Origin of the sequence: Bradyrhizobium sp. LTSP849 (genome assembly GCF_000938255.1) — a bacterium.
Classification (GTDB): Bacteria; Pseudomonadota; Alphaproteobacteria; order Rhizobiales; family Xanthobacteraceae; genus Bradyrhizobium.
In genome coordinates this window covers 1-113,393 of sequence record NZ_JYMR01000008.1, presented here as the reverse complement: position 1 = coordinate 113,393, position 113,393 = coordinate 1, and the positions used below count along the sequence as shown (strand labels likewise).

Below are 113,393 nucleotides of genomic sequence, written 5' to 3'. Positions count from 1 at the left end.
CCAGCCGTCGCCCGGGATAATACAGATACGGCCCCGTGAAGCGCTGCCACCAGGGCTCAAGGACCGGTTCGAGCGCGCCGCTTTCAAAGTACGGGCGCAGCCAGTCCTCGAAAAGCGGCACGATGCCGGTGCCCGCGATCGCGACGTCGACGAGGAGATCGGTGGCGCCGCCGAGCTGCACGGTCAACGGCCCCGTCACGTCGACCCTGACGACTTCGCCGTCGCGCTCGAATTCCCAGACCATCGCCGTCCCGCTCGGAAACCGGCCTTGGAGACAGGTATGGCCGAGCAGATCGCGCGGGTGCTCCGGTCTTCCGCGTCGATCGAGATAGGCCGGTGAGGCGCCGAGAGAAAAGCTTTGCTGACGCGGCCCGATCGGCACTGCGATCATGTCCTGCTCCAGGCGTTCGTCATAGCGGATGCCGGCGTCGCAACCGACGGCGAGGATATCAACGAAACTCTCCTCGACGATGACCTCCAGGCGAATGTCCGGATAGGCGGCGAGAAACCCCGGAACGATCGCCGGGAGCACCAGCCGGGCTACGCTGACGGGGACATTCAGCTTGAGCGTCCCCGCCGGCTGGTCACGCAGCCCGTGCGCCACGTCGATCGCGGCCTCGATCTCGCTCAACGCGGGACTAAGCCGCTCGAGCAGGCGATAGCCCGCCTCGGTCGGACTGACGCTGCGGGTTGTCCGATTGAGCAATCTGACGCCGATCTGCGCCTCGAGCCTGCGAACCGCCTCGCTCAGGCCGGATGCGCTGAGACCGCTGATGCGGGCGCCATCGCGAAAGCCGCCGGCGCGAGCCACGGATACGAATGCGTGGAGATCAGCGATGTTGGATTTCATTGTTCGTCATTTCGTACAAGCTGTACGAATTGTGCCTATTTTCGTGCACCCCGACAAGGCCTAACTGCGGTGGGTCAAAGGAGACCGACCATGAGCATTGTTCAACAATCCGGTACGTTCAAACTCAGTGACCGCACCGTCTATCGGTCGGGCTACGGCGCCATGCAGCTTGCAGGGCCCGGCGTTTTCGGGCCGCCCAAAGATCGCAACGCGGCGGTGCGCGTCCTGCGCGAGGCCGTCGCGCAAGGCGTCAATCATATCGACACCAGCGATTTCTACGGACCGCACGTCACCAACCAGATTATCCGCGAGGCGCTGCACCCTTACCCCGACGACCTCACCATCGTCACCAAGATCAGCGCCCGGCGCGGTGCGGATGCATCGTGGATTCCAGCCATGTCACCGGCGGAACTGACACAAGCCGTGCATGACAATCTCCGCAATCTCGGGCTCGATGTGCTTGACGTCGTCAACCTGCGCAGCATGCTGGACGTGCATGGCCCCGTCGAAGGATCACTGGAAGCGCCGCTCACCGTCCTGGCCGACCTGCAACACAAAGGATTGGTGCGCCACATCGGGCTCAGCAACGTCACCCCGACGCAGGTCGCGGACGGGCGCAAGATTTGCGAGATCGTTTGCGTGCAGAACTACTACAATTTGGCGCACCGCGACGACGACAGGCTGATCGACGATCTCGCGCGCGCCGGCACCGCCTATGTGCCGTTCTTTCCGCTTGGCGGCTTTAATCCGCTGCAATCCTCGGTTCTGTCCGAGGTCGCCGCGCGACTTGCCGCGACGCCCATGCAGGTCGCGCTGGCGTGGCTGCTTCGCCGCTCGCCCAACATCCTTCTCATCCCCGGCACCTCGTCGGTCGCTCATCTGAAGGAGAACCTGGCGGCGACCGAGCTCGTTTTGCCCGACGATATCATCCGCGAGCTCGAGGGCGTCGCCAGCAAAGCTTGATGGTGCCGGTATTTCGGCGGACGCAAGTGCGCGGGGAGAGTGGCAGCCCGGCGGATCCAGAATGGCGGGGAGGCCGTAACAGCCGATTGGCCTCGCCATCGAAGCGCGCGTGGGGCTGCAGCAGTCGCACGATCTTGAGGTTCGGTGCGAGAGTGCTCACCGATTTGTGGTCAAATCGCCCGCTTCCATTACCGCGAAGTAACATCGCGCGGCTTTCACTTCTGACTTCCGATTTCTAAGTCTTCCTTCAACCGCAACACTGGCCGCGTGAAGCCGGGAACGCGACCAGGGTTTATCGAGCGCTTATTCGTCGACCCTCGAGCCGAGAACATCCAGGAAGCGCAGGAGGCTGGGCCGCGCGGACATCGTCCGCGTGCAACGCTTTACTGCTGGTCTGGACGCCACGGAGACCGCATGCGGCCGCCGTGGGGCGAGGAGTGCCCCGATGGGTATCGTTCGTTTCGCTTTGCGATTTCCCCACACGTTCTACGTGGTCGCTGCGTTGATCCTGTTCCTGGGTGCCGTCACCATATTCGCGATGCCGACCGATATCTTTCCGGATATCGACATTCCGGTCGTCACCGTGATCTGGAGCTACACCGGCTTGAGTACGCCGGAGATGGAGCAACGCGTCACCACCTACAGCCAGTACTCGATCAGTTCCAATGTCAACGGCATCAGGAATATCGAAGCGCAGACCATGGCCGGCCTGTCGGTGCAGAAGATCTACTTCCAGCCCGACGTCAATCTCGACCTGGCCATCTCGCAGATCGTCTCCGCCACCAACGCCATCCGCGCGCTGATGCCGCCCGGCATCCAGGCCCCGGTCGTCGTGCAGTTCAACGCGTCGAGCGTACCTGTGCTCCAGGTCAGTCTGAGTTCCGACACGCTGAGCGAGCAGCAACTCTACGACTACGGCATCTACCGGATCCGGCAACAACTGGCGCCGATCCCCGGCATCACGCTGCCGACACCCTCGGGCGGAAAATATCGGCAGATCATGGTCGATATCGATCCCGCCAAGCTGGTCGCGAAGGGGTTGACGCCGCTCGACGTCGTCAATGCGGTCAACGCCCAGAACCTGACGCTGCCGGCCGGCACGGCGAAGATGGGCGACAAGCAATATGTGGTCAGGACCAACGCGACGCCGCCTTCGATCGCGGACCTCAACGACATCCCGATCAAGGTCGTGAACGGCGCCACCATCTTCGTCAAGGACGTTGGCCAAGTTCACGATGGCTGGCTGGTGCAGCAGAACGTGGTGCGTCAGAACGGCCGTCGCTCGGTCCTGCTCAGCATCATCAAGAACGGCAACGCCTCGACTGTCAGCGTGGTCAAGGCGGTCCACAAGGCGCTCGTGGCCGCACGCGCCGCCGCGCCTCCGGGGATGCAGATCAACGAGCTGTTCGATCAGTCGGTGTTCGTCAAGCAATCGGTGGAAGGCGTGCTGCGTGAGGGCGCAATCGCTGCCGGATTGACCGCGCTGATGATCCTGCTGTTCCTGGGATCATGGCGATCGACACTCGTGGTCATGATATCGATCCCGCTGTCGATCCTGACCTCGCTGATCGTTCTCTACTTCCTCGGCGAAACCCTCAACACCATGACGCTGGGCGGGTTGGCGCTGGCCGTAGGTATTCTGGTCGACGATTCCACCGTCACGATCGAAAACACCCATCGTCTGCTCACAGAGGAGGGGATGCCGCTGCCACAGGCGACGTTGCACGGAGCGGCCGGCATCGCCGTACCGACGCTCGTATCAACGCTCGCGATCAGCTGCGTCTTCACCTCCGTCGTCTTCCTGGAAGGTCCGGCCAAATATCTGTTCACGCCGCTTGGCCTTGCCGTGGTCTTCGCGATGCTGGCGTCCTACGGCCTGTCGCGGACATTGACGCCGATCATCATCGGCCTCCTGCTCAAGGGCGAGCACCACGATGCACCCGGTACCGCGCCGCGCGGGCCATTCGGGCGATTTCACGCGGCGTTCGAGCGGAATTTCGAAACGATGCGCCACGCCTATTCGCGCTCGCTGACCGGATTGATCGAGCATCGCTTTATCATTCCGGCCGGGATGGCCGCCATTCTGGTCCTCGGCGTCGTGCTGTTTCCGCTGGTCGGCCGGGATTTCTTCCCGGTGATCGACGGCGGGCAAATTCAGCTCCACGTGCGCGCGCCGGCAGGTACCCGTATCGAGAACACGGAAAAAATCTTCCAGGAGGTCGAGGACAAGATCCGCCAGGTCATTCCGGACAAGGACCGCGCGTTGATCGTCGACAACATCGGCTTGCCGGCGCGCTCCTATAATCTGGCCTTCAGCGACGGCTCGACCATCGGCGTCAATGACGGTGTCATCCTGGTTTCGCTGAAGGAGGGGCACCAGCCCACGGCCTACTACGTGCGCAAGCTGCGTGAGATCCTGCCGGCCGCGTTTCCGGAAGACACGTTCTACTTCCAGGCCGCGGACATCGTCACGCAGATCCTCAATTTCGGGCTGCCGGCTCAGATCGACGTACGCACCGTCGGCTACGACAAGGCGAACAATCTGAAGGTCGCGGGCGAACTGCGCCAGCGCATCGCCGCGATCCCTGGGATCGTTGACGCCCATCTCCAGCAGGAGGTCAACGCGCCGGCCTTCTATGCGGATATCGACCGCACCCGCGCGGCGCAACTGGGCCTCAACGCCGATACGATCGCGACCAATCTCAATGTCAGCCTGAGTTCCTCGGAGCAGGTCACGCCGAATTTCTGGACCGACCCGACTTCCGGCATTCCCTATTACTTCGCAGTACAGACACCAGAGCGCCAGATCGCCTCGCTCAACGATCTCGCCAATACGCCGGTGTCGACGTCGCTCGCGGCGGCACAGACCGATACGCCAATTCCCGGCCTCCTGGGCAACGTCACCACCTTCCGGCGCACCACGATTCCGACCAACGCCAATCAGGCCAACGTGCAGCCGGTTTACGAAGTCTATGCCAGCGTCCAGGGCCGCGATCTCGGTAGCGTGTCGAGCGAAATCGACAAGGTCACGGCCGATCTCCAGAAGCAGCTCAAGCCCGGCAACACCATTCAGGTGAGCGGCCAGATCCAGAGCATGAACAGCGCCTTCATCAATCTCAGCACCGGTCTCCTGTTTGCGGCCGTCCTCGTCTATTTGCTGATGGTCGTGAACTACCAGAATTTCGGCGACCCCTTCGTCGTCATTCTGGCCCTGCCGGCGACGCTGTGCGGCATCCTGGCGATGCTGTTCATCACCGGCACGACCCTCAACGTGCCGTCCTTGATGGGGGCGATCATGGCGGTCGGCGTCGCCTCCGCGAACTCGATCCTGCTCGTGACCTTTGCCCGCGAACAGCAGCTTGCAGGCAAGACCGCTTTCGAGGCCGCGATCGAGGCCGGCCACACCAGAATCCGGCCGGTGCTCATGACCGCCGCCGCGATGATCGTCGGCATGATTCCGATGGCCATCGGCGCAGCCGGCGAGGAGCAGAACGCCGCGCTGGCCCGCGCCGTCATCGGAGGCCTCCTGTTTGCAACGCCGACCACGCTGCTGGTCGTGCCCTACCTGTTCGCCATGCTTCGCAAGGGCAACGACGGCAAGACACATCACGGGGTATTTGACGAGGTGCTGGAATGAACTTCAACGGACCCATCAACGCCGAGCGCGTGACGGAGACGGATCGGGACCAGGACGTCGCGCCGCGGCGGAGCGCGCGTCGGGGAGGGCGCCTCGCCGGCTTTGGCCTGATCCTCGTAGCCGGCACGGCGCTCGCGACCGGCGCCTGGAGCCACTACGCCGAGCACCGCGAGGTGCTCGCAACGGCCGAGCAGGCGCGCGACTTCGTCCCGCAGGTCCGAGTCGCCACCGTCGAGCCCAGCGACGATATCGACGTCGTGAAGCTGCCGGCGACGACCTCCGCCTTTGCCAGCGCCAACATCTTCGCACGTGCCAGCGGCTATATCGCCACCCGGGCGGTCGATATCGGCGACCACGTCAAGGCAGGGCAGCTGCTCGCCGAAATCGTCGCTCCCGAGCTCGATCACCAGATCGCCCAGGCCGAGGCGACACTCGCCCAGCTCAATTGGTCGTTCCAGCAGGCTCAGGCGAACCGGACACTCGCCCAAGTCACCTGGGACCGCGACCGGCCGCTGGTCGACAAGGGATGGGTCACGGCCCAGCAAGGCACCATCGACGAGCAGACACTCAAGGCCCAGGAAGCCGCGGTGTCGGTGGCGCAGGCCAATATCAGGGCGGAGGAGGCGCAGTTGCAGGTGCTCCGCCAGCAAAAGCTCTATCAGCGCGTGGTGGCCCCGTTCGACGGCGTCATCACCCAGCGCAACATCGACGTCGGCAGTCTGGTCCAGGCCGATGCGACCTCTGGCACGTTCATGTTCACGCTCCAGCAGGGCAACGTCATCCGCACCCAGGTGTTCGTGCCGCAAGACGCCGCATTCGGCCTGAAGCCCGGCATCGCCGCGGTGGTCCGTGTGCCGGAGATCCCGAACCGGACCTTTCCAGGCACCGTGACCCGGATTGCGGATGCGCTCCAGCCGGGCTCAAGGACGCTGCTGACCGAGGTCGATATTCCCAATCCGGACGCCGCGCTCACGTCGGGTATCTACTGCACCGTGGAACTGCACATCCCACGCCAGACGCCCAGCTTCCGGGTCTCCGCCGACGCCGTGATCTTCAATGGGGACGGCATGCAGGTCGCCGTCGTCGACCATGGCGTCGTGCACCTGAGGAAGATCGGCGTGCTGCGCGACCTCGGCCGCGAGCTCGAAGTCGACAGCGGCATCAAGCGTGGCGACCAGGTCATCCTCAATCCGACTGTCGATCTCGCCGACGGCGCCAAGGTCCGAGCCCGGCCGCCGACCGCCGTGTCGTAAGCCGCGGGGGCTGGGTCGAGGCGAAAGGCGAGTGGCGCTGGGCGCAGCGCCATGTGTCCGCTTGCCTCCAGGAGCCCGTGGACATCCATATCCTCGATTCGCATAAGGTATATTATGGAATATATTTATATCTAATTAGATCAGATATTTAGACAGAACTCCTGCCACGGCGTCTGCGATCCAGCGCTCACCTCGCTCTGTCCTTGACGGCTACTGTGCATGGGGTTGTTTTTCACATTTTGAATCCGGCCCATCGCGCCGAAAGCCGATATTGCCGCAACGATGTCCGGCTGCAATAAGCGAGGCTTCGCGAGATCGCAGATGACCTTCAGGCCTTCCGTCCGTATAGGTTTGCGTCTCACAACAAAAACAAACGTTTGAGGAAGCAGACCCATGAGTTTCTCCCGCCGCACGCTTCTCAAGGCCTCCGCCGCGACCGCCGTCTTTGGTGGCGTCAGCGCGCCTTATGTGGCCCGTGCCCAGGCTGCCGAGTTCTCCTACAAGTTCGCCAACAACCTGCCGGAGTCGCATCCGTTCGTGGCGCGCGCCCGTGAGATGGCCGCGGCCATCAAGACCGAGACCAATGGCCGGTTCGACTTGCAGGTGTTCCCGAACAGCCAGCTCGGCTCCGACACCGACATGCTGAGCCAGGTGCGCTCCGGCGGCATCGAGTTCTTCACGCTGTCCGGCCTGATCCTCGCGACGCTGGTGCCGGCGGCCTCGATCAACGGCATCGGGTTTGCGTTCCCGGATTATCCCACGGTCTGGAAGGCCATGGACGGCGACCTCGGCGCTTACGTCCGCGGCGAGATCAACAAGGCCGGCCTCGAGGTCATGGACAAGATCTGGGACAACGGCTTCCGCCAGACCACGTCCTCGACCAAGCCGATCAACGGCCCGGACGACTTCAAGGGCTTCAAGATCCGCGTGCCGGTGTCGCCACTGTGGACCTCGATGTTCAAGGCGTTCGATGCTTCGCCCGCCTCGATCAACTTCGCGGAGGTCTATTCGGCGCTCCAGACCAAGATCGTCGAGGGCCAGGAGAACCCGCTGGCGCTGATCTCGACGGCGAAGCTCTACGAGGTGCAGAAATACTGCTCGATGACGAACCACATGTGGGACGGTTTCTGGTTCCTCATGAACCGCCGCGCCTGGGCTGCGCTGCCGGACGATATCAAGACCATCGTCGCCAAGAACGTCAACGCGGCCGCCGTCAAGGAGCGCGAGGACACCGAGAAGCTCAATATCAGCGTCAGGCAGGAGCTGGCGGGCAAAGGCCTCACGTTCAACCAGCCCGAGGTCGGGCCGTTCCGCGACAAGCTGCGCTCGGCCGGCTTCTACAACGAGTGGAAGGGCAAGTACGGCGACAAAGCCTGGGATCTGCTCGAGAAGTCCGTCGGCAAGCTGTCGTAACGCGTCAACAATAGGGGCCGTGCCATGGCTCATGTCGATATGACGCCAGCCGTGGCCGGCGAGGTGGCTGGGGCCCCTCGCCGCCGGCCTGTGCTTGGCTCCATCGAGCTTGCGCTGAAATGGCTGGTCGAGATCCCGGCGGCGATCCTGGTCGTCGCCGAGGTCGTGATCCTGTTTGCCGGCGTGGTCTCGCGCTACGTGCTGCATGCGCCGCTGGTGTGGTCGGACGAGCTGGCCTCGATGCTGTTCCTGTGGCTGGCGATGCTGGGCTCGGCGGTCGCATTCCGCCGCAGCGAGCACATGCGGATGACGGCGCTGGTCGCAAGCGTCGGACCGAGGCTCTGGGCTTATCTGGACGTGGTCGCGACCTGCGCCGCGCTGGCGTTCCTGCTGCTGATCGTTCACCCCGCCTATGAATACGCCTACGAGGAAAGCTTCATCACGACGCCTGCGCTCCAGATCTCCAACACCTGGCGCGCCGCGGCGCTGCCGGTGGGCATCTGCCTGATGGTGCTGTTTGCGCTGTTGCGGCTGCTGCGCGTCGGCGACCTCAAGACGCTGCTGATGGCCGCGGCAACGGTCGTGGTTCTGATTGCCCTGTTCTGGCTGGCGCAGCCATTGCTCAAGCCGCTCGGCAACATCAACCTCATCATCTTCTTCGTCGGCGTGGTCGGATTCTGCGTGTTTGCGGGCGTGCCGATCGCGTTCGCCTTTGGCCTCGCGATCTTCGGCTATCTGGCGCTGACCACGCGGACGCCGCTGATGGTGCTGGTCGGACGCATGGACGAGGGCATGAGCCATCTGATCCTGCTCTCGGTGCCGCTGTTCGTGTTCCTGGGGCTCCTGATCGAGATGACCGGCATGGCGCGGGCCATGGTGGCGTTTTTGTCGAGCCTGCTCGGCCATGTCCGCGGCGGCCTGCACTACGTGCTGGTCGGCGCCATGTACCTGGTGTCCGGCATCTCCGGCGCCAAGGCGGCCGACATGGCGGCCGTTGCACCCGTGCTGTTTCCTGAGATGAAGCAGCGCGGCGCCCGCCCCGGCGATCTCGTCGCGCTGCTGGCTGCGACCGGTGCCCAGACCGAAACCATTCCGCCGAGCCTGGTGCTGATCACCATCGGCTCGGTCACAGGCGTCTCGATCTCGGCGCTGTTCACCGGCGGCCTGTTGCCGGGCGTCGTGCTGGCGCTAACGCTGTCGGGGCTGGTCTGGTGGCGCTATCGCGGTGAGGATCTGAGCCACGTTCGGCGCGCGACCTCGGGCGAGATCGGCCGTGCGTTCGTGGTCTCGATCCCTGCCCTGACCCTGCCCTTCGTGATCCGCTACGCCGTGGTCGAAGGTATCGCAACGGCGACGGAAGTCTCGACCATTGGCATCGTCTATGCACTCCTGATCGGGCTCCTGATCTACCGCCAGTTCAACTGGCGGCGGCTGTTGCCGATGCTGATCGAGACCGCCTGCCTGTCCGGTGCGATCCTGCTGATCATTGGCACGGCGACCGGCATGGCCTGGGGCCTGACCCAATCCGGCTTCTCGCGCGCGCTCGCGGCCTCCATGACCGGCCTGCCCGGCGGCTCCGCAACCTTCATCGCGGTCTCGATCCTGGCCTTCGTGGTCCTCGGCAGCGTGCTGGAGGGCATTCCCGCAATCGTGCTGTTCGGGCCGCTGCTGTTCCCGATCGCGCGCCTGGTCGGGGTGCACGAGGTGCACTACGCCATGATCATCATTCTGGCGATGGGTATCGGGCTATTCGCCCCGCCGTTCGGCGTCGGCTATTATGCCGCCTGCGCCATCGGAAAGGTCGATCCGGCCGAAGGTATCAGGCCGATCTGGGGTTATCTGCTGGCGCTGCTGGTGGGATTGATCATCGTCGCGGTCTTCCCGTGGATCTCGATCGGATTTCTTTGAGCGGCCGTGAAGGAGAATGTCGATGAGTGAGCGGCAGAACCAATACACTATCGGCCTGGACAAGACGCCCGCCAACTACGTGGCGTTGACGCCGCTGAGCTTCCTTGCGCGCAGCGCCGCGGTCTACCCGGATCATCTCAGCACGGTCTATGATGGCCGCAGCTTTACCTGGGCGCAGACCTACGAGCGCTGCAGGCGCTTTGCCTCCTATCTCGCCGGCAAGGGCATCGGCGTCGGCGACACCGTTGCAGCGATGCTGCCGAACATCCCGGCAATGAACGAAGTCCATTTTGCCGTGCCGATGGCCGGCGCCGTGCTCAATGCACTCAACATCCGCCTCGACGCATCCTCGATTGCCTTCCAGCTTGAGCACGGCGCAGCGAAGATCATTTTGGTCGATCCGGAATTTTCCGGCGTCATCACCGACGCCCTCGCCCAGATGAGCGGCCCAAAACCGTTCGTGATCGATGTCGACGACGCGTCATTCAAAGGCGGCAAGCGGATCAGCGAGATCGAATATGAGGCGGCGGTCGCGCAAGGCGATGCGAGCTTTACGGCGATCCCGCCCAAGGACGAATGGGACGCCATCGCGCTGAGCTACACCTCGGGCACGACGGGCAATCCCAAGGGTGTCGTTACCCATCACCGTGGCGCGTATCTCAACGCCGTGAGCAACATCCTTGCCGGCAATCTCGGGCAGCATCCGGTCTATCTCTGGACGTTGCCGATGTTCCACTGCAACGGCTGGTGCTTTCCCTGGACCATGGCGGCGGCCGCCGGCATCAATGTCTGCCTGCGCAAGGTCGAGCCGACCAAGATCTTCGAGCTGATCAAGACGCACGGCGTCACGCATATGTGCGGCGCGCCGATCGTCTACAACACGCTGATCAATGCGCCGGACGCGCCGAAAGGCAACGCCATCCGCCGCGTCGTCGGCCTGATCGCCGGCGCCGCACCTCCGGTCGCCGTGCTCGAAGGCGCGGAGAACATCGGCATCAAGCTCACCCATGTTTACGGCCTGACCGAGGTCTACGGTCCTGCCTCCGTCTGCGCCGAGCAGCCGGGCTGGGACGAGCTCCCCGCCGCCGAGCGCGCGCGGATGAAGCGCCGGCAGGGCGTGCCCTACCCGCTGGAGGAAGGCGTCACGGTCATCAATCCGCAGACCATGCAGGAGGTGCCGCGCGACGGCGAGACCATCGGCGAGGTCATGTTCCGCGGCAACATCGTGATGAAGGGCTATCTCAAGAACGAGAAGGCCACCAAGGAGGCGTTCGAGGGAGGCTGGTTTCACACCGGCGATCTCGGCGTGCTCGACGAGCACGGCTACGTCATCATCAAGGATCGCTCCAAGGACATCATCATCTCGGGCGGCGAGAACATCTCCTCCGTCGAGGTCGAGGACATCCTCTACAAGCACCCGGCCGTGCTGTTCGCAGCCGTGGTCGCCAAGCCCGATCCGAAATGGGGCGAAGTGCCCTGCGCCTTCGTCGAATTGAAGGACGGCGCGAGCGCGACGGAGGCTGATATCATCGCCTTCTGCCGTTCGCATATGAGCGGCTTTAAGACGCCGAAGGCGGTCCTGTTCGGGCCGATCCCGAAGACGTCCACGGGCAAGATCCAGAAATTCCTGCTGCGCAATGAAGTGGGCTCGGCGAAGGCGATTTCGGCCTGAGCCGACCGCCCGTCCCATATTCCCGTAGAAGCGCGGATTGACGTCGCGTCTCCGCGGTCGTGGTGATTCGAGCTGAAACCGTTCGTGCACGTTTGACGACATCGAGACATCACAGGAAAAGATTGGAAAACGTTAGAGACGCATTTACGTTTCCCTCCCGTCGGATTCGCTGTTTCCACCTGATTCGCCGCGCGAGCTGCGCGGCCGGCGGCCGGCGCGGTTGGGGCGCTTCATGCGGTTGGTGTCGTGAGCGCAGACGCGCGCGTGCGTCTGCCGCTGCTGCTATTGACGGCCGGATTGCTGCTGCCGCACGCGGCTGAGGCGCAGGTGATGCGCGAGTTCGGCGCATTCGGAGGCACGGAAAATTTTGGACCTCAGGGTCCGAACGCGCCAGGAGGCGGCTTTAACAATTTTGGCGGCAACATGGGTGGTCCCATGTTTGGTGGCCCGCAAGGATCGGGATTCGGCGGCGCGCCGTACGGCAACGGCAATGGTGGCGGCGCAGGGATGCAGCCGAACTACGGCTGGAACGCCGAGCCGCCAGGCCTCGCCGGCGCGGCGCGGTTCGGCATGCGGCAGGCCTTTGGCGGCGGCTCCGGCGCCTCGTCGCAGACTGAAACGGCGCAGGTCACGTTCCTGGCGATGACGCAGTTCACCCAGACCCTGCTCGATCCCGCCATCGAGGGGCGTGGGATCGACCGCGCCGAGTTCGATGCGGAGCTCTCGGCCTATGCGGATATGGGCAGCGACCGCACGCATGGCGGCATCGGCCGCGAAGCGTATGAGGCGATCTACGGCAAGCCTTCGCTCGCAGCGGCGCACTGGAGCATCTGGGCGGCCGGCTTCGGCGGCTCGCAAACGTCGACCAGCGGCTCAGGCTCGGCCGACCGGAGTTTTGCGACCGCGGTCGGTGCCGACTATTCGCTTTCGCCGCAGACACGGATCGGTTTTGCGCTCGCCGGCGGGGGTACTGGCTTTGCCAACAATTTTTCCAGCGGCCGCTCCGATCTGTTCCAGGCCGGCACCTTCGTCAGGCACTCCGTCGGCTCGGCCTATGTCGCGACTGCGCTCGCCTATGGGTGGCAGGCCATCACCAACGACCATTCAGTGACGCCGGCCGGCACGGACCCGCAGCTCAACGCGGCCGTCAACGCCAACGCCTATTCCGGCCGCATCGAGAGCGGCTACCGCTTTGCGATGCCGTGGCTTGGCATCACACCTTACGCGGCTGGCCAGATCACGATGTTCCGCATGGTCACTAATCCTGGCCAGCCAGCCTACTCGGCCGATGCACCCGCGGTGACCTCCGGCAGCAACAATTTCACCGATAGCCGCAGCGAGCTCGGCCTGCGCGTGAGTACATCGTTCCTACAGGCTGGCGGCCTCCTCGACTTGCGTGGCCGTCTCGCCTGGGCACATGATTTCAGCGCAACGCAATCGATGCCGGCGGTATTCCAGGCCGTATCCCCTCAAGGCTTCGTCATCGGCAGCACAGCGCTTGCGCCGAACTCGGCACTGACAGGCGTGTCGCTCGAGCTGCGCGCCATCAACGGATGGTCCGCCTCGGCGAACTTCGACAGCGAGCTGTCGAGCCTCGTGCGCTCCTATACCGGCAAGGCCGTGTTGCGCTACGCTTGGTAGATTAGTGCGTCTCCAGCCGCAGCCCGTCATAGGCCGGCACCACGCCCGCGGGCAAAGATTGCCGGATCACTTCGTAATCGACGTCGGCCGTCATGTTGGTGATGACGGCGCGCTTCGGCTTGAAGCGTTCGATCCAGGACAGCGCATCGTTGATGCTGAAATGGCTGGGATGGCCAGTGTAACGTAAGCCGTCAACGATCCAGAGATCGAGATTCTCCAGCGCGCCCCAACTCTCGCGCGGAATGTCGTTGAGGTCGGGCGTGTAAGCGGCATTGCCGATGCGATAACCGAGCGCGGGGATCTGGCCGTGCTGGACCAGGAAGGCGGTCATCGTGACGTCCCCGCCCTTGCCACTGATGGTCTGGCTCTCTCCCGCCTCGATCGAGTGATGGCTCAGGATCGGCGGATAGTCGCTGCCCTCAGGCGAGATGTAGCAATAGGAGAACCGCGCCATGATGTCGTTGGCGGTGGACTGGTTCATGTAAACCGGAATGCGCTTGCGCATGTGAATCACGACCGAGCGCAGATCGTCCATGCCATGAGTCTGGTCGGCGTGCTCATGGGTCAGAAAGACCGCGTCGATGTGATCGACATCCGTCGAGATCAACTGCTCACGCAGGTCGGGCGAAGTGTCGATCACGATGCGCGTGGTGCCGTGGCCTGATGTCTGTTCGACCAGCAGGGAGCAGCGTCGGCGGCGGTTCTTGGGATTATGGGGATCGCAGGCACCCCAGCCGAGTGCCGGGCGCGGCACGCCGGCGGAGGAGCCGCAGCCCAGGATCGTCAGCGTCAGTGTCATGCGGCTCCTGCTCTTACGCTTTCACCTTGGAGAACAGGCGGAAGAAGTTTTCACTGGTCTGGCGCGAGATCTCTTCGAGCGACACGCCGCGCGTCTCGGCGAGCACCTTTGCGACCTCGACCACATAGGCCGGCTCGTTGCGTTTGCCCCGAAACTTGCCGGGCGCAAGATAGGGCGAATCTGTTTCAACTAAAATACGGTCGGACGGCAGTTCGGCCGCGAGCGCGCGCAAGGCCTCCGACTTCTTGAAGGTCAGGATGCCCGTGAAGCCGATATAGAGCCCCAGCGACACCGCCTTCAGCGCCAGTTCGCGCCCGCCCGTGTAACAATGCAGCACGGCGCGAAACGATCCCTTTGCCGCTTCCTCCTCCAGGATGCGGCCGCAGTCCTCGTCGGCCTCACGGGTGTGGATCACGAGCGGCAGGCCGGTGGCGCGAGCCGCGGCAATGTGGGCACGAAAGCCCCTCGCCTGCGCCTCCGGCGAGCCGTCGTCGTAGAAATAATCGAGCCCGGCCTCGCCGAGCGCGACGACCTTGGGATGCTGGGTCAGCGCGATCAACTCGTCCGGCGCGATACCGTCTTCCTCATCCGCGTTGTGCGGATGGGTGCCGACCGAGCAATAGACGTCGTCGTAGCGCTCGGCGATTGCCAGCAGATCCTTCAGCCGCCGCACCCGCGTCGAGATCGTCACCATCCGGCCGATGCCGGCCGCACGTGCGCGCGACACGATCCCGTCGAGATCCTCCGCAAAGTCGGGAAAATCCAGATGACAGTGGCTATCGACCAGCATCGTGCGAACGCCTTACGCCGCCGGCTCGATGTAGCGCGGGAACGCCGGCGTCGGCGCCGGTAGCGTCGAGCCGGGCGCGATGCGCCTGGCGCCGCCAAGCATGGTGAAGTCGCGCTCGCCCGCGGGGATGCCGAGGCTGTCGAGCAGCAATCCCGAGGCTGTCGGCATCGCCGGCTGGGCCAGGATTGCGATCTGGCGCACGACCTCGGCGGTGACATAGAGCACCGTCTTCTGGCGTGCCGGATCGGTCTTGGCGAGCGCCCACGGCGCCTCGCCCGCAAAATAGCGGTTGGCTTCCGCAACCACGGCCCACACGGCGTTGAGCCAGTGATGGATCTGCTGCGTCGCCATGGCCTCGCGGGACGCTGCGAGCATTGCGTCCGCCTGGGCCAAAATCGCCTTGTCGTTGTCGCTGAATTCGCCGGGCTCCGGCAGCACGCCGCCGAGCTGTTTGGCGATCATCGACAGCGAGCGTTGCGCGAGGTTGCCGAGATCATTGGCGAGATCGGCGTTGATGCGCGCGACGATGGCTTCGTGGTTATAGTTGCCGTCCTGGCCGAACGGCACCTCGCGCAGGAAGAAATAGCGCATCTGATCGACGCCATACTGGTCGGCGAGGTTGAAGGGGTCGACCACGTTGCCGACCGACTTCGACATCTTCTCGCCCCTGTTGAACAGGAAGCCATGGGCATAGACCCGCTTCTGCACGGGAATGCCGGCCGACATCAGGAATGCCGGCCAGTGCACCGCATGAAAACGGATGATGTCCTTGCCGATGATGTGCAGGTCGGCCGGCCAATAGCGCCAATTCTTGTCGCTTTCGTCAGGGAAGCCGACGCCGGTGATGTAGTTGGTCAGAGCGTCGACCCAGACATACATCACGTGCTCTTCGTCGCCGGGGACCTTGACGCCCCAGTCAAACGTGGTGCGCGAGATCGAAAGATCGCGCAGACCGCTTTTGACAAAGCTGACCACCTCGTTGCGGCGCGCATCCGGGCCTATGAAATCCGGATGCTCCTCGTAGAGCTTCAGGAGCTTGTCCTGATAGGCCGACAGGCGGAAGAAATAGCTCTTCTCCTCGACCCACTCGACCGGAGTGCCTTGCGGGCCAAGACGCACGCCGTCGTCGTTCACGCGCGTTTCGTCCTCGGCGTAGTACGCCTCGTCGCGAACCGAATACCAGCCGGAATAGGCGTCGAGATAGATGTCCCCATTGGCGGCCATGCGCCGCCAGATCTCCTGGCTGGAGCGATGGTGCTGTTCTTCGGTGGTGCGGATGAAACGGTCGAACGACACGTTCAGACGCTCGTCCATCTCCTTGAAGCGGGCGGCATTGCGGGCGGCGAGCGCCGACGGGGTGAGACCCTCGTTCTGCGCGGTCTGGATCATCTTCAGGCCGTGCTCGTCGGTGCCGGTCAGGAAGAACACGTCCTTGCCATCGAGACGCGCGAAGCGCGCCAGCACGTCGGTCGCGATCGCCTCATAGGCGTGGCCGATATGAGGGCTGCCGTTGGGATAGGCGATCGCGGTCGTGATGTAGAAGACGTTGTCACGGGCGGGCGCCGCTACAGACGCAGCCGGCTTCGGTGCAGGCGGCGCCTTGGGTTTCGAGATCTTGGGATTCGACACCTTGGGCTTCACAGCCTTCGGCGGAGCGACGGCGGGAGCCGGTGCGGAGGGAGGCGCCGTCACCGTCGTCTTCTTGGTTACCTTCTTCGCCGGCGTCTCCTTCGCGGAAGCCTTGACGGGCTTTTTTGCTGGCGCTTTCTTGGTAGCCTTCTTGGCGACGACCTGCTTTTTCGCAGCCTTTTTGTCGACCTTCTTTGCGGTCTTCGCAGCTTTCTTTCGAGTCGCGTCTTGCTTCTTTTTCTTTGCAGCGTTCTCTTTTTCAGCCTTCGCTTTTGCTCGTTCCTTTGCGGCCTTCTCTCGCGCTGCTTTCGCTCGACGCTTCTGTTCCGCTAGCTTCTTCGCCGCAGCCCGTTCGGCAGCAGTAGGCGACTTCTTTTTTGCCTTACGCTTGCTCAATTTATTCTTTGGCTTCTTCGCTGCCACCACGAATTCCTTCACCGGATTCTCAAAATTTGGAAACGAACCTGCGCCTAGCGCGTTGCGTCCGCCAGCCAGCCGAACACCGAGAAAACCAACGGCTTTCGCTCCAGATTGTAGGTTTCGGTGTCGCGCGCAGCGCGGACGATCTTTTCCCATACCTCTGCAAGGCGCGCAAGGCGCGGCAGGTTCTGGTTGGCATTGGCCTCATCGGCGTGCAGGCGTTCCGCGATCCAGCGGTCGATGCCGTCGATGAAGGCCGCGAGCGCGACGCGGTCGCTGGTGCCAAGCGAATCGCCGAGCGTATGTAATTCGCGCGGATCGACCTGCGGCAAACGTGCCAGCAGTGCCGCCGTGCGCTGTTGGAGCTTGAGCGCATCGCCGCCGAGCAGCGTCAACGCCCGCGCGACGCTGCCCTCGGAGGCCTCAGCGGCTTCGCGCAGCGCCAGGTCGGTCGGAGCGAGCTCAGCGGTTGCGGCCGCAGCAGCAATCACCTCGTCGGTCGCGAGCGGGCGCAGGCGCAGCTTGCGGCAGCGTGACTGAATTGTGGCGAGCACGCGCGCCGGCGCGTGGCTCACCAGCAGGAACAGCGATTGCTGCGGCGGTTCCTCGAGAATCTTGAGAAGCGCATTCGCCGCATTTGGATTGAGCTCATCGACGGTGTCGACGATGCAGACGCGCCAGCCTTCGGCCGCCGCCGTCGAGCCGAAGAACGAGATCGTCTCGCGCGTCTCGTCCACCGTGATCACGGTGCGCATCACGCCGCGGTCGTTGGCTGTCCGCTCCAGCGTCAACAGGCCGCCATGCGAACTGGCCGCGACTTGCCGCGCCACGGGGTGGTTGGGATCGATCGCGAGGTTTTCGGCGCGCTGCACGGAAGGCGCCAACGGCTGGCCGTGCGCGAGCACGAAGCGCGCCATGCGATAGGCCAGCGTCGCCTTGCCGATGCCCTGCGGCCCGCCGATCAGCCAGGCATGCGGGATGCGGCCGCTGCGATAGGCCGCGAGCAGCGCCGTTTCCGCCTCGCGATGGCCGTACAGAAGGCTGGTCTCGCGCGGGTGCGGAATGGCGCTCTCGCGCTCGGCTTGACGCGGGCTCATGCTGAAACCACCGATGCCGGCGTAGGAAGCAGACGTTCGCGCAGCGCGGTCCAGACGCGGCTAGCGACCGTGTCGAGGTCGGAATTGGCGTCGATCAGCACGCAGCGCCCGGGCTCATCTGCCGCGATCTTGCGATAGGCCTCGCGCAGGCCCTGATGAAACTTGAGGTTCTCACCCTCGAACCTGTCAGGTGTGCCGCTGCCGCGCCGCGTGGCGGCGCGCTGCAAGCCGATCTCGACCGGCAGGTCGAGGACGATGGTGAGATCCGGCTTGAGATCGCCGATCGTGACCCGCTGCATCGCGTTGATGAGCGCGGCCGGCACGCGGCCGAGGCTGCCCTGATAGGCTCGCGTCGAGTCGGCGAACCGATCGCACAGCACCCAGGTGCCTTGACTGAGCGCGGGCGCGATCAATGTGCGGACATGGTCGTCGCGCGCGGCGGCAAACAGCAGCGTCTCGGCCTCGGGTCCGAGCAGCTTGCCCATGCCCGACAGCACCAGATGGCGCATGATCTCGGCGCCAGGGGAGCCGCCGGGCTCGCGCGTGACGAGGGTGCGCAACTTGGCCGCATTGAGGCGGTCGGCAAGCTTCTTGATCTGGGTCGACTTGCCCGTCCCCTCGCCGCCTTCAAAGGTGATGAAGCGTCCGCGTCCGGACGGCCGCTGTCCCGCGATCTCATTCATGATCAGAGCTTCTCGGCGCCTGCGCGAAACATGCCGATCACGAGCTCGCTGGCGCCGTCGATCGCGCGCCGAACGGTCGAGCCGGTACCGATCGCTTCGGCGGCATAGACCGGCGTCTCCACCGCGATGTTGCCGCTGCGCCAGACCCGCACCACGCCGACCTTCTGGCCGGCCTCTACAGGCGCACGCACCGGGCCGCTATAGACGACGCGCGCGATCAGCTTGTCGCCGCCGCTCTTGTGCACCATCACCTTCACGGGCTCTTTCGCGACGAGCTTCACCGAGCGGCTCTCACCGCCAAACACCTTGGCGTAGCCGACTTGCTGGTCGGCAGCGATCAGCGTGCGGGTCTCGAAATTGCGAAAGCCCCATTCCAGCATTTTCTTGGCTTCGGTGGCGCGGTCCTCGGGATCTTCCAGCCCGTTGACCACGACGATCAGCCGCGTGCCGTTCTGCACGGCCGAGCCGACCATGCCGTAGCCGCCTTCCTTGGTGTAGCCGGTCTTCAGGCCATCAGCGCCTTCCATCGAATTCAGCAGCGGATTGCGGTTGGGCTGGCGGATCTTGTTCCAAGTGTACTCCTTCTCGCCGAACAGCTTGTAGAATTCGGGGAAGTCCAGGATGATATGGCGGGCGAGGATTCCGAGCTCGCGCACCGTCATCTTGTTGCCGGGGTCCGGCAAACCGTTGGAGTTGCCGAAGGTCGATTTGGCGAGGCCAAGTTCGCGAGCGCGCTTGGTCATGAAATCCGATGCGAAGATGCGCTCGCTGCCGGCGATGCCTTCGGCGAGCGCGATGCAGGCGTCGTTGCCGCTCTGGATGATAGCGCCATGCAGGAGGTCGTCGACCGAGACCTTGCTGTTGATCGCGGCGAACATGGTTGAGCCGCCGGAGGGCGCCCCGCCCCTGCGCCAGGCATTCTCACTGATCCGGTATTCGTCGGTCAGCTTGACGTCGCCCTTCCTGATCGCGTTGAACACGACTTCCGCGGTCACAAGCTTCATCATGCTGGACGGCGCGCGCAGCTCGTCGGCGTTCTTCTCGAACAGCACGCTGCCAGAGGAGGCCTCGATCAGGATCGCGGTGGGGGCATCGCCGTCAAAGCCCGCGTCCTCGGTTTTCTTGGCGCCCTGGACGCTCTGGTTGGCGGCATAGAGGACCCCGCCCCAACTGACGCTCGCGACCAGCAGCCCGGCAACGAGCCCGCGCATCAAGGCTCCGGCCGTGAACCGGGTGAGATGCAGCGAAGTGAGAGGAAATGCCATGGCGAAGCCCTGAGAGCGGCGTTCTAACAGTTGGAACCGGTGCGAACAACACGAGGATGGCTGCTTGCCCCGGAGATTGCACGATTCTCATCGCGCCCCTATCGTGGCACCTGATGTTTCTCGACCAAACCCCTGAAACAAGGCGGAAAAGCGATGTCATCCACCCGCGTCGTCAAGGCCAATGGGATCGACCTCTTCATCCGCGAGGCCGGCCAGGGACCGCTGGTGGTGCTGTGCCATGGCTGGCCGGAATTGTCCTATTCCTGGCGGCATCAGATTCCGGCGCTCGCGGCCGCCGGATTTCACGTCGTCGCCCCCGACATGCGCGGCTACGGCGAAAGCTCGGCGCCGTCCGACGTGGCCGCCTATTCAATCTTCGACATGGTCGGTGACGTGGTGGGCCTGGTCCAGGCGCTCGGCGAGACCAAGGCGATTGTGGTCGGCCACGACTGGGGCGCGCCGGTCGCTTGGCATGCGGCACTGTTCCGTCCCGATGTCTTCACGGCTGTCGCGGGCCTCAGTGTGCCGCCACCGTTCCGCGGCCGCGGCAAGCCGCTCGAGCTGTTGCGCAAGGGCGGCGTGACCAACTTCTACTGGCAGTATTTCCAGGCCCCGGGTGTCGCGGAAGCCGAGTTCGAGCATGACGTCGCCCGCACCATGCGCACCGTGCTCGGCGGGCGTGGACTTGCCGATCCGGCCGCCGCGATGTTCGTCCAGGAGGGCAAGGGCTTTCTCGGGCACGCGACGGAAGAGGAGCCACTGCCGGCGTGGCTGAGCGAGGCCGACCTTGCTTATTTCACCGAAGCCTTCCGCAAATCCGGTTTCCGCGGCGGGCTGAACTGGTATCGCAACCTCGATCGCAATTGGGAGCTGACCGCGCCCTGGCAGGATGCGCAGATCCACCAGCCCTCCCTCTTCCTTGCCGGCTCAGACGACGCCGTTATCACCGGGCTGATCGGCGCCAAACGCGTCAACGAGCTGGAGCGCGTGCTGCCCAATCTCACACGGAAATTGATCATCGAGGGGGCCGGCCATTGGGTGCAGCAGGAGCGGCCGGACGAGGTCAACGCCGCGCTGATCAGATTCCTGAGGGAGAGTGCGGCTTAGTACAGCCCGCGACCGCTCAGGATGCCGCGGGCCTCGGCAGCGCCGTCAGACGGGCCATTGTCTGTCGCGTAGCGGCCGTCCTCGTCATAGGACACGGCGCGGGCGTTCTGGAGCGCGCGGCCACGGCTGCGGCTCGAGGCCGACATCTCCGAGGTCGCATTGATCGAGGCGACATCGGCTGAAGTGTTGCCGAGATTGTAGGGCCGCCCCTCCGGCGTCGGAACCTCGCCGCGGATGGCGCCGCGGGTCGATGACGGCAGCTCCGGCACGAAGGGCCTCGCCGAGGCGACCCGGACCATCGAGGGCGACGGCGCCGGAACGCCGGTGCGCAAGGTGGCCATTAACTGGCGGTCGTCGGAGCCTTCAAGCGGCGCCCGGCCGACGTATTCGACGCGGACCCTGGCGATACCATTGCCTTTGAATTCAAGGAGTTCGGCGGCTTTGTTCGAAACATCGATAAGCCGGTTGCCGTGATAGGGCCCGCGGTCATTGACGCGGACGATCAGAGACATGCCATTCGAGAGGTTGGTCACCCGCGCATAGGACGGCATCGGCAGCGTCGGATGCGCCGCCGTCAGCGAGCCCATGTCGAACACTTCGCCATTGGCAGTCTGGCGGCCGTGGAAATCGTCGCCGTACCAGGACGCCATGCCCTCGGCGCGGTAGTTGACGTCCTCCTCCGGCACGTAGGTCCGTCCTCCAACCACATAGGGCTTGCCAACGCGGTAGGTGCCGCCCCCCTTCGGGACTGGATCACCCCAAGCTACGACCCGCGGGCTCGAGGACACGCCGTATTTCGGGTCGACGCGGCTGGCGAATTTGCCCGACGAGGCGCAATTGGCGAGCGCTAGGCAGGTGGCGACCGCCGCAACGCTACGCGCGGCCCGCACCACCGAATCTGATCGTCGGATCCCCATTCGCCCCAAATACCATTTCGCCGGAGATGGACCCAACCCGCTTTGGCTACGGGGATCACCTTCCGGTCCGCAAGCTCCGAGGCGGCCCACCACCGCGCTCGGAAGTCGCGACGATAACGCAACCGGAACACGGCGGAAATGGGGAGCCCACAGCGTTCGCGCCGAGATGGTAAACAGGACGTTCGCCCTTCCCCGTTGATCTACGGAGCACGACAGCCTCGTTTGTGCCAGTCCTGAACAATCTGTTGCGCCAAATCCTCACTCCACCCCCATTGTCTCGATTCTCACTGGAATTCTTTTGACTGTGCAGGGCCGCCCGCGTTTTCTCGCGTGCAAGGGCGGATTGGAATTTAACGATGATCGAGACGGTTTCGGCACTGATGGGTTTGGTAAGCGCGGGGATCTTCCTGGCCCATGCGTTTGAAGGCTACCGCACGAGGGCCTGAAGGCACTCGCGCGGGCGACATTGCATCACCTCTTCATGACAGCGCGTTCGGGCAATTTTAATCGATCCGACCGAGCATCAAAGACGAGAGCAGCAGGTGTCCCATGCGCAACCATGACCTCGTATCCGATGGCTTCCTGGCATTGACCGCTGGCGGTCTTTTCCTGCTCTGCTCGAGCCTTGTGGCTCTGGCCTTCGGCTGATCCTCCAACCGCGCTTCCACCTTGCGAGACCCGCTGCACTACTGCGACGCAGCATGCGTATTTGTCCGGGATAGCTCTACTCCCGTTTAGTTGATTGAATTTTCGCGGTCGGCGCCTCGACTCATTTCAAGAGGCCATCACCAACGAGGGTGACGCACATGCTTGCCGAGAAATTCTTCCTGGTCCTGGAATCGCTGATCCGCGGCGACCGCACCTATCCTGACGGAAGTCCCCGGGTCATCAGCACCTCCCCGCACGTGCCGGTGCAGATGCCGAACCAGAAGTAACTGAGGCTCCTTCTCAGGCTCAGCCACGCGCCATTCAGCGCAAACCCAACAGCGAGCGGCGGTAGAGGCTGTCGCGGGCTTCATTCAGGCAGACGAAGCTTCCCTCAAAACCCTGGCCGTAGCGCTTCTGTCCCCTGGCGTAGTAGACGCCTTTCCTGAAATCCAGCCACACCACCTTGTCGACGGGGCAATGCCGCTGCGCCTGCGCCGCATCGCGAAATGGCGTCAGCGGCAACGCCGACACACCCGTGGTACCGGTACAAAGGATCACGATCGCGCTGAGCGCGATACCGGCGATATTGCAGGACACCTGTCGGCCTCCGATCCGGGCCGTGTGCGCGACGGCCTTTCGGGCAGGATAGCACGGGACGGCGCGATCCCCAGGCCGCGAGCAGGATCGCGTCTTCCGTCGGCCATCTTGCCGGGCTACATGGGATCAACGTCACTTCAACGCGTGGACACCGAATGTCGGCCGAGCCTGAAACCAGCACCGGACCCCGCCCGCCAGCGCCGCGCCTGGCCCTGTTGCCAATGATCATCTTCGGCTCGCGCTGGCTGCAACTGCCGCTCTATCTCGGGCTGATCGTGGCGCAATGCGTCTACATCGTGCTGTTCCTGAAGGAGCTCTGGCACCTCTCCTGGCACGCGATCGACCTCACCGAACAGCAGATCATGATGAGCGTGCTGGCGCTGATCGACGTCGTGATGATCTCGAATTTGCTCGTGATGGTCATCGTCGGCGGCTACGAGACCTTCGTCTCCCGGCTCGATCTCCAGGGCCATCCCGACGAGCCGGAATGGCTCGGCCACGTCAATGCGAGCGTCCTCAAGATCAAGCTCGCGATGGCGATTATCGGCATCTCCTCGATCGCGCTGTTGCGCACCTTCATCGAGGCCGGCAATCTCGGCTCGGACCGCGCCGGCTTTACCGAGACAGGCGTGATGTGGCAGGTGCTGATCCACATCACCTTCGTGGTCTCGGCGATCGGTATTGCCTATGTCGACAAGCTCAGCGACAGCGGCATGCGCAAGCACGCCGAGTGAGGCGGGTCGCCTTGGCCCTTCGCCTCAAGCCACGGCACAGCTTGGTGCAGGCCGACCGGACGTGCCCGTCAGCTCCGCACCAGCCTGATCGGCTAAGCGACGATGTTTACTGTTCGTTAAGCAGACTCACGGCCGCATGGCTTTGGGGACATCGAGAGCCGACGCATGAACAGAGAGCTTCGGGAATTTCGACGGCTTGAGCGTGTGTGCCTGGAGCAGGCTGCGCTCTCGACCATGGACCTCGCCCGAACCGGGCTTCTGAAGGTGGCCGACGACTGTCGCCTCGCAGCCGAAGCCATCGAGGCGCAGGCCCCGGCCCGCGGGCCATTGGCTGGTGCCGTCCAAGCACTGAAGATCGCTCTGAACGCCGCGCTCCCTTCCCGGCACTAAGCCAGGCCATTCGCGTTTAGTGAGAATACCTGCGCGAGGCTTGTCCGGTCAGCCTTTGCTCGAGGCCGTCTCTTTGCCAGCAGCTTGCTCGCGCGCGAGCCGTTCGGCCCTCAGCCGCTCACGGTTGGCATAAAGCGCCTTCTGCGCGGCCTCATGGTCGCGCATGGCCTTTTCCGCCTCGATCCGGCGCGAAGCATCGCGCGCCTGGCGCTGTTCAGGAGTCAGGGGTTTGCGTCGGAAGGAAATATCTTCTGTCATGGCGCGATAACGCGGGGATGAGGAGAAAGTTCCACGAGACGCACTTGACGGTGCATTTGGATCCGACGGAAAGAGGTGAGTATTCAGCCTCTTAACGGGATAGGAGGAGGATCGGTTCTCAAGGCGGGTTCCCTCGGCCTCCCCTTCCCTTGGCAAGCGGCGCTCGTCGCACGATCAGGGTCAGCACAAAAACTCGAAAACAACCCCATGCACAGTAGCTAAGTCCCAGCGGCACAATACTTTTGGCATCCGCGGCAACGCCGTTTGACCCGTCGGGCAAAACAATGGCATTCTGCCATCTTCGGAAAATCCGTTGAGAGCTTTGTCGAGGCTGTTTACGTTGCGCCCCTCGCCCCAGCATCTTGCCGATCATCGTCATACCCAACTCACGCTCGGCTGCATTGCTGCCGCGATCGGCGCTATGTTATGCTCGTCGCAGAACCGGGAGTTTCTTGATGCGCAAAATCGCCGTCGCCGTCATGCTTGCCCTGATCGCCGCCCCCGCGCTGGCGCAGGACCATGTTCAACAGTATGGCGAACAGCCCAAGGATAAGACGCCGTCGGAGAAGGCGGAAGACGATCGGGCTGAGCGCGCCTATCAACGCTCCCTCAACAATGTTCCGAACCAGAAGCCGGTCGATCCGTGGGGAACTGCCCGCGGCGATGATACGTCGAAGAAGTCGGCCGCGCCGGCCAAGCCGGCTGTGAAGCAGTCGTCTAAGGCCAAGAGCGGCAGCACCGCCAATTAGCAAAGATGCGTGAAAGGGCGGCTCGCTTCGTCCGCACCACGACGCGCAGTAGCTCGGGATTGAGAATTTGACTCGTGCCGGCGCGCCGCTTCGATTGGTGGCATGCCTCGATCTGTCCGCCGCCACACGCCTACGCACGCCGACGGCCGGCCGATCAAGATTACCTTCGGCAAGATGCGGGAGATGGGAGTGCGCGGCCTCCTCGTCTATTGCCATTGTGGCCATCATGTTGCTCTGGACGCCGACCGCTGGTCGGACAAGGCAGACACTTCGATGGCGCAAGCGAATGGGAAATCTCACCGCACTGAAAGTGAAAAACGCCAAGGCCGGCGACAAGCTCGCCGACGGTGATGGGCTAAGGCCGGACGTCGACAACAACGGGAACGCGAGTTGGGTCTTCCGATTCAAATCGCCTGCGACTGGCAAAGAAAGGTTCATGGGTTTGGGTCCGTTCCGGGACGTGGGCTTGGCGTCATTTCGTTGCCGCTTCCACGGCATCCAGGAGCGTCATGTCGCGGTGTGATTCGCAGAACCGCGAGACCCTGTTGGCATTGCGGTTGAGAGCCTGTGTGTCGACGATGGGATTATTCCGGCGACCAGCATAGAAGCCGCTCAGCCAGACATTGACGGTTTGACTATGGGTAATGCGTTGCGTGATATACTGATCGCAGGTAATTTTGGAAACGTCGACCATGACCTGGGCTTTGGCTGCTTCAATCGGAGCCATCGTGCCGAACAGTGCGAAGACAGGTCCGAGAACTCTGAATCTAGCCATCTGTAGTCCCACCAGCGACTATCCCTTTTTCACACGGTTCTGCATGCGATGAAGCATCCGCTTGACCTGGATCAAAGGAAGCGCGGGCATGTGGAAAACTGCGGCGAGATAGGCCAATTTGGCACGACGTCGCCGGAATGCAGCGGTCTCGCCTTGGGACGCGATTGGCCCGTAAAGGCCGATCAACCCAGTTCCAGCTCCAAGTGAATCGCCTGCGGGTCTCGCGTCGCCGCGGGTTTGAACCCAAGCTTTTCGAACACCCTACGCATCGCGGTATTCTCCGGCAACACCTCTGCTGTCAGTCCCTTGAGCCCGGCCTTGCGCCCGAGTGCGGTAAGGTGACGCGCCAGCATGGCGCCGACGCCGCGGCCTTGCCAGGCATCAATGACGACGAACGCCATCTCGGCGCGTCCGGGTTCGAAGACGACGTATCGGCCGCCTCCTATGATCATTGTGCGGCCGGTCTGCTCGACCTGGGCCACCAGGGCAACGTGATTACTGAAATTGATATCCATGAAGAACGCGCGCTCTTTGTCGGAGAAATGGCGCTTGATCCCGAAAAATCGGCGCTGCAACGACTGCGCGCTGGTCTGGTCCAGCGCACCGAGCATGCCGTCCTCGTCTTCCGGCCGAAGCGCCCGGATTTCGACCAGGCTGCCGTCGCGCAGTTGCTCGCATACACTGTAGTTGGCGGCATCCGACATGCGGCTCTCGTCGCGGGAGATTCGGACAGGGCGACTGCCCGGTCGTAGACATGAGCCGAGGGCCGGCCGCTGTCGCTTGATCTGGATCAAGTGCACGGTGTGAACGCGGCGGCCATGCTTGGCGGCCGGTCAGTGCACAGTCGACCCATGCAGGTGGGATCGCGGAGCCGTGGGGCTTGGTCTGGATATCGTTCATAATACCTTGGCGGAGCGGCGTGATGATCACAGTTCCGGAATTGGTGTCACAAGCTCTGGGCGCGTTTCTAACGACGGAAACCAGAGACAGGTTTGGCGCTTCGCACGCCGGTCTGACCGAGCTGCTTCCTTTTGCGGCCAAGCTCACCCTGGAGTGCATCGGCAACAGCGACGCCCTGTACCACAATATCGAGCATACGTTGCTCGTGACCCTTGCCGGGCACGACATCCTGACGGGACGAGCGCTGCTGCGGCCTACCACGGCAAATGACTATGCGAACTTCATTCTGGCATGCCTTGCTCATGACATCGGATATGTGCGGGGCGTCGTTCAAGGCGATGAGGACGAGCTGTTCGTTGCAGACGTGAACGGCCGCACTGTTCGCCTGCCGCGAGGATCGTCCGACGCAGCGCTGGCGCCCTATCATGTCGATCGATCGAAACTGTTCGTGCTGGAGCGGCTGGATTCCGTCGAGGCGCTGGACGCGGACAGGGTCGCCCGGGCAATAGAATATACTCGGTTTCCCTACACCATATCCTCGAATGACAGCCTGATCGAAGAGGAGGGGCTGTTGCTGCGGGCCGCCGATCTCATCGGCCAGCTTGGCGACCCCAACTATCTGAGGAAGTCGAACGCGCTGTTCTACGAGTTTGAGGAGATTGGGCTGAACAAGACGTTGGGTTACGCAACGCCAGCGGACATCGTCTACAAATATCCCCAGTTCTATTGGAGCAACGTCGCTCCCCAGATCCAGCCGGCGATACGCTATCTCAACGTGACGTCTCGCGGGCGTCAGTGGATAGCCAGTCTCTACGGCAACGTGTTCAGGGCCGAGCGCGAGATGAACCTGTCCGGACCGCAGCTATAGCAGGCGCCGACCGTCTTGATCTGAATCATGCTCTCAGCTCCGGCCGAAGCCGCGTCCCTCCCCCGATGCGTTCAGCTTCCTTTGGGAGTGGTCCTTGACTGCGACTCGCCAAGGCCGGGATTGATGGCGAGCGACGCTCCGGCGGCGCCGCCGGCTTCATAGGCCGTCATCGACACCATCCGGCTGGTGCTGCGCTGGGTCCGGATCTTGAGGTCGAGCTTGTCGAATTCTGCATCGACCACCGAAGTCTTGAGGACGACCAGCCCGCGGCCGGTGCTTTCGTTAACCTGATCGCGACTGACCTTGATCGCCACCAGCCTGTCCGCGATTGAGGCCACCATTCCGAGCGCGAAGGAGGCATTGGCCAAATGCCGCTCCTGGTGCCGGAACCGGGCGTAGTCGACCGAGGTCTTGAAGCGGCCAAGCTCAGTGCGCACGGCGCCGTCGATCAATTCGGCCAGATAATGCGCGACCTCGACATCCGCGCCGAGACCGAAGAACACATAGCTGCTCTCGCCGGCCGCGTTCTTCTCGCGCCAGACCCGACAATCGCAGAAATGAGCGACCGCGCCGATGCAGTCGTCCAGAGGAATTCGCTTCTTGCGATGGGTCTCGTAGACCCTCCGTTCGCACGGCGACGCGCGCAGCTCGACGTCGGAGAGCGATAAATCGTGGCGATCCAGCAGTTCGGCGACCTTGGCGGCGGCAGACAGCGCCTCGTCCTCGGTGCAGCCATTGGCGATGGTTTTGGCGCGCAACGCCTGAATGCGAAGCTTCAGCTTGTCGAGCGCGGCCGGATTGAACGTCTGATTCACCGATCACCTGCCCGGGAATGCCCAACCGACAGGCCCCGGGCGGCTTTACTGGCGGAAGGGTGCCCCCGTCAACGCCTTTGAAATCAAGCGCCTTATCGATCTTGGGTGCAAGACATCTACGGTCCTGGCTACGGAGCGTCCCGCTGTCCGGCTCTTCCGATGTGATCGTCTAGCTGGACCTGCGGTGTCACCTCATCGAAATCGTGATCTGGCTGATGTTGGCCGCGAGTTCGAGTCCCGCCTTCGGTCCCTGCAACGCGATGGTCACGCCCTTCTCGTTGCGCAGGTGAACGCCGTTGACGCCACCAACCAACGCAAAGCCGCCGCCGACGGAGCTGTAGGTGCCGGCAAAGTCGCCGACGTCGCCGATGCCGGACGCCCAGCCATCAAGCCGGCCGACCGTCGCGCCGACGGTGATGCCGAAACTCATGCCGGTGATGCTGAAGGGATAGGACTTGCCGCGATACGTCAGCACACCGCTGCCGGCGCCGCCGCCGATCAAGAGGCCGGCCTTGACGACCCTGGCGCGGACATGGCCGGCGGCTTGCGCGAAGGATTGCGTGCACGGGGCGGCAAGCGCGAGCGTCAGGACGAGGATCACGATCAAGCGAGATGCCCGCGGGCGCAGCATTATTCGCCATTCAGGGTTTCGCAGCATCGACCTTCTTCCAGGTCTGGTCGGGATCAAACAGCGTCGTGCGCGGTGCGACGAACTCGGTCCGTGGTCCCAAGTCTTTCTGATAGACAGTGCCGGCGTGATTGACCAGGAAGGTCATGACGCCGGAATTGCCGTACTCGGCGGGCCAGGCGATCAGTGCAAAGCCACCGATCATCTTGCCATTGACGACATAGTTGAGCGCGCCGCCCGGCGCGTTTGACCCCTGCCCCTTCAGGATACGGAAATAGTAGCCGTGATAGGGCGCCGGCCCGTCCTCGGCCTTGTAGCCCTCGCTCGATGCCTGTGCCGCCAATGCGCCGAGCGGGCTAGGGTCGCTGTCGTCGCGCCAGAACAACCCGTCCTTCTTGCCTGCACTGCTGACAATGCGCTGCGCGTACACGCCGGCCCCCTCGCCGCGATCCTTGTCGGCGTATTCGTTCTCGGCATCGGCGAAGGCGAGGCTGGTCTGGATCGCATCGAGCTCATTGCGGCCGATACGGCGATACAGCACCTCGATGCGGCCTTCGGCATTATCGAATTCCCAGCCGGTCTTGGTGTTGGCGAGTGGAATCGGAAACGGGAAGTCATCCGGTCCCAGCATCAGCGTCGCCTTCTTGTTGCCCTCCGTCTTGATCGAATGTTTGGCGTCATACATCGAGCTGAAGCGTTGCCGGATGTCGGCGTCGGCGACTTCGTCGCCGGACGAGACGATGTCCTGGGCGGCGCTGCCGAGCACTTTCAGGATGGCCCTGTCCGGGCCGCTCTTGACGGCGGCCGCGAGCGCTGCCGCAGCCTCCTCCGGTGTCGGATAGGACTGCTGCGCCTGGGATGGCGAACTCATGAGCGCCAGCGCCATGATGACCGGCAAGGTCGCACGAAGAAGCAATTTCAAGCCCATCATGGCGTCACCTCCGCGGGGATCCTCGCGCCACCGGCGAGCCAATCTCGGTAGGTGCGAAGCTTCAAACCGAGCTTTTCGTAATAGACCCGGAGATAGCCATCGGCTCCTCGGGTGACCGCTTTCGGCATCACCTCTTCGACCTCCTGCGCGATGACGCCGACATAAGCCTTGTCGCTGCCGATATAGCTGAAGCGGTAATAGCCGAGGCCGTTTGCGAGGTGGCCGAGCAGAACAACATCATGCTTCAGCGCGATGTCGGAGCGCCGCCCACCGCCACCACCCCCGCCGCGACCGCCTCCTCCGCCACCACCATGGAAGCCACCGCCCCCGCCACCGCGTCCCGCGAAGCTCGCGCCACCACCGCCGCCACGCGGCCCCGCGCTCGCCATGCTGGACCGACCGCGGGCCGATGCCGCTGCCGCCGAGCGGCCCGACGATACGTTCAACGCGCCGCCGCCACCACGGTTCGCGGCCTTGGCGCCGCCGCTCTTTGCACCAGCGTTCTTGGCACCAGGATTCTTGGCACCAAGATTCTTGGCACCGGCGTTCTTGGCACCACCCTTGGCGGCACGATCACCACCAGCCTTGGCGCGATCCCCCGCGCCCTGACGGTCACCACCTCGATCGCCTGCGCGGTCTCCTGCACGATCTCCAGCGCGATCTCCAGCACCTGGCCGGTCCTGTCCCGGCTTCAACACCTGCTGTCCGTCGCGCCCGCGGAAATCCATGCGGTCGGCCGCACCGGCCTTCAAATTGCTATTGCCGAAGCGCTGCTGAACATTCGCGTTGTTGTAGCGTACGCCCTGGCGATGCGCCGGATTGTGCTGCCAGCCGTTTCCAATGTTCGTGGTCCGGTGATTGATATAGACGTTGCGGTTGCCCCAGTTGCAGCCGCCGCCCCAATAATTGCCCCAGCGGCCGATGGCCCAGGCCGTGCCGAAGGCAAGACCCGCCGCGACGACGCCTGCACCGATGTAGGACGGGTAGCCGAAATAGTAGGGCGGATACTCCGTGTAGGGCCACGCTCCGCAAACCGTTGCCGGCTCGTAATACGGCACGTACATCGTGTCGGCGACGGCCGGTTCGATCACGATCACCTGCTTGCTTTCCTGGGTCTGGACGCTGACCTTTTGCTGCTTGGTGGTGACAAGCTTCTTGTTGTCATAGGCCTTGGTGCGCAGGCGCTGGACCGCATCCATCACATCCGGCTGCTGCGCGAGCACGGCGTCGCCGAGCGCCTTGGTCCAGTCGAGCTTGTCGCTCATCATCGTGAGGACCTCGGCAGTCGAGGCCAATGCCTTGATGCTGTCGTCCCAGGACTGCTTCTCGACCTCGGTCTTCAGTGCATCGCCCTTCAGGCTCTTCTCTTTCAGCCAGCGATCGGCCTGCACGACCTCCAGGGGATAGGTCGATGCCGCCAGGACATTGGCGAGCAGCTCGTCGGGATAGAGGGCGATCGGGGCCACCAGCGCCTCGAGCTGCTCGGGCTTCAGCAGCTCGGCAACCGGCGCCGGCGGACTTGCCGGCTGCACCTGCGTGCTCGGGGCTGCCGGCGGCGTGGCCTGCGCCATGGCAGCGCTGGGAACCGCCGCCACAAGCGCAAGCGCCATCAGGGTCTTGCCGCAGTGAAACATCACAACCTCCCCAAACATACTGCCCGCGAGGATCGCGCCGGAGCGTCGGCGTTTGTTGATCGAGATCAAGGAAAAGCTGCTCCGAGACCTTGTTGCGGCGCGACAGCGGCAGGGCAGCCGGATCTCGGTGTCAGCGAGTGATCGGGAGCCTGATCGAAAACACCGCCCCGCCCCACGGCAGGTTCTCGACCTCGATCGTGCCGTGGTGGGCCTCGACAATGGTCTTCGCAATCGCAAGTCCCATGCCCATGCCCTGCGGCTTGGTGCTGAAGAACGGATTGAAGACGTTTGCGAGATCGCCGGACGCGATGCCGGGACCGGTGTCGGCGATCTTGATCTCGGCTCGGTTGCCGACCCGTACCGTCGCCACGCTGACCTCCCGCTTCCTCATGTCGGCGTCGGCGACCGCATCCATGGCATTGATGATCAGGTTGAGCACGACCTGCTGGAGCTGCACGGCATCACCCTTGACATGCAGGTCGGTGGACGGAGGGACATAGGTCAGCGCGATGCGGCGTCCGTCGGCAACGGCCGCCACCAGGCCGATCGCCTCCCGCACCGTGTCGTTGAGCTTGAGGTTCTTGATCTCGAACGGCGTCTTCTTCAAGACGCTGCGCAGCCGGCGGATCACCTCGCTCGCCCGCTGATCGTCGCGCCTGATATCGCCGAGGATCTGCCGTATCTCGTCCATGTCAGGCGAGGCGCCCTTGAGCATGAGCTCCGCCGTCTCCGCGTTGGTCAGGATGGAGCCGAGCGGCTGGTTGAGCTCATGCGCGATCGAGGTCGTCAGCTCACCGACCGTCGAATAGCGATTGGCGTGCGCGAGCTCGGCGAGACGCTGGAGCGATTCGACCTCCGCAACCTGACGACGCCGGCGCTCGTGCAACAACACGCTGATCAGGCCGGTCTGCACCAGGATCACGGCGGCGATCAGCAGCAATTGCCAGCGGTAGGTCTCCCACAAGCCCGGATCACGGAACATGATCTCGCTCCCAGGAGGCAGATTACTCTCGCTGATGGACCAGCGTTGCAGCTCCCGCCAATCGTAGCGTGGCGTTCCGAATTCGATCGTCTCGTATTTGATGCCGGCCGGCTTCTCGCCACCGAGGATGCGGATGACGGCATCGACGGTCTTCCGGCTCGTCTCTCCGGTCAGCTGCATCGGGCCGCCGACGGTGCTGCCGAAGAAGGCCTCCTGGTAGGAGAAGATCGGGGCGTTGGCAACCGCGTGGAGGCTGCGCAAGGCGATGTCGCCTTCGTAGACGATTCCCGCGGCATCGACCGACATCAGGCCCCAGAACAGCACCGTGTTCGGCGGAAGATTCGCGGCGCGCTTGAGGACCTCATCGAACGCCAGGTCCGAATACCACGTGAGGCTGACGCGATTCCCCAACGGCTTCAGCTCCCGCTTCACCTCGTCGATCCAGAACTTCTCGAGCGGAGATGCGCCAATCACCATGGCAACCGTCTTCGTGTCCGGCAGAACACGGAGAATGTTGTCGAACACGGCCATGAAGTCATTGTGGACCGACACGACGACGTCATTGTCGGTGAGGTCGAGGCGGTTCACGAGCCGCTGCTCGACCACGGTCAGCACCATCGGCGTATCGGGAAAGAGGGTTTGCCGATATCGCTGCACGAACCGCGCCGCCGGCGCGCCGATGCTCAGCACGATGTCAGGCGGCGCGCCCTCGTAGAGCGAGTGCAGATAGTCGACGAAGGGCGCTTCCGGACCCGGATTGTTGAAGCGCGCGGAGAGCAGGGCGTGCTCCTGGATATCGAGGGGCCAGCGCGACTGCTGCTCCAGCCCTGCCTTGATGCTGCGCGCATATTCGCTCCAGGGCCGGAATTCGCGGCCGAAGGAATGCAGCACCAGCACGCGCTTGAGTTCTCCGCGCGCGCTGCGTTCGGCGGCTCCGGCCGCGCCGGACAGGAGGCAGACGGCGAGCAACAGGCCGAGCAACGCGGCCGCGACTGACCGCGGCATGACCGAGGCTATCAACCTGCGCCCGCTCATCCGCCTCCCCGACGGCTCTCTCCGGCCGTTGCTGGCCACAATTCTAGCGAGAAGTGAGGCGCTTCGACAGACCTCACGCAGGCCGCTTGCCGGCGTCAGTGCCCGCTCAGCACCAGCGTCTTGATCGGCAGCAACAGCGCCTGGATGCGCAGCAGCATGGCGTGCACGAGGCCGACGCCGTCGACGACATGCAAGGCAATGGCGCGGCCGGTGCTAGTCTCCTTCGCAGAGATCTCCTCATGGTTGCTGGTATAGGCGTTGACGATGCAACTGCTGCCCGGCGTCACGCCTTCAAGCCCGCCTTTGTAGAGCGGCTCCATGAATGCCAGGATCGTGCCGGGTCGCGCGACATTCTGTGCCTCGATGAGCTGCTCTCCGCTTCGGAACTGTCCGGCCGCGATGTAGTCCTGTACATTGGTGATGACCATCGGAATGATGACCCAGGGCCTTGATATGCAGGTCGCTTCCGCCACCATGCCGACTTGCAAGACCTGAGCCTCGATCTGGCCAAAGCCCGCCTGCAGACCCTGCCGGCCCGCGCCATCCGGGACAAGCACGCCCGCCGGCCGCAACAACTGATTGACCACGTCGCCGACGCGGACCAGGAATTGCTCCACCCGGCCGTCAACACCGGCGCGGACAAAAGTCTTGTCCAGATCCACCTGCGCCTCGGCCAGCGTCGCTTCGGCGCTGGCCTTCTCGGCCGGCAAGAGCGTCGAAACGCGCAAAGCTGCCGACTGCCTCGAAGCCGTGGCGGCGTCGACCCCGGCCTGCCGCTGATTGACGATCACCTGCAGCTTTTCAATGTCGCGCTGCGGCACGATGCCGGGATTGCGACGCTGCAACTCGGACTTGACGTCCAGTTCATCCTTGGCCTGCTGAAGGTTGGCCTTGGCTTCCTCGATCTGCGCGTCGGCCTTGATCACGTCGGATTGCGCGGTCGTCAGCGACGCATCGACCTCAGCGATCTTGCGCTTGGCGGTTTCCAGAGCCGCGCGTTGCTTCGAGCTGTCGAGGCTGAAGAGCACGTCGCCCTTCTTTACCGCCTGGCTGTAGCCGACATTCACTTCCGCGACCCGGCCCGAGCCCTCGGGCAGGATCGGCACCGTACGGTAATAGAGCGTCGCCGAGGTCGTTGACGGGTGAAAGTAGAAGATCATGGTGATCAGCGACACCGTGAGCATCAGGCAGCCGGTGATGCCCCATCGCAGCTCGTACCAGATGGAAAAGAACGTGATCTCCTTGCCGAACCGCTTGCCCTGGGCATAGCGGCGGTAGAGGTAGTCCGGCAGGATCGTCAGAAGGGAGCAGAACATGAGCTCAAACATGGCTGTGCTCCTTCTCCTTCGGGACTGACTTCTCTGCCGGCGGGCCCGGTTGGTCGGATTCGCGCCCGTCGCTCGGCGCAGCGTCGGCGATCCTCTCGACGGAACCGGCAATGCTGCGCAGCGGCGTACCGAAATCGGGCAGGTCGATCATCGCGAGCAACAGGCCCGCCACCCAGAAAATGTGCAAGTGCGTAAAGAGCGAGATGATGCCCAGCACCGCCACGATCTCGAATTGCAGCTTCTGCGACTTGTGAGCCATCCGCTCAGGCAGACTGTGCAGCTTCCAATAGAGCGTGCCCACCCAGAGTATGGTTCCGATCAGGAAGATGCCCATCACCACCGTCAGCGTATCCACCCCGCTTCCCGGTGCGAGATAGAAGGGCAGATGATGGGGGGCCATCGGATGAAGCTGATCGCTCAAATCTCTCTCCCGGTCAGAATGCGGCTCACTCGGAATGTGCGACAGCGTGCGCAACGAGGTTGCGAGAACGGTTGATTTGAATCAAGGGAATGCCCCTTGCCAGACCTAGCCTACCTCAGAAGCCAGAATGCACCTATAGGAGCACGTCTGCCATGCCCGGCATCGATGATCTGATCCCCAGCGCCATGCAGATCCGGAAAGAAGCCGCGCTCAAGGAGGCCGAGAAGGCGGAGGAATATGTCCGCCTCGCCACCGCCACCGAGGCCGAGAAGCGCGCGTTGATCGAGCGGCTGAGCAAGCCGTCCGGCAAGACCGAGGAGGAGAAGGTCAAGCTCGCCTCGACCATCATTCAGCGTGCAGTGCGAAACGGGCTGACCGAGGTGCAGGTCTACCGCTTCCCCAACTCGCTCTGCACCGACAAGGGACGCGCCATCAACCAGATGGAGAAAGGCTGGGAGACCACGCTGACCGGCATTCCCAAGGAGATCTTCCAGCTCTGGACCGACCATCTGAAGCCGCGCGGCTATCGCATCGCGTACCAGATCATCGATTTTCCCGGCGGTGTGCCCGGCGACATCGGCGTGATCATCTCATGGGGCGACGACTGATCATGGCCAAGGACAAGCCTGCGGAGAAAATGAAGCGCAAGGACTATGAGCAGGAGCTGGAAAAGCTCCAGGTCGAGCTGTGTCACCTCCAGGAATGGGTGAAGACCGAGAAGCTGAAGGTCATCATCATCTTCGAAGGCCGCGATGCCGCCGGCAAGGGCGGCACCATCAAGGCCTTGACCGAGAAGGTAAGCCCGCGGGTCTTCCGCGTCTGCGCCCTCCCCGCGCCGTCCGACCGGCAAAAGTCCCAGCTGTTCCTGCAACGCTATATCGAGCAGTTTCCGGCCGGCGGCGAGATCGTGATCTTCGACCGCAGTTGGTACAACCGCGCCGGCGTCGAATACGTGATGGGCTTCTGTACGCCTGCCGAGCACAAGCGTTTCCTGGAACTGTGCCCGCTGGTCGAGAAATTCGCAGTGGACGCCGGCATCATCCTGATCAAGCTGTGGCTGGAGGTCGGGATGGAGGAGCAGGAGCTCCGCTTCCATGCCCGTATCGAGGATCCGTTGCGGCAGTGGAAGCTGAGCCCGATGGACACCGAGTCATTCGGCCGTTGGTACGACTACTCACGCGCCCGCGACATGATGTTCGAGGCGACCGACACCCGGCACGCGCCATGGCGGCTGATCCGCTCCGACGACAAGCGCCGAGCGCGGCTCAACGTCATCTCGCACATCCTGAAGACGATCCCCTACAAGAAGATCGTGCCGGCCAAGGTCAAGCTGCCAAAGCGCTCTCACAAGGGCCGCTATAACGATCAGGCGAGTTTGCGCAGGATGAAGTTCGTCGAGGAACGGTACTGAGGCAAAGCAGGCCGCGCCGGGAGCGCGGCCCGATCGTCCTGTCTTTACTTCAGCCGGATCGTGACGCCGCCGACCGCAGCCGACACTTCCGCGCCGACCCTCGGGCCGCTGAGCTGAAGGATCACGCCATTGCCGTTCTGCAACTGCACGGCGCCTGCACCCGCCGCAACCGCCCCACCTGCTCCGCCGGCCGCGTAAGAGCCTTCGATCGATTGGGGCCCTCTCAGATTGAGAGCGCGGCCGACGAACTTGGTGGTGGAGGCACCGATCGTGAAGCCCACGCTCATGCCGGATACAGTGAACGGATACTTCTTGCCGTGAAGCAGGAGGACTCCCTCCCCGCCGCCGACGCCAATGATGAACCCGCCTTTGGTGAAGACGACCGCAACCTGGCCGGTCTCAGCCCGCGATGCCGTGCTGAAACCGACGACGCTTGCAAGCGAGGCGACAACGGCGGCGCAGATGGCGACTTTTCTCATGACTTTCGTTCCCCTTTGGTTGTGACGTCGAGCTATTAGGCCAAGATCATCGCGAAGTAGCCAAACACGGTGAGCAGGATACCCGAGACGGCATAACCGACCGGGAATCCGATCCAGGGCACGGAACTCTGGATTTCGACCGCCGCCTCACGGCACGGACCGGAATGCGACCGGGCACCGGCAACGCCGCCCATCAGCACAGCCGGGTTGATCTTGAAGACGTGGAAGCCGATCGCCCAGACGATGAACGGCGGGATCGTGCAGGCGATGAAACCCGCAACGAAGATCTTCAAGGCAACGGCACCGGTCAGCTGCGCCAGCAATCCGGCGCCGGCATTGATACCGACGATGGAGACGAAGACAACGAGGCCGAGATCCTCCAGCACGTTGCGCGCCGCGTTTGGCGTGTTGCCGAAGAACCGCAGCCGCGACACGGCCGAGGACACGATCACGCCCGACAGCAACAGACCGCCGGCATTCCCGAGGCCGATCTTGGCGCCGAAGGCCGGGAATTCGATCATGCCGATCAGGAAGCCGAGGATCATGCCCGCGGCCAGTGTCAGCAAATCGGTGGAGGTGTTGGTGCGCGCGATGCGCCCCCACATCTCGCCGAGCTCGTTGACGGCGGACTTCAGGCCGACGACCGTGATGATGTCCATCCGTTGCAGCTCGGTCTTGAGACCGGCCGGAATCTGCACCCCACCGCGTTCGACCTTGCCGATCTGCAACTGACCAGCAATGGCCTGCTCCCGGAAGGATTCGAAGGTCCGTCCGACCATGTCCTTGTTGGTGACGAGAATCTCGGCCTGATCGAGGGGAACACCGAGCGCCTTGGCATCGGCGACCTCCGGGCCGATCAGGCCCATCTTGTCGGTGAGATGCGCGGTTGCGCCGCCGAGCGCGACGACGTCACCCTTTTGCAGCACGAGGCCGGGATCGGCTCCCAACGGCTCATCGCCGCGCACCACGTTGAGGATGCGGTACTCCGGATTGACCGTGCGGAATTTGGCGATGCTCATGCCGACCTGCGCCGGATTTTCGAGCCGGTAGGCACGCAGGCCGAACTGCCGATAACCGGTCAGGCCGCCGCCTTCGAGATCCTTGACGCCAAACTCCTGCTCGTACTGCCTGGCCGCCGCCTTGGCATCGACGCCCCACCAGCGCGGCAGGTATTTGCAGATCAGGATGATGCCGACGGTGCCCCAGATATAGGTGATGCCGTAGGATAGCGCGATCATGCCCGACGCATCCTCGGGCTTCATGCCCTCAGGCAGCTTCACGACGCCCGACGTGATGGCCTGCTCGGCCGAGCCGATCGCGGCCGACATGGTCTGCGACCCCGCCAGCATGCCGCCGGCGGCACCGATCGGAAGCGCGAAGAGCCTCGAAAGGATGACGACGAGCGCCAGACCGAGCACGCTGGACACCAGCGCCAGGATGCAGAATTTAAGGCCATCTCCCCTGAGGCTGTTGATGAAGGACGGACCCACGCGAAGGCCGACCCCATACATGAACAAATAGTAGAACAGGCTCTTGGCGAAAGTGTTCAGCTCGAGCTTCACACCGTAGACCGACGCCCAGACCGACAGGCCCGCGCCGACCACGATGGCGCCGGCAACCATGCCGAGACCATAGCCTTTGATGCTGGCTCGCCCGATCCAGACGGCGAGCCCGACGACGAAGAACAGCAGCAGATATGGATTCTGCTGCAAGAACGTGAAAAAGCCCTGCATGTTCGCCCCCTGTTATGACGCAGCCTTGAGCTTCGGCGGAGCGCTCGGCTTTGGCCGGCCGAGCTTCGCCAAGGCTTCGGTACGCACGAGCTTCAGCCCTTCCTTGGCGTCGTAGCCATGGATCTCCTTCACATCGAGCTTGCGCATGAAGTCGATGGTCTCCTGGGTGATGACCTGCCCCGGCACCATGATCGGGAAGCCCGGCGGATACGGGATCACGAAATTGGCTGAGACGAGCTCCGGACCGGCCTTGAGTCGCCGGTCAATCTCGGAATCGCCAAGGCGGATATGTTCGCAACCCGCCGCGTCATAGGCGGAGTAGAAGCCGCTGCGGATGTCCCCTTCGTTGGTCTTGGTGCCGGCATCGCCGCGGAAGCTCGGATGGAAATGCGAGAAATTCGGCAGGTCAGGCACGTCGGTCATCAAGCTCTTGACCCGCGCTTCGAAGGTCTTCTTGGCATTGGCACCGCCTTGCGCAAGCCCGCGATCGACCTCGCCCGCGATCTCGGCGAGGACGCGGATCAGATGCGCGACGTCGCTGCGGGTGTTGTTGATGTTGGACTGGACCAGCACCGAGTTGCGTGAGGTCTTGTTGACTTGGATGTTGTACTCGTTGGCGAGGATGCCCTTGAATTGGGTACCGTCAAAGCCGGCCATGCCGCACACCAATGTCATCCGGGTCGGATCGAGGCAGAACTCATCCTCGTCCAGGCTCTTGAGCGTATTCGCCCAGTTGACGCCGGGTGCGAGATAGTCGGTGAAACCGCTTTGGCGGTATTGCGTCGGCACCATGACGTCGGCGCCGAGAATGCGGAAATACTTCGAGAGCAGCGCGTTGTTGTTGGCGGCATGACGGATGGCGAGCGCGATTTCCATCGCGTTGGCGACAAGACCGTACCCCTCGAGCTCCATCTGACGCCGCGAGATGTCGAGGCTGGCGATAAGCTGCTGGTTCGGACTGGTCGAGGCATGGGTAAAGACGGCCTCCTTGAACTGCTGCTCGACCGTGTGGAATTCGACGTCCTTGACCGAGAGCATGGAGCCCTGCCGGATCGCCGACATCGACTTGTGGGTCGAGTTGGTCTGATAGACGCGCAGCCGGATCTGTCGCGGATCGGGAATCAATCGCGTCTTGAGCAACACCTCGTCCGACGGAGTCTTGCCGAGCTCTGCCTGCTGCTTCTCGTAAGCCGCGACCGACTTCGGATCCTGCATCCAGACCTCGATCTCGTTGGCGGCCCCCATGGCTGTGCGCCGGCGCAGGAACGGCGAGAAGCGCGCGAAGCCGAACCAGGCCTCATCCCACAGGAAGATCAGGTCCGGCTTGATGGCGAGGCATTCCTCCATGACGCGGCGGGTGTTGTAGATGTGGCCGTCAAAGGTGCAGTTGGTAAGGTCCAGCATCTTGACCCGATCGAGCCGGCCATCGGCCTTCGCGCCGAGCAGCGCCTGCTTGATCGTCTTCAGCGGCACCGCGCCATACATCGAATATTCCGTCATCGGAAAGGCTTCGACATAAAGCGGCTGCGCGCCTGCGAGCACCATGCCGTAATGGTGCGACTTGTGGCAGTTGCGGTCGACAATCGCGATATCGCCCGGCGCAAGCAGCGCCTGCACCGCCATCTTGTTCGAGGTCGAGGTACCGTTGGTGACGAAGAAGACGCGGTCGGCGCCGAGTGCCCTCGCCGCCTTCTCCTGCGCCTTCTTGATGGTGCCGGTCGGTTCCAGCATGCTGTCGAGGCCGCCCGTGGTGGCGCTGCTCTCTGCCAGAAACAGGTTCGGGCCGTAGAACTCGCCCATGTCGCGGATCCAGTCGGACTTAAAGATCGACTTGCCGCGGGCGATCGGCAGCGCGTGGAACGTCCCGATCGGACGCTGCGCATATTTCTTGAGATTGTCGAAGAACGGCGTGTCGTAACGATCCTGGATGCCTTCGAGGATCGACAGATGCAGCTCCAGAAGCTCCTCGACCGAATAGAAGATGCGGCGAACGACGCTGGCTTCAGGGTTGCCGGCCAGCTCCTCGACGTCGCGATTGGAGATCATGTAAAGATCAAGCTCGGGACGGACCCGCTTGATGATCTGGGCGAGCCGTAGCGCGGAAGCATCAGCCTCGTCGTTGAGACCCGCCGATGCGGTGATCGAGCGAAGCACCGGCGCATCGTGCCGCGAGCGCAGGCCGAAACCCTCGTTGACGACGACAGCCCCGAGATTGGGATTGAGCATGGTCGCGCAGAAGGCATCCTCCAAGCTGCCGACGATGACGGGCTCATAGATGAAGCCATCCTCCGGACGGCGCAGCTTGCGCCATTCGGCGGCGAGCGCCGGCCATTGGCCAGGTGACACGCCGGTGACAATCAGGGTTTCGAAATAGGGCCGACGTGCCTTATGCGTGCCGAAGGTGGACGACACCAGTTCGGGCGTATCGCCATCGCCATCGTCCTTCGCGCTCCAGTCTCCGGCGTGCTGGCGAAAGGATCGCGTCGCCAGGGCCTGGGTTATCCGGGTCGCAAGCGACAGCGACGCGGCCGCATCGCCGGCCGAGGCTGCTTCGCGCAGGGCCGCCATCAGTTGCAGGCCGGGATAACCGTGGAATTCTTCCGTCACCGATAGGCTGGCCAGCGCCGCGTCATAGGCCGCGCGATCGCCGCCGCGGGCCCAGCCCTTTGCGGCCTCGACCAGATCACGCCAGTCATCGGCTCGCGCGCCGGGACCGGAAAAGAACTGGTCGATGCGCTTCTGCGCGGGCTTTACGTCCTTTGCCATGCGTCTCTCCCGATCCTTTGGGGCGAAAAGTGATGCGGGATCGTGCTGTCGGCACGGGGCGCTCCATTGATCCAAGTCAACGGTCGGATGCATTCCGGAGGCATTTGTCATCGCCGAGAACGCTGTCGAGCGACCGCAGCCACTGGCCGCTGTCGGTCTTCTCGGCCAACCCCTCCGCCCGCAAGAGATCGCGCAGTTGCGCATGCGCGCCGACGATGCAGAAGGCGATGTGCCGGGAGGCGAGCTCGTCGTAAAGGTCGTGCAACATGCGCGCGCCGGCCAAGTCGATGTAGGGCGACGCCGAGAGGTCGCAGGCCACCAACTTGACGTCAGTCGATCTGTGGAGGGCGTCGAGAACCGCCTGCTGGATGGTCTCGGCGTTGATGTAGAGTAACGAAGCCTCGGGGCGGAAAGCGATGACGCCGACGAGCGGCTCGACGCCGTCGTGCCTGGCGTTATCGGAATAGCGGCCGGTGCCCGGAAGCCGGCCGAGGAACGCAATGTTCGGCTGCGATGCACGCGCGAGCAGCAGAAAGATCGATGCAATCGACGCCAGCAGGACGCCTTGCAGAATTCCGAGCAGCAACACGGCCACCAGCGCAATCGCGGCGGCATAGAAGTCTATCCGGCTGACTTTCCACATCCGCAAGAGCGCGCGGACATCGACCAGCTTGTAGACGGCGGCAACGACGATGGCGGCTAGCACGGCCTTGGGCAGATTGGTGAGCAGCCCTGTGAAGAACAGGAGACACAGCCCGAGCGTCACCGAACAGATCACCAGGGCCAGAGGTGTTCGTGCGCCGGCACTGTCGTTGACCGCAGATTGCGACAGGCCGCCGGCGACGGGATAGCCATGGCCGAGCGCCGCTGCGAGGTTCGCCGCGCCCAGCCCCAAAAACTCCTGCCGGACGTCGAGCGGATAGCCGTGCTTGGCGGCAAAGCTGCGCGCCGCCGATACGCCCTCGATATAAGCCAGCAGCACGCAACCGGCAGCGAGCGGAAAGAGATCGTCGAACTCCAGCAGTCCGAATGTCGGTAACCCCAGCGCCGGCAGCCCTTCCGGGATCTTCCCGGTAACGGGTACGCCCAGGGCCGGCAAGCCAAGGAGCGTGGTGACCGCGATCGCAAGCGCCACGATGGTGATCCCGACCGGCTTGCCCGGCAGAAGCCGCTCGCCAAACAGCAGCAGCAGAAGCGCAACCGCGCCGATCGCCAGCACGAGTGGATCGAGATGACCGAGTTGCCCCATCAATTTGACCGCACGGTCGAAGAAATTGTGGCCGCCGCCGGCAACGCCGAGCAGGCTCGGCAACTGGCTCATGATGATGGTGAGCCCCGCGCCGGCCTTGAAGCCGACCAGAATGCTGTCGCTGACGAGGCGGACCAGCACACTCAGCTTGAACACCCAGGCGATGAAGCATAGCACCGCGACCGCAAAAGCGGCGAGGCTTGCGATCTGCGCGTAGCGAACCGCATCGCCACCGGCGAGCACGCCGACGGTCGCAGCGATCATCAGGGAGATTGCCGAGGTCGGGCCGATTGCGAGCTGCCGCGACGCCCCGAGCAAAGCATAGCCAATGCCGCCGAGCATGTAGCCGTAGACGCCGATCTGCGGCGGAAGGCCGGCGAGCGCGGCATAGGCAAGCGAGACCGGAACAGCGTAAGCGGCGAGCGTGATGCCGGCCACGGCGTCGGCGGGAAGCCATTCGCGCCGATAGGCGGCGAGCCAGCCGCACGGCGGAAAGAACCGCGTCCAGCCTGGGGCGGACGACGCTTTCATTGCGGTACCTCTCGGTGTGACCTCTCGCAGCGCAACAGCACGACCAGCAGCGCGACCACGGGAACACCGAGCGCGAGATTGGGAATGCTCTTGGTCGCGAAGGCGCCAACCGCTGCGCCGAAGCCGAACACTGCGCACAACGCGAAAAAGATACCCGACAGGCGCAGCGTTCCGACCGGTGCATCTCCGGCGGCAACTACAAAGATGTTTTCGATAGCTTGGCGCATGTTTCCGGTGATCATCACTGTGCTGCAAACGGCGCCTTTGACCTTGGTGAATATCGCGGTCTGCATGGCTGCAACGACCGAAATTCCGAGCGTGCCGGCCATATTCGGGAGCCTGTTGTGCAAAATTCCGATTGCGATCAGCAACAGGATCTCGATCAGCGTACTGATCGCGCTGGCCCGTTCGCCGGCGGCGCGGCGCAACCAGGCGGCAATCACAATACCGACCGCAAACGCCAGGATCGGGGGCACGAAGTGGAGCGCCTTGGCCCAATTGCCGGCGGTCGCATAGACCCAGAGGAAGATCAGGTTAGCGGTCTGGGCATTCGCCATCACACCGTGGATGATCCAGGTATAGGCGTCGATATAGCCGCCGGCGAAGGCAAGCAGCAATACGATCTCGACCGTTTCATCGCGGCGGATCGCGCCGGCTGCGACCTCCAGAGTGCTCATGGTGACGATGCGGGCTCACGCGCGTTCTGCATGACCACATAGGCAACGCCGTACCGCCGGCGTGGATTGATCTGGATCAAGCATTGCTTGCGATCTTGAGACTCAGATCGCCGCAACTGGTCTGGCGAGACTTGCACCATGGATACCGTCAAGTGGGTGATCTTTACGGCTCCGGAAATCTTCCTGCTGCTGTCGATCGCGCTCGGCACCATTCTCGGCCGCGTCCGGATCCTAGGATTTTCGATCGGCACCACGGCGTGCACGCTCATCGTGGCCGTCCTGATCGGGCAGCTCGGGACCTTTGCGTTCCCGTCCCTGCTCAGGGTCATTCTTTTCAGCCTATTCGTCTTTACGATCGGCTACCGATCCGGACCCGAGTTCTTCGCCTCCCTGAGCATCCGGACCCTGGCGCAGGTTGCGCTCGCGCTCGTACTTGGCGGCACCGGCCTCGTCATCGTTCTCATATTTGCCAATGCGTTCGCGCTCGGTCCCGGCACCGCTTCCGGCCTTGCTGCGGGCGCCCTGACGCAATCCTCCGTCATCGGCACGGCGTCCGGTGCCCTGTCCCAACTCGGACTCGCCAAGGATGTGCTGGAGCAGCAGAACGCGAACATCGCCGCCGGGTACGCCGTCACCTACGTTCTCGGCTATATCCTCACACTCCTGTACGTGCCGTTTGTCGCGCCGAAGCTGATGCGGATCGATTTGAAGGCGGAAGCCGCAAAGCTCGAGGCGGAACTGGCGGGGGGCAGCCCGCCACAAACTGAAAATTTGCATTACCGAAAATTCCAGGCGCGTGCCTATCGGGTGTCGGTCGCGGCGGGGCGGACTGTCGGCGCCGTCGAAGGCGAGATCGGCAGCCGTAGCGTGGTCGAGCGGATCGTGCGTCAGGGCACCGATGTCGAGCCGCATGTCGACACAGTTCTTCAAGCAGGCGACGACGTCGTCATCGCGGGACGAACCGCCGCCCTTGTCGCCGCAAAACCGATCATTGGCGCCGAGATCGACGCCGACGAGATCCTGAAGGCGCTTCCGGGCAACGTGATCGATGTCCACGTCGATAACCGCAAACTCCATGGCCGCTCCGTCAAGGACGTGGCTGAACGCGTCGGCGACAATGCGCGCGGTGTTTTCCTGCGCAAACTCACGCGGATGGGTCGAGAGGTTCCCTTGAGCGCGGACACCCGCGTCTATGTCGGCGACGTCATGACGCTGGTCGGCAGCACCCGCAACATCGAGCGTGCCGCCGCGAACGTCGGACAAATCCTGCGCTCCGAAGATCGTACCGACATTGCATTCCTTGCCGCCGGCATCGCCGTGGGCCTGCTCGCCGGTCTTGCGAGCGTCAAGATCGGGTCGGTACCGTTGACGCTGGGCGGCGGTGGCGGCGCCCTGATTGCAGGGCTCTTCTGCGGCTGGCTACGGTCGCGGCGGCCGACGATGGGCGCAATGCCGCCTGCGGCGCAGCAGACGCTGAGCGATATCGGGCTCGGCGGCTTCATCGCAGCGATCGGCCTCGGCAACGGCCATGCGGCCTGGGTCGCGATCCAGTCACATGGCCTGCTTCTGGTCGGCATGGGCCTCGTCGTCACGCTGGTGCCGCTGATCGTGACGACCTTGTTTGCCCATCGCGTGCTCCACATGAATCCGGTCATCATCTGCGGCGCGCTGGCCGGCGCCATGACGGTCGACGCCGCCGTGACTGGTGCCTGCGAGGTCGCCGAAAGCCAAACGCCGGTGCTCGGCGTCGCCGTGCCCTACGCCGTCGGCAACGTCGTCCTGACCGTGCTCGGCCCGATCATCGTGGCCAGTACGTTCGCCGGTTGAGGGAGGCGCGTATGAATCTCCGGCATGCACCAACTCCAAAGTCGATGGCGGCGGCGTTGCTCCTCCTGGCCTGCCTGCTCGCTCCGGCGCGCGCCGAGGACGACGTCCGTATTCAGGAGGAGGTCTGGGTGCTGCCGCTGCCGCTCCCGATGTTCGCCTATGTGGTACGCCCCGTTGGCGACGGTCCCTTCCCGCTCGCGATCATGAACCATGGCGTGTCGCTCAAACCGGTCGATCGCAGCTTCTTTCCGCTAGTAGAATTCCGCGACGCCGCGAAGTGGTTCGCCAAACGCGGCTATTTCGTCGTGGCACCCGTCGGCACGGGATACGGCGCAGCCGCCATCGACATTCCAGAGCGCGGTCTCTACGGCCCGTTCTTCGCCAAGGTCGGCAACTGCACCAACCCGAACTTCCATGACGCCGGACGTGCGTTGGCGCTGGCCGATCTCTGGATCATCGACTACATGATCGCCGAGAAACGCGTCCTCCCGAAGGACGTCGTCGTCATCGGACAATCCGCCGGCGGCTGGGCTTCCATTGCGCTGTCGAGCGTGAACCCGCCGCAGGTCAAAGCTATCATCACCTTCGCAGCGGGACGCGGCGGCCGGGTCGACGGCAAGCCCAACAACAACTGCGCACCGGACAAGCTGGTCGAGGCGACCGCGGATTTCGGCCGGACCTCGCGGGTGCCGATGCTGTGGTTCTACATCGAGAACGACACGTTTTTCGGCCCTGCTCTGTCGCAGCGTATGCACCAGGCCTTCACCACAGCGGGTGGGCGGGCCGAATATCACCTGATGCCGCCGTTCGGCAATGAGGGGCATTTCTTCATCGGTTCGCCTGATGCGATCCCGATCTGGTCGCCGCTGGTGGCGAAGTTTCTCGACGCGCAGAAATGAGTGCGAATACGGATGCCTGGAGGCTGAGCCATGACCAGCGCACGTGACTGTCTCTCGGGCGTTCTCGTGGCAGCGATTGCCGGCGGGGCGTCGATCGCGGACGCGGCGGCGCGAGAGAAATCTCATGCGACGACGCCCGCCGAAGTCGCAACGCGCGGCCAGCGGGAGGCAAAGGACATCACCTATGGGAGTTGGCGCAAGCTCTGTTTCAAGGCGGGCGGCGCGCCGACGCTGTGCCGCACGTCGATCACCGGCACTTTTCCGACCCGTCAAATGGCCGTGCGCCTGGATCTCATCGAGCGTGAAGGCGACCGCAACGGACGACTGCAATTGTTCGTGCCTGTCGGGATGTATCTACAGCACCCGGTCAAGCTGACCGTCGACCAAGGCAGCTCCTATCGCGTGCCCTACACGTGGTGTCTCGCCAACGCCTGCATCGCGGCCGACGTTGCCGATCCCAACATCATCAAGGCCATGGAATCGGGAAACGCGCTCGTCCTTGAGGTCGTCGATTTCAACCTTCTTTCGCTGACGACCTCGCTGCCGCTGGCGCAGTTCGCCGCAATCCACAAGGGTGCACCGGCACAGACGCTGGAGCAGGAGATCGATGAATGAGCGGCCGCCACCCCTGCTAGATTGCCCCTGAAACAGCGCGCTGGATCGGCTCCATCAACGACTGCGCCCTGAAAGGCTTGGTCAGATATGCAATGCATCCCGACTCGACCGCGGCAGAGTGGTTCGCCTGGCTGTCATTGCCGGTGATGTAGATCACCGGCGCCGTGATACCCTCCTCCGCAAGACGGCGGCGCAGATCGATGCCGGACTGACCGTCCAGATTGATGTCGATGATGATGCAGGCGGCCTTGTCGTGCTCGCCGTGATCGAGCAGCGCATGCGCCGAGTCGAACAACAACACGGTGAAGCCGTGCTCGCGCAAGAGCCGCTTGATGCTCGTGCGCATGGATGAATCATCGTCAACGACAATGATAGGTCTGTGCGGCGACAATATCGTCGGCCTCTATCTTGACCATCGGGCAATGTACGGGCGTGGCGACCAGTTCCAAAGCTTGACCTGACGGCGCGCCATGAATTGATCCACGCGCTCTCTACAGCACCGTCAAGAAGCTTTCATATTGTCCCATTGGACAGGTCGCTCAGCGGAAACCCGTCGGCGGAAGGCTCCGTCTAGGCGGATGGTCTGCTTTCGGGATCGAGCATTCCGAGCCGCTCCGCGAGCGACACCAGCTCCGCAAGCGAGGACACCTGCATTTTCTCCATCACCTGGTGACGATGCGCCTTCACGGTGCGTTCGCTGGTTCCGAGCTCATAGGCGATCTGCTTGTTGATCTTGCCGCGCACGATCAGATCGAACACCTGGCGCTCGCGCGGTGTCAGCGACGCGACCAGAGTGCGGAGCACATCGAGCTTGCCGCGCTGGCTTCGCTCGGTCTTCTGACGAGCCAAGGCACGTTCAAGCGCGTCGATCAACTGTTCCGACGACACCGGCTTGGTGAGAAAATCCTCGGCACCAGCCTTGATGGCCCGCACCGTCGTTGCCGTATCGGCGTGCCCGGTCAGGAAGACGATCGGCAGCTTCGAGCCGAGCCGGGTGAGATGGTTCTGCAGCTCGGGACCGGTGAGCCCCGGTATCTGCACGTCGAGCAGGATGCATCCCGGCCGCTCGTCGTCCGGCAGACGATCAAGCAGATCCTGGGCGGACGCATAGGTCGCGACGTCATAGCCGGCAAGCTTCAACCGGCGCTCGATCGCTGTCCGGAACGAAGCGTCATCGTCGACGATGTGAACGAAGCCAGGCAACTTTCACCTCTTGAGAAGACAATGCCGACAGGGCGTTCGAGCCAGTTGGAGAAGCCGATGATCAGTTCAACGGGCCGACGATATCGGTCGCATCGGCACGTCTACGAATCGAATCAAAATGAGCAATGCTGGCGAACAGGCCTTCTCATTCCGTGCAGGAAAATGCCGCCCTGTCCTTTCGTACAATGACCTTAGATACAATGGTTGATAATACGGCCTTCGTCGTACATCAACCGCAGCGCGACACGGCGGGGCGCATCCCGAAAAACGAAATGGGTCCTAGTTTCTGACAGACCAATTCAGCGATTAGTTGAGGAGTTGGGCCATGTTTGTGCGCATCGCAACCGACCAGTCACCGCGCCCCAATTCTCTCCGCGACTTCGGAATGACCAGCGCGTCAAATCCCATCGTGAGTTTGAGCGAATTCACCTACAAGAAGGGCACCGAGGTCTACGGCGAGAAGGAGCCTGCCGAGTACGTCTATCAGGTCAAGTTTGGTGCGGTGCGGAGCTACAAGCTGCTGACCGACGGACGGCGTCAGATCGGCGCGTTTCATCTCGCCGGCGACATTTTCGGGCTTGAGAACGGCGGCGCACACCGTTTCACGGCGGAGGCGATCGTCGACACCACCGTTCGCCTGATCAGGCGGCAAAGCCTCGAACTGGTGGCCGAGAGCGATGCCATGGTCGCCAAGAACCTGCTCGGCATGACCACGACCAATTTGCAGCACGCCGAAGATCACATGCTGCTGCTGGGACGCAAGACCTCGCTGGAGCGGGTTGCCGCCTTCCTGCTCGAGATGGACAAACGGTTGACCGCCGCCGGCGTCATGGCGCTGCCGATGTCGCGCCGCGATATCGCCGACTATCTCGGCCTGACATTGGAGACCGTGTCCCGTGCGTTGTCGCGGCTGCACGAGTTCGGCGTGCTCGGCTTCATCGGCAACAACCAGCGCCAGATCGTGCTGCTGGACCGGCTGAAGCTCGCGAGCCTTGATTTGCAGTCTTGAGCAGCCTTCACTGTTGGCGAATGGCACAAACTGCACATCACATCGGCTCAATCCAATGTTAGCCTCGCTCCATGTGGAACGAGATCGCATTCCGGATCACCGTCGTCGTCATCGGGGCCCTGCCCGTCGCGTTCACGGCGATCATCCTTTTCCTGAGGTGAATTTGCCTCTGCGGGATACCGTTCGTCCCATCGGGATCATTTGAGGCCCGGCGCTTCGGTCACGCCGAGGTGTTCGAGTGTCTTACGCAAAACCTCGAACAGGATGGCGGCCGACCAGCCGAACAGCAGCACGCCGTTCATGGCGGTCAGCGGGCCGATGAGCCGCCATTCGCGTACTGGTGTGATATCGCCGTAGCCGAGCGTGGTGTAGTTGACGAAAGCGAAATAGAGCAGCTCGCTGCCGGGTGCCGCGGCCTGGATGATGCCGTACGTCCAGGCCCATGCCAGGATTTCCAGTGTGTGCGCGACCTGCAATACTGCAGCCGTTGCGATCATCACGCCCATCAGATGCAATCTTGGTCTCTCCGTTTGCCGAAGGCCTGCGCTTGCGCCGCGCGCAATCGAAACGGCGACGACGGTCACCAGGGCATGGATTCCGATATTAGTCATACTGACCAGCGCGCCGACGAGGAACTGAAGCAGCATAAAGGACCGACCAGTTTTTCAGCTTCAGGGACCTGCGTCAGCGCGACGACGGCCCGTTCAGCAAGAACGCCAACGTATGCCGCGCGATCGCAAGTTCATCATCGTAGGGTTGGCCATCGCTTCCAGCCGCTCGGCTGAGATGAAACGCACTGTCGAAGCAGGCGACTTGCACCAGCGCCGGATGATTGGCGCGCATAGAACGGATCGGCGCGAGATTATGCGGCAGACGCAACGGCGCCAAAGCGACCAACTGCTCCAGTCGAACCATCACGGCGTCATCAATCAAGACCGGTTGAGCGTCGTTCGGCCCGGCGTGAGCGAGGCGATGTCCCACGGCCAGCGGCTCGACCCCCAGTTCGTCCCGAAGCCATGCGTCGACGACCGTGAATGCCGCCGCGACATCACCGACATCGTCACTGCGGTAAACGCGATGCGCCAACGAATCTCCGTTCATTCGGTGCGCCTTAAGGCGCGGACAGCTGCCCAATCCGCCAAGCCTTCCCTTGATTTGCTGTTCCAGCCTCCCCTCGCCTTGCACGGAGAAGAGCTCGAAGCTCACCCCCGCCACATCGGCATCGATAGCGAGGATTGAGTCCATGGCGGTCAATCACCAACCAGGAGCACCCGGCCGGCCACCGAGGACACTTGTCTGAGTGCGCAATCACTCTGCGGCGCCTGATGATCCATCGACATGCCCGAGGTCACACCTCACCTTCTCGCACTCAAGGCGCGTGAGAAGTTCAGGGTTTGACTTATGTCAAAGGTGCGACAGGTGTCCGTGATGCGCGCGCATTCAAGCCGTGGCACGCTCGATCCGGATCCACGCCGCCGCCAGTTCCCAGGCAACCGACAGGATGATCGGCCCGATAAAGAGACCGATGATCCCATGTGCGAGCGTTCCGCCGATGACCCCGATCAGGATCACGAGCGTCGGCGTCGTCAGGCCACGTCCCATCACGAGCGGCTTCAGGATGTTGTCGAGGAGGCCGACAGCGATGAAGAACGCGGTGAGAAGCAATGCCGTGGTGACATCCTTCGCTGTCCAGATCCAGATGATCACAGGAAGGAGAACGAGGAAGGGGCCGATCTGCACGATCGACAGCAACAGTGCGACGAATGCAAGCAGGCCAGCACTCGGGACGCCTGCGAGCTTGAAGCCGATGCCGGCCAACAGCGACTGCAAGATCGCGACTCCAATGACGCCCTGCGACACAGCGCGGATGGTTGCGCCGGCCAGCTCCAGAAAATGCTCGCTTTGCTCCGGCACGATGCGGAACAGGAAGCCGCGAACGGCGGCAACAAGCTGCGGTCCGTACGGGAGGAGGAAGCCGGCGACGAACACCGACAGCAGGAACTGAAGGGTACCGAGGCCGGCATCGCCGGCGAACGACAGCATCATCCCTGCAAGCGGTTTGAGATACGGCGCCGCCTCGCGCAGAATGGCGCGAACGTTCGTGTAGGCTTGGTTCCAGAGATCGTAGAGCTGCGGACCGATCACCGGCCAGTCCTTGATCCGCTCGGGCGCGGCCTGAAGCACGAGATCGCCGGTGCCGATCTGGCTCGCGATATCCCTGATCCCTTCGACTGCGCTGACGCCTAGCCAGGCAACAGGACCGATGATAATGCCGAGCGTGACGAGGGTGAGGATGGCCGCGGCCAAGCGTGGGCGGCCACCGAGGCGCTTGGCGACCCAGCTGAAGGCCGGATAGAACGCCACCGCCAGCACCGCGCTCCAGGTCAGGATCGGCACGAACGGCTGGATGATCAGAAACGTCCAAAAGATCAGCAGCGCCAGCAATCCTAGCCGGATCACGAGCTGAATGATGCCTTCGGCGGGCAGGAGTTGGCGAAGTGTTCTCAAGGCTTGAGGCCTGACTCTCGACGCACGGCAAACTCTCGCGGAGTCTAACGGCTCGTCTTGAGCGGCAGGCTTGATCCATGTCAAGCCAATGGCAATCGCTTTGCTCAGGAAAAACGCAATTGCCTCAACGCATTAGCGCCAACAATTGGACGGAGCGGTGAGCAGCATACTGGCGGAAGGGGTGGGATTCGAACCCACGGTACCCTTTCGGGCACGCCGGTTTTCAAGACCGGTGCCTTAAACCACTCGGCCACCCTTCCAAGCTCGGAATGGCTGTCGCTTAACGCAGTCGGTGGCGCAAGGCAACGCGAAGTTGGGGGCCTCGCTCCAACCTGCCCCCTTCGCCGAACCCGGTCTGTCAGGTGAGCGTCAGGCTGCATCTCTAGCTTGGGCAACATGCCGGCCGCACCAGCAGCGGCCGTCCCTCAGCAATCCCAGACACTGGCGACACCTCCCAGGGCATCGCTGGTTGCGAGGTCCGGTTGGATTAGCCTCCATTTCCGGGCCTCGTTTGGCTGCCCGCAAAAGAAAACGCGGCGCCCCGTGAGGAGCACCGCGCGAAGTTTTCTTCGTTGCGCTGTTTTCAGTAGCCGCAGTTTCCGCAGCTCGGGGCGACCGGGGCGTAATAGGAATAGCCGGGCGAGACCATCTCGACGCGTTGGCGCGTGGCGTATTGCGGCGGGATACGCTCGTACTGGACGCTCGGCGGCGCCACCATCACGGTCTGCGGGACCATCACGGTGCGATACTGCGCGGGCGCGCGATGCGCGACCGTGGCGCCGGGCGACACCATCACGGTCTCATCGATGGTGCGGTATTGCGGCTGCACATATTGCTGCTGGTAGCAGGTCGTGCACGGCGGCGGCGTATAGCAATTGTAGCAGCCCGCGGAGGCAGCATTCGTCATCGAAATCGCGGCGACGAGCGTTGAGAAAACGACAGCAAGAGTACGAGACATTGTGGTGGCGCCCCAGTTGCCCGAAATGGATTTGCGAAGGTCGCGCGCAGTATACGCCGCGAAATCCCGGGCTGCCGAAGTTCGTCGGGGCATCCTTAATGCGAGCGACCGATTTTTGCCGGTCGCTAAGAACTTGTTGACCATGCGTGAGGCGTGACCGCGACAACCGCGATCACGCCCGCGCAGGACACATTTACTTCGAGCGCCGCTTCACTTCGCGCACCGCGCCGCGCGCGGCGCTGGTCGTGAGCGCGGCATACGCCTGGAGTGCGGTGGAGACATTGCGCTTGCGGCCAATCGCCTGCCAGGCGGTATCGCCCTTCGCCTCTTCCGCGGCGCGGCGCTTGGCGAGCTCCTCGTCGGAGACCTCCAGGCTGATGCTGCGGTTCGGAATGTCGATTGCGATGCGATCGCCGGTGCGCACGAGGCCGATGTTGCCGCCTTCGGCGGCTTCCGGCGACAGATGGCCGATCGACAGGCCGGACGAGCCGCCGGAGAAGCGGCCGTCGGTGACGAGCGCGCAGGCTTTGCCCAGGCCCATCGATTTCAGATAGCTGGTCGGATACAGCATCTCCTGCATCCCAGGGCCACCGCGCGGGCCTTCGTAGATGATGACCACGATCTCACCGGCGACGACCTTGCCGCCTAAAATGCCCTCAACGGCCGCGTCCTGGCTCTCAAACACACGGGCGGGGCCTGCGAATTTCAGGATCGAGGCGTCGACGCCGGCGGTCTTCACGATACAGCCGTCCTGCGCGAGGTTGCCGTAGAGCACGGCGAGGCCGCCGTCCTTGCTGAAGGCGTGCTCGAGATTGCGGACAACGCCCTTCTCGCGATCGGTATCGAGCTCGTCGTAGCGGCGCTCCTGGCTGAAGGCGACCTGGGTCGGAATTCCGCCGGGCGAGGCACGGAAAAAGGTGCGGACCGTTTCGCTCTTGGAGCGCTTGACGTCCCAGCGCTCCAGCGCATCGTTCATGGTCGGCGCATGCACGGTCGAGACCGACGTGTCGATCAGGCCGGCGCGATCGAGCTCGCCCAGAATGCCCATGATGCCGCCGGCGCGATGCACGTCCTCGACATGCACGTCGGCGACCGAGGGGGCGACCTTGCAGAGCACGGGCACGCGGCGCGACAGGCGGTCGATATCCTGCATCGTGAACTCGACTTCGCCTTCATGGGCAGCGGCGAGCAGATGCAGCACCGTGTTGGTCGAGCCGCCCATTGCGATGTCGAGCGTCATCGCGTTCTCGAACGCCTTGAAGTTCGCGACGTTGCGCGGCAGCACGGAGGCGTCGTCCTGCTCGTAGTAACGGCGCACGATATCGACGATGGTGTGGCCGGCTTCGAGGAACAGTCGCTTGCGATCGGCATGGGTCGCCACCACCGTGCCGTTGCCAGGCAGCGCAAGACCCAGCGCCTCGGTCAGGCAGTTCATCGAATTCGCCGTGAACATGCCCGAGCACGAGCCGCAGGTCGGGCACGCCGAGCGCTCGATCACCTTGACGTCCTCGTCGCTGACCTTGGAGTCGGCGGCGGCCACCATGGCATCGATCAGGTCAACCGCCTTGGTCTTGCCCTGGAGCGTGACCTTGCCGGCCTCCATCGGGCCGCCCGAGACGAACACCGCGGGGATGTTGAGGCGCAGCGCGGCCATCAGCATGCCGGGCGTGATCTTGTCGCAATTGGAGATACAAACCATGCCGTCGGCGCAATGCGCGTTGACCATGTACTCGACGCTGTCGGCGATCAGCTCGCGCGACGGCAGGCTGTAGAGCATGCCGTCATGGCCCATGGCGATGCCGTCGTCGACCGCGATGGTGTTGAACTCCTTGGCGACGCCACCGGCCTGCTCGATCTCGCGCGCCACGAGCTGACCGAGATCCTTGAGGTGGACGTGGCCGGGCACGAACTGGGTGAAGGAGTTGACGACCGCGATGATAGGCTTGCCGAAGTCGCCGTCCTTCATGCCTGTCGCGCGCCAGAGGCCGCGGGCGCCCGCCATGTTGCGGCCGTGGGTGGTGGTGCGGGAGCGATAGGCTGGCATGGCGGTTTCCGTCCTGGTTGGGTCAGCCGGGCGGGAAAATCGAGCCGCCTCAGGCCTTTCCGGCCGGATAGCGCACGGGGTGGCCAGGCGCAACGGGAACTTGGCCCGGACGGGGCCGGATCGGCCTTTCGCAGGCCTCCCCTGCTCCCGGCGCGGCCCATAGCCAAGGTCGCGTCAGCGCCGGACAGACGCCGCAGCTAGCGCTTCGGCTTGGGCAGCACAACTCTCCCCTGCGAGGCAATGCCGCCCCACTTGGCGGACCACCCGACTTCCGAGGCCGAGGCCGGCTCGATGCCTGCGGGACCTCGCGCACCCTGCAATGCAAACAGGGCGCCCTGGGGATCGACGCATCGCGCGATCCAGCAGCCATCGGGTAATTCGAGCGGCCCCTGGAGAATGCGGCCCCCGCCAGCGTTCACCTGCTTCGTCGCAGCGCCGATGTCCTCGACATTGAAGTAATGCAGCCAGCTCGGCTGAGCCACGCTCGGGACTTTGGTGAGCACGCCGCCGACGGTCTGCCCACCCGCCGAGAACAATTGATACAAGTCCGCCGAATCTGTTTGAGCGTCGGCCTTCTGCCAACCGAACAGCTCGCTGTAGAAATCGAAGATCACGGTCCGGTCGGCGGCCATTAGCTCATGCCAGCCAACGTGCCCCGGCGCGTCCAGCCGGCCCGGTTTCCCTCGGCCATATGTCGGTGTTTTGATCAGCCCGAACGTCGCGTTCTGTGGATCGGCAACGACTGCTATGCGGCCAATATTGGTGTCGGTCGGCGGCACAAAGATCGTGCCCCCGAGCCGCCTGATCTGCACGGCAGTCCCGTCCAGATCGTCGACCGCGACGTAAGCCATCCATCTCGGCGTGGCTCCGGATTTCCGCCCCTCTTCCGGGATATCCATAAGCCCGCCCAGCGGAGCGCCGTCGCTCCGAAGCACCGTGTAAGGCATGTCCGGAGTCGATTCGTCCTTCATACTCCAACCGACGGTCTTCCGATAAAACGCGCCTGCCGCCGCGACATCCGTGGTCATGAGTTCGTACCAAGCGAAACGTCCGCGTTGATCCGCCACGCCGATCTCCCCTTCAAGCCTGGATGCGATTGCGGCACTGCACCAAGCTGCACGCGCACACACTGTGCGGATCGTCGATGCATTCTGTCAACGAGGCGCGCCGATTCTGTTCATGAAGATGAATGCATGCTGAACGCGCAACGAGATGTTTTAATGCGCGCGAGCGTTGATTGCGCTATATCCAAGGCGTAGACTTAGCGCGACGGGGACGTTTCTTGCAATGCTCGGAGGTTCGACCATGCGGCAGGCGAAACAAATGTCTAAAGGGAAGAAGCGCGTCACTAAAGTCGCCGTACCGGCGCTCGGAGCCGCAGGGCTGACGTTTTCGCTGGCGGGAAGCGCATTGGCGTCCGCCGTGCCGACACCCGACGTACACCAATCACCGCACTTTGGACCGGGTCAGGCCATCACGTTCGGTGAAGAGGAAATGGCCGACGTCAGTCTCGCCACCTTCCATCTCTTCGACAAGGAAGACCTCAGTGGTCGCGTGCAAGTCGCCTGGCGCGGCTGCGGCGGCTGTCGCGGCTGCGGAGGCTGTCGCGGCTGCCGGGGCTGCCGATGTGGCGTCGGTTGCCGAGGCTGCGCCGTTGGTGTGGTGGGATGCGCCGTCGTATCATGCGCCGGTTGCTGTGCATCGTGGGGTCGCTGCCGCTGGTGCTAGACCTCGGCACGTTCCGAATGGCGTATCTACAAAGCCGACATATCATTGGCCGGTCCTGCAAAAGGGTCCGGCCAATTGCTTGGTTTCGCTCCTGCGCTTGCGCCGGCGATCTGGACGTAACGGCAACAGGATCAGCGTGCTGACTCAATGACTGCCAATCGCAAGACCCGCGTTGCGCGGCAGACCCGCAAAGACCTTCTCCGATTTGCACCGAACTTCACCGCCTACGTACTCCCGCCCGATGCGGTTTGCCTCTATTCCGAGGATCGCAAGTTCTTCCTGCACGGCGAACTCTACTGCGCCCTCGCTACTGCGATCGGGCAACAGGGCAAGGCCAGGCCGGAGATCATTCGCCTGCTTTCGAAGCGCTTCCCGGTCGACAAGATCGAGGAGGCGATCAAGCGGCTGCTCGATCGCCGATATGTCGTCGCACGGACCCTGCAAGCATTTGACGAGACCGTCGGCGGTTTCTGGGCAGGCCTCGGTCTGTCTTTGGAGGTCGCCGAACAAAATCTTCGCGATTGCCCCGTGCAGGTCGAGGCGATCGACGTCAAAGGCGCCAAGGAGCTGACCGCAGCCTTGAGTAAGCTCGGCGTTCAAATCGCCAAGCGCTCGCCGAAGCTCACGATCACGCTGGCGAACGATTATCTTGACCGGCGGCTCGGCGAATTGAACCAGGAGCGTGTGGCCGGCAAGACGCCATGGCTGCTGGTACAGCCGTCCGGCGCATTTCCGCTGGTCGGGCCCGTGTTCAAGCCGGGCGAGAGCGCCTGCTGGACCTGCCTGTTCGATCGCATGATCCGCAACCGGGAGATCAAGGGGTTTCTTGACCGCGAACAAGCGCGTGCGGTCGCCGTATCGTCACTTGTCAGCGACAGCGTCGGACAGACTGCAATCCATTTCGCGGCCGTCGAGATCGCCAAGGCAATCGCCTCGGGCTTTCGCACCGATCTGCACGATCACATCGCAAGCTTCGACCTCGCCGGCGCCGTCATCGCCAAGCACTACGTCGCGCGACGCCCGCAATGTCCGACTTGCGGCAGCAGGAAGCTGAACAACCCGAGCCGGTCTCCGACGCCGGTCGAGATCGCCGAAGGCAAGAAGCTCGTCATGACCAGCGGTGGATATCGCACCGTGACGTCGCGGGCGACGGTGTCGCGCTTCCGCAAGCATGTAAGCCCGCTGACCGGCGTGGTCACCCGGCTCGAGCGGATCGACGCCGATCTGCCGATGAACACCAATTACTTCGCCCAGCACAATTTCTCCGCGCCGGCCCATAGCATCGACCAGCTCAGGTCCGGATTGAGCGGCGGCAGCTATGGCAAGGGCTCGACCGCCGAGCAGGGCGAGGCCAGCGCGCTGATGGAGTCGATCGAGCGCTATTCGGGCATTTTTCAAGGCGATGAAATCAGGAAGACACGCCGCTTTGGCGATTTCGCGCCGGGCGATGCGCTTCTTCCCAACGATGTCCAGCTCTTCAGCGAAACGCAGTTCAAGCACAGGTTTCTCCAGCAGCCGGACGATTCCCATCCGGTTCCGGAGCCATTCGATGCCTCGGCGAAGACCGAGTGGTCGCCGGTCACATCGTTGCGCGACAAACGCTTCAAATATCTGCCGACCGGCCTCCTGTACTTCTTCTACGGTGGCTTCCATACGGATTCCAACGGCTGCGCAGCCGGCAACACCCGCGATGAGGCTATCGTCCAGGGCTTCCTCGAACTGATCGAGCGCGATGCCTACGCGATCTGGTGGTACAACCGGGTGCAGCGCGCCGCGATCGACCTCGAGCAGTTCGACGATTTCTACGTCCGGGACCTCCAGACTCAATTTGCGGAAGCCGGGCGCAAGCTGTGGGTGCTCGACGTCACCAGCGATCTCGGCATTCCCACTTACGTGGCGATCATGCACTGGATGCAGAATGGTCACGAGAATATCGAGTTCGGTTCCGGCGCGCATTTCGACCGCCGTATCGCACTGCTGCGCGCCCTCACCGAGCTGACCCAATTCATGTCCGTCGGCATGATGGGCGGCGCAAGCGGCGAGAAGCCGAGCCTTGACGGTATCACGCCGCTGCGCCTGGAAGACTATCCGTTCCTGATACCGAGCGACCGCCCGATCGTCCCCCCGGCGCCGAGCCTCAAGCTTCACGACAATACGCGTGACCAGGTCATTGCCTGCGTCGAGATCGCCGCCCGTGCCGGCTACGATTTCCTCGTGCTCGACCAGACCCGGCCCGACGTCGAGGTTCCCGTCGTCAGGGTGCTCGTTCCAGGCTTGCGTCATTTCTATCGCCGCTACGCGCCTGGCCGCCTTTACGATGTCCCGGTGAAGCTCGGATTGTTGGACCGGCCGCGACTGGAAAGCGAGTTGACGTCGTTCCTTCCGCACACCTGAAGGGCTGCTCTTTCGTGCGCGCTCCCCGGAAAAAGCCGACCAGGACAATCGCGCCCGACATTGCCGCCCGATTGAGCCATCGTTTCTCCCTTCAGATGCAGCTGGACGGAAACATCACCGCCTCTCTGGGCGACTATTCCGTCAACCTCGGACAGTTCAGCGCGGCCGCGATGGATCGCGCGCGACATCTGAGCACCGGCCTTCCGCTCGCGTCCTTTGCAGGCAAGAGCGCTCTCGCCAAGGAAGTCGACGCGCTGGCGCATCGGCTGGCCCGGCAAGGACTTCTGGAATACCGCCTCCCCTCCTCTCGTGACGAGCAAGACCTCGTGGTCATCGAGCCCCAGGTCGCCGAATACTGGCCGCGACGCGCGAAGCTCGGCAGCCGCGATACTATTGTGTTGTCTCGCTTTGCCTATCTGCGCCGTCGCGGCAATGAGATGGTGCTGGAATCCCCGCGCGCCGGCGCGCTGTTCCGGATTGGCGATCCCACCATCGCCGCGACCCTTGCCGTGCTGTCGCAGCCTCGGAAGATCAGCAAGCTCAACCTGCGGGCTGGCTCCTCGACGCTCTATCTGCTCGAACTGTTGCTGGACAGCCAGATCCTGCTCAAGCTCGCTGCGAAAGATGGCGACGGCCTGCGGGTGAATGAGGGCGACGGCAATCTCGTTCTCTGGGATTTCCATGATCTGGTGTTTCACACGCGGAGCACCGAGGGCCGGCAAGCCAATCCGGTCGGCGCCGCCTTCACCTATGCGAGCGTCGTTCCGCCGTCGCCCGCCGTGCGTCCGCCCTGGCCCGGCAGCAAGATCGACCTGCGCAAATTCTCCTCCTCCGAACCAGACTCACCCTTCCCAAAGCTGTTGCGCGAACGTCATTCGACGCGGGATTTCGACGACAAGCATCCGGTCACGCTCGGCGAACTCGCGCAATTTCTCGACACCACCGCGCGCGTGATGTCCGAATGGAAGAGCGGCCCCTATTTTGACGGCGGTTCCGAGGTCGACTACAGCACACGGCCTTATCCGGCGGCGGGCAGTGCCTACGAGCTGGAATTGTACCTGACGGTCTCGAGCTGCGAAGGGCTTGCGCGCGGACTCTACCACTACGATGCAGGAAGCCACGCGCTTGTTGCGATCAGCGCCTCCACTCAACAACTCCAGGCGCACGCGGCGGCAGCCCAGTTTGCCATGGACGCGCCGGGTCAGCCGCAAATCCTGATCACGATCGCCGCGCGCTTTGGCCGGATCTCCTGGAAATATAGCGCAATCGCATATTCGCTGATCCTGAAGGATGTCGGCGCCCTGCTCCAGACGTTCTACCTGGCGGCGACCGATATGGGCCTCGGCGGCTGCGCTATTGGCAGCACCAACATCGATCTGTTCGCGAAGATGACGGAGCTGGAATTCCATGTCGAGAGCCCGGTCGGTCAATTCGCGCTCGGGCGCGGCAGGAAGCTCGATATCCCAAGCTAGACGCTCGGGCAATTCGGCTCTCACCTCAAGCCAGTCGCGTTATTGCAGGGTCGGATCGAGCCTGTCGCGCAGCCAGTCGCCGATCACGGAGACCGCCAGCGTCGTGACGACGATTGTGGTGGCCGGCGCCAGCATGATCCAGGGGGCCCGCGTGAGGTATTCGCGGCCGTAGCCGACCATGTTGCCGAGGCTGGTCATCGGCGGCTGCACGCCGAGGAAGGACAGCCCTGACTCCATCAGGATCACCTCGGGGAAGACCAGCGTGGTCGAGACGATCAGGGTCGAGGCGATGTTGGGCAGAATGTGCCTGAGATAAATCCGCGCCGGCGTCGCACCGAGCTGCCGGACGGCAGCGGCATAACCTTGCGCATTGGCGGAAATGGCGAGGCCGCGGGCGATGCGGGCATAGCGCTCCCAACCGAACAATCCCATCAGGCCGATCAGCAGCGGCAGCGAGTTGCCGAAGAAGGCGAGCACCGCGAGCGCCATGATCAGGAAGGGCATGCTGGCCTGGAAGTCGGTCAGCATCAGCACGAACTGCTCGACGACCCCGCGGAAATGCGCGGCGAGGAAGCCGAGCGTGGTGCCGACGACGGCCGAAATCGCGGTTGCGCCGAAGGCGATCAGCAGCGAGATGCGGATCGAGACAAGCAGTCGCGACAGCACGTCGCGGCCGAGCTCGTCGGTGCCGAGCCAGTGCGCGACATTGCCGGGCGCAGACAGGCGATTGCGCAGGTCGAGTTGGGTGTAGCCATAGGGCGCAATCTTCTCGGCGAAGGCGGCAATCACCAGCATCGCGATGATCCAGGTGACCGCCAGCGCGACCGAGACCGGTATCGCCGGCAGGCTGATGCGGTAGCGAACGGCGCTGTCCTTCATCGTCGCGTCCGTCATGCGTGGGCTCCTTTGGCGCGCAGGCGCGGATCGAGGAAGCCGTAGAGGAAGTCGACGATCAGGTTCGACGTGACCATGGTCAGCGCGACCAGCAGCAGGATGCATTGCACGACGGCGAGGTCGCGGTTGGCGACGGCAACGACGAGCAGGCGGCCTACCCCCGGCCACGAAAACACGCTCTCGACCACGACCGCGCCCGCAATCAGCGTACCCACCATGAAGCCCAGAATGGTGACGGTCGGGATCGCCGCGTTCGGCAGCGCGTGCGAGATCACAACTCGGTGCCAAGGCACGCCTTTGGCCGACGCCGTGCGGATATAGGGCTGGCCCAGCACTTCCAGCATCGCGCTTCGCGTGAAACGCGCCAGCACGGCCGCACCGCCGAGGCTCAGCGTCGCGATCGGCAGGATGGCGTGACGCCAGCTGTCCTGCCCACCCGACGGCAGCCATCCAAGCTGCACGGCGAAGACGAGCACGAGCACCAGCGCAAGGACAAAACTCGGGACCGTGAAGCCGGCCACCGCCGTCATCATCACGGCGCGGTCGATCGCGGTGCCTCGGTGCAACGCGGCGTAGATGCCGGCGGGAATGCCGAGCGCCACCTTGAACGCGAAGGCCGGCAAGGTCAGCGCCAGCGTCGCCGGGATCCGCTCCAGCACGAGCTGGATCGCGGGCCTTCCGTCGCGCATGGAGCGGCCGAGCTCGCCCTTGGCGATGGCACCGAAGTAATCGAGATACTGGAACCAGATGGGATCATCGAGGCCCCAGGCCTTGCGGAAGGCGGCGAGGACCTCCGGCGGCGCTTCCGGTCCCAAAATCATCAGCGCGGGATCGCCGGAGAGACGCAGCACGATGAAGGCGAAGGTGACGACGAGGACGATCGTCAGGGCCGCGCGTCCGATGCGAATGGCGAAATAGCGTGCCATCAGGCCGCGTCCCGCGTTTGGACTTGCGGCCCCGTCACGAGATGGCAGGCGACTTGCCGGTCACCACCGACGGCCGAGAGAACCGGCGTCTCGGTCGCGCAACGCGCAACCGCGCGCGGACAGCGTGGATGGAACGCGCAGCCGTGCGGACGCGCGGCCGGGTTCGGCGGATCGCCCGCCAACACGATGCGGCCTGCGCTGCGTCGGCCGGGCGCGGGCGAGGCCGAGACCAGCGCTTGCGTATACGGATGCTCCGGCCGTGCAAAGAGATCATCGGCGCTGCCGATCTCGACGATGCGGCCGAGATACATCACCGCCACGACATTGCTGATCTGGCGGACGACGCGCAGATCATGGCTGATGAACAGCAGCGTCAGTGCGAGTCTTTCCTGGAGATCGGCGAGCAAGTTCACCACCTGCGCCTGGATCGAGACATCGAGCGCGCTGACCGGCTCGTCGCAGACCAGGAAATCGGGTTTTGTCGCAAGCGCCCGCGCCAACACGATGCGCTGGCGCTGCCCGCCGGAGAGCGCCCCGGGATAACGCACACCATGCGCCGGGGTTAGCTCGACCGCGCGCAGCAATTCGCGGACGCGGTCGTCGCGCTCGGCCGGCGTGCCGAGCCCGTGAATGTCCAGCGGCTCACGGATTTGCGCCGCGACCGGCAAGCGCCGGTCCAGCGCGCCCAACGGGTCTTGAAAGATCATCTGCATGCGCGCCCGTTGCGCACGCCACGCCGGCGTTCCAGGCGCAGCCATCGGCTTGCCGTCGAACCGCACCTCGCCGCGATCCGGCGGCTCGAGACCGAGCACGATGCGGCCCGTGGTGGATTTGCCGGAACCGGACTCGCCGACGAGGCCCAGCGTTTCGCCTTTGGGAATTGTGAGCGACACGCCGTCGACCGCGTGAACTGCGGTGCTTCGGCCGAACATTCCGGAGCGCATCGCATAGCTGCGCGAGATCGAGGACACCTCGACGAGCGACGCGCTCATTCGGCGGCGATCCCGAGCAGCGCGCGGCGCGAGGCCTCAGCGCGAATGCAGGCGACGGCGCGGTCGTTCGCGATCGGCGCCAGGCTCGGCGCGGCAAGGCCGCACGGCTCGGCCGCCAACGCACAACGAGGCGCGAAGGCGCATCCATCAGGCATTTTCGCGGGATCAGGCACCGTCCCGGGAATGGCGGTGAGGCGCCGGCGCGGCCCGTCGAGCGGCGGCAGCGCGCCGATCAGGCCTTGCGCATAAGGGTGCACGGGATCGGCGAATATCTGGTTGGCCGGGGCCTGCTCGACGATGCGGCCGGCATACATCACGGCGACGCGGTCGCAATTTTCCGCGACGACGCCGAGATCGTGGCTGATCAGGACCATCGCCATACCCATCTCGCGGCGGATCGACGACAGCAGCTCCAGGATCTGCGCCTGAATGGTGGCGTCGAGCGCCGTCGTGGGCTCATCGGCGATCAGCAGATCGGGATTTCCGGCCAAGGCCATCGCGATCATGATGCGCTGGACCTGGCCGCCGGAGAACTCATGCGGATAGGCGGAGAGCCGGCGGCCTGCGTCGGGTATGCCGACGAGGTCGAGCAGCCTCAGCGCTTCCGCTTTCACAGCCACGCCCGAGAGATCACGATGCAGCGCCAAGGCCTCGCAGAGCTGCTTGCGGATGGTCAGTACCGGATTGAGCGCGCTCGCCGGATCCTGGAAGATCATGGCGACCCGCCCGCCCCTCACCTGGTCGAGCTCGGCGGAAGGCGCGCCAAGAATCTCGCGCCCGTCGAGACGAACGGAGCCAGAGACGCGTGCATGCCGCGGCAACAGTCCCAGCGCGCCAAGCCATGTCACGGACTTGCCCGATCCGGACTCGCCGACGAGGCCGAGGGCCTCGCCCTTGTGCAACATCAGGTCGACGCCGCGCAGCACGGGCACACCGTTGAAGGCGACACTCAGGCCCTCGATGCTGATCAGCGGCGTCACCGATCAGACCTCGAAATTGCCGGCGCGGAAATCCATCGCGAAGGCCGGCGACGCCTTCCACTTGATCGATTTCGGCTTGGCCGTGAAGGTCGCGTTCTGGTGCAGCACCGTATAGGCGGGATCCTCGCGCTCGGCGATCTCCAGCATGCGGTGGAACGCCTTCTTGCGGGCGGCACGGTCGGTCGAAGTCTCCAGGAATTCGGAGAGTTTGTTCAGCTCGGCGTTGGTCCACTCGCCGATCTGCTGCTGCTGGCCGTTCGGGCCATGCTGGGCCACCAGCGATGACACGGGATCGTTGAAGGCGGCGGAGTTCGACCAGTCGCGCACGGCGCGGTTCGGCGCCCGTTCCATGATCTGCGACCAGTTCTCCTTGGTCTCGATCTCGACGTTGAGGCCGACCGATTTCCACATCTCGACCAGCACCTGCGCGGTCGCGACCTGGTTGGTGTAGTAATTGTTGAGCAGGCGATACGGGATCAGATCGCCCTTGTAGTTGGCCTGCTTCAAGAGATCCTGCGCAAGCTTCGGATCATAGGCCGGCACGCTCCAGTCGGCGTTGAACATGTCGCCGTAGAATTCCCACTGCAGCCCCTTCGGCACGCGGGTGCGGCCGGCCCACAGGCTGTCGACGATCGCCTGACGGTCGATCGCGTGGGTGAAGGCGCGCCGCACCAGCGGATTGGCGAGCTGGGCGTGGTTCTTGTCGAACACGGTCAGGCGGTGATTGAGGATGGTGCCGCCCTGCACTTCGAATGCAGCGTTCTTCTCGATGCCGGCGATCTGGTCCGGCGGGATGTCGCAGGCGAATTGGTATTCGCCCGAGAGCAGGCCGTTGATGCGGCTTGCCACTTCCGGCACTTCGAGGAAGCGGATGCGCTTGAGCGGCGGCCGGCCGCCCCAATATTCGTCATGTGCTTCGAGTGTCAGCGACACGTCGGGCTTGAGCTCGACGACCTTGTAGGGGCCGGTCGTGATCGGCTTGCGCGCCCAGTCGAGATAGCTCGCGGATTCAGCCCAGGCGCGGCGGTTTGCGATGTCGGAGCCGTAGCGCGACAGCCGGCCCTCGATGGTGACGTCGAGCGTCGCGTTGTAGAAGCGCACGGTGTACTTGTCGACGGCGTCGACACGCACGAGGTCCGGCCAGATGCGGCGAGCGACCGCGGGCACATCCGGCGGCAGTTCCTTGCCGGGCTTCGGCATCGGGATCTTCTCGAACGCCTGGATGGTGGAGCGGCTCTTGGCCTCGGTCTCGCCGAACATGCGCTCGCGGCTGAACGTGAAGACGACGTCTTCTGCCGTCAACTCGTCGCCATTGTGGAACTTGACGCCCTGACGCAGCTTCACCTCGACGGTCTGGTCGTCGATACGGCGCCATCCGGTGGCAAGCCCCGGCACGGCCTCAAGGCTGCCGCGCCAGTTCTTGGAGATCAGGCCCTCCCAGATCGAGGAGAAGAACACGCGCTCGCCGACATTGGACTGCTCGCGCAGCACGTCGAGCACGTTCGAGTTGGTCACCTTCTGCACGGCGATGGTTACCGACGGACGGTTGTCGGCCTGTCCGATCGCAAAGCGTGGCAGCAGAAGTGTGCTCGCGGCAGCGCCGCCGGACTTGAGGATGGTACGACGGGTGAGCTTGCGCATGACGATGGACCCCTGCCCTCTGTGATGTCTGTTATTCGGCGAGCTCGAGCGCGGCGAGATACGCGGCGCCGGCGCGAATGTCGTCGTGATTGCGAAGCTCGAGGATCAGCCGCGGGTTGGATGTCAGCCGGCCCAACGCGCGGAACACGGCCTCCCAGGGAATGTTGCCCTCGCCCGGCGCCCAGTGGCGGTCGGCAAAGCCGTCGGTGTCCTGGAGATGCACATGCGTCAACATGTCACCGGCAGCCTCGACGTAATAGTCGACCGGCGGCGCGCCGGTGGAGCCATGCGCGTAGTTGGCGTGACCGGTGTCGAGGGAGACGCGGACCTTGCTGCTTTCGAGCGCCTTGGCGAGCCGCACGCGGTCGCGCGGATCCTTGTCCTCGATGTTCTCGATCACGATCTCGCAGCCGATCGTTTCGGCACGCGCGATCACTTCGGCGAGCGTCGCCTTGACGCGTTCGACGAGATTGCCGCGGTTGTCCGGATAGAGATCGAGATTGTTGTGGTCCCAGGTCGTGAACGGCGAATGGATCACCATCTGCGTTGCGCCAAGGAATTCAGCGGCATCAAGGCCCTGAAGCAGGCGCTTCGTCACCGCCTGGCGGATCAGGGAATCGTGGCTGTCGATCTTGAAGCCCCAGAACGGGCCGTGGATGCCGAGCCGGCCGGTATGGCCTGAGAGCATCTGCTTGATGTCGCTGGCGGCGCTTCGCCAGTCGCCGTCGAGCAAATCCGCGCGAAAGAAATCCTGGATTTCGAGATCGCGCTGCCGGTCCAGAAGCCAGTCGCGGTGAGCGGGAATCGATTTGATGGACAGTGCGGCGCCCAACACCGGCTTCGACATGGCTTGCTTCCCTGATTGTCAGCGATGACAAGGGCAGCGCTAGACCAGTTCAGTGACAGGCCAGTGAAATGCAGGTTCCGCGGCGCTGAAGCGATGTGGACATCCTGTCGACCGCTTGCATCGATTACGGGCAACGGCGAGCGCAACGCGTGCAGGCGCATACACCCGCGCGCAAAATCAAGCGCGATCGAGTCCGTAGTGATCCGGAATGGAATCCTATTCAGATGTCGCGTACATCGCGGGACATCGATCGGCGGCCTTCCAAGGGCATCACCCTCTGATCGCGCACCACGGGGTTGGGGGACCACATGGGGCGGGGGGATCAAAGGCTGGGGCAAGGTTACGAGGTCCGGACTCCTAGGCACTCCGGACCTCGTGCTTTCTAAGATTGAACGTGATTTCGCGCCGCCGGCCATATGGGCCGCGCGGCGCGAAGTCGTTTCAGCCTGCCCTCTTCGATCAGTTCGGCACGTTCCGCTCGAGATCCTCAAGCCACGCCGCCGCGCTCGAATCCGACGGCGCGCGCCAGTCGCCGCGCGGCGACAGCGAGCCGCCGGACGATACCTTCGGCCCGTTCGGCATGGCCGAGCGCTTGAACTGGCTGAAGGCGAAGAAGCGGCGCAGGAACACCTCCAGCCAGCGGCGGATCTCGGGAAGATCATAGGCCTTGCGGCGATCGCCCGGGAACGCCGGCGGCCATTCGCCCCTGGCGACATCCTTCCACGCCTGCAACGCCATGAAGGCGATCTTGGACGGCCGCATGCCGAACCGCAGCGTGTAGAACAGGTTGAAGTCTTGGAGCTCGTAGGGCCCGACCGAGGCTTCCGTGCTCTGCGGCTTCTCGCCCGGCTTGACCGGAACCAGCTCCGGCGAGATTTCGGCCGACAGGATCGAGGCAAGCGTCCGGTTGACGTCGTCGCTGAACTGCTTCGAGGCGATCACCCAGCGGATCAGATGCTGGATCAGCGTCTTCGGCACGCCCGCATTGACGTTGTAATGCGCCATCTGGTCGCCAACGCCATAAGTGCACCAGCCGAGCGCAAGCTCGGACAGATCGCCGGTGCCGATGACGATGCCGCCGTGGTGATTGGCGAGGCGGAACAGATAGTCCGTACGCAGGCCCGCCTGCACGTTTTCGAAGGTGATATCGTAGACCTTCTCGCCCTTGCCGAAGGGATGGCCGATATCCTTCAGCATCTGCGTGGCGGTGGTGCGGATATCAAGTTCCTGCCAGTTCGTCTGCAACGCCTTCATCAGCGCGAACGCATTGGCCTTGCTCTCGCTGCCGGTGGCAAAGCCCGGCATGGTGTAGGCGAGGATGTTTTCACGGGGCAGGCCGAGGAGGTCCACGGCCTTGGCGGCGACGATCAGCGCATGGGTGGAATCGAGACCGCCCGAAACGCCGATCACGACGCGCTTGGTACCGGTGGCGCGCATGCGCTGCACGAGGCCGGCGACCTGGATGTTGTAGGCCTCGTAGCAGTCCTGTTCGAGCAGGCTCTCGTCGCTCGGCACGAACGGAAACCGTTCGACCTTGCGCAGGAAGCCGATATCGTCCGTTGGCGCCTTGAACTCGAATGTCACCTTGCGGAAAAACGCCTCGCGCTGCCGGCGATTGTCGTCGAACGTGCCCATCGAAGCGCGCTCCTGCCTGAGCAGATCGAGATCGACGTCGGCGAACGTGATCTGGCCCTCCTGCCGGAACCGCTCGCCTTCGGCCAGCAGCACGCCGTTCTCATAGATCGAGGTCTGGCCGTCCCAGGCAAGATCGGTGGTCGATTCCCCTGCCCCGGCCGCGGAATAGACGTAGGCGGCAAGGCAGCGCGCCGACGTCGACTGGCACAGCAGCGCGCGGGAGCGCGCCCGTCCGATCGTGATCGGGCTGCCGGAGAGGTTGATCAGCACGCTCGCGCCTGCAAGCGCAAGCTCCGAGGCCGGCGTCACCGGGATCCACATGTCTTCGCAGATCTCGACGCCGATGGTGAGGCCCGGGACATCCTCGGCCGCAAACAGGAGATCCACGCCAAAGGGCGCGCGAAGCTTGCCGACCACAATGGTCTCGCCGACCATGCCAGCACCGGAGGCGAAATGGCGTCCTTCGTAGAATTCCCGATAGGTCGGCAGGTAGATCTTGGGCACGACGCCCAAAATGCTGCCGCGGTGAGTGATGACGGCGCAATTGTAGATGCGGGCCCCAAAGCGCAGCGGCGCGCCGACGATCAGGACGGTCATCAGGGTCGAGGACGCCTCGACGATCGCGGCGAGCCCGCGCTCGACCGCATCGAGCAGCGGATCCTGCTTCACGAGGTCCTCGATCGCATAGCCGGACAGGCACAGTTCGGGAAACACGGCGACCGCCGCCGACTGCTCATGGCAGTCCTTCGCCGCCGCCAAAACCGCCTTCGCATTGGCCGTGGGATCGGCCACATGCGAGGTGGTGACGCAGGCGGCCACGCGCGCAAATCCGTGGGCGTAGATCGAGTGGAAACTCATCGAGCAAAGGACCCTTAATCCAGTCGGACCGGCAGTTGCCAGTTCTTGGCTCTATTTAACCCATCGATAAGGCGTCGTGCAGGCCATCGGCCATCATGCATAACGGATTTGCAGCTTCGCCGGCCCACGCCGCTGGCAGCATCAGGCGCTGCGCGCCAGCACGCCGGAAAGGTCATCGCGCAGCCACTCGGCGATCCGCGGCCAGGCCTGCGCGTGGGTTCGCGCCCCCATGAACAGCCCGAGATGATTGGAGGGCTCGGAAGCCGCTGCGACGAAGGCCGGTGGCGTACCCAGGAGCTTTGCGGTGGCAAGTGCCTGCCCGGCTGGTACGACGTCGTCGTCGAGCCCGGCCAGAAGGAAGACCGGAGCCTTGACGTCCTTCAGACGGACTTCGCGACCGAGCGCCGTGAAATTGCCGCTCGCGATCCGGTTCTCCCGAAAGATCCAGTTGACGATCTGGAGATAGTAGGTGCCGGGCAGATTGAGCGTTTCCGTATTCCAGCGGTCGAAGCGCGCGAGCAGGGCCGCGCCCTCCTCGTCGGCGAGGTCCTTCTGCAATGCCGCCGCGATGTCGTCGCGCCCTGGCGCTTTCGACCAGACCCGCAACATCTCCTCGCCGCTGACGTTGCCGCCGCCGCGTGCGACGAGCTGGTCGTAGACCATCCCCGGCGCGTTGCGGGCAAGCTGTGAGAGCGCGGAGTCGATCGAGAGGTCGACCGGCGCACCAACCAGCACGAGCCGCCGCACCTTGGCCGGAAAGCGCGCCGCGTAGAGCAGCGACAGCCATCCGCCCTGACACAGGCCGACCAGATCGGCCGGCGCGCCGATCTCGTCGACGGCGACGTTGAGATCGCCGAGATAGCTATCGATCGAGAGATAGCGCATCTCCGGCGAGGCCGAGCGCCAATCGGTGAGATAGACCCGGTCGATGCCGCCATTTTGCAGGGATTGCACGACGCTGTGGCCGGGCGCGAAGTCGGCGATGAGGGCCCGGTGCAGCGCATAGGGCGCGCAGACCAGGGCCGGCTGCCCGGACCGCGTCCGCGTGCAATCCCGCAGGCGCATGGTGGCAAGCTCCAGCGCAACGGAATTGGGCGTCGTCCATGGCAGGCTGCTGTCGCCCTGCTCGGCTGGAGCGCGGTCCAGCCACCCAAACCAGGCGTCCATGGCAAGACGGGCCGCCGCGAACGGCCACTGCAAGGGATCCTCGGGGACATGCCCGGGTCTACTTGGCTGTTTGCCGGTCTGCTCCGCCATCGTTACCTCGCGATCCTCACAAGAACGCCTCCAGGCTGACGACCGAAATGCCACGCTCCCGAAAACTCTGGTGGGTCGCCGCGACCGAGCCGTCGAGGTCGATGCCGCGGCAGGCGTCCTCGATGACGGCAACCTCGAACCCCGCCTTGCGCGCATCCTCCGCCGAAAAGCGGACGCAGAAGTCGAGCGCGAGGCCGGCGACGAAGACCGTCTTCAGATCGCGCTCGCGCAGAGATCCGAGCAGGCCGGTCGGCGTCTTGTGATCATTCTCGAACAGCGCCGAATAGGAATCGATGCTGCGGCGAAAGCCCTTGCGCACCACGAGGCTGGCCCGCGCGACATCCAGCTCCCGGTGGAATTCGGCGCCGGCCGTGCCCTGTACACAGTGCGTCGGCCAGAGCACCTGGGTGCCGTAGTCGAGTTCGATGGCCTGGAATGGCTGCTTGCCGGCATGGTTCGGCGCAAAGGAGACGTGGTCGCGAGGATGCCAGTCCTGCGTCAACACCACATTGGCGAATTTTTGGGCGATGCGGTTGATGGCGGGCACCACCTTCTCGCCGCCGGGAACGGCGAGCGCTCCGCCGGTGCAGAAATCATTCTGCACGTCGATCACCAGCAGCACGTCGCGGTCGGAAATCTTCATCGCAGGTCCCATTCCATCGGCCTGGCGCGACAGACGCCGGCCGTTCGCTTCAATGTCGATCTTCCCACGCTGCTTCGCAACCACCGGCATCCTGCTACGATGTCGCGCGAACGGCCGGCTGATCCCTCCCGGATGCAACGCTTTGGCCTGGTCCGTGTTGACTAGCTGTACCCGAGGGCGGAATCTCTGATATCCGCGACATGCGGATCGCGGCGAAGGCGTGGAGGAAAGGGTTCCCAAAGCCTGCAAGGCTACGGCAGCCAAATGGTCATGAGTATCGGCAAGACAGGAAACATTCTTCTCGCCGATATCGGCGGAACCAATGCGCGCTTCGCGCTGAGTAATGGCGAGCAGATCGGACCGATCGACTATGTGAAGGTCGCCGATCACCCGACGGTCCGGGAAGCCATCACCCACGTCCTTCAACGAGCCGGCGACGAGAAGCCTGTGAGGGCCGTGCTGGCCGTCGCGGGTCCCGTCACCAACAACCGCTGCGTTATGACCAACAGCCCGTGGGTCATCGACGGCAACGAGCTCCAGCCGGCGCTCGGCTTCGACAGCGTCCATGTGCTCAATGATTTCGAAGTGGTGGCCTGGTCCCTGCCCGCCTTGCAGCCAGCCGATCTGATCCCGCTCGGCGGACAGGACGGCATGCCGGGAGAGCCTCTGCTGGTGGTCGGCCCTGGAACGGGCTTTGGGGTTTCCTGCCTGGTCGAGCGCCATGGCGCCCGGCTGGCCGTCGTCACCGAGGCCGGCCATGCCACCCTGCCGGCGGAGAACGAGCGCGAGGAACGCGTGATCGCGTGCCTGCGCCGTCGCTTCGGTCACGTCTCGATCGAACGCGGCGCGCTGTCCGGCTCCGGCCTCCAAAGCCTCTACGAAGCGCTGGCGGAGGTCGATGGCGCCCAGGTGCCGCATCGCGATGCGGCCGCTATCACCAAGGCGGCCCTGGACGGCACTTGCGAGCTCAGCCGCGCGACGCTGGACATGTTCTGTGCCATCCTCGGCTCCGTCGCGGGCAATCTCGCCGTGACCTTTGGCGCCCGCGGTGGCGTCTACATTGCCGGCGGAATCGTGCCGCGCTTTCCCGAGTTCCTCGCGGCCTCCGCGTTCCGGGCGCGCTTCGAAGCCAAGGGGCGTTTCCAGGACTATCTGCGCAACATCCCGACCCGGCTCGTCACGAAGCCCGATGCGAGTTTCGTCGGCCTGAAGATGTTCGCCGACCACAATCTGGATTGAGGCGCGCGTGGCCCCCGCGCTCCCCGGTTAACTAATTCACAGCTGATTGCATCGAACGCGCGGTTCCACGCAGGATCGTGCTTGCCCGTTTGTGTGCGATGGGAAACAATCGAAGCGTGTGTGGCGTAGGTACGGGGGCGTAACATGCGTAAACAGGATCTGGGCTTCGACTATCACCGCTATCACCGCCTGCTGATCGAGGCCGATGATGACAACAAACGGCAGGCACTGATCGAGCTCTTGATCGAGGAAAAGGCCAGGGACCGGCTGGCTGCGCAACGCGCCTCGGACCGCGCCGCCATGACGGCCCATACCATTGCGACAGTGCTGAAGGCTGGCGGCCGCAACTGAAGCGTGCGGGATCGCATGCTGCTCGCGCAAACACGCGAGCGATTGCCATTTCGTTAACGATCCCTCGCAATCTCATGTCAAACTTTTTGCTCTAAGAGTTCCCTCACCTGATGCAATTCAGGATCAACAAGGGGGGAATAAACATGAGCATGATTTCACTCACCGCGATTCCGGCCGGCGTCGAAACGCAGTCGAGCGACTACTCCTTCAAGGCCATCATCCTGTTCTGCTGCACGGGGCTTTTCGCCTCGTTCAGCCTGATGGCGCACGGCGTCGATCTCAGCGCCGGCCTGATGTAAGACGATCCACGCGTTGGAATACAGCGGCCGCCCCTCTGGCGGCCGTTTTCGTTTCGCTATGGCAGAACCCCTGACCTAACAAGTTTCATGACCACGCGCTCAAAGCGGCGCCCTGGCGGCGGCCTCCGGAAACAGCGACTCGATCATCGCCTTGAGCTCGTCGAGCGCGATCGGCTTGCGCAGGATCGGCCTGCGCCGGAGCAAGGACGGCAGCAATTCCGGTCCGTAGCCCGTGGCGAACAGAAACGGTTTGCCGCGGCGCTCGATCAGGTCGGCGACAGGGTCGACATAGAGGCCCATCAGATTGATGTCCAGAATGGCGAAATCGTACTGCGCGGTCATCGCGAAGGCGCAAGCGTCCCGCACGTTGTCCGCTTCCGCAACGACATGGTGGCCAAGCTCCTCCACCATGTCGGCGATCATCATTCGGATCAACGCCTCGTCTTCGACCAGGAAAACGGAGAGTCCGCCCGCCATATCAACCCCGCAGCCATCTTACGAAGCTAATCATACCCGAAGCTGCGGGAGGATTCACGAATTCGTGGCGACTAAAATTCTTCGAAAGCATGTAATCCGATTCAAGTTCGATCAATCCAGGCCGCGCTCGTGGCTGAGGCGCACCATCTCCTGGATGAAAACCTGCTTCTGCTTGTCATCGAGACTCGAATACAGTGGTTCAGCGGCATCGGCGACGCTGCGCTGATCGGAGGCGCGGTCGATCAGGAACTGCGCCTCGTTGCGCATCTGCTCGATGATGTCGTCGGGCGGATCCCGCTTGGCACGCTCAACCCGCAGGTTGAGGCGCTCCGCGCCATTATGCCCCAAATAGTGCATCGAGCTGGAGAAGCCGAACCAGTGCTTCTCCTGATCGGGGGTCAGGTTCAGCTCGGTCTTGATCCGCTCGATATAGGAATCGCTGTTGGCGACGATCTGGTCGGCGGTCAACTGTGGCGCGCCGTCCTGGGTCAGGACCGTCACATCCTTGTCCTGCGGCGCGTTCTTGGCTTCCTTGGTCGCCTTGGCGCCCTTGGCAGCCTTGACGCTCTTGCCATCCTTGTCCTTGGCACCGGCCGGCTGCTTCGTGTCCTGCTGCTTTGCGTCCTTGCCCGCATCCTTGGCGGACGGCGCCTGATTGCCGCTATTGTTGTTGACGCCGAGCACGCCGGTGAAGACGCCAACCACGCCGCCGATCGCGCCGCCCAGGACGCCCCCGACGGGACCTGCCGCCTTGTTGCCGGCGGCCGCTCCGTCCTGAACGCCCTTGACCAAACCTTGTGCATTCGCAACCGCGGCCGCGCCGAGCAGCAAGGTGAATACGGACCCGAGTGCGAGCCATCGTCGCAGGCCAAGCCGCGCTGGCGGCGCCGGGGTGATCATTCTGGTCTCCATGTCGATCTGCTTACCCTCTCAGAGCGGCAGGCATCCTGCCGGTTGCAACTCTATCGTTCTCACCGCGCTGGGGTCTAGGCGCGCGCGGTCGCCGTCCCCATCCGAAAGCTCTTTCGCGCGAAGCGCTTATGCAGGCTTATTCGGAACTGCGGCGTAATTGCGCATGGACCGGTTCGAGCTGGCTCGCTCCGAAGTGTGCGTCGCAAAAAGAGCCGCCGCGGTTCACCGCCGACACACGGTGCGGCCTTTTCATACGCAACGTTAGTTCTAGAGAGCAAGGCATTCGGATTTCTCGACAGACGCAATCAATCATGATCTGATCGCGCTACCAATTTGCCGCGTCCCCCGCGCGATTAGCCGCTGGGAATGACGGCGCCAATCAAGAAACGTCCAACAACAAAATCAAAAACAAACTCAGGAAAGTCAGAGGAAACGACAGAACAATAAAACACACCCAAGCGAGGAAACGAGATGTCACGCAAGAAACTGACGCGGCGTCAATTTGTGGCTGCCACTGCAATGTCCTCCGCCGCGCTGATCACGGCGCCTTATGTCCGAGGCGCATACGCCGCCGGCAAGCTCTCGATCGGCTTCTGGGACCACTGGGTGCCCAACGCCAACGACGCCTCCACCGCCCTCGTCAAGGAATGGGCCGACAAGGAGAAGGTCGAAGTCTCGATCGATTACATCACCAGCAACAACAACAAGATTCAGCTCACGGTCGCGGCCGAAGCCCAGGCGAAATCCGGCCACGACATCTTGCAGATGCCGACATGGTGGCCGCATGCCTATTCCGAAAATCTCGAGCCGCTCAATGACGTCATGGAGCCGCTCATCAAGCAGAATGGCGCGGTCAACGACACAGTCAAATATCTCGGCCAGGCCGGCGGCAAATGGCTCGGCGTACCAGCCACTCCGGGCAGCCAGATCAAGGGACCCTGCTCCCGCATCGACCTGATGAAGAAGCTAGCCGGCATCGACGTCCAGGAGATGTATCCGGTAGGCGGGCCGCCAAAAGCCGACAATTGGACGATGGAGACGTTCCTGAAGGCGGCCGAGGCCTGCCAAAAAGGCGGTTCCCCATTCGGTATTGGCCTCGGTGAGACCACAGACAGCGTCGATACGGCCGGCGCGATCTTCCAGTCGTTCGGCGCCGAGCTCGTCGACGCCAAGGGCGACATCACAGTGAAGACCGACGCCGTTCGCCAGGCGCTCGAATACTACAAGAAGCTGATTGCCTTCCTGCCGCCGGATGCTCCGTCCTGGGATGACGCTTCCAACAACAAATGGCTGATCTCAGGCCGCGGCGCGCTCATCCTGAATCCGCCGAGCGCTTGGGCCGTCGCCAAGCGCGACGCACCGCAGGTCGCCGAGCAATGCTGGACGCACGGCATGCCCTCCGGTCCAAAGGGCCGCTTCGCGCCCTTCCTGCCGTACTTCTGGGGCCTCTGGAGCTTCAGCAAGAACAAGGAAGCGGCCAAGAGCCTGCTCACCCACCTGTCGCAGCCGTCATCGATCGAAAAATTTGTGGCAGCGAGCGGCGGTTATGATCTGCCCGCCTACGCCAATATGACGACGCTGAAAACCTGGGCGGAGGAAGGGCCACCGAAAGGGACGCTCTACCACTATCCGAACCCCTTCAACCATCAGACGCTGTCGATCGCGGCGTCTCCCGCGCCGCCCAAGATCGCTCAGCAGATCTACTTCCAGGCGACGCTGACCAAGATGGCGCTGCGCTTTGCGCAAGGCGAGAAGATGGAGACGACGCTCGCTTGGGCCGAAGGCGAATGCGAAGGCTTCATGCGAAGTTGATGCCGGGCGTGTGCCAGGCGGTTCACGCTTAACGCGTGAGCCGCCATGGTGCTCCGGCCTACCGTTCGCATGCACTTACGAAGCCGGCCAATCTGGCCGACCGCCCATTCGACATCTCACATGAAAGCCCATGTCATGGCCGACATCGTCGTTGAGCAGGGTCGTGCGGTCCGCACGGCGAGCAAACGCAAACGCACCAGCCTCCGCAATGCCATGGGACGAAAATCGACGGTGGCGTTCTTCCTGACGCTGCCGCTGATCTTGCTGATTGCGCTGCTCGTACTCTATCCCGCCGTCTATTCCGTCCATCTCGCAACGCTGAACAAGTCGATGCAGAGATTCGTCGGCTTCGGCAACTTCACCTTCCTGTTCAACCGCGACACGTTCTGGATGGTGGTGAAGCAATCCTGCATCTTCGCGGTCACCGCCGTGTTCTTCAAGGCGCTGATGGGCTTCATCGTCGCGCATTTCGTGCACAACATTCCGGCCAAGGGCCAGCGCAAATGGCGCGGCATGCTGCTGGTGCCCTGGGTGATCCCGCCGGCGATGAGCACGCTGGCCTGGCTGTGGTTGTTCGACCCCTCCTACAGTGCATTCAACTACACGCTCTCTTTCTTCGGCATCGGCCCCATCAACTGGCTCGGCGATACCTCGTGGGCGCGGTTTTCCGTCATTCTCGTCAACGTCTGGTACGGCGCACCGTTCTTCATGATCATGTATCTGGCGGCGCTGAAATCCGTCCCGGACCAGCTTTACGAGGCTGCGGCGATCGACGGCGCCAATTGGTGGCAGAAGATCTGGTTCATCACCCTGCCGATGATGCGCAATATCATCGCCATCACCACGTTGTTCTCACTGATCGTCACCTTCGCCAATTTCGACATCGTCCGGATCCTGACGTCGGGCGGTCCGCTGGATCGAACCCACCTGTTTGCGACCTGGGCCTTCAAGGTCGGCATCGAGGGTAGCGACATTCCGCTCGGCGCCAGCGTCTCGTTGTTCATGGTGCCGATCCTCGCCATCGCGGCGATCTTCATCCTTCGCGATGTCAACAAACGTGGGAACGAAGCCTGATGAGCACATTGGCAATCGACAAGGCTGGGCCGAGCCGCAAGGTCAAACTCGGCAGCATGAGCCGGGACCGCACCTGGGCGCTGCGCTGGTCCTACTTCTTCCTGGTGCTGTTTGCGATCTTCTCGCTGACGCCCCCGCTCTATATGCTGATCACGTCGCTCAAGAGCAGCGCGGAGATATCGGCCGCGACCAATCCCTGGTGGGTGTTCCATCCCACGCTGTCGAACTACGTCGAGCTCCTGACCTCGCACCAGTTTCTGCGCTTCTTCTGGAATTCGGCCCTGGTGTCGATCGTAGTCGTGACCATCACCATGCTGATCAGCGTCCCCGCCGCCTTCGCGCTGGCGCGGATGAAGTTCTGGGGTTCGGCAACGCTCGCAACAGGCGTGTTCCTCACCTACTTGATCCCGGACAGCCTGTTGTTCATCCCGCTGTTCAAGATGCTCGCGATGGTCCAGGACCTGACCGGCATCACTCTGCTCAACCGATGGTACGTGCTGGTGTTCGTCTATCCGACGCTGACCGTGCCGTTCTGCACCTGGATCATGATCGGTTATTTCGCCTCGATCCCGAAGGAGCTCGATGAAGCCGCCATCATCGATGGAGCGTCATGGTTGCAGACGCTGACGCGGATCTTCATTCCCGTTGCGTTCCCCGGACTGATCGCAGCGACCATCTTCGCGTTCACCGTTTCCTGGGCACAGTTTCTCTATCCCCTGGTCTTCACCACCTCCGTGGACCAGTTGGTGCTCCCCGTCGGCATCACCACCACGCTGATCAAGGGCGACGTCTTCAACTGGGGCCAGATCATGACCGGCGCGCTGCTCGGCGCAGCGCCTCCGCTGATCATCTACGCTTTTCTGATGGACTACTACGTCGCTGGCCTCACCGCCGGCGCGACCAAGGGCTGACATCGAGAGGTTGACGATCCATGGCTGATGTTACTTTGCGCAAAGTGATCAAGCGTTACGACGATGTCGAGGCCGTGCGCGGCATCGATCTCGACATCGCCGACCATGAGTTCATCGTGCTGGTCGGCCCCTCGGGCTGCGGCAAGTCGACGACGCTGCGCATGATCGCGGGCCTCGAGGACATCAGCGACGGCGACATCATGATCGGCGGCGACGTCGTCAACGACGTACCGCCAAAGGATCGCGACATCGCGATGGTGTTCCAGAACTACGCGCTCTATCCGCACATGACGGTCGCGGAGAACATGTCATTTGGGCTGCGCCTCAAGCACTATCCCAAGGCCGAGATCAATGCGCGGGTGACGGAGGCAGCCCGGCTCCTGGATATCACCGACCTGATCAACCGCAAGCCGAAGCAGCTCTCCGGTGGGCAGCGCCAGCGCGTCGCCATGGGACGGGCCATCGTGCGCAACCCAAAGGTCTTCCTGTTCGACGAGCCGCTGTCCAATCTCGACGCCAAGCTGCGGGTGCAGATGCGGATCGAGATCAAGAAGGTGCACCAGAAGGTGCGCACCACCACCGTCTACGTCACCCACGACCAGGTCGAGGCGATGACGCTGGCGGATCGCGTGGTGGTGATGAACAAGGGCCGCATCGAGCAGATCGGCACGCCAAACGAGCTCTACCACAAGCCGGCGACGCGCTTTGTCGCGGGCTTCATCGGCTCGCCGGCGATGAACTTCATTCCGTGCCGGCTGGAGGATTCCGGCGGCAAGCTTCAGATTCGCCTGGCCGACCGCATCGCCTTTGCGCTGCCGCCTGCACGCGCCGTCCGCTACAATGCGCTACCTCGAACTGAAAACCTTCTGCTCGGCCTTCGTCCCGAGCATCTCACGGAATCGAATGCGCATCTGGAGCCCGGCGTCGAGAGCTTCGACACGGTGCTCGACGTCACCGAGCCGATGGGGATGGAGACGCTGGTCTATTTCGGGCTCGAAGGCACGCCGGTCTGCGGCCGTGTCAATCCCAATGCCGGCGCCAAGGACGGAGCACCCATGCGTTTGGCGATGGACCTCAACAACATGCACCTGCTAAACGAGGCGACCGGCGTCGTGCTGTAACGGCCGGCCAAGAAACGCGAGCAGGCGGGGAGCAATGGCGACCAACAAGAAGAAGATTTTCGTTACACAAACTTTGTCGCAAGGGGCACGCGCCCTCCTCACCCAGCGGGACGATATCGAGCTCGTCGAGTTTCCGAACATGATCTCGGCCAAGGACTTCGAGGCGCTGCTGAAGAGCCATGCGCCAGTCCATGGCGTGGCGCTGGGTGCCACCGCCTTCGGCGAGACCGAGCTCGAGGCATCCAAGGACATGAAGGTGGTGACGCGGATCGGCGTCGGCTACGACGCCGTCGACGTGCCCGCCCTCTCCCGCCGCAAGGTGCCGCTGATGGTCGCCGGCAGCGCGAACTCACCCTCGGTCGCCGAGCAGGCGCTGTTCATGATGTTGACGCTGGCTAAGCGCGCGCAGGAGATGCACGCCTGCGTCAAGGACGGCAGATGGGCCGAGCGGCTCGGTATGCTGCCGTTCGATCTCTACGGCAAGACCGTGCTGATCATCGGCTTCGGCCGCATCGGCGGTCGCACCGCCAAGCGCTGCCTGGCGATGGAAATGAACGTCCAGGTCTATGATCCCTATAAGCCGGCCGCCGACATCAAGGCCGCCGGTTGCGAGCCGATCGCCGATCTCGACGCGGCACTGCCCCGCGCCGATTTCGTCACCATCCACTGCCCGAAGACGCCGGAAACGATCGGTCTGTTCAACGCGGCGCGGATCGGCCTGATGAAGCCAAAATCCTATCTCATCAACACCGCGCGCGGCGGCATCGTCAACGAGAAGGCGCTCTACGAGGCGCTGGTCTCAGGTAAGCTTGCCGGCGCCGGCATCGACGTGTTCGAGCAGGAGCCGCCGCCGGTCACGAACGCACTGCTCGCACTGCCGAACGTCATCATGGCTCCGCACGTCGCCGGCGTTACGGTCGAGGCCGTCCAACGCATGAGCGAGCAGACCGCGCGCAACATCCTGAGTGTGCTCGACGGCGATCCGATCCGGCAGAACATCATCAATCAGGACGTTCTCGGCTGAAGTGAATCCGAAGGGCGGGTGGCCAATCTGCCCGCGCCTTCGGAAGCCCAGAATACGTCCCATTTTGGTGCAGATCGGGCCCCAACTCAGCCTTAATCAAACCCGCGTAATAAGGTCGGCCGCGGCGGCAGTGGGACAGACTTGCCGGCCGCGTCGAGCTGGAGGATGGACCCTTGTCAGAGATCGACCCGACCGACCAAGCGCTGGCGACCATCGCCAGCATTTTCGAGCACCCCGAGCCTGCCTTTGTCGTCCGGGACACCACCGAGACAGAAGCGGCCGTCGCCGATGAGCATCCGGTCGTTGCCGAACATTCTGCTGTCGACGAACACGAGCATCCGGTGGTCGAGGAACAGCCGCTGGTGCCGGAGCCGGCGGATGCAGATGGCTACAGCAAGGTCGGTCCCGGGCCGATGGTGGCGATCCGTCTCAAATGGACGGTCCATCGCGGCGATGACGGCCAGTACTACGTGCACGAGACCATCGGCGAGCAATCCGTGCCCGTGATCAGCGGCCCGATGACGAGCGAAGCCGCCGTGCATTTCGTTGATGAGCACACGGACGAGGCCCATCGGCGCTTCGAGCTGCTGCGCAGCGAGATCGCCGGCCGCAGCTCGCTCGCCGATTACGAGCGCAAGGGCGAAGCCTAAAGGCTTACTTCCTTCCGAGATAATCCTTCTTCACGAGCTCGACGCCTGCGTGCCGCAGCAGGTCGTAGGACGTCGTGACGTGAAAGAAGAATTGCGGCATGCTGAACGTCAGCAGCAGCATCCGCCCGGTGAACGGCAGCTCGGTTCCGTTCTTCAGCTTGAAGAAAACTTGCTGCTCCGACGCGGCATCGATCTGGGCGCGTGGCAGGCTCTCGATGAACTCGATCGAGGTTGCGATGCGCGCCTGAAGGCCGGCCATGTCGTGCTCCAGCGCCGGCAGCACCACGGGTTCACACCCTGCCAGCAAGGCCGGAGCGACCGTGGCGTGGCGGCAGGCCTCGCCGACCTGCTGCGCCAGGTCGTACATGTTCGGCGACAGCCGCATGCCCAGCAGGACGGCGGGATTGAATTTACGGGTCTCGGCATAGGCGACGCCCTTGTCGAGCAGGCCTGACAGATTGCGCAAATTCGGCACGAACAGGCCAACCGAGGCCTCGTACATCGAGATCGTCACCTCAAAATTCCTTTCAAATCCGGCTCGCCAGCGACTGGCATCTGGTCTAAATCCAACCTCAAGGGCTGCACAATGACAGCTCATGCAGGGGTCGAGAAGACATGATCGTTCGAATCGTGGCGGCTTTGGCCGTGATGTTGCTGGCAAACCTTTCGGCCCAGGCGCAGCAGGCGCCTTCGCGCCTCGACGAGATCATCAAGCGCGGCACCCTGCGCGTCGGCATGACCGGCGACTACAAGCCCTTCACTTATCTGGACAAGGCCACGCAGCAATTCAGCGGCTTCGACGTCGACATGGCCGAAGCGCTTGGCAAAGCGCTCGGCGTCAAGGTCGAATATGTGCCGACGGCGTGGCCGAAGCTGATGAAAGACTTTGAAGCCGACCAGTTCGACATCGCGATGGGCGGCGTCTCCGTGACGCTCGACCGCCAGAAGAGAGGCGTCTTCTCGATGCCGATCATGCGCGAGGGCAAGACGCCGATCACGCGCTGCGCCGACGTCGGCAAGTACCAGACCATCGCCGACATCGACAAGAAGGGCACGCGCGTCATCGTCAATCCCGGCGGCACCAATGAGCGTTTTGCGCGGGCCAACGTCAAGGACGCCGAGATCACCGTATTCCCCGACAACACCGTCATCTTCGACGAGATCGCCAAGGGCAATGCCGATCTGATGATGACGGACGCGTCCGAGACGCGCTACCAGCAGAAGCAGCATTCCGGCGTGCTCTGCGCGGTGCATCCGGACAAGCCGTTCGACTTCTCGGAGAAAGCCTACTGGCTCCAGCGCGACACGGCGCTGAAGGCATTCGTCGACCAGTGGCTGCACGTTTCGATGGAGGACGGCAGCTACAGGAAGATCTACGCCGCCTGGTTCGATTGATCCGCTTCCCCCTGTCGCTGCCTCGGCCAAACTTTGGACCCGCTTAAGGTCCATTGAACCCGGACCGCCGGGACAACGACTCATACCGAGAACAGTGATCTAGATCACTTTCTGCGATCGGGCCGAGGCGTAAGCGTCGGTGCGGGGACCACCTGCTAGGAGACGGAAATGAGGAAGTTGTTGGCCACGGCCGCATTCCTTTTGGCGAGCACCGCAGCGCAAGCGCAGTACACCTTCGAATATGGCGGGCGCACCATCCGCATCGATCCCGACCGCGGCACGGTGTCGATCCCCGGCGTCTATGACAACACCGGCCAGGGCAAAGCGAAGAAGGCCAAGAACGACGCCAAGGGGACCCCGAAAGCGGACCCGCAGGCGCCGCAACAAGCCAAGGCCGATCCGCAGCAGCCGGCCAGTCCCGCGCCGGCCCCCGCACCTGCCGCCACGCCTCCGGCGGCCGAGCAGGCCCCTGTACAAGCTCCCGTCGCCGTGGCGCCTCCTGCCCCGCCGGCACCTTCGGCCACGACGGCAAACAATGGTCCGGCTGACGACGCGCTTGTGCCGCCGCCTCAACCGGCCCCAATTACTGCCCCGACGGTGGCCGCGGTACCGCCCGCACCGCCTCCGCCGCCTGCTCCGACAGTAGCTGCCGCCCCGCCAGCGCCCCCGGCGCCGCCTCCGCCACCTGCTCCGGCGCCAGCGCCCGTTCAGTCGGCTGCCGTCGCCCCGGCTCCCGCAGCCGCAACCGCGCGTGATCCCAATTCACCGCTGGGCGTCTGGCTCACCGAGGAGAAGGAAGGCAAGGTTCGCATCGAGCAATGCGGCAACAATCTCTGCGGCTATTCGGTCGACAGCAAATCGAACCAGAACGGCGAGCAGGTTTTGATCAACATGAAGCCCGGGAAAGAGCAGAACAAGGACCCGAAATGGTCCGGCCGCATTCTTGATCCCAACACCGGCTCGACCTACGACTCCACGATCGCGCTGAAGGGCACCGATCGCCTGCGCGTGCAGGGCTGCGCCTTCGGCGGCATGTTCTGCGGCGGCCAGACCTGGACGCGCGTGAACTAGGCTCGCGCACGCCAGGCACGTCTAGCGACACGGCCCCATGGCGGTTGGACGAATACCTTCCTGACGTGGGAGGATTCGCGTACACGTCCACAAACGCAGGCGCGTTTGCTGGGACAATTCATGACTTTGCCGCCCGCTCGAAGAGGCCCCGCCGCGCCCAGAATTGTCATCCCGGCGTTTGCGAGCTTCAGCGTCTCCGGGCATTCATTCAATGAGCTTCTGCTTTTCAAAAACGAAAGCCTGGATATCGGCCTGACGCCCCGGATCCTGGTGCCTCGCTCGACTGACGAGCGGGTTGCAGCGGAAATCGCGGCGGATCGTGTTCTGGAGTTGCTTCCTGCCTTCGAGGTCAACGCCGAGAACTTCGTTCTCTCCACGGTGACGTTCGCTGACACCGCCCGTCTTTTCGCACCGTTGCGCACGTGGCTGGATGCGGAATGTCTGGATTCCTCCGACATCATCTACTTCCCGCGTGGACACCCGGTCCTCATCAGCGGTATCGGCCGATGGCTCTCGCAGCAGCCGGAAGGCAAGCGCCCGGCTGTATTTTTCCGCATCATCGGCGACGAATTGACAGACCTGGACACAGGACGCTTCAAGCCGCGGGCGGCTTTCTACCGACTTGCGTCTGCGGATCTCGACAACGCGTCAGCCGGCGAGCGCGTGTTCTTCCTGGTGAACTCGACGGCCAAGGCGCGCTCGGTATCCCGCGTGTTGCGCCGGCGTCCGTTCATGATGCAGCATCATTTCGGCACGCCCCCGGATACCGCGCTGGCAACGGAAACAATCGAGCCGACGGTCTATGTCCACGTGAACAGCAGGTCAGGCCGATGCTTGACCGATCTCGGCGAGACGATCAAGCGCGTGCACGCGGTCGAACCTACCACAAGGTTCGTGATCAAGCCGGCCGGCGATACCTCGGAAAAGATGGCCGCGCTCGATTTCGGAGACAGTGCGTTCGTCGAGGTTCTTCCGTTGCAAATGAGCACGACGGAGTACTTCGAGAATCTCGCGCGATCGACGCTGGTCGTGTTGGCCTATGAAGCGCAGCCGTATCGATTTTTGACCTCCGGCGTCTTCACGGAGGCCGCCAGCCTGGGCAAGCCCGTCATTGTGCCGCACGGCACATGGATGGCCGACAAGATCGCGGAGGGGTACGGCGTCGGCATGTCGTTTGAAAACCAGCCACCGGAATCGTTGGCTGACGTCATTCTGAAAGGTCTTCAGGACTCGCACCGACTGGCTTCCACGGCGCAAGCAATCGCCCCGCGGCTCGTGGAAGAGACCGGTTGCCGGCGATTCATCGAAACCATGGTGTCTCTTTCAAAGACTGCTCCCGACATGGGGCCGAGTTACCGGATTGGCGATGAGATTAATTTCAACGATCCGCTCGATTCACGCGGTTTCATGGGCAGCGGCTGGTCGGAAACCGAGCCATGGGGTACATGGACCATCGGTGGCCGCGCTGAACTGTCAGTGAAGCTCGGTGCAACACCGGACAGACAGCTTTTCCTGAATGCTTTCGCTTTTGCGCATTTGCCGCGGCAAGACCACGAGGGTGTCAATGTCCGAATTTACTGCGGCGATGAACGGATAGCCGAGTGGACATTCACGCTCGCAGAAGCGCGGGGCGGTGGACCACGCTGGTTCTCGGCGCCGCTCCCCGCTCCCGCACATCTTGGCGGTGCTTTGGACTTTGTCTTCGAAATTGAAGGCGCGACTTCGCCGCATGCCGAGGGATTGAGCCATGACAGGCGCGTTCTCGGATTGGCGCTTTGCAAGTTGACGATTGCAGAGGCTGGGGAGGCCTCCACGATCTCGATCGAGCAAGAGGGTTGAGCAAGGGTCCAAGAATGAGCAACCGGCTGCGCCTCAAAAAGTCCGCCTGCTCGCCCGTCTCGTCAATCGGATGAGGAGCTGAGCCGGACCTGCATCAACGAGCGCCGCGGCTTGCCGCAATGTGCGCAGCCTCACAGAGCTCCCTCGGGGCGTGACTGCCCTCACATCGCCCGCCCCACGTCCACGCCACGATGCCCGCAGGTTCAACCACAGGGGCGTGTCATGAATTGTTTTCGCAAAGGGCTGTTCGTTACCGTGTTCGCCTTGGCTCTGCCGGTCGCGCAAGCGAGCGCCAACACGTTCGACGGGGCATGGAATGTCCGCATCGCTTCATCGAGCGACACCTGCGGCAACGGCGCAACCGTCGCGATCGGCATCAACAATGGTCAGATCGCCTCGAGCAGCGCAATGGTGACGGCGTCCGGCCACGTAGCGGATGCCGGCGCCATCAACGTCACCTTGAGCACCGGCATCAAGCGCGCCGTCGGCTTCGGCCGGCTCAGCGGTACCTCCGGCTCCGGCACATGGCGCGGCGCCATGTGCACGGGAACGTGGACCGCTGAGCGGATGTAATCAGCCGATCGCCGCGCCGTACTCAGCGTCCGTCACAGGCTCCAGCCAGGTCGAATAGACGCCGTCGAGCGCTTCCTGCATCGCGATGTGGGTCATGCCGTTGGTCGGCGTGGCACCGTGCCAATGCAGCTCGCCCGGCGGAATCCAGACGGTGTCGCCGGGACGGATCTCGCGGATCGGGCCGCCCTTGGCCTGAACCCGGCCGACGCCGGAGATGACGTAGAGCGTCTGGCCCAGCGGATGGTGATGCCAGTTGGTGCGCGCGCCGGGTTCGAACGACACGCGCGAGCAGTTCAGCCGTGCCGGCGCGGGCGCCATGATCACGGGGTCCTGCAACACGGTGCCGGTGAAGTTTTCCTTGGGCGCGCGGCGGGTGGGCCGCGTGCCTGCGACAGTGATTTCCATTGGGGTATTCCTCGCTTGTGGTCGTTACTTCTTGCTTGCCGCGTAGCGCGCCTTGGTCTCGGCGTTCATGGGATAGAGGCCCGGCAGCACCGCGCCGTTGTTCACCTCGTTGACAATCCAGGCTTCCATCCGCTCCTGCTCGACGCCTTCGGCGAGCACGTGGTCGAGCATCGCCTGCGGGATCAACACGCAGCCGTCCTGGTCGGCAACGACGATGTCGTTAGGGAACACCGCGACGCCGCCGCAGCCGATCGGCTCGCCCCAGCCGACGAAGGTGAGGCCTGCAACGGAGGGCGGCGCGGCAAAGCCGTCGCACCACACCGGAAGATTGGTGCCGAGCACACCCTCGACGTCACGCACCACGCCATCGGTGACGAGCGCAGTGACGCCGCGCTTCATCATGCGCGCGCAGAGAATGTCGCCGAAAATACCGGCATCAGTAATGCCCATAGCATCGACCACAGCGATGCAGCCGTCCGGCATCGCCTCGATCGCGGTACGGGTCGAGATCGGCGACGACCAGGATTCCGGCGTCGCCAGATCCTCGCGCGCCGGGACGAAGCGCAGCGTGAAGGCCGGTCCCACCAGGCGCGGCAGACCCGGGCGCAGCGGACGTGCGCCGCGCATCCAGATGTTGCGCAGGCCCTTCTTCAGCAGGACCGTGGTGATGGTGGCGGTGGTGATGCCGGCGAGGGTCTTGCGGGCTTCGGGGGATAGCGACATGGACGGCAACGAGCTCCGAAATGGGCGGGAAACGACGCCGCGCATCTTGCGAGGCGGGCGCTTTCCGTCAAGGGCCAAGAACGCAGGCCGGCAGGGCGGTTATGCGACGCGATAACAAGGCTTTATCGTTTGGCCTTGGATTAATTTATTGGACTTGCGGGCGCATTTACGCGAAGCAGGGCACCGCGGAACTCAAGGACGAGCCCGCGTTTCTTCAGAAGCCCGATTTCGACAGCTCTTGATAGCTCATGGCCGCGACGCTTCCCCCGCCCCGCCTCCTGCCCAGTGGCGACAGCGCCGTCACGGTCGAGTTCAGCCGTACCATCGACGATGCCGCCAACCAGCGCGTGCTGGCGCTCGACAAGGCGCTCGCAGCAAGCGCCATCGATGGCATTACCGAGACGGTGCCGACCTATCGCTCGCTGCTGGTGCATTACGATCCCGGCAAGATCGGCTTTGACGCGCTTTCCGAAAAGCTGCTCCCGATCGCCAGCCAGCCGCTGCCGCCTACCGCGAAGGCGCGGCGCTGGCGCATTCCCGTCGCCTACGGCGGCGAGCACGGCATCGATATCGAGGATGTCGCGAAGGCGCTCAAGACCACGCCCGACGACATCGTGGCCCGCCACACCGCCGGCGACTATTGCATCGCCATGATCGGCTTCACGCCGGGCTGGTCCTATCTCAGCGGGCTGGACGAATCCCTCCAGATGTCCCGGCGGCAGAATCCGCGGCTGCTGACGCCCGCCGGCACGATCGCCATCGGCGGCATCCAGACCGGCATCCAGTGCCTGGCCGGCCCAAGCGGCTGGCACCTGCTCGGCCGCACCCCGGTGCGGACCTATCAGCTCCACCGGAATCCGACCTTTCTGACCGAACCCGGTGATCGCGTGACGTTTTTCGCCATCGACCACAAGACCTTCGAAGAGCAGGACCGCGCCGCGGAAGCCGGCGAGATCATCGCCGAGCAGGTGGTCACATGAGCAGGCTCGTTGTTGGCAGCATTGGACCAGCGAGCTCCGTCCAGGACGGCGGGCGTCCGGGCGCACAGCGCTACGGCCTGACGCCGAGCGGCGCAATGGATCGCATGGCGCTGGCGGCGGCGAACACCCTTGTCGGCAACGAGCCGTTCGCGGCCACGGTCGAGATCGGCCCGTTCGGTGCCACGTTCACAGCCAAGGACGGCGCGGTGCGCGTCGCGATTGCCGGCGCGCCGCGCAATGCGGACATTGCCGGGCAAGCGGTGGCCATAGACACGTCCGTGACACTGAAGGACGGCGAGACGCTGACGCTCGGCTTCGCGCGCGGCGGCGCGTTCACCTATCTCGCGATCGAGGGCGGCATCAAGGGCGAGCCGGTGTTCGGTAGCCTCGCGGTGAACGCCCGCGCCGGCCTCGGCAGCCCCTACCCGCGTCCGCTTCAGGCTGACGACGAATTGGCTGTCGATGCCGCGAGCGGCGCGCCGGAACTGCGGATCGAATTGCCAAAGCCGTCGAGCGATCCGATCCGCGTCGTGCTGGGCCCGCAGGACGACGAGTTCGACGACGCCAACAAGGCGCTGTTCCTCGACAGCGAATGGAAGATCTCGGCGACCTCCGACCGCATGGGCTACCGGCTCGAGGGCCCCGCGATCAAGCATCTGCACGGCCACAACATCGTCTCCGACGGCACCGTCAACGGCAGCATCCAGGTGCCCGGCAACGGCGCGCCGATCGCGCTGATGATGGACCGCGGCACCTCCGGCGGCTATCCGAAGATCGCAACCGTGATCACGGCCGATGTCGGCCGTCTCGCCCAGACCTCGGCGGGAACGGCGTTCCGCTTCAAGGCCGTCAGCGTGGCCGAGGCGCAGGACGAGGCGAAGAAGTTCGCGCAAGCGATCCGCGCCCTGCCCGACCGCTTGCGCTCCGCCGACACCGTCGCGCTCAACATCGAGGCGCTCAGCGATGCCAACGTTGCCGGCCATGCGGTCAGCGCCGTTGATGCCGGGACGTGGCAGGTCGCGGCGGAGCCTTAAACCACAAGACGACCAGAGGCGGAGAGCAACCATGAAGACGATCGATCTCAATTGCGACCTCGGCGAAGGTTTTGGCGCGTGGGAGATGGGCAACGATGCCGCGATGATCGAGCTCGCAAGCTCGGTCAACGTCGCCTGCGGCTTCCATGCCGGCGATCCCGATATCATGCGCCGGACGGTCGAGCTGGCGAAGGCGCGCGGGGTCTCGGTCGGCGCACATCCCGGCTACCGCGACCTCCACGGTTTTGGCCGGCATCCGATCGCGGGCCTGAAGTCCTCCGAGATCGAGAACCTCGTCGCCTACCAGATCGGCGCGTTGCAGGCGATCGCGACGGCGGCCGGCCACAAGGTGACGCACGTGAAGGCGCATGGCGCGCTCTCCAACGTCGCCTGCGAGGACGACATGACGGCGAAGGCGATCGCGGCCGGCATCAAGGCGGTCGATCCCAGCCTGATCTTCGTCGTGCTCGCCAATTCAAAACTGGTGAAGGCCGGCGAGGATGCCAATCTGCCGATGGTGCACGAGGTGTTCGCCGACCGTGCCTATGAGGACGACGGCAACCTCGTCTCGCGCAAGAAGCCCGGCGCGGTGCTGCACGATGCCAAGGCGATCGCCGAACGCGTGGTGCGCATGGTGCAGGATGGCGCGGTGGTGTCGGTCACAGGCAAGGTCATCAAGATGCGCACGGACACTGTCTGCATCCACGGCGACACGCACGGCGCTGTCGATATCGCGCGCGGCTTGCGTCAGGCGTTGAAGGAGGCCGGGATCGAGGTCGCGCCGTTCAAGCGCGGGGCGTGATCAGAACGGGTGCACCGAGAGCGTGCCGAAGACGATCGCCGCAATGACGGCGAAGGCGCTGTAGAGCCCGATGTGATGGGCGTTCGCCGCAGTCCGACGCGAGAGCGAGCGCGCGTAGAAATGCAGCCTGGCTTCCGCCGATAGTTCGCGCATGGTCGATCTCCAACGCCCCATTTGCGCGATTATGAAGGGTCGACCCGGGTGGCGGGCAAGATGGCGGCGGAAATAGCGATGAGAGTTCTCTTCGAACGCCCGGTCGCAGGCGCAAATTCTCTCCGCCCGCGGGTTCCGAGAATCTTATTCGTTAAACTCCGAGCCAGATGGAACCGACGCGAATGACGATCTCATGACAGTCGGACTGACGCGTCAAACCCCCGCCGAACAAAAATGTCGAAAACAACCCCATGCACAGTAGCCGACGACTGACGGCGCAACGCCTTGCGTTTGCGCCGCCAGGACGATTCATCAAGCTCTCATCGCGCCTTAGTACACGTCAGCCTGAAAGCGGCCCGTCTTCTTGAGCTCGGCGACGAAACTGACGGCTTCGTCGGTCGAGCGCGCACCGAACTGGGCGACGATGTCGACCAGCGCACGCTCGACATCCTTGGCCATGCGCTTGGCATCGCCGCAGATGTAGAGGTGCGCGCCCTCGGCAAGCCACGTCCACACTTCGCGGCCGACCTCGCGCATGCGGTCCTGCACGTAGAACTTCTTCTCACCATCGCGCGACCAGGCCAGCGACATCCGCGTCAGGAGACCAGACGTCTTCATCGCGCTCAGCTCGTCCTGGTAGAAGAAGTCGCAATCGCTGCGCTGGTGGCCGAAGAACAGCCAGTTCTTGCCGGGCGCGCCGGTCGCCTTGCGATCGAGCAGGAAAGCGCGGAACGGCGCAATCCCCGTGCCGGGACCGATCATGATGACCGGCGTCTTCGGGTCCTCCGGCAGGCCGAAGCCGTGCGCCTTCTGCACATAGACCTTGAGCTTCTCGCCTTCATTGATGCGCTCGCCGAGGAAGGTCGAGGCCACGCCAATGCGCTTGCGCTTGCCGACGACGTAGCGCACGGAATCGACCGTGAGCGACAGCTTTCCGGGCGTTGCGTTATGCGACGAGGAAATCGAATAGAGCCGCGGCTGGAGCGGCTCCAGCGCCTCGACGAAGGCCTCGGGATGCGGCCGCGTGCCGGAGAACTTCTGAAGCGCCGCCATGACGTCGAGGGTGGCGGCATCGCCATCGGGATCCTCGCCCTGCGCCAGCGCCCTCGCCTTCTCGCGCTGCGCGCCGCCGGTGATGAAGGAGATCAATTCGAACAGCGTGTCAGGCGCCGGCGACAGCGAGACGTCGTCGATCAGCACCTGACGCAGCGTCTTGCCGTTGACCTTGGTCGTGTGCGAAGCGCCCAGCAGCGCGATGATCTGGTCGGCGAGGCCGACATCGTTGCGTGCGAACACGCCGAAGGAATCCCCGACAACGTAGTCGAGCTTGCTCTCGGAGAGATCGAACTCGATGTGATAGGTTTCCTTCTCCGAGGCGCCCTTGTTGAGAAGGTGCCGCGACAGGAAAGTTGCAGCGATCGGATTGTCGCGCGAGCGGCCGGGCTCGGCGATCGTCACGGTCACGGCTGGTGCTGCCGCGTCGAGAGCTTTCGTCGCCGGCGCCTTGTCCAGCTCTTCGTGCAGTGCCTTCAGCATCCGCGCGGTTTCCTTGCCACCGGGGACACAAAGGTTGAGCCGCGCTTCGCTGCGGGTGGCGATCGCTTCCGAATAGTCGTTGCAATTATAGCCGCACTGGCCGCAATCCTGCTGCGCCATCGCCGCCATCATCTTGCGGCGCACGGGGCGCCCTTCGGCGAGCTTCATGCGATCGGCAATCGGCATGGTCTGGTCGTGCCATGGCGCTTCGCCGTCGTCGCCGTCACCGGCTTGCATGATCGCGGCGCCCTGCTCTGCCGATAGTGGCGCCGCTGCATCAGGCGACAGCAGCCCGGCAAAGAATCCGTTCAGCCAGGAGCGCTGGGCATCGGAGAACGGTGCGCTCGCGGGAATGATATCGAGCTTGGGCGGAGGGCTGATCTGGTTCATGCGGACACCTCTGCATCGGCAAGCTTGCGCAGCGTCTCGCCGTCATGGCGGCGCGCAAAGGAGAGGAAGGTTTCGTCGGGAGACGAACGATGGGCGATGTAGGCCTTGAGCAGACCTTCGACCGTCTTCGGCGCGTCCTCGGCCTTGAGGTCGTGATAGACCTCCTGCCCGACATCCGCGTCAGGCCCGAACCCGCCACCGGTGAACAGGTGGTACCCCTCGACCGTGTCGTCCTCATTCACCGGCACCCTTGCCCCGATCAGACCGATGTCGCTGATGTAGTGCTGCGCGCAGGAATGGTGGCAGCCGGTGACGTGGATGTTGACCGGCGTATCCATCTCGACGCGGGGCTCGCACCAGTCGCCGATTTCGGCCGCGTGGCGCTTGGTATTCGAGGCAGCAAAGCGGCAGCCGGCATTGCCGGTGCAGGCGATCAGGCCAGCGCGGATATGCGAGGCCTCGACCGCGAGCCCGATCTGCTTGATCGCGGCAATGGCAAGCTCGACGTTCTCGTCGCGCACGCCCGGGATCAGCAGGTTCTGCCAGACCGTGAGACGAATTTCCCCGTCGCCGAGGTCCCGCGCGACCTTGGCGAGGCCCCGCATCTGATCGGAGGTGATCTTGCCGAGCGGCAGCGACACGCCGATCCAGTTCACATCCTCCTGCTTCTGCTTGTGCACGCCGATATGCGCCATGCGGTCCGACGCTGGGCGCGGGGCAAACGCTTCTTCCGGCACGCGCGTAAACGGCTTCTTCAGCCGCTCCTCGACGTGCCCAAGGAAGCCGTCATAGCCCATCGTATCGAGCACGTATTTCAGCCGCGCCTTGTTGCGGTTGGTGCGGTCGCCATGCTCGATGAACACGCGCACGATGGCGTCGGCAACAGCGGTGGCTTCTTCCGGCTTGACGATGATGTCGGAATACTTGGCGAAATCCTTGTGTCCGGTGATGCCGCCAAGGCCGAGGCGAAACCACACCCCGGGCTCGACGCCGAAACCATCCTTCACCTCGAACGCGGTGAATGCGATGTCGTTGGTCTCCTCGAGCACCGCGATCCTGCCGGCGCCGTCGAAGGCGACGTTGAACTTGCGCGGCAATCCGTACAGCGAGCGGTCATTCAGGATGTGATAGTGCCACTCGCGCGCATAGGGGCGCGTGTCGATCAGCTCCTGCGGATCGATGCCGGCCGTCGGCGTTCCCGTCACGTTGCGAATGTTGTCCGCGCCGGAGCCGCGTGAGCACAGGCCGAGGTCCTGGATACCCTCGATCAGCTTCACGGCGTTCTTCGGCGGGATCTCGCGAAGCTGAAGATTGGCGCGCGTCGTGACGTGGCTGAACGGGCCGCAGAGATCGTCGGCGAGATCGGCAAGGCCGGAGAGCTGCCAATGCTTCATGATGCCGTTGGGGATGCGCAGGCGGCACATGTAGGAGTCCTGCGTCGGGGCGACGTAGAAAATCCCGAAATAGCGCCAGCGGAAATTGTCCGCTGGACTCGGCGGCGCGTTGTCGAGCGCTTGCTGGCGCAGCCGCGGATAGGCATCGAAGGGATGCTCGTCGCGCTTGAATTTTTCCTGGTCGGCGAGCTTCTTGCCCGAGGCGATGACCTTGTCCTGCGCCTTGAGGTGCACGGCATCGGGACCGGTCGGCTCGGCATTTGCCTTGCCCGCGCCACCAAGGCCACGACCAACGCGGCTGATCTGGAGACCGGTCGTGAAGCCTTCGAGATAGCGCTTCTGCTCGTCGGTAAAGTCGACTGAGACGGTTTCGAGTTTCATGGTCGGTAACGAAGCTCCTGCGGCCACCTGGGTGGCATCGAGGGAATGGGACACGACCCGCGAGGAAACTCCGCTGGCTCAATGGCCTGCTTTGTTACCTAACGGTCCGATCAGCTTCGTTGCTGGGGACTTGGCTCAGCAGGCGTCTGTGACAGGCTGGCCGCACTGCAACATACAAGTTGCGTGCCAGCTTCGGCGGAATGGAAATTGTCGTGATTTCAAACGACTAGAAAGAGCCCGCGAAGCTGTCCATTCCGGAACTCTTCCGAAATTCGAGCAGGCGGCTCAAAATTTAGCCGATGACCCGGCTCGCCCAAAAACGGTGCAGGGCCGAATCACGCCTTCCAGCGGCGGACTTCGAAGGCCTCGAGGTGCCCACGAATGTCGTCGGGATCGAAGGCTGGACCGGCAAAAGCCCCGAACGGCGCAGGCGCTTCCGCGGGCTTTCCGTGGCCCAGGGCCGCGTCATAGAGATCGGGCCTGAACACGCTCATTGCAGTCTTGACGCCGTCCGGCGTCAGCGCCGTCTGTCCCCAGCGGACCATCTGCGCGTAGAGCCAGGCGGCCTGAACCGGATCGGGGCGCCCTGCCCCTTCGCGTCCGACCAGTAGGTAGCGGCCGCTTTCGCGGAAGGTGCCGTCGGGCGAGACCTTCAGGCGACCCGTCAGGGTGCGCTGGATGACTTCGGCATCGACGCCGATCCGCTCGGGCTGCGCCAAGATCCGCGCCGCCTCGGTCCGGTTTTCGGGAAGCTCGATGAACTCGGCCGCCTTCACTGCCGCTCGCACGAGGGCTGCGACCACATCCGGATTCTTGTCGGCCCAGGCTTGGCGAACCGCCAAAACTTTCTCCGCCGCGCGCTCGAGAATGTCGGAGACGAAATGCAGGATATGGCCGATGCCGAGATCGACCGCGACCGAGTTCCAGGGCGCGCCGACGCAGAACGCATCGACATGGCCGTTGGCGAGGCTGTCGACCATGTAGGGCGGCGGCAGCACGACCAGGCGCACGTCCTCGTCCGGATCGACGCCGGCCGCCGCCATCCAGAAGCGCAGCTGGTAATTATGGGTCGAGAACGGGAAGGTCATGCCGAAGGTCAGGGGCTCGGCCCCCGCCCTGCGACGCGAGGCAACCACCCGTGCGAGGGCTTTGGCGGTGACGAGCGGATCGGAACGATCGCCGTCGACCTCCGCCATCAGCGCGGCATGGAGCGCCGGCGATACCGTGATCGCGTTGCCGTTGATACCAAGATTGAAGGGCGCGGCGATCGGCACCTTGACGTGGCCGAGCCCGAGCGAGGACGCGATCGCAACAGGCGCGAGCAGATGCGCGGCGTCGAACAGGCCGATATTGAGCTTGTCGCGAACGTTGGACCAGGACACTTCGCGCACCAGCTCGACCTCGAGCCCTTCGGCCGCAGTAAATCCCTTGTCGACGGCCACGATCAGCGCGGCGGCATCGACCAGCGGGATGAACCCTATGCGGAGCGGTCCAGTCATTTCAGCATCTCCGACGCGGTGATGATCGACTGGGCGATCTCGCCGATTTTCTTCTTCTCGCGCATCGCGGTGGAGCGCAGCAGCACGTAGGCCTCGTCCTCGTTGAGGCCCTTGATCTTCATCAATATCCCCTTGGCCTTCTCGATGATCTTGCGGTCCTCGAGCTGCGACTTGGTGCGCTCCAGCTCCTCCTGGAGTTTTGCGAAGGCGTTGAAGCGGGACACGCAGAGGTCGAGGATCGGCTTGATGCGCTCCTTCTTCAACCCGTCGACGATGTAGGCTGAGACCCCCGCCTCCACCGAGGCCTGGATCGAAGCTGAATCGCTCTGGTCGACAAACATCGCGATCGGCCGGCGCACGGCACGGCTGACCTGGAACATCGCTTCGAGCACGTCGCGGCTGGGGTTTTCGAGATCGATCAGGATGATGTCGGGGTCGACGGCATAGATGCGCGCAAGAAGGCTCTGCATCTCGCTGATGTGGACGACCTGCGTAAACCCCGCCTCCCGCAGCCCCTCCTGGAGGATCGCGGCCCGGATCGGGCTCTCGTCGACAATCACGATTTTGGGCGACTGTTCGGCGTTCATTGCTCACTCACCACCCGGCGATTCATCCTTAGCACGCCGGAACGCCCTGCAAAGGGTTGTAATTAACGGCAATTAGGACTAGCTCCTGCCGATCAATCAGGCAGATTTTTGGATATGGAACAGACGGCTGCGCCCAAGGTCAGCTTCGTGTCGCTCGGGTGTCCCAAGGCATTGGTGGATTCCGAGCGGATCATCACGCGCCTGCGCGCCGAGGGCTATGAGCTCGCCCGCAAACATGACGGGGCCGACATCGTCATCGTTAACACCTGTGGCTTTCTCGACAGTGCCAAGCAGGAGTCGCTCTCGGCAATCGGCGAGGCCATGGCCGAGAACGGCAAGGTGATCGTGACCGGCTGCATGGGCGCCGAGCCCGAGCAGATCGAGCAGGCCTATCCCGGCGTGCTCTCGATCACCGGCCCGCAGCAATATGAGAGCGTGCTCGACGCCGTGCACCGCGCCCTGCCGCCTGCCCACAATCCGCATCTCGACCTGGTGCCGCCGCAGGGCATCAAGCTGACGCCGCGCCACTACGCTTATTTGAAGATCTCCGAAGGCTGCAACAACCGCTGCACCTTCTGCATCATCCCGAAGCTGCGCGGCGATCTGGTCTCGCGTCCGGCCAACGACGTGCTGCGCGAAGCCGAGCGCCTGGTCGATGCCGGCGTCAAGGAGCTGCTCGTCATCTCGCAGGACACCTCGGCCTATGGCGTCGATCTGAAATATGCCGAGAGCCCGTGGAAGGACCGCCAGGTCCGCGCCAGATTCCTCGACCTCGCGCGGGAGCTCGGCGAGCTCGGGGCCTGGGTCCGGCTGCAATACGTCTACCCCTATCCGCATGTCGACGAGGTCATCGCGCTGATGAACGAGGGCAAGGTGCTGCCCTATCTCGACATCCCGTTCCAGCATGCGAGCCTCGAGGTTCTGAAGGCGATGAAGCGCCCGGCGGCGCAGGACAAGACGCTGGCGCGGATCAAGCGCTGGCGCGAAGAGTGCCCCGATCTCGCCTTACGCTCGACCTTCATCGTCGGCTTCCCCGGCGAGACCGATGCCGATTTCGCTTATCTGCTCGACTGGCTCGATGAGGCCGAGATCGATCGCCTCGGCTGCTTCAAATACGAGCCGGTCGCCGGCGCGACGTCGAATGCGCTCGAAGGTGCCGTGCCCGCTGAGATCAAGCAGGAGCGCTACAATGCGCTGATGGCGCGCCAGCAGAAGATCTCCGCACGCAGGCTGAAGCGCAAGGTCGGCACGCGCCAGCAGATCATCATCGACGAGGTCGGGCCGACGGTGGCAAAAGGCCGCTCCAAGGCGGATGCACCGGAGATCGACGGCGCGGTCTATCTCACCAGCCGCCGGCCCTTGCGCGTCGGCGAGATCGTCACCGCGAAGATCGAACGCGCGGATCAATACGATCTGCACGGCAGTGTCGCGGGGTTCTGACGGCGCTTCCCCGCTGGTCTCAAACCACTGTCGCCCGGTAAATGCCGTCTTCGCCGAAGTGATAGAGATGGTTGCCGCGCCCGTGCAATCGGCCGGGTGGACGGCCTGAGCCGTCGGGCATCAACAGGCGTGCTCGCTTGGTATATAAGACCCCCTCTCGATCTAATTGTCCGATATGCGCGGTCTCAGAGGACTCCTGATACTGCGAGGAGAAGAGGATTTCGGTCGCTGACATCGCGAACGCATGACAGCCTTGTAGCTCCGTTTGCCACCAGCTCAATTGGAAATCAGCGCCAATCTTGCAGATCGGGAAATCCGAGTAGAAGAAAATGGCAGCGTCTGCGCCTGTCACATTGAGCGCGTAGCAGTCGTCAATTGTGTGGTCCGCATCTGCTGGAAATTCCCAGACTTTCTCTCCCAAATCCGAGAAACAAACCAGACCGGCCTGCCCGACCGAACTGCCAAAAACACCCTCGTCGAAATACCCAACCCAGATCCGGCCACGCTGATCGATCTGGAGATCGCTAATGCCGTCGCCCAGGCCGACGCGGCTTGCTTGCCCGGTCTGGGGATCGAAGATGATTCCATTCAGATTGTAGTCCGTCTCGACCTGGAAGTTCCATCTGGAGCTCGCCAGCAGGACGCGACCGTCGGGAAAGAGGTCGATCTTGGAGGCGTGGAGTTCAAGGGGAGGCAGATCGATCCATAGCTCCGATCCGGCATTCGACTTAAGCAAACGGTAACATTTCAACCTGCCCATCTTCGGATGTGGCAGTACGCCAGAGGCGCGCAACGCAGTCGCTGTCGATGCGCCACCGTCCGAGAACTCGAACAAGAACAGCAGCGACTGGTCGCCCGCAACCCCGCTTGCAGTGAGCGAAAATCCGGGAAGCGTCGGCGCGGTGCCAATCTTCTCGAACTGTATTGATCTGATCAAACCAGCCCCCCCGATGCTGCCCCGAGGCAGCATCACCAAGCACGCGTCGGGCGCAAGGGCGAAGTAGCGATCAGGCTTCAGTCAGCCATTTCGGCACCCAGCGCTCGGGGCGCGGAGCGCGGGCGAGATCGGCTTTGGCTTCGGACAGCAGCGCCGGCTCGCCATCGATGGTCGGGCGCACATCGTACTCGAAGTTCGGCATGACCCGGCCCTCGGCGTAGAGCCCAAAGCTCATCGCGTGCCACAGCCCGAGCTCGGGCTGCGTCCGCCGCATGTCTTCGCGCAATTCGCGCAGCAGGGATTCGATCGAACCGGATTCCTCGAATGGCTGCGGCCCGCGCGTGAGGATCCGCGCCTGGTATTGCTTGCCGACGATCGCCACTTCGAAACGGGTCTTGTCCCAGTCGTTCTTGCCTTTCGGCAGATGCGCAGCAAGCCGCCAGCCGAGCTCGGCCATCATCCGGTGATTGGCCCAATAGTCTTCGCGATCCCGGCTCCATTTCTCGACGAAGCCGCGAAAGTCGGGCAGGTCTGACGAATGATCTTCGGGCGCTACCCTCTCGTCGGTCGGCCGTCCGGCGAGCCATTGCGCCAACGCGACGGTCTGACACTCGACCTCGTCGTGTGGCCGCAGATCGTGCCAGGCCTTGTCGAACTGCTGTGACGTGAGTTTCGCGAGCAACCCGTCGAGGGTCGGCGCCAGCAATTGATAGTCGCCCTCCGACCCCAGCCCGACGATCGGGGGATCGTCGCGGTCGAGACCGGCGCCATACCAGCCGCCGACGGCGGAGCCATCGGGCAAGCGCATGAATAGCGCGAAGCGGTCGCGCAGCGGACTGCCGTCGAAGATCGGTGCCTGGTCGGAGAACTGGCCTTGCAGCGAAAAGCAGCCGACGCTGCCCCAGGGACGCCCGTTCAGCCAGCCGGCAAAATCCAGCAGCAGGGGTGGCGCCTCGATGCCCGGCGGAAACGCGCCGTGAATGCTGTCGAGGTCGATCGGGTAAGGCGTGTCGGACAAGGCTGAAAACTATCTGGTTGGTCCCGCCCTTTTGGTCTCGCCGGTGGTGCGTCCGGTTCGAACCAATTCGCGTTGGCTGATCACAAACGCGCTAGAGGCTTGATGGTTTCCATCGAGCGACGCGCAGTTGTTCAAGGCCCGGCGCTCGCGGGCGCGCCGGTTGGTACGAAGTGCGGACGCGACAAACTGCGCACTTTTTTCCTAAAGCCGAGCGCAACACGATGCACGCCAGGCGGGTGTTTCGCAAAAGGCCTGCTTGACAAACCCTGCCATTCGCATGTATTGCCGCGCCCCATGATCAATTCTCGGACCCACCTGCGCCAAGCCATGCGTCGTCGCTCCCGCGACGATGACGGGTTGCGCCATGTCCGACGACGCCGCTGAAGCACTGAATTCAGCTTAGTTTTCGAGAAGGCCGCACCCGCAAAGTGCGGCCTTCTTGCATTCTGCGTCCATTTTCCAACCGCCCCAGATCTTCGCTAACCCAAGAGGAGTTCGACATGACCACCGCCACCCATCCGTATGATGCGCTGATGGACATCACTGCACGGCCCAAGGCCGTGTTCGTCCGCGGCGCCGGCTCCTACCTGTGGGATGACAGCCGCAAGCGCTATCTCGATTTCGTGCAGGGCTGGGCCGTGAACTGCCTTGGCCACTCGCCGCCGGCGATTGCGGACGCGCTCGCCGCACAAGCCAAGCGGCTGCTGACGCCGAGCCCGGCGTTCTACAACGAGCCGAGCCTCAAGCTCGCGCAGGCGCTCGTCGACAACAGCGCCTTCGACCAGGTGTTCTTTGCCAATTCCGGCGCGGAGGCCAATGAGGGCGCGATCAAGCTCGCGCGCAAATATGGCAGCCTGCACAGGAACGGCGCATTCGAGATCATCAGCTTCGAGGGCGGCTTTCACGGCCGGACGCTCGCCACCATGTCCGCGTCGGGCAAAAAGGCGTTCGAGCCGCTGTTCGAGCCGAAGGTAGCGGGCTTCAAGAAGGCCAAGCTCAACGACATCGCCTCCATCGCAAGGCTGATCAACGACAACACTGTCGCTGTGATGCTGGAGCCGATCCAGGGCGAGTCCGGCGTGTGGCCGGCGACCGATCAGTTTTTGCAGGAACTGCGCGCGCTCACCGAAGCGCATGGCCTGCTGCTGATCTTCGACGAGATCCAGACCGGCATGGGCCGGACGGGAAAGCTGTTCCACTATGAGCACACCGGCATCGCGCCCGACATCATGACGCTCGGCAAGGGCATCGGCGGCGGCGTGCCGCTCGCAGCTCTGCTTGCGACCGAACGCGCTGCCTGTTTCGAGCACGGCGACCAGGGCGGCACGTTCAACGGCAACCCGATCATGTGTGCGGCCGGACTTGCGGTTCTCGAAGAGATCAGCAGGCCGGAGTTCCTGAAGGCGGTCGCCGAGACCGGCCTGCTGCTCGAAAGCGAGCTGCAGAAGGTTTCGGCGCGGCACGGCCTCGGTGAAGTCCGCGGCCGCGGCCTGTTGCTCGCGCTCGACCTCAAGCTGCCGATCGCGCCTGGCATCGTCGCACAAGCGTTCGAGGCCGGCGTGCTCCTCAACGCACCGCAGGTCGACGCGCTGCGCTTCATGCCGGCGCTGAACGTGACGAAGGGAGAGATCGCAGAGATGATCGATTGTCTCGACGGGATTTTAACCAAGGCCGGCGCAGCCAGACGCGTGGCGTAGGGTGGGCAAAGCGAAGCGTGCCCACCATTCAAAACCGTCGTTGCGAAATGGTGGGCACGGCGCTTCGCGCCTTTGCCCACCCTACGAAAGCTGTCTCAACCGACGATGACGGAAAAACTACGGCTTCAAAATCGATGCGCCGGTGGTGTTGCGGCTTTCGAGATCGATATGCGCCTTCGCGGCGTCCTTCAGGGCGTAGGCGTGGTTGATCGGCACGTGCAGCTTGCCATTGATGACGGCGGCGAACAGCGTGTCGGCGCCCTCCAGAAGCTCCTTGCGCGTGCCGATGTAATCGTTGAGCTTCGGCCGCGTCGCAAACAGCGAGCCGTGATTGTTGAGCTCGGCGATCGAGAACGGCGGTACGGGACCTGAGGCATTGCCGAAGGAGACGAACATGCCGCGCGGCTTCAGGCAGGACAGCGAGCCCGGGAAAGTCGCCTTGCCGACGCCGTCATAGACGACGTCGCAGCCCTCGTTGCGGCTGATTTGCTTCACGCGCGCGACGAAATCTTCCTCGTTGTAGAGAATGACGTGATCGCAGCCATTGGCCTCGGCAATCTCCGCCTTGGCCCGCGAACCGACCGTGCCGATCACGTGCGCCCCAAGCGACCTCGCCCATTGGCAGGCAAGCAGGCCGATGCCGCCGGCCGCGGCGTGGATCAGCACGCGGTGATGCGGCTCGACCTTGAAGGTCTTGTGCAGGAGATACCAGACCGTCAGGCCCTTGAGCATCAGCACGGCGCCCTGCTCATAGGTGATGTGGTCGGGCAGCTTGACCAGCTTCTCCCAGGGGATGTTGCGCTCGCTCGTGTACGCACCGAGATTATGGTAGTAGGCGACGCGGTCGCCGGGATGGAAATTCGTCACGCCGGGTCCGACCGCAACGACTTCGCCCGCGGCCTCGTTGCCGGCGATGAAGGGCAACCCCGGCGCCTTGTAGAGGCCGGTGCGGTAATAGACGTCGATGAAGTTCAGCCCGACCGCATGCTGGCGGATGCGCACCTCGCCGCTCGCCGGCGCCGGCACCTCGACGCTCTCATAGACCAGCGCTTCGGGGCCTCCGACCTTGTGCACACGGACCGCTTTGGTCATCGCCTAGGCTCCTCGTCTTCTTGCTCTCGGTCGTCCTGACAGCAAGCGAAAGACATCGCGCCCGCCTTGTCAACTCGACGCCGGGTGGAACGCCTAAACCGACGGCTTGCCGGCCTTCTTGCGGTTGCTCTTGGCGAGCACGTTGAAGAACTCCACCGCCGCCGAGAACGCAATTGCGAAATAGATGTAGCCGCGCGGGATGTGGAATTTGAATCCGTCCGCAACCAGCGCAACGCCGATCAGCACCAGGAACGCCAGTGCCAGCATTTTCGTGGTCGGATGCTCCGCGACGAATCGCGCCACCGGTCCCGACGAAATGTACATGATCAGGCAGGCGATCACGACGGCCGCGATCATGATCTCGATGTCCTGCGCCATGCCGATCGCGGTGATGATCGAATCCAGCGAGAACACGATGTCGATGACGACGATCTGGGCGATCACCCAGAAGAAGGCATTGCGGCCGGATTTGCCGTCGCCCTCGCCGCCATCGGCTTCCACCTCGGCATGGATCTCGTGCGTCGCCTTCGCGATCAGGAACAGGCCACCGCCGATCAGGATCAGGTCGCGCCAGGAGAAGTCGTAGCCCTTGAAGGCAAACACCGGCGCGGTCAGACCGATCAGCCAGACCAGCAGGCTGAGCAGGATGATGCGGAAGATCAGCGCCAGCCCCAGCCCGATCTGGCGGGCGCGGTGGGCCTGCTTCTCGGGGATGCGCGAGACAATCACCGACAGGAAGATGACGTTGTCGATGCCGAGCACGATCTCAAGCGCGGTCAGGGTCAGCAGCGCGGCCCAGGCCTCGGGGCTGGTCAACAAATGCATCATGCGAACGATCTTGCCAGCCGGATCATGGCGTCGCTGAAGGTGATCCAGAGCGCGATCGCGCAGAGCGCAATCGTCACGCCGGCGCCGACCCGAAAATCCATCTCCAGCGCATAGAGGGCGAGCAGCGCCCAGATCGCGATCAGCGACATCGTCAGCCAGCGCAGCCGGACGACACGGACCGGATGCAGCACGTGGAACGGAACGAAGGTCAGCACCACCAGGGCTGCGACCAGCAGTGTCGACAACAGCGGCGACCAGTGCAGCAGGAACAGGTAGAACGCCGCCGCATTCCACAGCGCCGGAAAGCCGCGAAAGTGATTGTCGTCGGCCTTCATGCGCAGATCGGCGAAATAGAGCGCGCTGGTGACGATGATGGCGATACCGAGCAATGGAGCGGCCACCGGCAGCAACAGGCCGCTGGCAACGATCGCGTAGGCCGGCACGAAGACATAGGTGAGGAAGTCGACCACGAGATCGAGCACGTCGCCCGACCAGTTCGGTTGCACGTCCTTGACGTTCAGCCGGCGCGCGATCGGCCCGTCGATCGCATCGATGATCAGGGCCACGCCCAGCCATTGAAACATCGCCGCCCAATGCTCGCGCACGGCCTCCAGCATCGCCAGCAGCGCGATCGCCGCCCCGAACGCGGTGAAGATGTGCACCGAAAACGCCGCGGCGCGGATCGCGGTCGTCGGCTTGAGGGAATCCTCTTGGCTGTCCATGGCTTCTGCTACCAGAATGGGACCGATTTGCACATCCGCCATCGCGGCGATCGGCCGCGCAATTCGCCACAAAATCAAGGAAATATAGGTGGGCTTGAATTTGCCGCGGAGCATGTCATGTGTCGTTCCATGACAGATGGATCGGCACTCTTTGACGCAGCAATCGTCGGCGGTGGACCGACTGGGCTCGCGGCGGCAATTGCATTGGCGCAAGCCGGCGCACGGACGGCGCTGGTGGCGCGGCGCCTGCCCTATGCCGACAATCGCACCACTGCGCTGTTAGGTGCCTCCGTCGGTCTGCTGGAGAGCCTCGACGTCTGGCCGCGCTGCAAGGACAAGGCGGCCGCGCTCGAAACCATGCGGCTCGTCGACGACACTGGCCGGCTGTTCCGCGCGCCGGAGGTCCGGTTCTCCTGCCGTGAGATCGGCCTCGACGCCTTCGGCTACAACATCGACAACCGCTCGCTGATGCTGGCGCTGGAGGCACGCGCGGCCGAGTTGCCCGCACTCGTCCGTTTCGACGATGAAGCCGAAAACGTCCTGATCGAAGCCGATGATGTCGCGATCCGCACGGCTTCCGGACAATTTTTGACGGCGCGGCTCGTGGTCGGCGCCGACGGCCGGCATTCGCTGTGCCGGGAGGCCGCCGGCATCGCGGTGACGCGGCGCGAGCTTGCGCAGACGGCGCTGACCTTCAACGTCAGCCATGCCAGGCCGCATCGCAACGTCTCGACCGAGTTCCACACGCCGCACGGGCCGTGCGTGTTCGTGCCCCTGCCCGGCAACCGCTCCAGCATTGTCTGGGTTTCGGCACCTGCCGAGGCCGAACGGCTTCGCGCCCTGAGCGACGAGGAACTGTCCGCTGCGATCGAGAAACAGTCGCATTCCATTCTGGGACGGATGACGGTCGAGCCCGGCCGCAACCTGTTCCCGCTGGCGATCGAGCGGCCCAAATCCTTTGGCCGCGACCGCATCGCGCTGGTTGGCGAAGCCGCCCATGTGGTGCCTCCGATCGGCGCCCAGGGCCTCAATCTCGGTCTTCGCGATGCCGCCGATATTGCGAGGCTCGCGGGCGAAGCGATCGCGGCCGGCGACGATCCCGGTGCGGCCGAAGTGCTCAAGCGCTACGACCGGGCGCGGCGTCCGGACATCCTGAGCCGGACGTTTGCGATCGACATCGCCAACCGCTCTCTGCTCAACGACTTCCTGCCGCTCCAACCGGTCCGTGCGGTCGGCATGCAGCTGCTCGGCGCCATTGGCCCGCTGCGGCGCTTGGCGATGCGCGAAGGGCTGACGCCAACCTGGCGCAAGTAGCGTCTTACGGAAACGCCAGGCGGCCGGTCTGGAGCAACCACATCACGCTGGTCAGCGTCACCACGGACGCAAACGTCCCAAGCAGCACGGCGACGGAGGCGGATTCGATCCAGGCATCGTTCTGCCGGGCGATGACGAACACGTTCAGCGCCGGCGGCAGCGAGGCCATCAGCACGGCTGTGGCAGCCCAGGGCTGCGCGAACGGGCCGAACGTCAGCATCAGTGCGAACGACAGGAGCGGATGGATCAGGAGCTTGACCGCGATCACGCCCGGCACCTCCCACGGGACCCGATCGAACGGCCGCAACGCCACTGTCACACCGAGCACGAACAACGCCGTCGGAGCCGCCGCGTTCTGGAGGAAGGTGATGGTGCGATCGAGCGCGACCGGCAGTTCGATATGCAGTGCTGCGACCGCCGCGCCAAAACAGGCCGACATGATCAGCGGGTTGAGCACGATCTGCTTGAGCACGACGCCGAAGGCATGCACGATCGAGGGATGGTCGCGGTCGGAGAGCTCGATCAGCAGCGGCACGATCGAGAACAGGAAGATGCTGTCGCAGCAGAAGATCAGCGCGGTCGGCGCCGACGCCTTCGCTCCGAGCACGGCCAACGCCAGCCCCGGCCCCATGTAACCGATATTGCCATAGCCGCCGGAGAGGCCCGCGAGCGTCGCCTCGCGCAGCGTCAGCCGGCCGAGAAGCTTGCCGACAACGAGCGCGATGGCGAACGCTGCGACCGTCGACAGCGTGGTCGCAACCAGGAACGGCGGGTTGTTCAATTCCGAGAATGGCGTCTTCGACATGATCGCAAACAGCAGCGCCGGCAGCGACACATAGAGCAGGAAGAAGTTCATCCAGGCGAGGCCCGATTCCGGCAGCGATTTGGCCTTGCCGCAGGCGAAACCGACGAAGATCAAGCCGAAATAAGGTAGTGCCAGATTGAGGATATCGACCATTGATGAAGTATTTTCTGAAGGCTTGGGGGCTATCTGCCCCACAACGGCAGGTTAATTCCAAATCAGGCCACTAGCATCGGCCACAATCCTGGTCTATCGACGGGGAATGATTAAAGCGCGGACCGCCAAATTCCAGATCGGACAGGTCGTTCGCCACCGGATCTTCTCGTTCCGGGGCGTGATTTTCGACATCGATCCGGAATTCAACAACACCGAGGAATGGTGGCTTTCGATTCCTGAAGAGGTACGGCCTCACAAGGATCAGCCGTTCTACCACCTGCTCGCGGAGAACGCGGAGTCGGAATACGTCGCCTATGTCTCCGAACAGAACCTCTTGCCCGACGATTCCGGCGAGCCGATCCGCCATTCCCAGGTCGCCGAGATCTTCGTCAAGGACAAGACCGGCGGCTACCGCCCGCGCAATCCCTCGCTGAACTAGATTTGGTTTTGACGAAACGCTCTGAAGTTTCGGCGCGCCAACAAGCGGCCAGCAAAAAAGGCGCTCGAACCGAGCGCCTTTTTCATGTCCGGGATTTGAGCCCCGATTACTTCTGAGCGGTTGGAGGTGCGCCGGGCGCGCCACCGTTTTGCTCGAGCTTCTTGCGCTGCTCGTCAGCCTTCTTCTGAAGCTCTTCCTGGAGCTTCTTCTGGGTTTCCTCGAACACCTTCGGATCGGTCGGCGGACCGTCATAGGCCTTCTGGAATTCGCCGGCGAGCGGCAGCGGCAGGGTCAGCGGCGCGCCGTTGGCGTTGATCGCCTGCACCACGAGGTTCTGACCCTTCTTCATGTTGGCGAGAAGCTCAGGCGTCGCCTCGTAGTCGGACATGCAGCCGTTCTGGAAGCAGATCACATACGGGCTCTGGAGCGGCGGATTGTTGTCCACGATGATGCGGGTACCGTGCACGAGTTGCATGCCGAGCGGCAGCGTCACGCGCAGGATCTTCTTGGGCTCGCCTTCCGGCTCGATGATCACGGCCGCGATGACCGGCTGGCCCGATTCGATGCGACCGTCCTTGCCGGTGAAGCAGACCTGCTTGGCGTTGGCGTCCTGGCCCTTGAGGCAGAACTTGGTCCAGGGCGCATAGATCAGCTGGATCTGCTGATCAGCGGGCTGGGCCGCGCCCTGCTGCGCCGGAGCGCCCGCAGCGGGCGCTGGCTGGGCCGGCGCCTGAGCAGCCGGCGCTGGAGCCTTGGGGGCAGCCTTCGGAGCCGCTTTCGGGGCGGGCGCCGCCTTCGGCGCGCCCGGAGCCGGTGCGGGGGTCTGGGCTTCAGCGGCAAACGGAACGGCCAACGCCGTCGCCGTCAACAGGGCGAGAAGTCGCCCGCGCGGCCGGACGGACGCGGCCAAGTAACGGAAATTCATTGCGGAAAACCCTTTCTGAACGGGAAGTGCCCCGAACCGCTCCGAAGCGCCGAACCGAGCCGCCTGGCGCGGCTCTCTCCCCGTCAATTGAGGCAGATAAGTGACGGGCTCGGCGCTCCTGCGCGATTGCCCGCCTTCTTAGCGTGGCCGACGGAAAGATCAATGCCGACAAGCGTCTTTGACCGAATCCGGGCCCGCGCTCAGTGAAATCCCTGTGATAGGATTCAGGCCCGCCGGTCCTCGAATCAGCGTGTCGCGATGTTCATGTTCCAGCGCCTGCTCGAGGGCACCGGTGTCCGCCTTTGCGTCCTTGCCTTGGCGCTCACCGTTGGGCTCCCGGCTGGCCGCGCACGGGCCGAGGAAGCCCACGCGATCGCCATGCACGGCCAGCCCGCGCTGCCTGCCGATTTCACCCACATGCCCTATGCCAACCCCGACGCGCCCAAGGGCGGCCGGCTGACCTGGGGCCTCCTCGGCAGCTTCGACAGCCTCAACCCCTTCATCGTGAAGGGATTGGCCGTGCAGCAGATGCGCAGCTACGTGGTCGAGAGCCTGCTTGCGCGCGGCCAGGATGAGCCGTTCACGCTCTATGGCCTGCTCGCCAAGACCGTCGAGACCGACGACGAGCGGACCTATGTCACGTTCCGCCTCGATCCCCGCGCCCGCTTCTCCGACGGCAAGCCGGTGCTCGCCGAGGACGTGCTGTTTTCCTGGCAGCTTCTGCGCGACCACGGCCGCCCGAACCTTCGGCAATATTACGCCAAGATCGCCAAGGCCGACGCGCCCGATCCCCTCACAATCCGCTTCGACCTCGCAGGCGCCAATGACCGCGAATTGCCGCTCATCCTCGGCCTGATGCCGATCCTGCCGAAGCATGCAGTCGACGTCGCGACTTTCGAGGAGACGACGCTGACCGGGCCGGTCGGCTCGGGCCCCTACCGGGTCACGGCGGTGAAGCCCGGCGCCAGCGTCACGCTGACCCGCAATCCCGACTATTGGGGCCGTGACCTTCCTATCAATCGCGGGCTCTACAATTTCGACGAGATCAGGCTCGACTATTTTCGCGAAGCCAACGGCCAGTTCGAAGCCTTCAAGCGCGGCCTCTATGATTTTCGCGTCGAGAACGAGCCGCTGCGCTGGCACGACGGCTATGATTTTCCGGCAGCCAAGAGCGGCGAGGTGATCCGCGACACCGTCAAGCCCGGTGTGCCGCAGCCCTCGGAATTCCTGGTGTTCAACACAAGGCGGCCGACCTTCGCCGACATCCGCGTGCGCCAGGCGCTGACGCTGCTGTTCGATTTCGAGCTGGTCAACCGCAACTATTTCTTCTCCCTCTATTCGCGCGTCGCCGGCTATTTCGCAGGCTCGGACCTCTCGGCCTATGGCCAGCCCGCGGATGCGCGCGAGCGCGAGCTGCTCAAACCCTTTGCCGCGCAGATTGCGCCCGACATCATGGACGGCAGCTACCGCCTCCCCGTCACCGACGGCTCGGGGCGCGACCGCACCACGCTGCGCGCGGCGCTGAAGCTGCTGTCGGAGGCCGGCTATGATCTCGACGGCACCGTGCTGCGCAACCGCGCGACCAAGGCGCCCCTCACCTTCGAGATATTGGTCACGACCCGCGACCAGGAGCGCATCGCGCTCGCCTTCCAGCGTGACCTCAAGCGCGCCGGCATCGAGCCGAGCGTGCGATCGGTCGATCCCGTGCAGTTCGACCAGCGCCGGCTGGCTTACGAGTTCGACATGATCCAGAACCGCTGGGACCAATCGCTCTCGCCCGGCAACGAGCAATATTTCTATTGGGGCAGTGCGGCCGCCGACAACCCGGGCACCCGCAACTACATGGGCGCCAGGGATCCCGCGGTCGACGCCATGATCGGCGCCCTCCTGGAGGCCCGTGATCATACGGCCTTCGTCTCGGCGGTGCGGGCGCTCGACCGGGCGCTGATTGCAGGCTTCTACACAATCCCCCTGTTTAACGTCTCCGAGCAATGGATCGCGCGGTGGAATCGGATAGAACGACCATCGACCACCGCGCTCTCCGGCTATCTGCCGGAGACCTGGTGGTCGAAGGGTCCGCCTCCAGCAAAGTGACGCCGTGAACCAGCCAGCCGTATCGCCGACGCTCGACACGCTGTTCCAGCGCACGCTGACGCGGCAGCCGCACGCGCCCGCCTTGCTCGATCCCCTCAACAAGGCCCGCGTCACCGGGCACCAGCCGCGGCGGCTGACCTATGCCGAGGCCGATACCGCAATCGAAGCGCTGTCGGCGCATTTCGTCGAATCGGGCCTGCCGGCCAATTCCGTCATCGCGGTCCAGCTGCCGGCTACGGTCGAGTTCGTGCTGACGGTGCTCGCCGCCCATCGCGCCGGCCTCGTGGTCGCTGTGCTGCCGCTGCTCTGGCGGCATGCGGAGCTGACCGCCGCGCTCAACCGCACCGCGGCGCGCGCCGTCGTCACCATGAGCAAGGTCGACGGCGTCAGCTATTGCGACCTAGCAATGCATGCCGCGGCGGAAGCCTTCTCGATCCGCCACGTCTTCGGTTTCGGCTCCGACCTGCCCGAAGGCATGGCCTCGCTCGACGAGGTGCTGGCGCGCCCGCCCGGCACCACGCGCGCCGTGATCCAAGACGGCCGCAAGGCGGCCATGATCTCCTTCGATGTCACGGCGGAGGGCTTTCGTCCGGTGCCGCGGCCGCATTTCAGCCTGATCGCCGGCGGGCTCGCGATGTCGCTCGAAGCCGACATCAAGCAGGGCGCGACCGTGATGGCGGCGTTCGCGCCGATGTCGTTCGCAGGCCTCGCCTCCTCGCTCGCGGTTTGGCTGCTCTGTGGCGGCACGCTGGCGCTGCATCATCCCTTCGAGAGCGATGTGCTGGAGCAACAGATCAACGAGCACGAATGCGACGTGCTGATCGCGCCGGCCCAGCTCGCTTTGCGCCTCGGCGATTCCGACCTTGCGGCGCGGATGCCGACCTTGCGCAACGTCATCGGCCTCTGGCGCGCGCCGGAACAGGTAGCGGCAAGTGAAGCCTGGATCGCGCCGCATGCGCCGCTCACGGACGTCTATCTGTTCGGCGAGGCCGGGCTGTTCGGCGCAAGGCGTGGCGAGGACGGCATGCCGGTGGCGGTGATGCCCGGCCCGCACGGCGCCCCGCGCGAGCAGTCCGGATCCTCGATCGCCGGCGACATCCTGCTGACCCCAAAGGGCACGCTCGGCCTGCGCGGACCGATGGCGCCGATCGCGGCCTACGCCCCGCCGCAGCCGGTTGGCGACACGCTGATCGCGCAGCCGCCGCGCGACTATGTCGACACCGGCTATGCCGCACGGATCGACCGTGCCAGCGGGGCGATCTGCATCACCGCGCCGCCCTCCGGCATCATGGCGGTCGGCGGCTACCGCTTCCTCTCCAACGACCTCCAGGAATGGGCGCGACGGCTCGGCCAGGGCGCGCTTTTGACGGCGCTGCCCGACCGGCTCTCAGGTCACCGGCTGGCGGGCCGGGCCCAGGACAATGCCCGCGCCCGCGAAGCGCTCAGCGAACTCGGGCTTAACCCTCTGATGGTCGAGGCTTTTCGCGACCGCTCCGGTCCGGTTTGAGCGCAGTTTCGGCTCGTTCGTTGACGCTGCATTAAGGCGGCCAAACTAGATTGCGCAGCATCGATGGCGTGATCAGAGTTTGTGATGTCCCAGGCGGGCCCGATCCTCTTTGTGTCCAATGCCGAACGCCCGGCCTTCATTGCGGCGCTGGATGAGGCGCGACTCTTTCCGATCGTCGACAGCGATTGGGCGAGCGCCGCGCGCGCCGTCGAGCAGGTGCAGCCGGCCGCCGTTCTTGCCGCGATGCATGGCGGGCACGAACCGCATATTGCGCTGCTTGCGAAGAAGATCGCGGACCAGCCGCTCTATCTGCCACTGATCGCCATGGATGCGCAGGGCACGCTGCCCCACAACGCCCTGCCCTTCGCCTCACGCGGTGGCAATGCCGACCGCCTGACGGCACGGCTGCGCGCCGCGATGCGCGTGCGCACGCTGCATGCCACGGTGCTGCGCCGGCTGCCGGAAATGAAGGTTGCGCCGCCGGAGACGGATCCCGTGCGCGATGCCACCGTGCTCCTGATCGGCCGCGGCACGGCTTACCCCGCACTCTCTGTCGCGCTCGGCGAACGCATGGGCGTCATCGGCGCACTCTCGATCGAGGCCGCCGCAAAGCATCTCAACTCCCGCGACATCGACGGCGTCGTGCTCGCCGAAGGTTTTACCCCGCGCGTCACGGATGCCTTCCTCACGGTGCTCGCCGAGGACACCCGCTTCCGCAACCTGCCCGTCGTCGTCACCGCGCACCAGCTCGTGCAGAGCTACGATCTGCCCAATCTCGAGTTGATCTCGGGCGAGCCGCCAAAGGTCGCCGCCAACGCGTTGCCGCTGATCCGCCAGCATGCGATGGAAGCGCAACTGAGCCGCACGCTGCGCTCGATCGACGCCGGCGGCTGGCTCGACCCGCGCAGCGGCCTCCTGACGGTGGAAGCCTTCGCCCGCGATTTTTCCAAGGCGGTCGAGCAGACGCTCGCTCGCGGCGGCGGCCTGTCGGTGGCGCGCTTCGCCTTCGATCCCGGCAATCCTCGCGCCCAACTCGACGCCGCGCGGATCCTGAGCCGCCTGATGCGGCAGATGGATTTTGGTGCCGCGCAGAAGGACGGCTCGGTGGTCGTCGTGTTCGCCGAGACCGACTTCCGCACTGCCCACATGATCGCCCGCCGCCTCTCCGCGGTGATGCGGCACACCAGTCACGGCAAGAACGAGATGCACAGCGACCCCGTCGTCAGTGTGGATTCGTTGTCGTCGTCGGATACGGCAAGATCGCTGCTGGGGCGGCTCTCCGCCGACGCGTCGCGCGCGGCGTCGTAACGGCTTTCGTAGCAACCATTAAAGCGCGCCCGATTGCCGGCGAGCATGACGCCGTGCTTGCGGCCGTCAAGGCGTGGCCTGGCGGCAGCGGAGATGGGGTTGGGCCGGAGCGACGGCCAGCCTTGACGGCCGCGGCGCGCGGCGTCTTTGTGACGGCAGGTCGGGACGAAGAAACGGTGCTTCGGCCGAACAAAGAAACGCGGTCAGATGGCTGGCGGGCTGGCGACTTCAGGCGATTCTTTTTGCCAGGGTGTGCCGCGGGCTACGACTGTGTTGGCGAAAATCAGCAGCTTTCTGGCGCAAGCGATCCGAGCGCGCTTGTGCTCCTTGCCGGCCCCAGTCAGCTTTTTATAGAACGCGATCAGCTGCGGATTCCAGCGAAAGGACGCCGGTAGCGCCGCATTGAACAGCGCGCGGCGCAGCCGTTCACGCCCGCCCGCAATGTGACGGACGCCGACGTGATTGCCGCTGTCATCGTCATAAGGGGCAAGCCCTGACAGTGCGGCGGCTTGTTCGCGCGTGATCTGACCGATCTCGGGCATCCGCACCAGAATGATAATCGCGGTCTT

Annotated in this window: 105 protein-coding genes and 1 tRNA gene (1 of these 106 running past the window's edge); 45 read left to right on the top strand and 61 right to left on the bottom strand. The window is 63.8% G+C overall.

Features of this window, described 5'->3' with window-relative positions:
- Positions 1-850 carry the 5' portion of a LysR family transcriptional regulator gene (locus tag UB31_RS07005; protein ID WP_045010341.1) on the bottom strand. It extends 113 nt beyond the left edge of the window, so only the first 850 of its 963 coding nucleotides appear in the window; it begins with the start codon at positions 848-850; the stop codon falls past the left edge of the window.
- A 90-nt stretch (positions 851-940) separates the two neighbouring features.
- On the opposite strand from UB31_RS07005, the gene UB31_RS07000 reads away from it, so the two are divergent.
- The 3 genes from UB31_RS07000 to UB31_RS06990 all read left to right on the top strand — a co-directional run bounded on the left by UB31_RS07000 (position 941) and on the right by UB31_RS06990 (position 6,703).
- Complete coding sequence (locus UB31_RS07000; protein ID WP_045010340.1) at positions 941-1,813, top strand: aldo/keto reductase family oxidoreductase; 873 nt, start codon at positions 941-943, stop codon at positions 1,811-1,813.
- 445 nt (positions 1,814-2,258) lie between these two features.
- The gene (locus UB31_RS06995; RefSeq protein ID WP_045010339.1) at positions 2,259-5,450 is read left to right on the top strand and encodes an efflux RND transporter permease subunit; all 3,192 of its coding nucleotides are present in this window, start codon (positions 2,259-2,261) and stop codon (positions 5,448-5,450) included.
- Positions 5,447-6,703 (top strand): efflux RND transporter periplasmic adaptor subunit, encoded by a 1,257-nt coding sequence (locus tag UB31_RS06990; protein WP_050044725.1) that lies wholly within the window; start codon positions 5,447-5,449, stop codon positions 6,701-6,703. Before UB31_RS06995 ends, UB31_RS06990 begins: the two co-directional genes overlap by 4 nt.
- A 140-nt stretch (positions 6,704-6,843) precedes the next feature.
- Here the strand turns inward: UB31_RS06990 and UB31_RS06985 are convergent, their stop codons facing one another.
- The gene (locus UB31_RS06985) at positions 6,844-7,098 is read right to left on the bottom strand and encodes a hypothetical protein (protein ID WP_045010338.1); all 255 of its coding nucleotides are present in this window, start codon (positions 7,096-7,098) and stop codon (positions 6,844-6,846) included.
- On the opposite strand from UB31_RS06985, the gene UB31_RS06980 reads away from it, so the two are divergent.
- From UB31_RS06980 to UB31_RS06965, 4 genes are all read left to right on the top strand, one after another.
- On the top strand, positions 7,097-8,116 hold the full coding sequence (locus tag UB31_RS06980) for a TRAP transporter substrate-binding protein (protein WP_045010337.1): 1,020 nt from the start codon (positions 7,097-7,099) through the stop codon (positions 8,114-8,116). The two genes, UB31_RS06985 and UB31_RS06980, sit on opposite strands and share 2 nt — an antisense overlap.
- Positions 8,117-8,140: 24 nt before the next feature.
- Positions 8,141-10,024, top strand: coding sequence for a TRAP transporter large permease (locus UB31_RS06975; protein ID WP_045010336.1), 1,884 nt, complete (start codon positions 8,141-8,143; stop codon positions 10,022-10,024).
- A 22-nt stretch (positions 10,025-10,046) separates the two neighbouring features.
- Positions 10,047-11,696, top strand: coding sequence for an acyl-CoA synthetase (locus tag UB31_RS06970; RefSeq protein WP_045010429.1), 1,650 nt, complete (start codon positions 10,047-10,049; stop codon positions 11,694-11,696).
- A 246-nt stretch (positions 11,697-11,942) separates the two neighbouring features.
- On the top strand, positions 11,943-13,337 hold the full coding sequence (locus tag UB31_RS06965) for an autotransporter outer membrane beta-barrel domain-containing protein (RefSeq protein ID WP_050032248.1): 1,395 nt from the start codon (positions 11,943-11,945) through the stop codon (positions 13,335-13,337).
- 1 nt (position 13,338) lies between these two features.
- Here the strand turns inward: UB31_RS06965 and UB31_RS06960 are convergent, their stop codons facing one another.
- The 6 genes from UB31_RS06960 to UB31_RS06935 form a co-directional block, all read right to left on the bottom strand.
- Positions 13,339-14,136 carry an MBL fold metallo-hydrolase gene (locus UB31_RS06960; RefSeq protein ID WP_045010335.1) on the bottom strand — a complete coding sequence of 266 codons (798 nt, stop codon included), beginning with the start codon at positions 14,134-14,136 and terminating at the stop codon, positions 13,339-13,341.
- Positions 14,137-14,149: 13 nt separating this feature from the next.
- Positions 14,150-14,926: a TatD family hydrolase gene (locus tag UB31_RS06955; protein WP_045007329.1), complete on the bottom strand. Its 777-nt coding sequence runs from the start codon at positions 14,924-14,926 to the stop codon at positions 14,150-14,152.
- 12 nt (positions 14,927-14,938) lie between these two features.
- Positions 14,939-16,951, bottom strand: a complete 2,013-nt coding sequence (gene metG / locus UB31_RS06950) for a methionine--tRNA ligase (RefSeq protein WP_082078435.1) — start codon at positions 16,949-16,951, stop codon at positions 14,939-14,941.
- A 74-nt stretch (positions 16,952-17,025) separates the two neighbouring features.
- Positions 17,026-18,072 (bottom strand): DNA polymerase III subunit delta', encoded by a 1,047-nt coding sequence (locus UB31_RS06945; RefSeq protein WP_045010334.1) that lies wholly within the window; start codon positions 18,070-18,072, stop codon positions 17,026-17,028.
- Positions 18,069-18,755, bottom strand: coding sequence for a dTMP kinase (gene tmk / locus UB31_RS06940; RefSeq protein ID WP_045010333.1), 687 nt, complete (start codon positions 18,753-18,755; stop codon positions 18,069-18,071). The genes UB31_RS06945 and tmk overlap by 4 nt, the downstream gene beginning before the upstream one ends.
- 2 nt (positions 18,756-18,757) lie before the next feature.
- Positions 18,758-20,020 carry a D-alanyl-D-alanine carboxypeptidase family protein gene (locus UB31_RS06935; RefSeq protein WP_045010332.1) on the bottom strand — a complete coding sequence of 421 codons (1,263 nt, stop codon included), beginning with the start codon at positions 20,018-20,020 and terminating at the stop codon, positions 18,758-18,760.
- Positions 20,021-20,173: 153 nt separating this feature from the next.
- Here UB31_RS06935 and UB31_RS06930 point away from each other — a divergent pair, with 153 nt between their 5' ends.
- Positions 20,174-21,127 carry an alpha/beta fold hydrolase gene (locus UB31_RS06930; RefSeq protein WP_045010331.1) on the top strand — a complete coding sequence of 318 codons (954 nt, stop codon included), beginning with the start codon at positions 20,174-20,176 and terminating at the stop codon, positions 21,125-21,127.
- On the opposite strand, the gene UB31_RS06925 is transcribed toward UB31_RS06930, so the two are convergent.
- A complete protein-coding gene (locus UB31_RS06925) occupies positions 21,124-22,044 on the bottom strand; it encodes a septal ring lytic transglycosylase RlpA family protein (protein ID WP_045010330.1) in 921 nt (306 codons plus the stop codon). The two genes, UB31_RS06930 and UB31_RS06925, sit on opposite strands and share 4 nt — an antisense overlap.
- Before the next feature lie 806 nt (positions 22,045-22,850).
- Here UB31_RS06925 and UB31_RS42800 point away from each other — a divergent pair.
- Positions 22,851-22,979 carry a hypothetical protein gene (locus UB31_RS42800; protein ID WP_283806071.1) on the top strand — a complete coding sequence of 43 codons (129 nt, stop codon included), beginning with the start codon at positions 22,851-22,853 and terminating at the stop codon, positions 22,977-22,979.
- A gap of 34 nt (positions 22,980-23,013) precedes the next feature.
- Here the strand turns inward: UB31_RS42800 and UB31_RS06920 are convergent, their stop codons facing one another.
- The gene (locus UB31_RS06920) at positions 23,014-23,277 is read right to left on the bottom strand and encodes a hypothetical protein (protein ID WP_045010427.1); all 264 of its coding nucleotides are present in this window, start codon (positions 23,275-23,277) and stop codon (positions 23,014-23,016) included.
- Between the two features lie 167 nt (positions 23,278-23,444).
- On the opposite strand from UB31_RS06920, the gene UB31_RS06915 reads away from it, so the two are divergent.
- Together UB31_RS06915 and UB31_RS06910 are read left to right on the top strand one after the other, a co-directional pair.
- The gene (locus UB31_RS06915) at positions 23,445-24,023 is read left to right on the top strand and encodes a TIGR00645 family protein (RefSeq protein WP_045010329.1); all 579 of its coding nucleotides are present in this window, start codon (positions 23,445-23,447) and stop codon (positions 24,021-24,023) included.
- A 165-nt stretch (positions 24,024-24,188) separates the two neighbouring features.
- On the top strand, positions 24,189-24,413 hold the full coding sequence (locus UB31_RS06910; protein ID WP_045010328.1) for a hypothetical protein: 225 nt from the start codon (positions 24,189-24,191) through the stop codon (positions 24,411-24,413).
- A 48-nt stretch (positions 24,414-24,461) separates the two neighbouring features.
- Here UB31_RS06910 and UB31_RS06905 read toward each other — a convergent pair whose 3' ends face one another.
- Positions 24,462-24,671 carry a hypothetical protein gene (locus tag UB31_RS06905; protein ID WP_045007338.1) on the bottom strand — a complete coding sequence of 70 codons (210 nt, stop codon included), beginning with the start codon at positions 24,669-24,671 and terminating at the stop codon, positions 24,462-24,464.
- A 455-nt stretch (positions 24,672-25,126) separates the two neighbouring features.
- Here UB31_RS06905 and UB31_RS06900 point away from each other — a divergent pair, with 455 nt between their 5' ends.
- Positions 25,127-25,420, top strand: coding sequence for a hypothetical protein (locus UB31_RS06900; RefSeq protein WP_045010327.1), 294 nt, complete (start codon positions 25,127-25,129; stop codon positions 25,418-25,420).
- Between the two features lie 226 nt (positions 25,421-25,646).
- A complete protein-coding gene (locus UB31_RS43000) occupies positions 25,647-25,943 on the top strand; it encodes an Arm DNA-binding domain-containing protein (protein WP_502691248.1) in 297 nt (98 codons plus the stop codon).
- On the opposite strand, the gene UB31_RS40245 is transcribed toward UB31_RS43000, so the two are convergent.
- Both UB31_RS40245 and UB31_RS06890 read right to left on the bottom strand, forming a co-directional pair.
- Entirely contained in the window at positions 25,893-26,195 is a 303-nt protein-coding gene (locus tag UB31_RS40245) for an HdeA/HdeB family chaperone (protein ID WP_082078428.1), read from the bottom strand. The genes UB31_RS43000 and UB31_RS40245 overlap by 51 nt on opposite strands.
- A 182-nt stretch (positions 26,196-26,377) precedes the next feature.
- Positions 26,378-26,899, bottom strand: coding sequence for a GNAT family N-acetyltransferase (locus UB31_RS06890; protein WP_045010325.1), 522 nt, complete (start codon positions 26,897-26,899; stop codon positions 26,378-26,380).
- A 218-nt stretch (positions 26,900-27,117) separates the two neighbouring features.
- On the opposite strand from UB31_RS06890, the gene UB31_RS06885 reads away from it, so the two are divergent.
- Positions 27,118-27,963 carry a metal-dependent phosphohydrolase gene (locus UB31_RS06885; protein ID WP_045010324.1) on the top strand — a complete coding sequence of 282 codons (846 nt, stop codon included), beginning with the start codon at positions 27,118-27,120 and terminating at the stop codon, positions 27,961-27,963.
- Positions 27,964-28,034: 71 nt separating this feature from the next.
- On the opposite strand, the gene UB31_RS06880 is transcribed toward UB31_RS06885, so the two are convergent.
- From UB31_RS06880 to UB31_RS06850, 7 genes are all read right to left on the bottom strand, one after another.
- On the bottom strand, positions 28,035-28,778 hold the full coding sequence (locus tag UB31_RS06880; RefSeq protein ID WP_045010323.1) for a DUF7168 domain-containing protein: 744 nt from the start codon (positions 28,776-28,778) through the stop codon (positions 28,035-28,037).
- 187 nt (positions 28,779-28,965) lie between these two features.
- Positions 28,966-29,379 carry a hypothetical protein gene (locus tag UB31_RS06875; RefSeq protein WP_502691249.1) on the bottom strand — a complete coding sequence of 138 codons (414 nt, stop codon included), beginning with the start codon at positions 29,377-29,379 and terminating at the stop codon, positions 28,966-28,968.
- Between the two features lie 40 nt (positions 29,380-29,419).
- Positions 29,420-30,337, bottom strand: a complete 918-nt coding sequence (locus UB31_RS06870; protein WP_045010321.1) for a DUF2950 domain-containing protein — start codon at positions 30,335-30,337, stop codon at positions 29,420-29,422.
- Positions 30,334-31,971, bottom strand: coding sequence for a DUF3300 domain-containing protein (locus UB31_RS06865; RefSeq protein ID WP_045010426.1), 1,638 nt, complete (start codon positions 31,969-31,971; stop codon positions 30,334-30,336). Before UB31_RS06865 ends, UB31_RS06870 begins: the two co-directional genes overlap by 4 nt.
- Positions 31,972-32,101: 130 nt before the next feature.
- Positions 32,102-33,988, bottom strand: coding sequence for a sensor histidine kinase (locus tag UB31_RS06860; protein WP_045010320.1), 1,887 nt, complete (start codon positions 33,986-33,988; stop codon positions 32,102-32,104).
- Positions 33,989-34,083: 95 nt separating this feature from the next.
- Positions 34,084-35,316 (bottom strand): HlyD family secretion protein, encoded by a 1,233-nt coding sequence (locus UB31_RS06855; RefSeq protein WP_045010319.1) that lies wholly within the window; start codon positions 35,314-35,316, stop codon positions 34,084-34,086.
- Complete coding sequence (locus UB31_RS06850) at positions 35,309-35,716, bottom strand: hypothetical protein (RefSeq protein WP_045010318.1); 408 nt, start codon at positions 35,714-35,716, stop codon at positions 35,309-35,311. The genes UB31_RS06855 and UB31_RS06850 overlap by 8 nt, the downstream gene beginning before the upstream one ends.
- 173 nt (positions 35,717-35,889) lie before the next feature.
- On the opposite strand from UB31_RS06850, the gene UB31_RS06845 reads away from it, so the two are divergent.
- Both UB31_RS06845 and ppk2 read left to right on the top strand, forming a co-directional pair.
- The gene (locus tag UB31_RS06845) at positions 35,890-36,345 is read left to right on the top strand and encodes a hypothetical protein (protein ID WP_045007348.1); all 456 of its coding nucleotides are present in this window, start codon (positions 35,890-35,892) and stop codon (positions 36,343-36,345) included.
- Positions 36,346-36,347: 2 nt separating this feature from the next.
- A complete protein-coding gene (ppk2, locus tag UB31_RS06840; protein ID WP_045010317.1) occupies positions 36,348-37,148 on the top strand; it encodes a polyphosphate kinase 2 in 801 nt (266 codons plus the stop codon).
- 44 nt (positions 37,149-37,192) lie between these two features.
- Here the strand turns inward: ppk2 and UB31_RS06835 are convergent, their stop codons facing one another.
- The 5 genes from UB31_RS06835 to UB31_RS06815 form a co-directional block, all read right to left on the bottom strand.
- A complete protein-coding gene (locus UB31_RS06835) occupies positions 37,193-37,627 on the bottom strand; it encodes a hypothetical protein (RefSeq protein WP_045007350.1) in 435 nt (144 codons plus the stop codon).
- 35 nt (positions 37,628-37,662) lie between these two features.
- Entirely contained in the window at positions 37,663-39,360 is a 1,698-nt protein-coding gene (locus UB31_RS06830; RefSeq protein WP_045010316.1) for an aspartate:alanine exchanger family transporter, read from the bottom strand.
- A 12-nt stretch (positions 39,361-39,372) separates the two neighbouring features.
- Positions 39,373-42,126 carry a decarboxylase gene (locus tag UB31_RS06825; protein WP_045010315.1) on the bottom strand — a complete coding sequence of 918 codons (2,754 nt, stop codon included), beginning with the start codon at positions 42,124-42,126 and terminating at the stop codon, positions 39,373-39,375.
- A gap of 76 nt (positions 42,127-42,202) precedes the next feature.
- Positions 42,203-43,906, bottom strand: coding sequence for a SulP family inorganic anion transporter (locus tag UB31_RS06820; RefSeq protein WP_045010314.1), 1,704 nt, complete (start codon positions 43,904-43,906; stop codon positions 42,203-42,205).
- The gene (locus UB31_RS06815; RefSeq protein ID WP_045007354.1) at positions 43,903-44,583 is read right to left on the bottom strand and encodes a YoaK family protein; all 681 of its coding nucleotides are present in this window, start codon (positions 44,581-44,583) and stop codon (positions 43,903-43,905) included. Before UB31_RS06815 ends, UB31_RS06820 begins: the two co-directional genes overlap by 4 nt.
- 138 nt (positions 44,584-44,721) lie before the next feature.
- Between UB31_RS06815 and UB31_RS06810 the strand changes: the two genes are divergently transcribed.
- The 3 genes from UB31_RS06810 to UB31_RS06800 are packed head-to-tail and all read left to right on the top strand — an operon-like array spanning position 44,722 to position 47,924.
- Entirely contained in the window at positions 44,722-46,410 is a 1,689-nt protein-coding gene (locus UB31_RS06810) for an aspartate:alanine exchanger family transporter (RefSeq protein WP_045010313.1), read from the top strand.
- A gap of 11 nt (positions 46,411-46,421) precedes the next feature.
- Positions 46,422-47,309, top strand: coding sequence for an alpha/beta hydrolase family protein (locus tag UB31_RS06805; protein ID WP_045010312.1), 888 nt, complete (start codon positions 46,422-46,424; stop codon positions 47,307-47,309).
- A 30-nt stretch (positions 47,310-47,339) separates the two neighbouring features.
- Positions 47,340-47,924, top strand: a complete 585-nt coding sequence (locus UB31_RS06800; RefSeq protein WP_045010311.1) for an invasion associated locus B family protein — start codon at positions 47,340-47,342, stop codon at positions 47,922-47,924.
- Positions 47,925-47,940: 16 nt separating this feature from the next.
- Here UB31_RS06800 and UB31_RS06795 read toward each other — a convergent pair whose 3' ends face one another.
- Entirely contained in the window at positions 47,941-48,315 is a 375-nt protein-coding gene (locus tag UB31_RS06795) for a response regulator transcription factor (RefSeq protein WP_082078427.1), read from the bottom strand.
- Between the two features lie 179 nt (positions 48,316-48,494).
- Complete coding sequence (locus tag UB31_RS06790; protein ID WP_045010309.1) at positions 48,495-49,127, bottom strand: response regulator transcription factor; 633 nt, start codon at positions 49,125-49,127, stop codon at positions 48,495-48,497.
- A 325-nt stretch (positions 49,128-49,452) separates the two neighbouring features.
- Between UB31_RS06790 and UB31_RS06785 the strand changes: the two genes are divergently transcribed.
- Positions 49,453-50,136 carry a helix-turn-helix domain-containing protein gene (locus UB31_RS06785; RefSeq protein ID WP_045007360.1) on the top strand — a complete coding sequence of 228 codons (684 nt, stop codon included), beginning with the start codon at positions 49,453-49,455 and terminating at the stop codon, positions 50,134-50,136.
- A gap of 197 nt (positions 50,137-50,333) precedes the next feature.
- Here the strand turns inward: UB31_RS06785 and UB31_RS06780 are convergent, their stop codons facing one another.
- The 7 genes from UB31_RS06780 to UB31_RS06750 form a co-directional block, all read right to left on the bottom strand.
- Entirely contained in the window at positions 50,334-50,642 is a 309-nt protein-coding gene (locus UB31_RS06780; RefSeq protein WP_349509949.1) for a potassium channel family protein, read from the bottom strand.
- A gap of 178 nt (positions 50,643-50,820) precedes the next feature.
- Positions 50,821-51,381 (bottom strand): hypothetical protein, encoded by a 561-nt coding sequence (locus tag UB31_RS40240; RefSeq protein WP_082078426.1) that lies wholly within the window; start codon positions 51,379-51,381, stop codon positions 50,821-50,823.
- A gap of 195 nt (positions 51,382-51,576) precedes the next feature.
- Positions 51,577-52,644 carry an AI-2E family transporter gene (locus tag UB31_RS06770; protein ID WP_045010306.1) on the bottom strand — a complete coding sequence of 356 codons (1,068 nt, stop codon included), beginning with the start codon at positions 52,642-52,644 and terminating at the stop codon, positions 51,577-51,579.
- 170 nt (positions 52,645-52,814) lie between these two features.
- Positions 52,815-52,904 (bottom strand) — tRNA-Ser (locus UB31_RS06765).
- Between the two features lie 323 nt (positions 52,905-53,227).
- Entirely contained in the window at positions 53,228-53,551 is a 324-nt protein-coding gene (locus tag UB31_RS42060) for a hypothetical protein (RefSeq protein ID WP_045010305.1), read from the bottom strand.
- Between the two features lie 244 nt (positions 53,552-53,795).
- A complete protein-coding gene (ilvD, locus tag UB31_RS06755) occupies positions 53,796-55,646 on the bottom strand; it encodes a dihydroxy-acid dehydratase (RefSeq protein WP_045010304.1) in 1,851 nt (616 codons plus the stop codon).
- Positions 55,647-55,843: 197 nt separating this feature from the next.
- Positions 55,844-56,713 (bottom strand): VOC family protein, encoded by an 870-nt coding sequence (locus tag UB31_RS06750; RefSeq protein WP_245305956.1) that lies wholly within the window; start codon positions 56,711-56,713, stop codon positions 55,844-55,846.
- A gap of 808 nt (positions 56,714-57,521) precedes the next feature.
- On the opposite strand from UB31_RS06750, the gene UB31_RS06745 reads away from it, so the two are divergent.
- Complete coding sequence (locus tag UB31_RS06745) at positions 57,522-59,768, top strand: TOMM precursor leader peptide-binding protein (protein ID WP_045010302.1); 2,247 nt, start codon at positions 57,522-57,524, stop codon at positions 59,766-59,768.
- 95 nt (positions 59,769-59,863) lie between these two features.
- Entirely contained in the window at positions 59,864-61,240 is a 1,377-nt protein-coding gene (locus UB31_RS06740; RefSeq protein WP_045010301.1) for a SagB/ThcOx family dehydrogenase, read from the top strand.
- A 39-nt stretch (positions 61,241-61,279) separates the two neighbouring features.
- Here the strand turns inward: UB31_RS06740 and UB31_RS06735 are convergent, their stop codons facing one another.
- From UB31_RS06735 to pncA, 9 genes are all read right to left on the bottom strand, one after another.
- Entirely contained in the window at positions 61,280-62,134 is an 855-nt protein-coding gene (locus UB31_RS06735) for an ABC transporter permease (protein ID WP_045010300.1), read from the bottom strand.
- Positions 62,131-63,060 (bottom strand): ABC transporter permease, encoded by a 930-nt coding sequence (locus UB31_RS06730; protein WP_045010299.1) that lies wholly within the window; start codon positions 63,058-63,060, stop codon positions 62,131-62,133. The genes UB31_RS06735 and UB31_RS06730 overlap by 4 nt, the downstream gene beginning before the upstream one ends.
- Positions 63,060-64,052 (bottom strand): ABC transporter ATP-binding protein, encoded by a 993-nt coding sequence (locus UB31_RS06725; protein WP_045010298.1) that lies wholly within the window; start codon positions 64,050-64,052, stop codon positions 63,060-63,062. The genes UB31_RS06730 and UB31_RS06725 overlap by 1 nt, the downstream gene beginning before the upstream one ends.
- On the bottom strand, positions 64,049-65,032 hold the full coding sequence (locus UB31_RS06720; protein ID WP_045010297.1) for an ABC transporter ATP-binding protein: 984 nt from the start codon (positions 65,030-65,032) through the stop codon (positions 64,049-64,051). Before UB31_RS06720 ends, UB31_RS06725 begins: the two co-directional genes overlap by 4 nt.
- A gap of 3 nt (positions 65,033-65,035) precedes the next feature.
- Complete coding sequence (locus tag UB31_RS06715) at positions 65,036-66,673, bottom strand: ABC transporter substrate-binding protein (protein ID WP_045010296.1); 1,638 nt, start codon at positions 66,671-66,673, stop codon at positions 65,036-65,038.
- A 31-nt stretch (positions 66,674-66,704) separates the two neighbouring features.
- A complete protein-coding gene (locus UB31_RS06710; RefSeq protein ID WP_045010295.1) occupies positions 66,705-67,520 on the bottom strand; it encodes a sugar phosphate isomerase/epimerase family protein in 816 nt (271 codons plus the stop codon).
- 459 nt (positions 67,521-67,979) lie between these two features.
- Positions 67,980-70,013, bottom strand: a complete 2,034-nt coding sequence (locus UB31_RS06705; RefSeq protein ID WP_045010294.1) for an NAD(+) synthase — start codon at positions 70,011-70,013, stop codon at positions 67,980-67,982.
- 141 nt (positions 70,014-70,154) lie between these two features.
- The gene (locus UB31_RS06700; RefSeq protein WP_045010293.1) at positions 70,155-71,270 is read right to left on the bottom strand and encodes an alpha/beta fold hydrolase; all 1,116 of its coding nucleotides are present in this window, start codon (positions 71,268-71,270) and stop codon (positions 70,155-70,157) included.
- Between the two features lie 16 nt (positions 71,271-71,286).
- The gene (pncA, locus tag UB31_RS06695; protein ID WP_045010425.1) at positions 71,287-71,925 is read right to left on the bottom strand and encodes a bifunctional nicotinamidase/pyrazinamidase; all 639 of its coding nucleotides are present in this window, start codon (positions 71,923-71,925) and stop codon (positions 71,287-71,289) included.
- Positions 71,926-72,183: 258 nt separating this feature from the next.
- Between pncA and glk the strand changes: the two genes are divergently transcribed.
- The 3 genes from glk (at position 72,184) to UB31_RS42055 (ending at position 73,802) form a co-directional block, all read left to right on the top strand.
- Positions 72,184-73,152: a glucokinase gene (glk, locus tag UB31_RS06690; RefSeq protein WP_045010424.1), complete on the top strand. Its 969-nt coding sequence runs from the start codon at positions 72,184-72,186 to the stop codon at positions 73,150-73,152.
- A gap of 144 nt (positions 73,153-73,296) precedes the next feature.
- Positions 73,297-73,503, top strand: coding sequence for a hypothetical protein (locus UB31_RS06685; RefSeq protein WP_045007396.1), 207 nt, complete (start codon positions 73,297-73,299; stop codon positions 73,501-73,503).
- Between the two features lie 143 nt (positions 73,504-73,646).
- A complete protein-coding gene (locus UB31_RS42055; RefSeq protein WP_197090775.1) occupies positions 73,647-73,802 on the top strand; it encodes a hypothetical protein in 156 nt (51 codons plus the stop codon).
- A 99-nt stretch (positions 73,803-73,901) separates the two neighbouring features.
- On the opposite strand, the gene UB31_RS06680 is transcribed toward UB31_RS42055, so the two are convergent.
- Together UB31_RS06680 and UB31_RS06675 are read right to left on the bottom strand one after the other, a co-directional pair.
- A complete protein-coding gene (locus UB31_RS06680) occupies positions 73,902-74,279 on the bottom strand; it encodes a response regulator (protein WP_045010292.1) in 378 nt (125 codons plus the stop codon).
- A 111-nt stretch (positions 74,280-74,390) separates the two neighbouring features.
- Positions 74,391-75,179, bottom strand: a complete 789-nt coding sequence (locus UB31_RS06675) for a Spy/CpxP family protein refolding chaperone (RefSeq protein WP_045007398.1) — start codon at positions 75,177-75,179, stop codon at positions 74,391-74,393.
- A 483-nt stretch (positions 75,180-75,662) separates the two neighbouring features.
- Between UB31_RS06675 and UB31_RS06670 the strand changes: the two genes are divergently transcribed.
- The 6 genes from UB31_RS06670 (at position 75,663) to UB31_RS42050 (ending at position 81,783) form a co-directional block, all read left to right on the top strand.
- On the top strand, positions 75,663-77,003 hold the full coding sequence (locus UB31_RS06670) for an ABC transporter substrate-binding protein (RefSeq protein ID WP_045010291.1): 1,341 nt from the start codon (positions 75,663-75,665) through the stop codon (positions 77,001-77,003).
- A gap of 135 nt (positions 77,004-77,138) precedes the next feature.
- A complete protein-coding gene (locus UB31_RS06665) occupies positions 77,139-78,077 on the top strand; it encodes a carbohydrate ABC transporter permease (RefSeq protein WP_045007630.1) in 939 nt (312 codons plus the stop codon).
- A complete protein-coding gene (locus UB31_RS06660; protein ID WP_045007400.1) occupies positions 78,077-78,988 on the top strand; it encodes a carbohydrate ABC transporter permease in 912 nt (303 codons plus the stop codon). Before UB31_RS06665 ends, UB31_RS06660 begins: the two co-directional genes overlap by 1 nt.
- Before the next feature lie 20 nt (positions 78,989-79,008).
- Complete coding sequence (locus UB31_RS06655) at positions 79,009-80,109, top strand: ABC transporter ATP-binding protein (RefSeq protein WP_045010290.1); 1,101 nt, start codon at positions 79,009-79,011, stop codon at positions 80,107-80,109.
- Between the two features lie 34 nt (positions 80,110-80,143).
- The gene (locus tag UB31_RS06650) at positions 80,144-81,133 is read left to right on the top strand and encodes a hydroxyacid dehydrogenase (RefSeq protein WP_045010289.1); all 990 of its coding nucleotides are present in this window, start codon (positions 80,144-80,146) and stop codon (positions 81,131-81,133) included.
- Between the two features lie 173 nt (positions 81,134-81,306).
- Positions 81,307-81,783 (top strand): hypothetical protein, encoded by a 477-nt coding sequence (locus tag UB31_RS42050; protein WP_045010288.1) that lies wholly within the window; start codon positions 81,307-81,309, stop codon positions 81,781-81,783.
- A gap of 4 nt (positions 81,784-81,787) precedes the next feature.
- Here UB31_RS42050 and UB31_RS06640 read toward each other — a convergent pair whose 3' ends face one another.
- A complete protein-coding gene (locus tag UB31_RS06640; RefSeq protein WP_045007404.1) occupies positions 81,788-82,285 on the bottom strand; it encodes a DUF1993 domain-containing protein in 498 nt (165 codons plus the stop codon).
- Positions 82,286-82,398: 113 nt separating this feature from the next.
- Between UB31_RS06640 and UB31_RS06635 the strand changes: the two genes are divergently transcribed.
- The 4 genes from UB31_RS06635 (at position 82,399) to UB31_RS06620 (ending at position 86,661) form a co-directional block, all read left to right on the top strand.
- The gene (locus tag UB31_RS06635) at positions 82,399-83,178 is read left to right on the top strand and encodes a transporter substrate-binding domain-containing protein (protein ID WP_045010287.1); all 780 of its coding nucleotides are present in this window, start codon (positions 82,399-82,401) and stop codon (positions 83,176-83,178) included.
- Between the two features lie 168 nt (positions 83,179-83,346).
- On the top strand, positions 83,347-84,249 hold the full coding sequence (locus tag UB31_RS06630) for a DUF2147 domain-containing protein (RefSeq protein ID WP_045010286.1): 903 nt from the start codon (positions 83,347-83,349) through the stop codon (positions 84,247-84,249).
- Positions 84,250-84,369: 120 nt separating this feature from the next.
- Positions 84,370-86,088 (top strand): glycosyltransferase family protein, encoded by a 1,719-nt coding sequence (locus tag UB31_RS06625; protein WP_045010285.1) that lies wholly within the window; start codon positions 84,370-84,372, stop codon positions 86,086-86,088.
- A gap of 222 nt (positions 86,089-86,310) precedes the next feature.
- The gene (locus UB31_RS06620; protein WP_045010284.1) at positions 86,311-86,661 is read left to right on the top strand and encodes a hypothetical protein; all 351 of its coding nucleotides are present in this window, start codon (positions 86,311-86,313) and stop codon (positions 86,659-86,661) included.
- On the opposite strand, the gene UB31_RS06615 is transcribed toward UB31_RS06620, so the two are convergent.
- Positions 86,662-87,066 (bottom strand): (R)-mandelonitrile lyase, encoded by a 405-nt coding sequence (locus UB31_RS06615; RefSeq protein WP_045007409.1) that lies wholly within the window; start codon positions 87,064-87,066, stop codon positions 86,662-86,664.
- Between the two features lie 24 nt (positions 87,067-87,090).
- The gene (locus UB31_RS06610) at positions 87,091-87,789 is read right to left on the bottom strand and encodes a ribonuclease activity regulator RraA (protein ID WP_045010283.1); all 699 of its coding nucleotides are present in this window, start codon (positions 87,787-87,789) and stop codon (positions 87,091-87,093) included.
- A gap of 248 nt (positions 87,790-88,037) precedes the next feature.
- On the opposite strand from UB31_RS06610, the gene pxpB reads away from it, so the two are divergent.
- Genes pxpB through UB31_RS06595 form a run of 3 tightly spaced genes read left to right on the top strand, consistent with a single transcriptional unit; the run spans position 88,038 to position 90,605 of the window.
- Positions 88,038-88,769: a 5-oxoprolinase subunit PxpB gene (gene pxpB, locus UB31_RS06605; RefSeq protein ID WP_045010282.1), complete on the top strand. Its 732-nt coding sequence runs from the start codon at positions 88,038-88,040 to the stop codon at positions 88,767-88,769.
- On the top strand, positions 88,766-89,803 hold the full coding sequence (locus UB31_RS06600; RefSeq protein ID WP_045010281.1) for a 5-oxoprolinase subunit C family protein: 1,038 nt from the start codon (positions 88,766-88,768) through the stop codon (positions 89,801-89,803). The genes pxpB and UB31_RS06600 overlap by 4 nt, the downstream gene beginning before the upstream one ends.
- A gap of 31 nt (positions 89,804-89,834) precedes the next feature.
- Complete coding sequence (locus UB31_RS06595; protein ID WP_045007413.1) at positions 89,835-90,605, top strand: LamB/YcsF family protein; 771 nt, start codon at positions 89,835-89,837, stop codon at positions 90,603-90,605.
- On the opposite strand, the gene UB31_RS41210 is transcribed toward UB31_RS06595, so the two are convergent.
- From UB31_RS41210 to UB31_RS06575, 5 genes are all read right to left on the bottom strand, one after another.
- Positions 90,606-90,758, bottom strand: coding sequence for a hypothetical protein (locus UB31_RS41210; RefSeq protein ID WP_187434626.1), 153 nt, complete (start codon positions 90,756-90,758; stop codon positions 90,606-90,608).
- A 330-nt stretch (positions 90,759-91,088) separates the two neighbouring features.
- Positions 91,089-92,684: a sulfite reductase subunit alpha gene (locus tag UB31_RS06590; RefSeq protein ID WP_045010280.1), complete on the bottom strand. Its 1,596-nt coding sequence runs from the start codon at positions 92,682-92,684 to the stop codon at positions 91,089-91,091.
- Positions 92,681-94,459, bottom strand: a complete 1,779-nt coding sequence (locus UB31_RS06585; protein ID WP_045010279.1) for a NirA family protein — start codon at positions 94,457-94,459, stop codon at positions 92,681-92,683. Before UB31_RS06585 ends, UB31_RS06590 begins: the two co-directional genes overlap by 4 nt.
- 335 nt (positions 94,460-94,794) lie before the next feature.
- The gene (locus UB31_RS06580; RefSeq protein WP_045010278.1) at positions 94,795-95,958 is read right to left on the bottom strand and encodes a CmpA/NrtA family ABC transporter substrate-binding protein; all 1,164 of its coding nucleotides are present in this window, start codon (positions 95,956-95,958) and stop codon (positions 94,795-94,797) included.
- Positions 95,955-96,545: an ANTAR domain-containing response regulator gene (locus UB31_RS06575; protein WP_045010277.1), complete on the bottom strand. Its 591-nt coding sequence runs from the start codon at positions 96,543-96,545 to the stop codon at positions 95,955-95,957. Before UB31_RS06575 ends, UB31_RS06580 begins: the two co-directional genes overlap by 4 nt.
- A 114-nt stretch (positions 96,546-96,659) precedes the next feature.
- Between UB31_RS06575 and rimO the strand changes: the two genes are divergently transcribed.
- Positions 96,660-97,985, top strand: a complete 1,326-nt coding sequence (rimO, locus tag UB31_RS06570; RefSeq protein ID WP_045010276.1) for a 30S ribosomal protein S12 methylthiotransferase RimO — start codon at positions 96,660-96,662, stop codon at positions 97,983-97,985.
- Positions 97,986-98,004: 19 nt separating this feature from the next.
- On the opposite strand, the gene UB31_RS06565 is transcribed toward rimO, so the two are convergent.
- Both UB31_RS06565 and UB31_RS06560 read right to left on the bottom strand, forming a co-directional pair.
- On the bottom strand, positions 98,005-98,955 hold the full coding sequence (locus UB31_RS06565) for a YxiH-YxzG fusion protein (RefSeq protein WP_245305961.1): 951 nt from the start codon (positions 98,953-98,955) through the stop codon (positions 98,005-98,007).
- A 37-nt stretch (positions 98,956-98,992) separates the two neighbouring features.
- Complete coding sequence (locus tag UB31_RS06560; RefSeq protein ID WP_045010275.1) at positions 98,993-99,940, bottom strand: hypothetical protein; 948 nt, start codon at positions 99,938-99,940, stop codon at positions 98,993-98,995.
- Between the two features lie 500 nt (positions 99,941-100,440).
- Here UB31_RS06560 and UB31_RS06555 point away from each other — a divergent pair, with 500 nt between their 5' ends.
- Positions 100,441-101,637, top strand: coding sequence for an acetylornithine transaminase (locus UB31_RS06555; RefSeq protein WP_045010274.1), 1,197 nt, complete (start codon positions 100,441-100,443; stop codon positions 101,635-101,637).
- A 117-nt stretch (positions 101,638-101,754) separates the two neighbouring features.
- Here UB31_RS06555 and UB31_RS06550 read toward each other — a convergent pair whose 3' ends face one another.
- From UB31_RS06550 to pcsA, 3 genes are all read right to left on the bottom strand, one after another.
- A complete protein-coding gene (locus tag UB31_RS06550; RefSeq protein ID WP_045010273.1) occupies positions 101,755-102,729 on the bottom strand; it encodes a quinone oxidoreductase family protein in 975 nt (324 codons plus the stop codon).
- Positions 102,730-102,822: 93 nt separating this feature from the next.
- Complete coding sequence (locus tag UB31_RS06545; protein ID WP_045010272.1) at positions 102,823-103,557, bottom strand: TerC family protein; 735 nt, start codon at positions 103,555-103,557, stop codon at positions 102,823-102,825.
- Positions 103,554-104,321, bottom strand: coding sequence for a phosphatidylcholine synthase (gene pcsA, locus UB31_RS06540; RefSeq protein ID WP_045010422.1), 768 nt, complete (start codon positions 104,319-104,321; stop codon positions 103,554-103,556). The genes UB31_RS06545 and pcsA overlap by 4 nt, the downstream gene beginning before the upstream one ends.
- 87 nt (positions 104,322-104,408) lie before the next feature.
- Between pcsA and UB31_RS06535 the strand changes: the two genes are divergently transcribed.
- Positions 104,409-105,593, top strand: a complete 1,185-nt coding sequence (locus tag UB31_RS06535; protein ID WP_045010271.1) for a UbiH/UbiF family hydroxylase — start codon at positions 104,409-104,411, stop codon at positions 105,591-105,593.
- A gap of 4 nt (positions 105,594-105,597) precedes the next feature.
- Here UB31_RS06535 and UB31_RS06530 read toward each other — a convergent pair whose 3' ends face one another.
- Positions 105,598-106,551: an AEC family transporter gene (locus UB31_RS06530; protein WP_045010270.1), complete on the bottom strand. Its 954-nt coding sequence runs from the start codon at positions 106,549-106,551 to the stop codon at positions 105,598-105,600.
- A gap of 106 nt (positions 106,552-106,657) precedes the next feature.
- Between UB31_RS06530 and hspQ the strand changes: the two genes are divergently transcribed.
- Entirely contained in the window at positions 106,658-106,990 is a 333-nt protein-coding gene (gene hspQ, locus UB31_RS06525) for a heat shock protein HspQ (RefSeq protein WP_045007424.1), read from the top strand.
- A gap of 106 nt (positions 106,991-107,096) precedes the next feature.
- On the opposite strand, the gene UB31_RS06520 is transcribed toward hspQ, so the two are convergent.
- Entirely contained in the window at positions 107,097-107,915 is an 819-nt protein-coding gene (locus UB31_RS06520) for an invasion associated locus B family protein (protein ID WP_045010269.1), read from the bottom strand.
- A gap of 258 nt (positions 107,916-108,173) precedes the next feature.
- On the opposite strand from UB31_RS06520, the gene UB31_RS06515 reads away from it, so the two are divergent.
- From UB31_RS06515 to UB31_RS06505, 3 genes are all read left to right on the top strand, one after another.
- Positions 108,174-110,009, top strand: coding sequence for an extracellular solute-binding protein (locus tag UB31_RS06515; RefSeq protein ID WP_045010268.1), 1,836 nt, complete (start codon positions 108,174-108,176; stop codon positions 110,007-110,009).
- A gap of 4 nt (positions 110,010-110,013) precedes the next feature.
- Positions 110,014-111,516 (top strand): class I adenylate-forming enzyme family protein, encoded by a 1,503-nt coding sequence (locus tag UB31_RS06510; RefSeq protein WP_045010267.1) that lies wholly within the window; start codon positions 110,014-110,016, stop codon positions 111,514-111,516.
- Between the two features lie 84 nt (positions 111,517-111,600).
- Positions 111,601-112,824, top strand: coding sequence for a hypothetical protein (locus tag UB31_RS06505; protein ID WP_045010266.1), 1,224 nt, complete (start codon positions 111,601-111,603; stop codon positions 112,822-112,824).
- Between the two features lie 203 nt (positions 112,825-113,027).
- On the opposite strand, the gene UB31_RS06500 is transcribed toward UB31_RS06505, so the two are convergent.
- On the bottom strand, positions 113,028-113,393 hold a 366-nt coding region (locus UB31_RS06500), incomplete at its 5' end, for an IS110 family transposase (RefSeq protein ID WP_045010198.1).

Excerpts from the sequence above, each read along its gene's own strand:
- UB31_RS06810 (WP_045010313.1), top strand. The coding sequence starts at position 44,722 with ATGGATACCGTCAAGTGGGTGATCTTTACGGCTCCGGAAATCTTCCTG.
- UB31_RS42060 (WP_045010305.1), bottom strand. The coding sequence starts at position 53,551 with ATGACGAATGCTGCCTCCGCGGGCTGCTACAATTGCTATACGCCGCCG.
- UB31_RS06700 (WP_045010293.1), bottom strand. The coding sequence starts at position 71,270 with ATGGCGGAGCAGACCGGCAAACAGCCAAGTAGACCCGGGCATGTCCCC.
- UB31_RS43000 (WP_502691248.1), top strand. The coding sequence starts at position 25,647 with ATGTTGCTCTGGACGCCGACCGCTGGTCGGACAAGGCAGACACTTCGA.
- UB31_RS06955 (WP_045007329.1), bottom strand. The coding sequence starts at position 14,926 with ATGCTGGTCGATAGCCACTGTCATCTGGATTTTCCCGACTTTGCGGAG.
- UB31_RS06580 (WP_045010278.1), bottom strand. The coding sequence starts at position 95,958 with ATGACTGGACCGCTCCGCATAGGGTTCATCCCGCTGGTCGATGCCGCC.
- UB31_RS06900 (WP_045010327.1), top strand. The coding sequence starts at position 25,127 with ATGCGCAAAATCGCCGTCGCCGTCATGCTTGCCCTGATCGCCGCCCCC.
- UB31_RS06845 (WP_045007348.1), top strand. The coding sequence starts at position 35,890 with ATGCCCGGCATCGATGATCTGATCCCCAGCGCCATGCAGATCCGGAAA.
- UB31_RS06945 (WP_045010334.1), bottom strand. The coding sequence starts at position 18,072 with ATGAGCCCGCGTCAAGCCGAGCGCGAGAGCGCCATTCCGCACCCGCGC.
- UB31_RS06800 (WP_045010311.1), top strand. The coding sequence starts at position 47,340 with ATGACCAGCGCACGTGACTGTCTCTCGGGCGTTCTCGTGGCAGCGATT.
- UB31_RS06655 (WP_045010290.1), top strand. The coding sequence starts at position 79,009 with ATGGCTGATGTTACTTTGCGCAAAGTGATCAAGCGTTACGACGATGTC.
- UB31_RS06855 (WP_045010319.1), bottom strand. The coding sequence starts at position 35,316 with ATGTTTGAGCTCATGTTCTGCTCCCTTCTGACGATCCTGCCGGACTAC.
- UB31_RS06735 (WP_045010300.1), bottom strand. The coding sequence starts at position 62,134 with ATGACGGACGCGACGATGAAGGACAGCGCCGTTCGCTACCGCATCAGC.
- UB31_RS06635 (WP_045010287.1), top strand. The coding sequence starts at position 82,399 with ATGATCGTTCGAATCGTGGCGGCTTTGGCCGTGATGTTGCTGGCAAAC.
- UB31_RS06740 (WP_045010301.1), top strand. The coding sequence starts at position 59,864 with ATGCAGCTGGACGGAAACATCACCGCCTCTCTGGGCGACTATTCCGTC.
- UB31_RS06850 (WP_045010318.1), bottom strand. The coding sequence starts at position 35,716 with ATGGCCCCCCATCATCTGCCCTTCTATCTCGCACCGGGAAGCGGGGTG.
- UB31_RS06825 (WP_045010315.1), bottom strand. The coding sequence starts at position 42,126 with ATGGCAAAGGACGTAAAGCCCGCGCAGAAGCGCATCGACCAGTTCTTT.
- UB31_RS40245 (WP_082078428.1), bottom strand. The coding sequence starts at position 26,195 with ATGGCTAGATTCAGAGTTCTCGGACCTGTCTTCGCACTGTTCGGCACG.
- UB31_RS06910 (WP_045010328.1), top strand. The coding sequence starts at position 24,189 with ATGAACAGAGAGCTTCGGGAATTTCGACGGCTTGAGCGTGTGTGCCTG.
- UB31_RS06520 (WP_045010269.1), bottom strand. The coding sequence starts at position 107,915 with ATGAATTTCCGTTACTTGGCCGCGTCCGTCCGGCCGCGCGGGCGACTT.
- UB31_RS06595 (WP_045007413.1), top strand. The coding sequence starts at position 89,835 with ATGAAGACGATCGATCTCAATTGCGACCTCGGCGAAGGTTTTGGCGCG.
- UB31_RS06780 (WP_349509949.1), bottom strand. The coding sequence starts at position 50,642 with ATGGGCGTGATGATCGCAACGGCTGCAGTATTGCAGGTCGCGCACACA.
- UB31_RS06680 (WP_045010292.1), bottom strand. The coding sequence starts at position 74,279 with ATGGCGGGCGGACTCTCCGTTTTCCTGGTCGAAGACGAGGCGTTGATC.
- UB31_RS06835 (WP_045007350.1), bottom strand. The coding sequence starts at position 37,627 with ATGAGAAAAGTCGCCATCTGCGCCGCCGTTGTCGCCTCGCTTGCAAGC.
- UB31_RS06710 (WP_045010295.1), bottom strand. The coding sequence starts at position 67,520 with ATGTCGAAGCCGGTGTTGGGCGCCGCACTGTCCATCAAATCGATTCCC.
- UB31_RS06830 (WP_045010316.1), bottom strand. The coding sequence starts at position 39,360 with ATGCAGGGCTTTTTCACGTTCTTGCAGCAGAATCCATATCTGCTGCTG.
- hspQ (WP_045007424.1), top strand. The coding sequence starts at position 106,658 with ATGATTAAAGCGCGGACCGCCAAATTCCAGATCGGACAGGTCGTTCGC.
- UB31_RS06585 (WP_045010279.1), bottom strand. The coding sequence starts at position 94,459 with ATGAAACTCGAAACCGTCTCAGTCGACTTTACCGACGAGCAGAAGCGC.
- UB31_RS06675 (WP_045007398.1), bottom strand. The coding sequence starts at position 75,179 with ATGATCACCCCGGCGCCGCCAGCGCGGCTTGGCCTGCGACGATGGCTC.
- UB31_RS06535 (WP_045010271.1), top strand. The coding sequence starts at position 104,409 with ATGACAGATGGATCGGCACTCTTTGACGCAGCAATCGTCGGCGGTGGA.
- UB31_RS06630 (WP_045010286.1), top strand. The coding sequence starts at position 83,347 with ATGAGGAAGTTGTTGGCCACGGCCGCATTCCTTTTGGCGAGCACCGCA.
- UB31_RS06785 (WP_045007360.1), top strand. The coding sequence starts at position 49,453 with ATGTTTGTGCGCATCGCAACCGACCAGTCACCGCGCCCCAATTCTCTC.
- UB31_RS06820 (WP_045010314.1), bottom strand. The coding sequence starts at position 43,906 with ATGAAAGCGTCGTCCGCCCCAGGCTGGACGCGGTTCTTTCCGCCGTGC.
- ilvD (WP_045010304.1), bottom strand. The coding sequence starts at position 55,646 with ATGCCAGCCTATCGCTCCCGCACCACCACCCACGGCCGCAACATGGCG.
- UB31_RS06985 (WP_045010338.1), bottom strand. The coding sequence starts at position 7,098 with ATGGGTCTGCTTCCTCAAACGTTTGTTTTTGTTGTGAGACGCAAACCT.
- tmk (WP_045010333.1), bottom strand. The coding sequence starts at position 18,755 with ATGAATGAGATCGCGGGACAGCGGCCGTCCGGACGCGGACGCTTCATC.
- UB31_RS41210 (WP_187434626.1), bottom strand. The coding sequence starts at position 90,758 with ATGCGCGAACTATCGGCGGAAGCCAGGCTGCATTTCTACGCGCGCTCG.
- UB31_RS06980 (WP_045010337.1), top strand. The coding sequence starts at position 7,097 with ATGAGTTTCTCCCGCCGCACGCTTCTCAAGGCCTCCGCCGCGACCGCC.
- UB31_RS06650 (WP_045010289.1), top strand. The coding sequence starts at position 80,144 with ATGGCGACCAACAAGAAGAAGATTTTCGTTACACAAACTTTGTCGCAA.
- pcsA (WP_045010422.1), bottom strand. The coding sequence starts at position 104,321 with ATGGCGGATGTGCAAATCGGTCCCATTCTGGTAGCAGAAGCCATGGAC.
- UB31_RS06575 (WP_045010277.1), bottom strand. The coding sequence starts at position 96,545 with ATGAACGCCGAACAGTCGCCCAAAATCGTGATTGTCGACGAGAGCCCG.
- UB31_RS06975 (WP_045010336.1), top strand. The coding sequence starts at position 8,141 with ATGGCTCATGTCGATATGACGCCAGCCGTGGCCGGCGAGGTGGCTGGG.
- rimO (WP_045010276.1), top strand. The coding sequence starts at position 96,660 with ATGGAACAGACGGCTGCGCCCAAGGTCAGCTTCGTGTCGCTCGGGTGT.
- UB31_RS06905 (WP_045007338.1), bottom strand. The coding sequence starts at position 24,671 with ATGACAGAAGATATTTCCTTCCGACGCAAACCCCTGACTCCTGAACAG.
- UB31_RS06590 (WP_045010280.1), bottom strand. The coding sequence starts at position 92,684 with ATGAACCAGATCAGCCCTCCGCCCAAGCTCGATATCATTCCCGCGAGC.
- UB31_RS06995 (WP_045010339.1), top strand. The coding sequence starts at position 2,259 with ATGGGTATCGTTCGTTTCGCTTTGCGATTTCCCCACACGTTCTACGTG.
- pxpB (WP_045010282.1), top strand. The coding sequence starts at position 88,038 with ATGGCCGCGACGCTTCCCCCGCCCCGCCTCCTGCCCAGTGGCGACAGC.
- UB31_RS06530 (WP_045010270.1), bottom strand. The coding sequence starts at position 106,551 with ATGGTCGATATCCTCAATCTGGCACTACCTTATTTCGGCTTGATCTTC.
- UB31_RS06725 (WP_045010298.1), bottom strand. The coding sequence starts at position 64,052 with ATGAGCGCGTCGCTCGTCGAGGTGTCCTCGATCTCGCGCAGCTATGCG.
- UB31_RS06550 (WP_045010273.1), bottom strand. The coding sequence starts at position 102,729 with ATGACCAAAGCGGTCCGTGTGCACAAGGTCGGAGGCCCCGAAGCGCTG.
- ppk2 (WP_045010317.1), top strand. The coding sequence starts at position 36,348 with ATGGCCAAGGACAAGCCTGCGGAGAAAATGAAGCGCAAGGACTATGAG.
- UB31_RS06600 (WP_045010281.1), top strand. The coding sequence starts at position 88,766 with ATGAGCAGGCTCGTTGTTGGCAGCATTGGACCAGCGAGCTCCGTCCAG.
- UB31_RS06555 (WP_045010274.1), top strand. The coding sequence starts at position 100,441 with ATGACCACCGCCACCCATCCGTATGATGCGCTGATGGACATCACTGCA.
- UB31_RS42800 (WP_283806071.1), top strand. The coding sequence starts at position 22,851 with ATGCTTGCCGAGAAATTCTTCCTGGTCCTGGAATCGCTGATCCGCGGC.
- glk (WP_045010424.1), top strand. The coding sequence starts at position 72,184 with ATGAGTATCGGCAAGACAGGAAACATTCTTCTCGCCGATATCGGCGGA.
- UB31_RS42055 (WP_197090775.1), top strand. The coding sequence starts at position 73,647 with ATGAGCATGATTTCACTCACCGCGATTCCGGCCGGCGTCGAAACGCAG.
- UB31_RS06545 (WP_045010272.1), bottom strand. The coding sequence starts at position 103,557 with ATGATGCATTTGTTGACCAGCCCCGAGGCCTGGGCCGCGCTGCTGACC.
- UB31_RS06625 (WP_045010285.1), top strand. The coding sequence starts at position 84,370 with ATGACTTTGCCGCCCGCTCGAAGAGGCCCCGCCGCGCCCAGAATTGTC.
- UB31_RS07000 (WP_045010340.1), top strand. The coding sequence starts at position 941 with ATGAGCATTGTTCAACAATCCGGTACGTTCAAACTCAGTGACCGCACC.
- UB31_RS06565 (WP_245305961.1), bottom strand. The coding sequence starts at position 98,955 with ATGCTGCCTCGGGGCAGCATCGGGGGGGCTGGTTTGATCAGATCAATA.
- UB31_RS06705 (WP_045010294.1), bottom strand. The coding sequence starts at position 70,013 with ATGAGTTTCCACTCGATCTACGCCCACGGATTTGCGCGCGTGGCCGCC.
- UB31_RS06685 (WP_045007396.1), top strand. The coding sequence starts at position 73,297 with ATGCGTAAACAGGATCTGGGCTTCGACTATCACCGCTATCACCGCCTG.
- UB31_RS06915 (WP_045010329.1), top strand. The coding sequence starts at position 23,445 with ATGTCGGCCGAGCCTGAAACCAGCACCGGACCCCGCCCGCCAGCGCCG.
- UB31_RS06890 (WP_045010325.1), bottom strand. The coding sequence starts at position 26,899 with ATGTCGGATGCCGCCAACTACAGTGTATGCGAGCAACTGCGCGACGGC.
- UB31_RS06610 (WP_045010283.1), bottom strand. The coding sequence starts at position 87,789 with ATGTCGCTATCCCCCGAAGCCCGCAAGACCCTCGCCGGCATCACCACC.
- UB31_RS06935 (WP_045010332.1), bottom strand. The coding sequence starts at position 20,020 with ATGGCATTTCCTCTCACTTCGCTGCATCTCACCCGGTTCACGGCCGGA.
- UB31_RS06620 (WP_045010284.1), top strand. The coding sequence starts at position 86,311 with ATGAATTGTTTTCGCAAAGGGCTGTTCGTTACCGTGTTCGCCTTGGCT.
- UB31_RS06670 (WP_045010291.1), top strand. The coding sequence starts at position 75,663 with ATGTCACGCAAGAAACTGACGCGGCGTCAATTTGTGGCTGCCACTGCA.
- UB31_RS06505 (WP_045010266.1), top strand. The coding sequence starts at position 111,601 with ATGTCCCAGGCGGGCCCGATCCTCTTTGTGTCCAATGCCGAACGCCCG.
- UB31_RS06970 (WP_045010429.1), top strand. The coding sequence starts at position 10,047 with ATGAGTGAGCGGCAGAACCAATACACTATCGGCCTGGACAAGACGCCC.
- UB31_RS06870 (WP_045010321.1), bottom strand. The coding sequence starts at position 30,337 with ATGATGGGCTTGAAATTGCTTCTTCGTGCGACCTTGCCGGTCATCATG.
- UB31_RS06745 (WP_045010302.1), top strand. The coding sequence starts at position 57,522 with ATGACTGCCAATCGCAAGACCCGCGTTGCGCGGCAGACCCGCAAAGAC.
- UB31_RS06615 (WP_045007409.1), bottom strand. The coding sequence starts at position 87,066 with ATGGAAATCACTGTCGCAGGCACGCGGCCCACCCGCCGCGCGCCCAAG.
- UB31_RS06815 (WP_045007354.1), bottom strand. The coding sequence starts at position 44,583 with ATGAGCACTCTGGAGGTCGCAGCCGGCGCGATCCGCCGCGATGAAACG.
- UB31_RS06640 (WP_045007404.1), bottom strand. The coding sequence starts at position 82,285 with ATGTACGAGGCCTCGGTTGGCCTGTTCGTGCCGAATTTGCGCAATCTG.
- UB31_RS06665 (WP_045007630.1), top strand. The coding sequence starts at position 77,139 with ATGGCCGACATCGTCGTTGAGCAGGGTCGTGCGGTCCGCACGGCGAGC.
- UB31_RS06860 (WP_045010320.1), bottom strand. The coding sequence starts at position 33,988 with ATGAGCGGGCGCAGGTTGATAGCCTCGGTCATGCCGCGGTCAGTCGCG.
- UB31_RS06730 (WP_045010299.1), bottom strand. The coding sequence starts at position 63,060 with ATGGCACGCTATTTCGCCATTCGCATCGGACGCGCGGCCCTGACGATC.
- UB31_RS06715 (WP_045010296.1), bottom strand. The coding sequence starts at position 66,673 with ATGCGCAAGCTCACCCGTCGTACCATCCTCAAGTCCGGCGGCGCTGCC.
- UB31_RS06885 (WP_045010324.1), top strand. The coding sequence starts at position 27,118 with ATGATCACAGTTCCGGAATTGGTGTCACAAGCTCTGGGCGCGTTTCTA.
- UB31_RS06925 (WP_045010330.1), bottom strand. The coding sequence starts at position 22,044 with ATGGGGATCCGACGATCAGATTCGGTGGTGCGGGCCGCGCGTAGCGTT.
- UB31_RS06515 (WP_045010268.1), top strand. The coding sequence starts at position 108,174 with ATGTTCATGTTCCAGCGCCTGCTCGAGGGCACCGGTGTCCGCCTTTGC.
- UB31_RS06805 (WP_045010312.1), top strand. The coding sequence starts at position 46,422 with ATGAATCTCCGGCATGCACCAACTCCAAAGTCGATGGCGGCGGCGTTG.
- UB31_RS06960 (WP_045010335.1), bottom strand. The coding sequence starts at position 14,136 with ATGACACTGACGCTGACGATCCTGGGCTGCGGCTCCTCCGCCGGCGTG.
- UB31_RS06865 (WP_045010426.1), bottom strand. The coding sequence starts at position 31,971 with ATGTTTCACTGCGGCAAGACCCTGATGGCGCTTGCGCTTGTGGCGGCG.
- UB31_RS40240 (WP_082078426.1), bottom strand. The coding sequence starts at position 51,381 with ATGGACTCAATCCTCGCTATCGATGCCGATGTGGCGGGGGTGAGCTTC.
- UB31_RS06990 (WP_050044725.1), top strand. The coding sequence starts at position 5,447 with ATGAACTTCAACGGACCCATCAACGCCGAGCGCGTGACGGAGACGGAT.
- pncA (WP_045010425.1), bottom strand. The coding sequence starts at position 71,925 with ATGGGACCTGCGATGAAGATTTCCGACCGCGACGTGCTGCTGGTGATC.
- UB31_RS06930 (WP_045010331.1), top strand. The coding sequence starts at position 20,174 with ATGTCATCCACCCGCGTCGTCAAGGCCAATGGGATCGACCTCTTCATC.
- UB31_RS06660 (WP_045007400.1), top strand. The coding sequence starts at position 78,077 with ATGAGCACATTGGCAATCGACAAGGCTGGGCCGAGCCGCAAGGTCAAA.